This window comes from Cupriavidus sp. BIS7, from assembly GCF_000292345.1.
Lineage (GTDB): Bacteria > Pseudomonadota > Gammaproteobacteria > Burkholderiales > Burkholderiaceae > Cupriavidus.
Genome location: NZ_ALOU01000020.1, coordinates 56,376 through 142,536, shown reverse-complemented (window position 1 = coordinate 142,536; position 86,161 = coordinate 56,376). Strand labels below are relative to the sequence as shown.

At 64.9% G+C, this 86,161-nt stretch carries 79 protein-coding genes (1 of these 79 running past the window's edge); 43 read left to right on the top strand and 36 right to left on the bottom strand.

Annotated features, from left to right (window positions below; genetic code table 11):
• Positions 1-726, bottom strand: a 726-nt coding sequence (locus B552_RS0108645; RefSeq protein ID WP_019448607.1) for a tripartite tricarboxylate transporter substrate-binding protein, incomplete at its 3' end; no start/stop codon positions are given.
• Positions 727-900: 174 nt separating this feature from the next.
• Between B552_RS0108645 and B552_RS0108640 the strand changes: the two genes are divergently transcribed.
• Positions 901-1,803 (top strand): LysR family transcriptional regulator, encoded by a 903-nt coding sequence (locus tag B552_RS0108640; RefSeq protein ID WP_019448606.1) that lies wholly within the window; start codon positions 901-903, stop codon positions 1,801-1,803.
• Positions 1,804-1,840: 37 nt separating this feature from the next.
• On the opposite strand, the gene B552_RS0108635 is transcribed toward B552_RS0108640, so the two are convergent.
• From B552_RS0108635 to B552_RS0108625, 3 genes are read right to left on the bottom strand one after another with little or no spacing between them, the layout of a single operon-like run.
• Entirely contained in the window at positions 1,841-3,016 is a 1,176-nt protein-coding gene (locus B552_RS0108635) for a VWA domain-containing protein (RefSeq protein ID WP_019448605.1), read from the bottom strand.
• A 15-nt stretch (positions 3,017-3,031) separates the two neighbouring features.
• Positions 3,032-3,625: a GNAT family protein gene (locus tag B552_RS0108630; protein WP_019448604.1), complete on the bottom strand. Its 594-nt coding sequence runs from the start codon at positions 3,623-3,625 to the stop codon at positions 3,032-3,034.
• A gap of 10 nt (positions 3,626-3,635) precedes the next feature.
• Complete coding sequence (locus B552_RS0108625) at positions 3,636-4,514, bottom strand: MoxR family ATPase (protein ID WP_019448603.1); 879 nt, start codon at positions 4,512-4,514, stop codon at positions 3,636-3,638.
• 427 nt (positions 4,515-4,941) lie between these two features.
• On the opposite strand from B552_RS0108625, the gene B552_RS0108620 reads away from it, so the two are divergent.
• Both B552_RS0108620 and B552_RS0108615 read left to right on the top strand, forming a co-directional pair.
• A complete protein-coding gene (locus B552_RS0108620; protein ID WP_026035463.1) occupies positions 4,942-5,286 on the top strand; it encodes a cytochrome c in 345 nt (114 codons plus the stop codon).
• Positions 5,287-5,299: 13 nt separating this feature from the next.
• Positions 5,300-5,698, top strand: a complete 399-nt coding sequence (locus tag B552_RS0108615) for a c-type cytochrome (protein WP_019448601.1) — start codon at positions 5,300-5,302, stop codon at positions 5,696-5,698.
• Positions 5,699-5,770: 72 nt separating this feature from the next.
• Here B552_RS0108615 and aroG read toward each other — a convergent pair whose 3' ends face one another.
• The 4 genes from aroG to B552_RS0108595 form a co-directional block, all read right to left on the bottom strand.
• Positions 5,771-6,853 (bottom strand): 3-deoxy-7-phosphoheptulonate synthase AroG, encoded by a 1,083-nt coding sequence (gene aroG / locus B552_RS0108610; RefSeq protein ID WP_280949272.1) that lies wholly within the window; start codon positions 6,851-6,853, stop codon positions 5,771-5,773.
• A gap of 473 nt (positions 6,854-7,326) precedes the next feature.
• Positions 7,327-8,787, bottom strand: a complete 1,461-nt coding sequence (gene tldD, locus B552_RS0108605) for a metalloprotease TldD (RefSeq protein ID WP_019448599.1) — start codon at positions 8,785-8,787, stop codon at positions 7,327-7,329.
• Positions 8,788-8,853: 66 nt separating this feature from the next.
• On the bottom strand, positions 8,854-9,675 hold the full coding sequence (locus B552_RS0108600) for a carbon-nitrogen hydrolase family protein (RefSeq protein ID WP_019448598.1): 822 nt from the start codon (positions 9,673-9,675) through the stop codon (positions 8,854-8,856).
• Between the two features lie 35 nt (positions 9,676-9,710).
• Positions 9,711-14,033 (bottom strand): YhdP family protein, encoded by a 4,323-nt coding sequence (locus B552_RS0108595; RefSeq protein WP_026035462.1) that lies wholly within the window; start codon positions 14,031-14,033, stop codon positions 9,711-9,713.
• A gap of 100 nt (positions 14,034-14,133) precedes the next feature.
• Between B552_RS0108595 and glnE the strand changes: the two genes are divergently transcribed.
• Entirely contained in the window at positions 14,134-17,118 is a 2,985-nt protein-coding gene (gene glnE / locus B552_RS0108590) for a bifunctional [glutamate--ammonia ligase]-adenylyl-L-tyrosine phosphorylase/[glutamate--ammonia-ligase] adenylyltransferase (RefSeq protein WP_026035461.1), read from the top strand.
• A 25-nt stretch (positions 17,119-17,143) separates the two neighbouring features.
• Positions 17,144-17,722, top strand: a complete 579-nt coding sequence (gene rrtA, locus B552_RS0108585) for a rhombosortase (RefSeq protein ID WP_051003546.1) — start codon at positions 17,144-17,146, stop codon at positions 17,720-17,722.
• A gap of 154 nt (positions 17,723-17,876) precedes the next feature.
• On the opposite strand, the gene mprA is transcribed toward rrtA, so the two are convergent.
• From mprA to B552_RS0108565, 4 genes are all read right to left on the bottom strand, one after another.
• Positions 17,877-19,502 (bottom strand): MprA protease, GlyGly-CTERM protein-sorting domain-containing form, encoded by a 1,626-nt coding sequence (gene mprA, locus B552_RS0108580; protein ID WP_019448594.1) that lies wholly within the window; start codon positions 19,500-19,502, stop codon positions 17,877-17,879.
• 108 nt (positions 19,503-19,610) lie between these two features.
• Positions 19,611-20,036: a hypothetical protein gene (locus B552_RS0108575; protein WP_019448593.1), complete on the bottom strand. Its 426-nt coding sequence runs from the start codon at positions 20,034-20,036 to the stop codon at positions 19,611-19,613.
• Positions 20,037-20,074: 38 nt separating this feature from the next.
• Positions 20,075-21,859, bottom strand: coding sequence for a DNA repair protein RecN (recN, locus tag B552_RS0108570; protein WP_019448592.1), 1,785 nt, complete (start codon positions 21,857-21,859; stop codon positions 20,075-20,077).
• A gap of 63 nt (positions 21,860-21,922) precedes the next feature.
• Complete coding sequence (locus B552_RS0108565; RefSeq protein WP_019448591.1) at positions 21,923-22,840, bottom strand: NAD kinase; 918 nt, start codon at positions 22,838-22,840, stop codon at positions 21,923-21,925.
• Between the two features lie 101 nt (positions 22,841-22,941).
• Between B552_RS0108565 and hrcA the strand changes: the two genes are divergently transcribed.
• The 3 genes from hrcA (at position 22,942) to B552_RS0108550 (ending at position 25,807) form a co-directional block, all read left to right on the top strand.
• Complete coding sequence (hrcA, locus tag B552_RS0108560) at positions 22,942-23,988, top strand: heat-inducible transcriptional repressor HrcA (protein WP_019448590.1); 1,047 nt, start codon at positions 22,942-22,944, stop codon at positions 23,986-23,988.
• A 228-nt stretch (positions 23,989-24,216) separates the two neighbouring features.
• Positions 24,217-25,332, top strand: coding sequence for a ferrochelatase (gene hemH / locus B552_RS0108555; RefSeq protein ID WP_019448589.1), 1,116 nt, complete (start codon positions 24,217-24,219; stop codon positions 25,330-25,332).
• A gap of 79 nt (positions 25,333-25,411) precedes the next feature.
• On the top strand, positions 25,412-25,807 hold the full coding sequence (locus B552_RS0108550) for an RNA-binding S4 domain-containing protein (protein ID WP_019448588.1): 396 nt from the start codon (positions 25,412-25,414) through the stop codon (positions 25,805-25,807).
• Between the two features lie 55 nt (positions 25,808-25,862).
• Here the strand turns inward: B552_RS0108550 and B552_RS28350 are convergent, their stop codons facing one another.
• Complete coding sequence (locus tag B552_RS28350; RefSeq protein ID WP_026035459.1) at positions 25,863-26,018, bottom strand: hypothetical protein; 156 nt, start codon at positions 26,016-26,018, stop codon at positions 25,863-25,865.
• Positions 26,019-26,301: 283 nt separating this feature from the next.
• Between B552_RS28350 and grpE the strand changes: the two genes are divergently transcribed.
• On the top strand, positions 26,302-26,847 hold the full coding sequence (gene grpE, locus B552_RS0108540; RefSeq protein ID WP_019448586.1) for a nucleotide exchange factor GrpE: 546 nt from the start codon (positions 26,302-26,304) through the stop codon (positions 26,845-26,847).
• 93 nt (positions 26,848-26,940) lie between these two features.
• Here grpE and B552_RS0108535 read toward each other — a convergent pair whose 3' ends face one another.
• Together B552_RS0108535 and B552_RS0108530 are read right to left on the bottom strand one after the other, a co-directional pair.
• On the bottom strand, positions 26,941-28,260 hold the full coding sequence (locus tag B552_RS0108535; RefSeq protein ID WP_019448585.1) for a phospholipase A: 1,320 nt from the start codon (positions 28,258-28,260) through the stop codon (positions 26,941-26,943).
• 155 nt (positions 28,261-28,415) lie between these two features.
• On the bottom strand, positions 28,416-28,847 hold the full coding sequence (locus B552_RS0108530; RefSeq protein WP_019448584.1) for a DUF1841 family protein: 432 nt from the start codon (positions 28,845-28,847) through the stop codon (positions 28,416-28,418).
• Positions 28,848-28,958: 111 nt separating this feature from the next.
• Here B552_RS0108530 and B552_RS0108525 point away from each other — a divergent pair, with 111 nt between their 5' ends.
• A complete protein-coding gene (locus B552_RS0108525) occupies positions 28,959-29,897 on the top strand; it encodes a DMT family transporter (protein WP_019448583.1) in 939 nt (312 codons plus the stop codon).
• Between the two features lie 87 nt (positions 29,898-29,984).
• Entirely contained in the window at positions 29,985-30,572 is a 588-nt protein-coding gene (locus B552_RS0108520) for a malonic semialdehyde reductase (protein WP_019448582.1), read from the top strand.
• 66 nt (positions 30,573-30,638) lie between these two features.
• On the opposite strand, the gene B552_RS28345 is transcribed toward B552_RS0108520, so the two are convergent.
• From B552_RS28345 to B552_RS0108500, 4 genes are all read right to left on the bottom strand, one after another.
• Positions 30,639-31,316 carry a DUF1120 domain-containing protein gene (locus tag B552_RS28345; RefSeq protein WP_083860260.1) on the bottom strand — a complete coding sequence of 226 codons (678 nt, stop codon included), beginning with the start codon at positions 31,314-31,316 and terminating at the stop codon, positions 30,639-30,641.
• A 101-nt stretch (positions 31,317-31,417) separates the two neighbouring features.
• Entirely contained in the window at positions 31,418-32,143 is a 726-nt protein-coding gene (locus B552_RS0108510) for a Coq4 family protein (RefSeq protein WP_019448580.1), read from the bottom strand.
• 28 nt (positions 32,144-32,171) lie between these two features.
• Positions 32,172-33,137 carry an alpha/beta fold hydrolase gene (locus B552_RS0108505; RefSeq protein ID WP_019448579.1) on the bottom strand — a complete coding sequence of 322 codons (966 nt, stop codon included), beginning with the start codon at positions 33,135-33,137 and terminating at the stop codon, positions 32,172-32,174.
• Positions 33,134-34,651, bottom strand: a complete 1,518-nt coding sequence (locus B552_RS0108500) for an NAD(P)/FAD-dependent oxidoreductase (RefSeq protein WP_019448578.1) — start codon at positions 34,649-34,651, stop codon at positions 33,134-33,136. Before B552_RS0108500 ends, B552_RS0108505 begins: the two co-directional genes overlap by 4 nt.
• A 74-nt stretch (positions 34,652-34,725) precedes the next feature.
• On the opposite strand from B552_RS0108500, the gene B552_RS0108495 reads away from it, so the two are divergent.
• Entirely contained in the window at positions 34,726-35,355 is a 630-nt protein-coding gene (locus tag B552_RS0108495; protein ID WP_019448577.1) for a TetR/AcrR family transcriptional regulator, read from the top strand.
• Positions 35,356-35,377: 22 nt separating this feature from the next.
• On the opposite strand, the gene nth is transcribed toward B552_RS0108495, so the two are convergent.
• Both nth and rsxB read right to left on the bottom strand, forming a co-directional pair.
• On the bottom strand, positions 35,378-36,022 hold the full coding sequence (gene nth / locus B552_RS0108490) for an endonuclease III (protein ID WP_019448576.1): 645 nt from the start codon (positions 36,020-36,022) through the stop codon (positions 35,378-35,380).
• On the bottom strand, positions 36,019-36,849 hold the full coding sequence (gene rsxB / locus B552_RS0108485) for an electron transport complex subunit RsxB (RefSeq protein ID WP_019448575.1): 831 nt from the start codon (positions 36,847-36,849) through the stop codon (positions 36,019-36,021). Before rsxB ends, nth begins: the two co-directional genes overlap by 4 nt.
• Before the next feature lie 195 nt (positions 36,850-37,044).
• On the opposite strand from rsxB, the gene B552_RS0108480 reads away from it, so the two are divergent.
• Complete coding sequence (locus B552_RS0108480; RefSeq protein WP_019448574.1) at positions 37,045-37,680, top strand: TetR family transcriptional regulator; 636 nt, start codon at positions 37,045-37,047, stop codon at positions 37,678-37,680.
• 100 nt (positions 37,681-37,780) lie between these two features.
• On the opposite strand, the gene phaZ is transcribed toward B552_RS0108480, so the two are convergent.
• Entirely contained in the window at positions 37,781-39,025 is a 1,245-nt protein-coding gene (gene phaZ / locus B552_RS0108475; RefSeq protein ID WP_019448573.1) for a polyhydroxyalkanoate depolymerase, read from the bottom strand.
• Positions 39,026-39,276: 251 nt separating this feature from the next.
• On the bottom strand, positions 39,277-40,473 hold the full coding sequence (locus tag B552_RS0108470; protein ID WP_019448572.1) for an amino acid aminotransferase: 1,197 nt from the start codon (positions 40,471-40,473) through the stop codon (positions 39,277-39,279).
• Positions 40,474-40,673: 200 nt separating this feature from the next.
• On the opposite strand from B552_RS0108470, the gene uvrB reads away from it, so the two are divergent.
• From uvrB to iscX, 13 genes are all read left to right on the top strand, one after another.
• Positions 40,674-42,767: an excinuclease ABC subunit UvrB gene (uvrB, locus tag B552_RS0108465; protein ID WP_019448571.1), complete on the top strand. Its 2,094-nt coding sequence runs from the start codon at positions 40,674-40,676 to the stop codon at positions 42,765-42,767.
• Positions 42,768-42,861: 94 nt separating this feature from the next.
• Positions 42,862-43,083 (top strand): hypothetical protein, encoded by a 222-nt coding sequence (locus B552_RS0108460; RefSeq protein WP_019448570.1) that lies wholly within the window; start codon positions 42,862-42,864, stop codon positions 43,081-43,083.
• Between the two features lie 39 nt (positions 43,084-43,122).
• A complete protein-coding gene (locus tag B552_RS0108455; protein WP_019448569.1) occupies positions 43,123-43,362 on the top strand; it encodes a hypothetical protein in 240 nt (79 codons plus the stop codon).
• Positions 43,363-43,410: 48 nt separating this feature from the next.
• On the top strand, positions 43,411-43,890 hold the full coding sequence (locus tag B552_RS0108450) for a low molecular weight protein-tyrosine-phosphatase (RefSeq protein WP_026035458.1): 480 nt from the start codon (positions 43,411-43,413) through the stop codon (positions 43,888-43,890).
• Positions 43,890-45,989 carry a site-specific recombinase gene (locus B552_RS0108445; protein ID WP_019448567.1) on the top strand — a complete coding sequence of 700 codons (2,100 nt, stop codon included), beginning with the start codon at positions 43,890-43,892 and terminating at the stop codon, positions 45,987-45,989. The genes B552_RS0108450 and B552_RS0108445 overlap by 1 nt, the downstream gene beginning before the upstream one ends.
• 101 nt (positions 45,990-46,090) lie before the next feature.
• A complete protein-coding gene (iscR, locus tag B552_RS0108440; RefSeq protein ID WP_019448566.1) occupies positions 46,091-46,645 on the top strand; it encodes a Fe-S cluster assembly transcriptional regulator IscR in 555 nt (184 codons plus the stop codon).
• A 75-nt stretch (positions 46,646-46,720) separates the two neighbouring features.
• Positions 46,721-47,941, top strand: coding sequence for an IscS subfamily cysteine desulfurase (locus B552_RS0108435; RefSeq protein WP_019448565.1), 1,221 nt, complete (start codon positions 46,721-46,723; stop codon positions 47,939-47,941).
• 55 nt (positions 47,942-47,996) lie between these two features.
• Entirely contained in the window at positions 47,997-48,398 is a 402-nt protein-coding gene (iscU, locus tag B552_RS0108430; RefSeq protein ID WP_019448564.1) for a Fe-S cluster assembly scaffold IscU, read from the top strand.
• 70 nt (positions 48,399-48,468) lie between these two features.
• Entirely contained in the window at positions 48,469-48,789 is a 321-nt protein-coding gene (gene iscA, locus B552_RS0108425) for an iron-sulfur cluster assembly protein IscA (RefSeq protein ID WP_026035457.1), read from the top strand.
• A gap of 90 nt (positions 48,790-48,879) precedes the next feature.
• On the top strand, positions 48,880-49,398 hold the full coding sequence (gene hscB / locus B552_RS0108420) for a Fe-S protein assembly co-chaperone HscB (protein ID WP_019448562.1): 519 nt from the start codon (positions 48,880-48,882) through the stop codon (positions 49,396-49,398).
• A 9-nt stretch (positions 49,399-49,407) separates the two neighbouring features.
• Positions 49,408-51,273: a Fe-S protein assembly chaperone HscA gene (gene hscA, locus B552_RS0108415; RefSeq protein ID WP_019448561.1), complete on the top strand. Its 1,866-nt coding sequence runs from the start codon at positions 49,408-49,410 to the stop codon at positions 51,271-51,273.
• 51 nt (positions 51,274-51,324) lie between these two features.
• The gene (fdx, locus tag B552_RS0108410) at positions 51,325-51,663 is read left to right on the top strand and encodes an ISC system 2Fe-2S type ferredoxin (RefSeq protein WP_019448560.1); all 339 of its coding nucleotides are present in this window, start codon (positions 51,325-51,327) and stop codon (positions 51,661-51,663) included.
• Between the two features lie 21 nt (positions 51,664-51,684).
• Positions 51,685-51,879 carry a Fe-S cluster assembly protein IscX gene (gene iscX / locus B552_RS0108405; RefSeq protein ID WP_019448559.1) on the top strand — a complete coding sequence of 65 codons (195 nt, stop codon included), beginning with the start codon at positions 51,685-51,687 and terminating at the stop codon, positions 51,877-51,879.
• Positions 51,880-52,058: 179 nt separating this feature from the next.
• On the opposite strand, the gene B552_RS0108400 is transcribed toward iscX, so the two are convergent.
• From B552_RS0108400 to prfB, 4 genes are all read right to left on the bottom strand, one after another.
• Positions 52,059-52,817 carry a glycine zipper 2TM domain-containing protein gene (locus tag B552_RS0108400; RefSeq protein WP_019448558.1) on the bottom strand — a complete coding sequence of 253 codons (759 nt, stop codon included), beginning with the start codon at positions 52,815-52,817 and terminating at the stop codon, positions 52,059-52,061.
• A gap of 189 nt (positions 52,818-53,006) precedes the next feature.
• Positions 53,007-54,539 (bottom strand): lysine--tRNA ligase, encoded by a 1,533-nt coding sequence (gene lysS, locus B552_RS0108395; protein ID WP_026035456.1) that lies wholly within the window; start codon positions 54,537-54,539, stop codon positions 53,007-53,009.
• Between the two features lie 59 nt (positions 54,540-54,598).
• Entirely contained in the window at positions 54,599-55,369 is a 771-nt protein-coding gene (locus B552_RS0108390) for an SDR family oxidoreductase (protein ID WP_019448556.1), read from the bottom strand.
• Positions 55,370-55,503: 134 nt separating this feature from the next.
• A protein-coding gene (prfB, locus tag B552_RS27335) for a peptide chain release factor 2 (protein WP_157160213.1) occupies positions 55,504-56,608 on the bottom strand; the annotation gives its coding sequence in 2 pieces (ribosomal slippage) (positions 55,504-56,526 and positions 56,528-56,608; 1,104 coding nt in all).
• A 204-nt stretch (positions 56,609-56,812) separates the two neighbouring features.
• Here prfB and B552_RS0108380 point away from each other — a divergent pair.
• Positions 56,813-57,532, top strand: a complete 720-nt coding sequence (locus tag B552_RS0108380) for a peptidoglycan DD-metalloendopeptidase family protein (protein WP_026035454.1) — start codon at positions 56,813-56,815, stop codon at positions 57,530-57,532.
• An 18-nt stretch (positions 57,533-57,550) separates the two neighbouring features.
• Here the strand turns inward: B552_RS0108380 and B552_RS27330 are convergent, their stop codons facing one another.
• The 6 genes from B552_RS27330 to B552_RS0108350 form a co-directional block, all read right to left on the bottom strand.
• Positions 57,551-58,858, bottom strand: a complete 1,308-nt coding sequence (locus B552_RS27330; protein WP_019448553.1) for a hypothetical protein — start codon at positions 58,856-58,858, stop codon at positions 57,551-57,553.
• Positions 58,855-59,736 (bottom strand): outer membrane lipoprotein-sorting protein, encoded by an 882-nt coding sequence (locus tag B552_RS0108370; protein ID WP_157160212.1) that lies wholly within the window; start codon positions 59,734-59,736, stop codon positions 58,855-58,857. The genes B552_RS27330 and B552_RS0108370 overlap by 4 nt, the downstream gene beginning before the upstream one ends.
• Positions 59,737-59,766: 30 nt before the next feature.
• Positions 59,767-61,161: an FtsX-like permease family protein gene (locus B552_RS0108365; RefSeq protein ID WP_019448551.1), complete on the bottom strand. Its 1,395-nt coding sequence runs from the start codon at positions 61,159-61,161 to the stop codon at positions 59,767-59,769.
• Positions 61,158-61,874 carry an ABC transporter ATP-binding protein gene (locus B552_RS27325; protein ID WP_019448550.1) on the bottom strand — a complete coding sequence of 239 codons (717 nt, stop codon included), beginning with the start codon at positions 61,872-61,874 and terminating at the stop codon, positions 61,158-61,160. The genes B552_RS0108365 and B552_RS27325 overlap by 4 nt, the downstream gene beginning before the upstream one ends.
• Before the next feature lie 111 nt (positions 61,875-61,985).
• Positions 61,986-63,686 carry a single-stranded-DNA-specific exonuclease RecJ gene (recJ, locus tag B552_RS0108355; RefSeq protein WP_019448549.1) on the bottom strand — a complete coding sequence of 567 codons (1,701 nt, stop codon included), beginning with the start codon at positions 63,684-63,686 and terminating at the stop codon, positions 61,986-61,988.
• 76 nt (positions 63,687-63,762) lie between these two features.
• Complete coding sequence (locus tag B552_RS0108350) at positions 63,763-64,878, bottom strand: hypothetical protein (RefSeq protein WP_026035453.1); 1,116 nt, start codon at positions 64,876-64,878, stop codon at positions 63,763-63,765.
• A gap of 102 nt (positions 64,879-64,980) precedes the next feature.
• Between B552_RS0108350 and B552_RS0108345 the strand changes: the two genes are divergently transcribed.
• The 4 genes from B552_RS0108345 to B552_RS0108330 all read left to right on the top strand — a co-directional run bounded on the left by B552_RS0108345 (position 64,981) and on the right by B552_RS0108330 (position 70,510).
• Positions 64,981-66,231 carry a lipoprotein-releasing ABC transporter permease subunit gene (locus tag B552_RS0108345; protein ID WP_019448547.1) on the top strand — a complete coding sequence of 417 codons (1,251 nt, stop codon included), beginning with the start codon at positions 64,981-64,983 and terminating at the stop codon, positions 66,229-66,231.
• Positions 66,224-66,973: a lipoprotein-releasing ABC transporter ATP-binding protein LolD gene (gene lolD, locus B552_RS0108340; protein ID WP_019448546.1), complete on the top strand. Its 750-nt coding sequence runs from the start codon at positions 66,224-66,226 to the stop codon at positions 66,971-66,973. The genes B552_RS0108345 and lolD overlap by 8 nt, the downstream gene beginning before the upstream one ends.
• Before the next feature lie 24 nt (positions 66,974-66,997).
• Positions 66,998-67,840, top strand: coding sequence for a TatD family hydrolase (locus B552_RS0108335; protein ID WP_019448545.1), 843 nt, complete (start codon positions 66,998-67,000; stop codon positions 67,838-67,840).
• Between the two features lie 99 nt (positions 67,841-67,939).
• Positions 67,940-70,510 (top strand): DNA internalization-related competence protein ComEC/Rec2, encoded by a 2,571-nt coding sequence (locus tag B552_RS0108330; protein ID WP_019448544.1) that lies wholly within the window; start codon positions 67,940-67,942, stop codon positions 70,508-70,510.
• Positions 70,511-70,521: 11 nt separating this feature from the next.
• Here B552_RS0108330 and B552_RS0108325 read toward each other — a convergent pair whose 3' ends face one another.
• The gene (locus B552_RS0108325; protein ID WP_019448543.1) at positions 70,522-71,511 is read right to left on the bottom strand and encodes an SIS domain-containing protein; all 990 of its coding nucleotides are present in this window, start codon (positions 71,509-71,511) and stop codon (positions 70,522-70,524) included.
• A 299-nt stretch (positions 71,512-71,810) separates the two neighbouring features.
• Here B552_RS0108325 and edd point away from each other — a divergent pair, with 299 nt between their 5' ends.
• The 12 genes from edd (at position 71,811) to ftsB (ending at position 84,940) form a co-directional block, all read left to right on the top strand.
• Positions 71,811-73,700, top strand: coding sequence for a phosphogluconate dehydratase (gene edd / locus B552_RS0108320; protein WP_019448542.1), 1,890 nt, complete (start codon positions 71,811-71,813; stop codon positions 73,698-73,700).
• Between the two features lie 267 nt (positions 73,701-73,967).
• On the top strand, positions 73,968-74,486 hold the full coding sequence (locus tag B552_RS0108315) for a gluconokinase (protein ID WP_035879595.1): 519 nt from the start codon (positions 73,968-73,970) through the stop codon (positions 74,484-74,486).
• 235 nt (positions 74,487-74,721) lie between these two features.
• Positions 74,722-76,197 carry a circularly permuted type 2 ATP-grasp protein gene (locus tag B552_RS0108310; RefSeq protein WP_019448540.1) on the top strand — a complete coding sequence of 492 codons (1,476 nt, stop codon included), beginning with the start codon at positions 74,722-74,724 and terminating at the stop codon, positions 76,195-76,197.
• A 36-nt stretch (positions 76,198-76,233) separates the two neighbouring features.
• Positions 76,234-77,187: an alpha-E domain-containing protein gene (locus tag B552_RS0108305; RefSeq protein WP_019448539.1), complete on the top strand. Its 954-nt coding sequence runs from the start codon at positions 76,234-76,236 to the stop codon at positions 77,185-77,187.
• Between the two features lie 82 nt (positions 77,188-77,269).
• Positions 77,270-78,097 (top strand): transglutaminase family protein, encoded by an 828-nt coding sequence (locus B552_RS0108300; RefSeq protein ID WP_019448538.1) that lies wholly within the window; start codon positions 77,270-77,272, stop codon positions 78,095-78,097.
• A 126-nt stretch (positions 78,098-78,223) separates the two neighbouring features.
• The gene (locus B552_RS0108295; RefSeq protein ID WP_193352177.1) at positions 78,224-79,030 is read left to right on the top strand and encodes a peptidase; all 807 of its coding nucleotides are present in this window, start codon (positions 78,224-78,226) and stop codon (positions 79,028-79,030) included.
• Between the two features lie 37 nt (positions 79,031-79,067).
• Positions 79,068-79,889, top strand: a complete 822-nt coding sequence (locus B552_RS0108290; protein WP_026035452.1) for an alpha/beta hydrolase — start codon at positions 79,068-79,070, stop codon at positions 79,887-79,889.
• A 171-nt stretch (positions 79,890-80,060) separates the two neighbouring features.
• Positions 80,061-81,710, top strand: a complete 1,650-nt coding sequence (locus tag B552_RS0108285) for a CTP synthase (protein WP_019448535.1) — start codon at positions 80,061-80,063, stop codon at positions 81,708-81,710.
• A gap of 24 nt (positions 81,711-81,734) precedes the next feature.
• Entirely contained in the window at positions 81,735-82,604 is an 870-nt protein-coding gene (kdsA, locus tag B552_RS0108280; protein WP_019448534.1) for a 3-deoxy-8-phosphooctulonate synthase, read from the top strand.
• A gap of 128 nt (positions 82,605-82,732) precedes the next feature.
• Complete coding sequence (locus B552_RS0108275) at positions 82,733-83,023, top strand: DUF1330 domain-containing protein (protein ID WP_019448533.1); 291 nt, start codon at positions 82,733-82,735, stop codon at positions 83,021-83,023.
• Between the two features lie 61 nt (positions 83,024-83,084).
• Positions 83,085-84,374 carry a phosphopyruvate hydratase gene (gene eno, locus B552_RS0108270; RefSeq protein WP_019448532.1) on the top strand — a complete coding sequence of 430 codons (1,290 nt, stop codon included), beginning with the start codon at positions 83,085-83,087 and terminating at the stop codon, positions 84,372-84,374.
• A gap of 224 nt (positions 84,375-84,598) precedes the next feature.
• Positions 84,599-84,940 (top strand): cell division protein FtsB, encoded by a 342-nt coding sequence (gene ftsB / locus B552_RS0108265; RefSeq protein WP_019448531.1) that lies wholly within the window; start codon positions 84,599-84,601, stop codon positions 84,938-84,940.
• Between the two features lie 72 nt (positions 84,941-85,012).
• Here the strand turns inward: ftsB and B552_RS0108260 are convergent, their stop codons facing one another.
• Together B552_RS0108260 and B552_RS0108255 are read right to left on the bottom strand one after the other, a co-directional pair.
• Positions 85,013-85,402: a hypothetical protein gene (locus B552_RS0108260; protein ID WP_019448530.1), complete on the bottom strand. Its 390-nt coding sequence runs from the start codon at positions 85,400-85,402 to the stop codon at positions 85,013-85,015.
• Between the two features lie 153 nt (positions 85,403-85,555).
• Positions 85,556-86,161, bottom strand: partial view of an Hsp33 family molecular chaperone HslO gene (locus B552_RS0108255; protein ID WP_019448529.1) — the 3' portion only. Its footprint extends 399 nt past the window's final position; 606 of the gene's 1,005 nt are visible here — the last part of the coding sequence; the start codon falls outside the window, past its right edge; its stop codon occupies positions 85,556-85,558.

Here is an 86,161-nt window from a genome sequence, read left to right as displayed (position 1 = left end):
GGTCGGCACGTTCGGCAGCGCGGCCACGCGCTTCGGTGATGCCACGGCCAGCGCGCGCAGCTTGCCGCCTTCGATGAACGGCAGCGACGACGGCAGGTTGTCAAACAGCACCTGCACCTGGCCGGCCAGCGCGTCGTTCAGTGCGGGGCCCACGCCCTTGTACGGCACGTGCAGCAGTTCGGTCTTGCTGCTCATCTTGAACAGCTCGCCCATCATGTGCGAGACGCTGCCATTTCCGGCCGATCCGTAAGCGATCTTGTTCGGCTCCGACTTGGCCAGCGCGATGAACGACTTCATGTCGGTGGCTTTCACGCCCGGGTTGATGCTCATCACGTTCGGCACGGATGCCAGGTTCGTGATCGGCGTGAAGTCCTTCGTGGCGTCGTACGGCAGGCGCGGATACACGGCCGGGTTGATGCCGTGCGTCGAGGCGGTGGCAATGCCGAGCGTGTAGCCATCCGGCGTGGCCTTGGCCAGGTAGCCGGTGCCGATGCTGCCGCCGGCGCCGCCGCGATTGTCCACGATCACGGCCTGGCCCAGTTGCTGGCCGAGCTTGTCGGCGACGATGCGCGCAACGATGTCGGTGGTGCCACCGGCCGGGAACGGCACGACGAGCGTGATTGCCTTGGTCGGATACGTGCCTTGGGAGAAGGCGGGCAGGGTCATGCCGGCGGCCGCGAAAGCGGTGGCGGCGGCGAGGATCTTGATCAGGGGACGGCGTTGCATCGTCGGGATTCCGTTGGGGGGCTTCGCGGAGTCGGAACTAGAGGGCGAAACCAGGTAAAAGTAAGCAAAAGCTGAATTGAACCGTTCTCAGGATTCTGCTCGCCGATGCAAGTTGCTCGCAAACGAAATAAAATCCCGAAATCATTCCATATGGTATTGAAGTAGAGGTGATTTATGCGGCGCCTATGTCCGTCGCTGACCGAGTTGCAGGCCTTCGAGGCTGCCGCGCGGCACAACAGTTTCACGGTGGCCGCGCGGGAACTTCATGTGACGCAGGGGGCGGTCAGCAAGCAGGTGCGCAGCCTTGAGGCATTTCTCGGCGTCGAGTTGTTCGAGCGTGTGCGCCAGCGCCTGATGCTCACCCAGGCGGGCGAGCGCTATCTGGAGCGCATCCGCCCGAGCCTGAACGAGATCGAGGCGGCCAGCGTCGAATTGATCGCGCGAAAGGGGCGCGGCGGCATTCTCCATATCGCGAGCATGCCGACGCTCGGCGCCAAGTGGCTGATTCCCCGGTTGCCGCAGTTCTTCGCGCGGTATCCGGAAGTCACGCTGGAATTCGTGCCACACGCCCAGGGCTACGACTTTTCCCAGCCCGATCTCGATGCGGCGATCCGCTTCGGCGATGGCGTCTGGCCAGGCAGCCTGGCCGACTACATTACCGGGCGCGAGGTGTTGCCGGTGTGCAAGCCCGGCTTGCTCGTGCATGAGCCTGACGGCGTGGTGAAGTCAGCGGCCGGGCTGCTGCGCTATCCGTTGTTGCATCACACGACCGTGCCCGAGGCGTGGCCGGACTGGCTGTCCGAACTGGGGGTGTCCACGCGCCAGGCGTGGAGCGGAGCGCGATTCGATCAGTTCTCGCTGCTGACGCAGGCGGCGGTGTCGGGGCTTGGCATCGCACTGATCCCGCGTTGCCTGATCGAGGGGGAACTTGCTACGGGGACGCTCGTGGTGGCACACGCGGCGCGCGTGCTGGCCAGGAAGGGCTACTACCTGTGCTACCCGGAGCAGAAGGCGCACCTGCCAGCGCTGCAGACGTTCCGCGCGTGGCTGATGGAGGGTGTCGACGTGGTGGCCTAGCGCCCGCCGCCGGCGAGGGCGGCAGTGGCGCGAGGCACTACTTCGACAGCACCTTCATCGCTGCTTCAAGCCCCGCCAGCGTAACCGGATACATCCGGTTCTTCATGATCTGGTTGATCACGGTGATCGACTGGCGATACTGCCACAGGCCCTCCGGCTCGGGATTGAGCCAGACGAAGCGCGGGAACTGCTCGATCATGCGGTTGAGCCAGACCGCGCCGGCTTCCGGGTTGTTGTATTCGACGGATCCACCCGGCTGCAGGATCTCATACGGGCTCATCGTCGCATCGCCGACGAAGATCACCTTGTAGTCGGGCGTGTACTTGTGGATCAGGTCCCACGTGGCGATTTTTTCCGCATGGCGGCGCCGGTTGTTCTTCCACACGTAGTCGTACAGGCAGTTGTGGAAGTAGAAGTACTCCAGGTGCTTGAACTCGGTCTTGGTGGCCGAGAACAGCTCTTCCACGCGCTTGATGTGGTCGTCCATCGAGCCGCCCACGTCCATCAGCATCAGCACCTTGACCTTGTTGTGCCGCTCGGGGCGCAGCTTGATGTCGAGCATGCCCGCGTTGGCGGCGGTCGAGTGAATGGTGTCGTCGAGGTCGAGTTCGGTGTCGGCGCCTTCGCGCGCAAATCGGCGCAGGCGGCGCAGCGCCACCTTGATGTTGCGCGTGCCCAGTTCGACCTGGTCGTCATAGTCCTTGTACGCGCGCGATTCCCAGACCTTGATCGCCGTGCGGTTGCCCTTGGACGGGCCGCCGATGCGGATGCCCTCGGGGTTGTAGCCGCCGTGGCCGAACGGTGACGTGCCGCCCGTACCGATCCACTTGTTGCCGCCCTCGTGCTTTTCCTTCTGCTCCTCGAGCAGTTGCTTCAGGCGCTCCATCAGCTTGTCGAGCCCGCCCATGGCCTCGATCTTCGCCTTTTCCTCGGCGGAGAGTTCGCGTTCAAGCGTTTTTTGCAGCCAGTCGAGTGGAATGTCGCTCTTCCAGTCGATCAGGCTTTCCACGCCTTTGAAGTACGCGGCAAAGGTCTGGTCGAACTTGTCGAAGTGCTTCTCGTCCTTGACCAGCGTCATGCGCGACAGGTAGTAGAACTCGTCGATCGACGGCGAGATGACCTGTGCGCGCAGTGCTTCGAGCATCGTCAGGTATTCCTTGACCGATACCGGCAGCTTGGCGTGGCGCAGCGAGAAAAAGAAATCGATCAGCATGGGGAATTCTCCCGGTCAGCGCGGGCGTTCTAGCTGGAACTGCAGGTGCGCACGCACGGTGGGCCATTCGCTGGCGATGATCGAGAACACGACCGTATCGCGGAACGAGCCGTCCGGCATGCGCTGATGGTTGCGCAGCACGCCGTCCTGCTTGGCGCCCAGGCGCGCGATGGCCGTGCGGCTCTGGTGGTTCATCCAGTGCGTGCGGAACTCCACGGCGATGCAGTCGAGCGTCTCGAACGCGTGCCGCAGCAGCATCAGCTTGCATTCGGTGTTGAGCGCGGTGCGTTGCACGCGTTGCGCGTACCACGTCGAGCCAATCTCGACCCGGCGGTTCTTGCCGTCGATGTTCATGTACGTGGTCATGCCGGCCACGCGGCCGTTGGCGTCGAGCACGGTGAACGGCTGCATCGAATCCTGCGCCTGCAGGTCCAGCCGGCGCTTGATCTCGGCGTCCACGTTTTCGGGCGCGGGCACGGTGGTGTACCAGAGCCGATAGAGCTCACCGTCGGCGGCCGCTTCACGCAGGCCCTCGGCGTGGTCCATCGACAGCGGCGCCAGTGTTGCGTGGCTGCCGGTCAGCGTGACGGGTTGTACGAACCTCGACATGGCCCTGGCCTCAGCGGTTGGCGCGGTTCATGAACACGAGGCGCTCGAACAGGTGTACGTCCTGCTCGTTCTTGAGCAGCGCGCCGTGCAGCGGCGGAATTGCCGCCTTGCGGTCGGGGCTGCGCAGCGCTTCGGCGGGAATGTCCTCTGCCATCAGCAGCTTGAGCCAGTCGATCAGCTCCGACGTGCTCGGCTTCTTCTTCAGGCCCGGCAGGTTGCGCATTTCATAGAACGAATCCAGCGCGGCTGCTACCAGTTCGCGCTTGATGCCGGGGTAGTGGACATCGACGATCTGCTGCATCGTGTCGGCGTCCGGGAACTTGATGTAGTGGAAGAAGCAGCGGCGCAGGAAGGCGTCCGGCAGTTCCTTTTCGTTGTTCGACGTGATGATCACCAGCGGGCGGTGCCTGGCCTTGATCAGTTCGCGCGTCTCGTAGACGTAGAACTCCATGCGGTCCAGTTCGCGCAGCAGGTCGTTCGGGAATTCGATGTCGGCCTTGTCGATCTCGTCGATCAGCAGCACCACGGGCTCGTCGGCCTCGAATGCCTGCCAGAGCACGCCCTTGACGATGTAGTTGGCGATATCGTGCACGCGGTCGTCGCCAAGCTGGGAGTCGCGCAGGCGCGACACCGCGTCGTATTCGTACAGGCCCTGCTGGGCCTTGGTGGTCGACTTGATGTGCCATTGCAACAGCGGCATGCCCAGGGCGGCGGCCACTTCCTCGGCCAGCATGGTCTTGCCCGTGCCGGGCTCGCCCTTGATCAGTAGCGGGCGCTGCAGCGTACGCGCGGCGTTGACGGCCAGCTTCAGATCATCGGTGGCAACGTACTGGGCACTACCCTCGAACTTGACCTGCTGGGACGGATTGGCGTTGGTGGTGGTGGACATGAGACAACCTGAGCGGATCGCAATGGGCGGAAGCTGCCGGACAATCGGATAGGACAACCGGGTCGGGCAACAACCGGCGAAAACAACCGGAAATTCAGTCGGAATGGGCCAGTATAAGAGCAGTTCGGGATTCGCGTTCAGTGGGACACACCCGGAGGCTGTTCTGTGGACTGCCGCGTGCACGCTGCGGTACAATGCGCCGGTTTGACGCGCCCCCAGTCAAGTTCCCCCTCGAAGCCCGGCAGTTCTGTCACCTGAGACATGGCAGTTCACCGGGAGGTGGCGATTGCGCGAGATGGTTGCAGAATGGTGTAGAAGCACCCGCGGCACATCAGCAATTACCGCGATTTCAGATCCCCGTTCCCCAAGCCGTTTCGCCCTGCAGGGCAGTCACACGCGGTTTAACACTTCCCACTCAGCTACGACAATGAAAAAGCTCCTCACGATGGTGGTGTTGGGCGCGGCCGCAACGGCTGCGCAGGCCCAGGAAAAGGGCAACGTGGACGCCGCCAGGGACAAGGTCGCAATGTGCATTGGCTGCCATGGCATTCCTGGCTACCGTGCATCGTTTCCGGAGGTTTACCAGGTGCCCATGCTTGGCGGCCAAAGCGCCAAGTACATTGAGAACGCGCTAAAGAGCTACCAGAAGGGTGACCGCAAGCATCCGACCATGCGCGGGATTGCCGATAGCCTGTCCGACAAGGACATCGCCGCCGTGGCTGCGTACTACTCGCAGCAGAAGGGCGACACGCAGAACAATCCGCTCAAGTAAAAGGCTCCTGATCATGAAGACGCTGAAAGCTGTTTCGTTCGCGCTGGGCGCAATCGTGCTCGGTACCGCCGCCATGTCGGCATCGGCAGCAGACATCGCCGCCGGCAAGGCGCTGGTGGAGAAGGGCGGCTGCGTGGCCTGCCACGGCAAGGGCCTGAACGCGCCGATTTCGCCCGACTATCCCAAGCTGGCCGGCCAGCATTCCGATTACATCTACCACGCGCTGGTGGCCTACCAGACCAGCGGCAACCCGCTGGTGGGCCGCAACAACGCGATCATGGCCGGACAGGTCAAGAGCAACCCGGCCGTGTCCGACAAGGACGGCAAGCCGCGCGAGTTCACGCGCAAGGAACTGAAGGACATCGCCGCGTATATCGAATCGCTGCCGGGTGACCTGGTGCTGAGGAAGTAAGCCGCTTCAATTCCTTCGCAGAAAAACAAAAGCCGCTCTTTCGAGCGGCTTTTGTCGTCTGGGCGATGCGGATCAGTTGCCGCTGCCCGTCACCAGCCGGCGCTGCTTCACGGCGTTTGCCAGTGTTTCCAGCACGGTTACCGAATCGTCCCAGCCGATGCAGGCATCGGTGATGGACTGGCCATAGGTCAGGTTCTCCACCGGCGTGCCCTGCACGTGGTCCTGGCGGCCGGCGATCAGGTGCGATTCCACCATGACGCCGACGATACGCTGGTCGCCGCCAGCAATCTGGTGGCCGATGTCAGCGCATACCGGGATCTGGTTCTCGTGCTTCTTGCTGCTGTTGGCGTGAGAGGCGTCGATCATCAGGCGTGCCGCCAGGCCGGCCTTTGAGATCGCTTCACAGGCTTCCTGCACGCTGGCCGCGTCGTAGTTCGGTGCCTTGCCGCCGCGCAGGATGATATGGCAGTCCTCGTTGCCTGAGGTCGACACGATCGCCGAGTGGCCGCCCTTGGTCACCGACAGGAAGTGGTGCGGCTGCGATGCGGCCTTGATCGCATCGACGGCGATCTTCACATTGCCGTCGGTGCCGTTCTTGAAGCCGACCGGGCACGACAGTCCCGAAGCGAGTTCGCGATGTACCTGCGACTCCGTGGTGCGCGCGCCGATCGCGCCCCAGCTCACCAGATCGGCGATGTATTGCGGGCTGATCATGTCCAGATATTCCGTCCCCGTCGGCACGCCCATTTCGCTGATGTTCAGCAGCAGCTCGCGCGCGGTGCGCAGGCCGTCGTTGATCTTGAAGCTGCCATCCATGTGCGGGTCGTTGATCAGGCCCTTCCAGCCCACCGTGGTGCGCGGCTTTTCGAAGTAGACGCGCATGACGACCTCGAGCTCACCCGCGAAGCGATCGCGCTGAACCTTGAGCAGCTTCGCGTATTCCAGCGCCGCGCGCGTGTCATGGATCGAGCAGGGGCCGATGATGACGATCAGGCGGTCGTCCATGCCATGCAGGATGCGATGCATGGACTGGCGGGCGCCGTAGATCACGTCGGACGCAGCCTCCGAGCATGCAAACTCGCGGATCAGGTGCGCGGGTGGCAGAAGTTCCTTGAGTTCTCGAATACGCAGGTCGTCGGTGTTCTTCAGCATGATGGCTCCGGATTTTGTGAGGTCTTGAGTCTGATTGGGGTTTGCGTCGCGGCGGTGGCGGGGATAAAAAAAGCCGCCAGGGTCGCTGGCGGCTTTTTTTGTATTCAGGGTTGCTTACAGCTGTCCCTCTCTATCCGCCAGCGGTGTGAGATGCCAGTAAAAGTAAAAGTGAAACTTGGCGGACATGGCGGAAATCGGGTCGGCTGTGGTCAGCTTGTGTTGGTTCTGCGGTAATGCGTGAAATTTATGCTGCGCTGCGCGATCAAAAGGCATTTTATTGCGCCGACATAGTAGAAACTGCCGGGTGCAAACGCTGTGTGCGCGACAACGAAGCATCTTTATATCGCTTTTCCCCGAGGATGGCAAGCGGCTCCGCATTGGCTTTGATCCAGCGCAGCGTGGCTCGGCCGGACGTGGCCTGACGCGTCCGCAATGAAAAACGGCCGCATCGCTGCGGCCGTTCGTTGGCAGGGGGATCAGGCGGTGCCGCCCACTGTCATGTTCTCGATTCGCAGCGTCGGCTGGCCCACGCCCACGGGCACGCTCTGGCCTTCCTTGCCGCAGACGCCGACGCCAGAGTCCAGACGCATGTCGTTGCCGATCATCGTCACGTCCTTGAGCGATTCCGGGCCGTTGCCGACCAGCGTTGCACCCTTGACCGGGTACGTGATCTTGCCATCCTCGATCATGTACGCCTCGCTGGCCGAAAACACGAACTTGCCGTTGGTGATGTCAACCTGGCCGCCACCGAAGTTCACGGCGTAGAGGCCGCGCTTGACGCTGGCGATGATCTCCTGCGGGTCGCGGTCGCCGTTGAGCATGTAGGTGTTGGTCATGCGCGGCATCGGCAGTGCTGCGTAGCTTTCGCGGCGCGCGTTGCCCGTCACCGGCATCTTCATCAGGCGCGCGTTGAGCGTGTCCTGGATATAGCCGCGCAGGATGCCGTCCTCGATCAGCGTGGTGCACTGCGTGGGGTTGCCTTCATCGTCGAGGTTCAGCGAGCCGCGGCGGTTGGCAATTGTGCCATCGTCGACCACGGTCACGCCCTTGGCGGCCACGCGTTCGCCCATGCGGCCTGCAAATGCCGACGAGCCCTTGCGGTTGAAGTCGCCTTCCAGGCCGTGGCCCACGGCCTCGTGCAGCAGCACGCCAGGCCAGCCCGGGCCCAGCACCACGGTCATCGCGCCGGCCGGGGCAGGGCGTGCCTCAAGGTTGACCAGCGCCGACGATACAGCTTCGTCCACATACTTGCGCAGCAGTTCGTCGGTGAAATAGCCATATGCATAGCGGCCACCGCCGCCCGACGAGCCAATTTCCCGTCGGCCATTGTGTTCGGCGATCACGGTCACCGAGACGCGCACCAGCGGGCGCACGTCGGCGGCGATCACGCCATCGCTGCGCGCCACCAGCACCACGTCATACTCGCCCGCCAGTCCGGCCATTACCTGCACCACGCGCGGATCCTTGGCGCGTGCCATCTTTTCGATCTTCTCGAGCAGCGCCACCTTCTCGGTGGCGGTCATCGAGTCCAGCGGATCGTTCGGCGCGTAGAGGTTGCGGCCGGCATGCGATGCGAGCGAACCTGCCACCTTGATGCGGCCATTGCCGCTCTTGCCGATCGTACGCGTGGCCGCGGCGGCCTGGCTCAGTGCGGGCAGGCTGATGTCGTCGGAATAGGCGAAGGCGGTCTTGTCGCCCGAAACGGCGCGCACGCCGACGCCCTGGTCGATGCTGAAGCTGCCCGATTTGACGATGCCTTCCTCAAGGCTCCAGGCCTCGTTGCGCGTGTGCTGGAAGTAGAGGTCGGCGTAGTCGACCTTGTGCGTGAAGATGTCGGCCAGCACGCGCTGAAGCTTGGTTTCGTCGAGCCCGTACGGTGCCAGCAGCAGTTGCTGGGCGGTGGCCAGGTTGCGGATTCCGAGATCGCCGGCGTTCATGAGTGTCCTTTTCTATACCGCGTGACGGCTTGCCACGGCGGCCTGCAATGTGAATTTTCGTCAATCCTACAGCACGCGGTGGCGCAGTGCCGGCAGGTTCTGTCGCACTTCGGTCAGGCGGGCCGGGTCGATGATGCCCGACACCACGCCTTCGCCTTCGGGCAGTACGCCCATCAACTCGCCCCACGGATCCACCAGCATCGAATGGCCCCAAGTGCGGCGGCCGTTCTCGTGCTTGCCACCCTGTGCGGCTGCCAGCACATAGCACTGGTTCTCGATGGCACGGGCGCGCAGCAGGATTTCCCAGTGGGCCTGGCCAGTGGTGTAGGTGAAGGCCGCCGGCATCAGGATCAGGCTGACGTCGTTTTTCGCCGCCAGCCCGCGATAGAGCTCCGGGAAGCGCAGGTCGTAGCAGACCGACATCGCCACGCGGCCGCACGGCGCATCAAAGGCCACCGGCGTATTGCCGGCAAGGATCGTGCGCGACTCGTCGTAGCTCTCGTTGCCCTTGGTGAATCCGAACAGGTGGATCTTGTCGTACCGCGCCACGCGCTGGCCGCGCGGATCGAATGCGAGAGAGGTGTTGTGGACACGGCCCTCGTCACCGCACCACATCGGCAGCGTGCCGCCCACAAGCCAGATCTGATAGCGCAGTGCTGCGTCCGCCAGGAAGCGCTGGACCGGGCCATCGCCATCCTGTTCGCGAATGGCCACCTTGTCTGTTTCCTGGCGGCCCATCATGCAGAAGTATTCGGGCAGCAGCACCAGTTCGGCACCGCCCGCCGCGGCCTCGGCAATCAGCGTGTCGGCACGGGCCAGGTTGTCGTCGAGGGACGTGCCGGTGACGGTCTGGATAGCGGCAACGCGCATCGGGGTGGTAGCGGTCATCGTGGCTTCCCTTGCTGGAACCGGGGCGGGACGCTTCAACGCGGATAGACGTTGGAGCGGTCCTGAATCGGCGGATGCGACGTATTGTCCTCCACTTTGGAGACCTTGGGGTCGGCCCACGACCCGGACACGCGGTAGTGCTGCGTGAAGACCTTGGAGACCTCGTCGGCAAACATCAGCTGCGCGGCCAGCGTGCCGATGCCAAGCACCGGATTGATGAACGCGGCCGCCACCGAAGTGGTGGTGGCATTGATGCGGGGCGTCACGGCTACTTCCAGGTCCTGCGTCTCGTGGAGCAGGTCTGCCGTCCCCGACATCGATGCCATGACCTGGCTGCTCTTGAACTTGAACGCTTCTATCTTGCCGGCGCCATTCTCGATCGTTCCGGTGCCGTTGAGCGTGTCGAAGACAAGCCCGCGGCTGGACAGCGAGCGGAAGTCGAATGTGGCGAAACGCAGCAGGCTTTGCAGGCTCAGCACGCCGAGCAGCCGCGCGGCGCCCGGTTCGACGCTGAGGATCTGGCCGTTTTCAAGGTTCAGTGACATCCGGCCCGACAGCGTGGGGTAGTCGATCGACATTGGCGTGCCGCGCCATGCGATGCGGCCCTCGAACGTGCCCTTGCCGTCGCGCAGCGTGTGGGGCAGGCCCATGCGTTCGAGCACGTTGCCGGCATTGCGGATGTCCAGCTTGAAGTTGAGCATCGTACGGCGGCCTTCCGTGGGCGATGCATTGCCGCGTGCCGCCGCTTCGCGCAACCGGCGCGGCAGGCGCCAGCTACCGTTGCCGGTCAACGTGGCGCCAGGTTGTTCGATGGTCAGGCTGTCGAGCGTCCAGACCGGCTGGTTGTCGTCATGGCTCGTGTGGGCCTTGACTTCGAGCTTGCCGAATTCGCGGCCGTGCAGCACGAATTTGTCGACGATCAGGTCGAGCGCCGGCATTTCTTCGACGCTGCGCGTGATGGCCTCGGTCATGTGGCCGTCGTCGGTGGCGTCGGGAATGTCCAGGTGCGACAGCCGCACGGTCAGCAAGCCGGACGGATTGCTGGCGTTGCGTCGCCACTGGCCGTTGCCGGTGATCTGGCGCGAGTTCAGTTGCATGTTCCAGCCATCGCCGCGTTCGTGGCTGGCGTCGAGCGAAACATCGTCGAGACTGCGGCCGAATGCGTCGAGCGCCTTCGCGCGTACCGTCACGCGATCGGGCAGGAATGGCGACGAGCGGTCCACATCGCCGGCGGGCTTGTCGCCGCCCTTGTTGTCGCCGCCCTTGCTGTCAGCCTTGTCGCCTGGCGTGCTGAACAGCGCGCGCCAGGCATCGACGTCAAGCCGCTCGGCGGTCAGCGCCGCAGTGACGCCACTGGCCGGCAGCGGCGCAGGCTGTCCGATCCCGATGCCGCCGGCGACCACTTCCACCGCGTCGCCGCCACGGCGCAGCACGTAGCGCGCGGTGGCGCCATTGCCAAGCTGCACGATGACATCGTCCAGACCCGTGCGGCCCGGCACCATGGAGGGCCGCAGGTCGAAGCGCAGCGGCATGTCCTGCGCGGCGGTCTTGCCGAGCGGCGCGGGCAGGTCCAGCGCCATGCCGTTGAGGTTCGATGCCACCTCCACCTGCAGATGCTTGTCGCGCACGCCGACCACGGCGTTATAGGCCGCAGCACCGTCCACGCGGCTGCCAAGCGCCGCCATCGGCGTGCCGAGCGCGTCTCGCAAGCCCTGTGCAGTGGCCGTGCCGCTGATCGTCACGCGCGTAGTGCCGTCAGTCTGCGTGCCGCCGCCGAGGCGGGTTTCACCACCGAGAAAGCGGCCGCGCACGTTGTCCAGCCGGAAGCCGTGTTCGTCGAAAGCCACCGTACCGGTGGCGCCGTAGAGCGTGGGCAGTTCCGGGAACAGCAATACGTCGTTGCCTGGGAACCGGAACTCGCCGTTGACCTTCGAGCCGGCGGCGTGGTTGAGGGGCAGGTCCAGCTTGAGCTTCAGTTCGCCATTTCCGGGCGCGCGCGAATTTTCGGTGACGTTGGCGGTCCAGCCCTTGACCGGGGTCGTGGCGACGTAGCGCAGGAAGCTCTGCACCGGGCCGCTGGCGCTGCCGTCGACCAGCAGGTGGCCGTGGTCGCCAAGTTCGTCGATGTGGCCGGTCACGTCGCGCAGCGTCACGCCATGGATGCCGCTCACGTTTGCGTGTTTCGCCATGAACGACATGCTGCCGCGCTCGAACATCACCCGGCCTTCGATGTCAGTGAAGTCGGGCCAAGCCGTGCCGCCGTTTTCCGTGCCGCTGCCGCCATTCGGCCCCGGCTCGAACGGCGCGATCTGGTAGCTCACGTTGCGCACGGGCACTTCAACGCGGAAGTCCCCGGCCTTGGCAAATGGCGGGTGGAACGGGAAGTGGGTCAGGTCGCCCTTGACCAGGAAGGTGACGTCATGGGCTTCACCGCCAACCAGCGCACCGGACAGGTAGTGGCGCGTGGCAGGCAGCGTAAGGGGCATATAACGCGGCACGCGGCTGGCCTGCGCGCGTTCGAGTTCGCCGGAGATATCGGCCATGCCCGCCGTGCTGTCGCCACCTTGCCGCCATGTGCCGCGCACGGTGCCGGCGGTGTCGGCGTTGGCGAATTTGATGCCTTCCGTACGCACCACGAGCTTGCCGCCCTCGTGCGTCCAGCGTACTTCGCCTTGCAGCGTATCGAACGGCACGCGCGGGTCCTCGAAAACGCCCGGGAAGATCAGCGCCGCGCCGTTGCTCTCCACGCGCGCCACGCCCTGCTTGTCATCGAAGTTGAAGGTGCCCGAAAGCTGGCTGAAGCCCGGTATGCCGGTGTGTGGCACGCCGTTGGCATCCGTGGCCGGCACCGCGGGCTGGCCATTCATCGAAACATTGCGCAGCGTGCCCTGCACACTGTAGTGCTGTGCGCCCGGGCTGCGTGACAGCAGGCTGGCACGGTCACGCGACCATTTCACGTCGAGGTTGTCGATATGGCCGGCTGGCTGCAGCGCGCGGAGCTGGCGCAGCACGGCGGTGTCCAGCGGCATCGACGTGGCCAGCGCACGCAGCGTGTTGAGATCGAACGTGGGCGCGCGCAGCGCGAACTTGCGCAACTGGCCTGCGTTGTCGCGCGTCCAGTCGATCGTCACCTTGCGCATGCCTTCGCGCCACGATGCATCGGCGGCGGACGGCGGGCCAGCCTGCGGCTCGGCCTGCCAGAGCAGAGTGTCGATGGTCAGCTGATGGTTGCCTGCGCGATCGCTCTTGTGCAGCAGCAGCGCCTGCGCGTTGGCCAGCTTGAGCCGTTCGGGGGCGCCGGCCAGTTGCAGATCGACGTCCGACGCGCGCAGACGCATCTGGCTGCGCGTGAGGTGTCCGTCACGGAAGTCGACCGTGCCGTCGGTGCTGAACACGCCGCTATCGACATTGCTGAAAATGGCCAGATAGCGCTGCACCACCGGCAATTGCAGCTGGTTGAGCGCCCAGCTTGCCTGGCCGGTCCAGTGCTGCCAGTCACCGGCACCGTGCAGGTAGTCATGGTGCAGGTCGGCCTGGAACACCAGCGGGCGCGGTGCCAGCGCGGCACTGCGTGCCTCCAGCCGCACCGCGTGCACGGTGCCGTGGCGCTCGGCGGTGAAGTGGATGTCCGCCACGTCGAGTTGTGGCAGGCGGGCTTTCTCGTCAAGCCATCGCAGGTTGCCGCTGACCAGTTCCACGCGGCCCTGGGACAGCAGCCAGTGGAGGAACGGATCGTCCTGGGCGGCGGTCTTGCGCGTCTCCACGGGCACGCCGGCCACCAGCAGCTTGCCTTCTGCGGTGCGGCGGATCAGCACGTCAGCACGGTCGGCGGTCAGGCTGGCGAACTGCAGCGCCAGTGACGGCACCGACTGCCACGACAGCTTGCCGTTGAGCGACCCGGCCGACAGCAGCACGCGCTGCTCTTTGTCCACGGCGCGCACATCGCTTGCGCGGAACGCCGGATGCCAGCCGTCCCAGTAGGTGTCCAGCTGGCCGATGGTGAATCGTGCCGAAAGGGCGGCCGAGCCCTGCTGTTCTAGCCACTCGCGGGCCGTATGGGCCTGCGGCCAGAGCACGAAGCGGATCAGCAGCACCGCTACGATCGCCAGCGCAAGCAGCGCCAGCGCGATCCGCGCGATCATGCGCCACAGGCGACCCCAGACGGGATGCCGGACGGCGGCCCACAGCCCAAGCCAGAGCCCGCGCAGCGTGGCACGCACGAACGCGCCCGCCCGGCGGCCGGGGCCGGGTGCTGGCGCTGAAGTCCGGGGGGAAGCGGCGGCAACCGCAACGGAGCCCTCGCCACCCGCGCATGGAGAAGCAGAACCGTCGTTTTGGGCGGTAGGGCGGCTGGACATGGGCAGATTATCCGACAATACTAGCCGCTCTCCAAAGTGGTGCGCACGCGCGCTCCGCGTGTTGTGACGGCGCTTGCTGCAAATTGCAAAAGTAAATGGAATGACTGTCCCTGATCCGACGAGTTCCGCCGCGGGCAACGCCCCGGCATCCACTGGCCCGCAGCGCGCAGCAGATGGCGCGGGAACCACCCCGACCATGACATCGCCCGACGCAGCCAGCCAGATCGGCAATATGGCCCACGGGGCCTATGCGACGATGACGGCACAGGGTCTTGCCCCCGCCGATTGCGAGGGCCACGTATTGTACTCGGGCGCGTACTCGCATTACGCGCGTCGTGTGCTGGCAGCTCGCCCCGGCGTGCCGGCCGTCGTGGATGCCGCCGCGGCGGCTCCGATTACCCGCGAGTGGATGGAGTCGCGGCTGCAGGCGCTGCATGCCCCGTCCGCCGATGCCGAGGCCGCTGCAGCCCAGGCGTTGCGCCGCCTGCGGGCCGAAGTCATGTGCGTGGTGATCGAGCGCGACTTGCGCGGCCTGGCCACGCTGGCCGAGATCACCGGCGCGATGACGGACCTGGCCGAGCTGGCGATCCAGTTCGGCCTTCGTGTGCTTGGCGCCGACCTTGGCGCCACCTATGGGCGTCCCATCGGCGATCAGACCGGCGATGTGCAGGAGCTAGTGGTGGTGGGCATGGGCAAGCTCGGCGGGCGCGAACTGAACGTGTCGTCGGACATCGACCTGATCTTCCTCTACGACGAGGATGGCGACACGGCGGGCGGGCCGCGCAGTCTTTCCAACCACGAATATTTCATCCGCCTTGGCCGCCGGCTGATCACGCTGTTGTCCGAAGTCACCGGCGACGGCTACGTATTCCGCGTGGACATGCGCCTGCGTCCCAATGGCGATGCGGGGCCGCTGGTCTGCAGCTTCGGCATGCTCGAGGAATACCTCGTCGTGCAGGGGCGCGAATGGGAGCGCTATGCATGGATCAAGGGCCGCGTGGTGTCTGCCTGCGATACGCAGCACGCAATGCGCGCGGTGGCACTGCTCTCGCGCCTGACCACGCCGTTCGTGTTTCGACGCTACCTTGACTATGGCGTGATTGCGGCGATCCGCTCGCTGCACGCGCAGATTCGTGCCGAAGCGGCCAAGCGCAGCGGCGGGCTGGCGGGTCACGGCGTGAACCAGCGCTCGTTCAATATCAAGCTCGGCCGCGGCGGTATCCGCGAGATCGAATTCATGGCCCAGGTGTTCCAGCTGATTCGCGGCGGACAGGACCCGGCGCTGCGCGTGCGGCCGACGCTGGAAGTGCTGGACGTGGCGCTGGAGCGCAACCTGCTGCCTGCCGGACAGGCGCTGCAGCTTGCCGATGCCTATCGCTTCCTGCGCCAACTGGAACACAGGCTGCAGTATCGCGACGACGCCCAGACGCATCATCTGCCAACCTCGGATGACGAACGCCTGGCCGTGGCGCAGATGATGGGCCACGCCGACTGGGACGCGCTTGTCGCGCAGATGAGCGCGCTGATGGACCCGGTGGCGCAGCAGTTCGAGGCGACGTTTACCGATCCGGGCGCGCCCGAGTGCGAAGACCTGTGGCCCGGGCTGGTGCGCGAGGAGCAGGGTTCGCGCGCCACGCAGGACGGCCCCGACGACACCGAGACCGATCCCGAATCGTCGCCATGCCAGCGCCTGCAGGCGGCCGGATTCGGCGACTGCACGGGCCTGTACGACCGGCTCCGCGCAATCGCCACGTCTATGCGCTACCGTGCGTTGTCGGAAACCAGCCGCGCGCGCTTTGACCAGCTCGTCAACCGGGCGCTGGATCTTGCGGCAAAGCAGGACGATGCCGACAGCACGATCGCGCGCTTCCTGGACTTTCTCGATGCGATCAGCCGGCGTGCGTCGTACCTGTCGTTGCTGTCGGAGTATCCGCAGGCGATGGATCGGGTTGCGCAGACGCTGCATGCGTCGCGCTGGGCCGCAGCCTATCTGACGCGCCATCCGCAACTGCTCGACGAACTGCTCGATGCCGATGCGCTGGCCGGCGCGCCGGACTGGCCCGCTTTCCGCGCGCGGCTCGGCGAGCGGCTGCAGGCGTCCGACGGCCAGATCGAAACGCAGATGGACATCCTGCGCCGCGAACACCATGCCGAGACGTTCCGCATCCTGTTGCAGGACCTGCAAGGCATGCTGACCGTCGAGCAGGTGGCCGACCGCCTGTCCGACCTGGCCGATGCGATGCTCGAGGTCACGCTGCAGGCCGTGTGGCGCCAGCTGCCGACGCGCCACCGCGACGCGCCGAATTTTGCGGTCATCGCCTATGGGCGGCTGGGCGGCAAGGAACTGGGCTACGCGTCGGACCTGGACCTGATCTTCCTGTACGACGACGATCACGACCGCGCGCCAGACGTCTACGCGGCCTATGCGCGCCGGCTGATCACCTGGCTGACCAGCCATACCGCTGCCGGGATGCTGTTCGACGTGGACACGCGGCTGCGGCCCAATGGCGCGGCTGGCCTGCTGGTGACGAGCTTCGATGCGTTCCGACGCTACCAGCTGCGCGAAGGCGACAACGCGGCATGGGTCTGGGAGCACCAGGCGCTGACGCGCGCGCGTTTCTGTGCCGGCGATCGCCAGATCGGCGCCCGCTTCGAAGACCTGCGCGACGAGATCCTGCGCCAGCCGCGTGACGCAGCCGCGCTGCGCGAGGAGATCGTGCAGATGCGCGCGAAGGTAGCCGAGGGCCATCCGAATCCGACCGATCTGTTCGACCTCAAGCACGATCGCGGCGGCATGGTGGATATCGAGTTCACGGTGCAATACCTGGTGCTGCTGCACAGCGGCGCGCATCCGGAGCTGACGCGCAACGCCGGCAATATTGCGTTGCTGCGCATGGCTGGCGAACTGAGCCTGATCGATGCGGGACTGGCGCAGGCCGTTGGCGATGCCTACCGGCTGTTCCGCGCGCGCCAGCACAAGCTGCGGCTCGATGGTTTCGATCAGGCCCGCGTGCCGCCAGACAGCGTGGGCGAGCAGGCCACGCAGGTGCGAACGATGTGGCGCGCGGTGTTTGGTGAAGGCTGAGAGCGCGTTGCCGGGCTGGCCGGCCATGCTTGCCACCGTGGCAGGCGTGGCCGCGCTGGCGGCTCTGTTCACGTTCGTGCCGTGGCTGCATGCGCATGGCCTCTATTTGCGCGATGCGGTGCGCGTCGACGGCCAGTGGTGGCGTCTTGCTACTGCGATGTGGGTCCATCTCGACGCCAGGCACTATCTGTCCGATGTGGCCGCAACGGCAGGGCTCCTGCTGCTGGCGGGCCGCGTGGCGCGCGTGCGCGAGATGCTGGCCGTGCTGGTGATTTGCGGATTGGCCGTTCAGGTGGCGCTGCTGCGCATGCCGGAGGTAGGGTGGTACGGCGGCCTGTCGGGCGCCACGCACGGGCTTGCACTGTGGGCCGCGTTGCGGTTGCTGCAGGCGCCAGGCTGGTCGCGCCTGATCGGCCTGGTGACGTGCATGATCGTGCTGATAAAGGTGTGGATCGAACAGTCGTGGCTGGCTGCCGTGGTCTTCGATCCATCGTGGGGATTCGGCGTGGTGCGCGGCGCCCACGCCGTGGGTGCCGTGGCGGGATTGGGGTGCTGGCTGCTGCAGGAATGGTGGGCGATGCGTGGCGGGCGCGGTAGGGAATGAGCGGCTGTTACCCTCTCCCCCGGCCCCTCTCCCGCTAAGCGGGAGAGGGGAGCAAACCATCGACTCTTGAAATGCCCGTGGCGTTCTCCCCTCTCCCGCGAGCGGTGTAAAGACCGGAGAAGGGCGGGGGAGAGGGCAAGCGCTCGTCATGCGCTCACGCTTGCTTCAACGTCCGGCGCCGCGTCGCGAATCCTCCCAGGCCGATTATCAGCAGCAACGCCCCGCTCCACGGTGCCAACGCTCCGCCGCCACCGCCACCGCCGCCCGAACTCGGGGCCGGGGCTGGGGCCGCGGTTGTATTGACCGCCGCCGTCAGTGCCGCATCGGCATCGAGCAGGCCTGCGCCACACGAGCCAGCGTTGTTGCCAGTCGTGCAGAACGTGTTAGCCGGGTGCGGGCGCGCCGAATTCCTCAGCGCGGTCGTGACCTGCGCCGGCGTGAGTGAGCCGTTCAGCGACAGCATCAGTGCCACCACCCCTGACACCATGGGCGTGGAAAAGCTCGTGCCCTGCGAGTTGACGATCGTGTAGTTGCCGACGGTTGTCGCGCCATCGTTCGATAGCGTACGGATAAACGACTGGCCACCCGGTGCCGTACAGGTAACCACGCCAAGAATCGTGGCCACTTTCGAATTGCCGCAGCCGCCGCCCGGCGCGCTCAGCGTGACCTGCGGACCGACGTTGGCAAAGCTGGCATTCTCGCCATCGTTCGCATGTGCGGTCACCGCAACGACGCCGGAGCAGTCCGCGGGCGCTTCCACGGCACCCGCCGAGTTGCCAGTGGCTGCCACCACGATCACGCCGGCCGCGTTGAGGTCGTTGACGGCCTGCTGTTCGATGCTGGAGCAAGTTCCGCCGCCAAGGCTGACATTGACCACGCGAGCCGGGGTCGGGTTGTTCGCTACGTTCGGCACACTCAGGCCACCGGCCCAGCGCATGCCATCGACGGTGTCGGACAGCAGCGCACCGCATTGTCCCGACACACGTACCGGCTGGATGCGTGCCGTCCAGTCGACGCCAGCAATGCCGAGCCCGTTGTTGGTCACCGCACCAAGTACGCTGGCCACGCGCGTGCCGTGCCAGCTGCTGGGCTGCGGACCGGCCGTGCCGTCCGGGCAGGTGGTGCCGCTTGGCACGAAATCGCCAGTGTCCGTGGCATCGCCGCTGCGGGCGGCGCCGTTTGACGACACGAAGTTGTAGCCGGGGATGATGCGGCTGGCCAGGTCAGGGTGGGGCAGGAAGCCGGTATCGACCACCGCGATCACGATGTTGCTGCTGCCACGCGTGCGATCCCACGCCTTGGGCAGATTGACGCCGCCGACCACCTGCGAGGGCGGGCCCAGGTAGGTCTGGTTGGCGGCGAATTCGGGATCGTTCGGAATTGTGTCGTGCAGGCGCAGCCAGCGGTCGGGCACCGCATCGGCCACGCGGGGGTCATCGCGCAGCCGCCTGGCTACGGTTTCGGGGTCGTCGCCCCGGCTGTCCTTCACGGTAATCAACTGCAGGGTGCCGGCCATCGGGCGCTTGACCGCCAGCGTGAGCCCGGTATTGGATTCGACGTTGCGGATGCGCAAGGTGTCGGCAGGCGTGTTGACGGTCTGGCTCCCGTCGCGCCATCGCACGATGTAGTTGCCCGTATAGACCGGGGGACGCACCGCCAGGGCGGTAGCGGCTTGCGCGGGAACGGCGGGACCGAGCGTCGCGCCGAGGACAACCAGCGCGGCAGCCACCGAGGCAGGCACCAAGGCCGTGGCCCGGGACTTCAGAAACGTGTACAGCATCGTCGCCTCCCGTTGTGGGGTGTGGATGCGGACTTCTGACGCTAACCGGCGATGCGAACTGCTGATCTACTGCTGGGCCGACGGATCAAGATTAGGCGATGGCGGCAGTTACTGCTGCGGCATGTCCCGGCTGGGGGGCATCGTACGGTGCGGCTTCAGCATCCGGTCCGGCGTGGCCGATTCCACGCGCGGTGCGGCCTGCAGCGTTGCCACGGCCTGGTCGAGTGTGACGTCGGGTGACTTCGTGATCGCAGTGACCAGCCAGACCCCGCCCGACATCGGCCGTTTGACCACATAGCGCACCGGCCCCTCGATGCCGGCCAGCAGCTTGCCTGCGTCTTCCGACACCACGACTTCGGGCGGCGCGAACTTGACCAGGATGTCGCCGATCGCGCGGTCGTCGGTGATGCTGCCGGGCGGCGGCGCGAACGATTTCGACTCCGAAGCGCAGCCCGACACGGCGGTCACCGCCAGTGCGGCAAAGGTCGCCACGACGATGCGGCGGGGGATCAATGGCAGCTTGCCATGGGTCATCGGTTTCAAACTCCTGTGTAATCCACGGTGTGTCGCGCTTAGCCCGCCGCACGGCGCGGCGGGCGCTTGCCGGCAGGTTCGCGCGGGGCGTTGGCAGCCAGCGCGGCACGGGCACCCTGTGCCAGCATTTCTTCGGCGTGTTGCATGGTGGTGGCAGTGACCGTGGCGCCGCCAAGCATACGCGCCGTTTCCTGGACGCGGCCACCCTCGTCGAGCACCCGGATGCGCGAACGTGTCACCGGGGTGCCCGCCTTGCCCGCTCCCTTGCCGCCGTCCTTGGCTGGTTCCTTGCTCGTTTCCTTGCTGACCAGCAGATGGGTGCCAGCCTGCGCGGCCACCTGCGGCAGGTGGGTGACGCAGAGCACCTGGCGCGAGCGCCCAAGTTCCTGCAGGCGGCGCCCGACCACTTCGGCTACCGCACCGCCGATGCCGGTATCGACCTCGTCGAAGATCAGTGTCGGCGTGGGCGCGGCTTCGCTTGTGATGACCGAGATTGCCAGGCTGATCCGTGCCAGTTCGCCACCCGATGCCACCCGGGCCAGCGGCCGGGCACTGACGCCCGCGTGGCCTGCCACCAGGAACTCGATCTGCTCGAGCCCGTGGCTCTGGCCTTCTTCGAGCGGGTTCAGCGCCACGGCAAACGCGCCGCCCGCCATCGACAGGCCCTGCATTGCATCGGTGACCGCGGCGGACAACGCCTTGGCGGCATCCTTGCGCGCGCCCGACAGGTGCTGCGCCAGCGTCAGGTAGGCGGCGCGTGCCGCGGCTTCGCGGGCCAGCACCTTGTTGATGTCCTGCGCGGCCTGAAGATCCTCCAGCTGCTGGCGCCGCGCCAGCAGTTCGTCGGACAGTTGCTCGGGCGGCAGGCGGTACTTGCGCGCGGTGGCGTGCAGCGCCTGCATGCGCTCCTCCACGGCCTCCAGCCGCTCGGGATCAAGTTCCAGTCGGTCGACGTAGCGGTTCAGCGAGTGCGCGGCCTCCTCGACCTGGACCAAAGCCGGTTCCAGCGCGGCCAGCACATCGCGCAGCGCGGGATCGACATCGGCCAGTTGCTGCAGCCTGTGCACCACGCCGTTGAGCACCGATGTCACTGCGCCGTCAGATTCGGAGAGCGCGTCAAGCGCCGCGCGGCTGCCGTCGATCAGCCCCGCCGCATGCGACAGCCGGTTGTACTCGGCCTGGATCTCTTCCCATTCGCCTGTCTGCGGCGCGAGCTTCTCGAGTTCGCCGACCTGCCATTCGAGCCGTTCGCGTTCAAGCTGCATCTCGCGCGACTGGTGTTCGACGGCCTCGCGCTGCTTGACGCAGGCGCGCCAGACGCGCCAGGCCTCGGCCACCGCGGCGGCCTGCTCGGTCAGCCCCGCGTGGGCGTCGAACAACTGGCGCTGCGCGTCGGGGCGCAGCAGCAACTGATGGGCATGCTGGCCGTGGATGTCGACGAGCTGGTCGCCAACCTCGCGCAATTGCGCCAGCGTTGCGGCCGCGCCATTGATGAAGGCCTTGCTGCGTCCGCTGGCATCGACGGTCCGGCGCAGCAGCACCGTGCCGCCGTCATCGTCTTCCATGTCGCCGGCCAGCTCGCGTTCGGCCAGCCAGGCATCCAGTGCCGCGTGCGTGCCGAACGTGGCGCTGACGCTGGCGCGCGCGGCACCTTCGCGGACCACGCCGGCGTCGGCGCGCTCGCCCAGCACCAGGGCCAGCGCATCGATGAGGATCGACTTGCCCGCGCCGGTTTCACCGGTGAATACGGTAAAGCCGGCCGAGAAGTCGAGGTCGAGCGTGTCGACGATGACGAATTCGCGGATCGAAAGGCTGCGCAGCATCGTGGGTGAAGGACGGGGATTGGGCTGAATGTCTGGGCGTGGGAGCGTCTGAGCGTCGGCCGGTCAGAGCCGATTGTCTTCAGTCGGGTACTCGTGCCAGTGCAGCTTCTTGCGCAGCGTGGCGTAGTAGTTGTAACCCACCGGGTGCAGCAGGCTGATGGTCTTGTCCGAACGGCGCACCACGATGCGGTCGCCGGGCAGCAGCGAAGCCAGCGACTGCATGTCGAAGTTGACGCTGACATCGCGCGCGCTGGCCACTTCGATGGTGACCTCGGCATCGTGCGGCAGCACGATCGGCCGGTTCGACAGCGCATGCGGGGCGATCGGCACCAGCACCAGGCCGGACAGCGTCGGATGCAGGATCGGGCCGCCCGCGGCCAGCGCATAGGCGGTGGAGCCGGTGGGCGTGGATACGATCAGGCCGTCTGAACGCTGGTTGTACATGAAATGGCCGTCGACCGAGACGGCCAGTTCGACCATGCCGGAAATGCCCGAACGGTTCACCACCACGTCGTTGAAGGCCAGCGCGGAGAAAATCACCGCATCGTCGCGGATCACCCGCGATTCCAGCAGCATGCGGGTCTCGGACTCGTACCGGCCGGAGAGCATCTCGGGCAGCGTCGTGGTGACGTCGTCCAGCGGGATGTCGGTCATGAAGCCCAACCGGCCGTGGTTCACGCCGATCACCGGCACATTGCGGCCGGCCAGCTGGCGGGCAAGCCCCAGCAACGTGCCGTCGCCGCCCAGCACCACCGCCACGTCGGCTTCGCGGCCGATTTCGTCGGGCGTCAGCACGGCGTAGCCGGTCAGGCCGGTGGCCATCGCGGTCTCGCGCTCGAACACCACATCCTGCCCGTTACGGGAAATGCAGGATGCGAGCTCTTCCAGCGGACCTTCGATACCGGCGGTCGAATACCGGCCCACCAGGGCAACGGTCTTGAACGGGGGGCGCGGGGCGCCGGTCTTTTGGGGGGCAGACATGCCGGGATTAGAACATACCGGCGTGACCGTTGCCAGCATTGGGCCGGGAGGTGCTCCCGGTGGCGCCGGAACCGCCAAAGTTTGATTAAAATCGGGGCATCATGGACGAGCGTTCAAAAAAGCTTCTCAAAACCCTGATCGAGCGATACATCGCCGAAGGGCAGCCCGTGGGCTCGCGCACCCTGTCGAAGTTTTCGGGTCTCGATCTCTCGCCGGCCACCATTCGCAATGTGATGTCGGACCTCGAGGAGATGGGTTTAATCGCCAGCCCGCATACATCTGCGGGCCGCATTCCCACGCCGCGCGGTTACCGGCTGTTCGTCGACACGATGTTGACGGCACGGCCTCTGGAGCGCGCGCCCGAACTGGCCGCCGAGCTGGCCGACCTGACCGGCCAGATCCAGGGGCAACTGGGCAGCCAGCAGTTCGGGCCGCAGCGGATGATCACGGCGGCGGCACATACGCTTTCGAACCTGTCGCACTTCGCCGGGGTGGTGATGACGCCGCGGCGCGCCCAGTCGTTCCGGCAGGTGGAATTCATGCGGCTGTCGGACAAGCGCATCCTGCTGATCATCGTCAGCCCGGAAGGCGACGTGCAGAACCGCATCATCCAGACCGAACTGGCATATACGCCGGCCCAGCTTATCGAGGCGGCGAACTTCTTCAACTCGCATTACGCGGGCATGAGCTTCGACGCCGTGCGCGCCCATCTGCGGGTGGAACTGCAGGACCTGCGCCGCGACATGTCCGCGCTGATGCAGGCCGCGGTCGAGGCTGGCAGCAGTGCGATGGCCGAAGATAACGAGCAGGTATTCATCTCCGGCGAGCGCAAGCTGCTGGAAGTGGAAGACCTCTCGTCGAGCATGGACAAGCTGCGCCGCCTGTTCGACGTGTTCGAACACAAGACCAGCCTGCTGCAGTTGCTGGATGTATCCAGCCACGCGCAGGGCGTGCAGATCTTCATCGGCGGCGAAAGCCAGCTTGTGCCGATCGAGGACATGGCCGTGATCACGGCGCCGTACGAAGTGGACGGCCAGATCGTCGGCACGCTAGGCGTGATCGGCCCCACGCGGATGGCCTACGAGCGGGTGATTCCGATTGTCGACATCACCGCACGGCTGCTGTCCAGCGCACTCAGCCAGACTTGAGAGCCGCTAACAGAACGATTCTGGCGTCGTTGCGCGGCCTTGGCCAGACCACTTGTACTGTCTGCGGCCGCGCGCCTAGCCAGAACCGCTTCGCTTCGTTCTGTTAGCGGCTCCAAGCCACGAACTATCGATACAGAAGGCGTGTCTGTCCCAAGAGGCCGTTTCACAATAATTCTGGCGGCCGTCGTCTGATTGTCCAGCGTCCCCGGCAGTCCCAACGGAAACCCTATGACGTTTTCGCCTGAACCGGCATACCAGCACGGCCAGCCGCCGCGCACCGCGATCCTGCTGATCAACCTCGGCACCCCCGACGAGCCCACGCCGAAGGCGGTGGGCCGCTATCTGAAGGCGTTCCTGTCCGACCCGCGCGTGGTGGAGATCCCGCGCCTGGCCTGGCTGCCGATACTGCATGGACTGATTCTGCCGTTCCGCTCGCGGGCGTCGGCGATGAAGTACGAGTCGATCTGGCTGCGCGAGGCGCACATGACAGGCTCGCCGCTGTTGGTCTACACCGAACGCCAGGCGCACGCGCTGCAACTGCTGATGCAGAAGCTCGGGCATGACGTGACCGTGGCCTGCGCCATGCGCTATGGCAATCCGTCGATCGAATCTGTCATGGAGGCGCTGCGCCGCCAGGGCACCGAACAGATCCTGTTGCTGCCGCTTTACCCGCAGTTCTCGGGCACGACCACCGCCACCGCGTTCGACGAAGTGTTCCGCGTACTGTCGACGTGGCGCAATCAGCCCGAGATAAGGCTAATCAAGCACTTTCACGACCATCCTGCCTATATCTCGGCCCTGCAGCAGCAGGTGAGCGCCTACTGGGCCCGGAACGGCGTGCCCGACTTTGCTCGCGGCGACAAGCTGATCCTGTCGTTCCACGGCCTGCCGCGCCGCCTGCTGGACCTGGGTGACCCCTATCATTGCGAATGCCTGAAGACGGGCCGCCTGCTCGGCGAAGCGCTGGGCCTGCAGCCGGGCCAGTATCAGGTGACATTCCAGTCGCGTTTCGGCAAGGCAGAGTGGCTGCAGCCCTATACGGCGCCAACGCTCGCTGAACTGGGCAAGGTCGGGACGCAGCGTGTGGACGTGTTCTGCCCCGGTTTCCCCGCCGACTGTATCGAGACACTTGAAGAAATCGCCATGGAGGGGCAGTCTGAGTTCCGCGTGGCGGGTGGCAAGGACTTCCATTTCATCCCATGCCTCAACGATGCCGAGGCATGGATCGCCGGCCTGGCAGACATTGCGCTGCAGCATCTGCAGGGCTGGCCACTGCAGAATCCGCATCCACATGAACTGGAGGCACGGCGCAGCCGCGCGCAGGCCCGCGGTGCGGCGGCCTGAGGCCGCCCGAGGTCACCTGAGGCCGCCCGAGGTCACCTGAGGTCACCCAAGGCGGAAGGGGCCGTAACGGAAAGTAACCATGCAAGTCGATTTCGAACCCGATGCACGCCTGCGCATCGACAAATGGCTGTGGTGCGCGCGATTCTTCAAGACGCGCTCGCTGGCGGCCGAGGCGGTGGAGCGTGGGCGCGTAAGCGTCAATGGACAGCCGTGCAAGAACTCGCGCGAGGTCAAGCCCGGCGATACGGTGGTGCTCGAAGCGCACCAGCAGCGCTGGGAGGTGGTGGTCAAGGGGGTAACGGCGTCACGCGGTCCGGCGCCGGTCGCCCAGACACTCTATGCCGAGACCGCGGAAAGCCAGACGCAGCGCCAGGCAGAGGCGGAGCGGCGCCGCTACCAACACGAGCCGACCGCGCAAATGCAGGGTCGGCCGACCAAGCGGGACCGGCGGCGAATCGATGACTTCAGGGGGTGAAGCGGAGATTGCAACCAGCCGGGGCAGAATGCTCCGGCCGGCACTGTGACGCAGGTTAGCGGACGTACTGGACTAGGTAATGCTTGAATACGGCCTTGCCACTGCCATACTCGGTGTCTCGCGGAGCAACCGTATCGGAAAGGCAGATAAAGGCCGTCATGGCCGAGAGTGCGGCAATCAGGCAGAGGGCGACAACTGGCAGCTTGTGCATGGCGAGCCTTCCGAGGGATGCATCAAAATGATCCACCTCTTGCTCCCGTTACTTTTGACATTTTTTATTAACTGAATCTTAGTGTGTGCGATGCAGCAAAGCAATGACGGCACGATTTCACGGCGCAGCGCTTTGTAACGACGTATTTCTGCGTCTCTGAACCTCCACACTTGAAAAAATCGGGGTCGACACCAAGTGCGGCTAGACTTGCCGGTTTGACACCCGACCTACCCGACGGCCTGCCGCCAGCGCGGGCCGAGTTTTTGATTTGACACGAATCGACATGGAAGAACAGAACCAGACGCCAACTCCCAATACACAGACGGCCGAGGATGCCGCCCGTGCGCAGGCGCCGGAAGCCGGCGACGAGGTGGCCCGCCTGACGCAGCAGGTGGCCGAACTGGAAGCCAAGGCGAAGGAACACTACGACATGTTCCTGCGCGCCACGGCCGAGGGCGAGAACATCCGCCGCCGCTCGCAGGACGAAGTGACCAAGGCGCACAAGTTCGCCATCGAAAGCTTCGCCGACAACCTCGTGCCCGTGATGGACAGCCTGCAGGCTGCGCTGGCCGACGCCACCGGCGACCTTGCCAAGCTGCGCGAAGGCGTGGAACTGACCGCGCGCCAGCTTGCCGCCGCCTTCGAGCGTGGCCGCATCGTCGAACTGAACCCGGTGGGCGAGAAGTTCGACCCGCACCGCCACCAGGCGATCTCGATGGTGCCATCCGAGCAGGATCCGAACACGGTGGTCAATGTGCTGCAACGCGGCTACATGATTGCGGACCGCGTGCTGCGCCCCGCGCTGGTGACCGTTTCGGCGCCGCGCTGATCGGCAGCATTCGAGCATGGCAAGACGCCCGGGCCGTTGGCACCGGGCGTTTTCGTTTTTCAGCGGAGGCGGCTCAAGGCCGGCGGCAGGCCGCTAGCGGGATAGCGCGTAGCCCAATCGGACCTGCCACGGTGTCTTCTGGTTGTAGTTGATCAGGCTTTCGCCGTAGCCGTAGAAGTAGCCAAGCATCAGGTAGCCTGCCGTGCCCGGTACCAGCCGCGCAAGCGGGTAGGTGACCTGTGCATCGACGCTGCCATAGGTCTTCTGCGTGCCCTTGCGCAGCGTGGCGGCGAATTCCCAGGAGTCCGGCCGCCCGTAAGCCAGGTTCAGGTCCATGTAGCCGCGATAGTGTGCGATGTCCTCGTTCTCGCTCTTCTCCAGGTACGCATAGACCTTGGGTGCCACGCGCCAGTGCCAGTCGTTCTGGTCGCCGAAGTACATCGTCGGCTTCACGAACAGCGTGTTGATGCTGCGCGAATCCGTGCCGCCGCGTCCATTGGATTCGTGCTCGAAGCCGGACGCGATCGACAGCCGGCTGATGACACTGTTCTTCACGCCGGTATCGGACAGGTAGTAATACAGACTAGGCCGATAGTTGGTGTCCTCGAACGGCTTCGACGGGCTGTGGAGGTCCCACAGCGAGAACTGCGTGTAGGCGAAATAGAGATTGTCGATAAAGCGCTTCGAGCCGGGGTCCTTGCCCTCGTAGATGCGGAACTTGAAGCTGATCTGGAACTTGGCGTTGGCGCCATCGTGGGCGCCGAACAGGATGTACATCGGGTCGTTGAACGACAGCCGTTGCGCGTCGCGCAGATCGGCTGGCGCCGGAACGGGCGCGCTGGGGCTGGCCGCTGATACTACTGGCGTGACCGGTGGGGCATTGCCGGCAGGGGGTGCCGATGTCGCAGCAGGTGCGGACGCTTTCGGTGCCGCAGGCGCCCCGGCAACCACTGGGGCCGTGACCGTGGCAGGTGTTTCCCCGGGCGCCCGGTTCAGCGTGATCAGCACGGGTGCGGCATCGATGCCGATGATGTCCAGGCGTACCTGTCCGCGCAATCCCTCCGGCCATTCACCGCGATAGTTGATCGTGCGATTTTCTCCGCGCCGCAGGTTCAGGATGGCAGGACCAGTGCCGACGCGCTTGAGCGTCATGCGAGCCGGTGCAGCCAGATCGCCCGAGGCCGTCACGTCGAGGCTTTCGGGCACGGCGTAGCGGCGCAGATCCTGGTCGCCGGTGACCAGCAGCGTCAAAGTCAGCGGGCCGGTGGCGTCGATCACGCGCGGCGGTTGCAGCACGGAAACGGATCCGTGGGCCGCCAGCGGGCAGAGCAGGATGGCCGAACAGGCCAGCACGCTCACCAGCGGGGCAGCCGGATTGCGGCGGGCGGATCGGCCTGGCACGGAACGAGGCATTGGGGGCACTGCGCACCGCACCGGCAGACTATCGACTGCGTTCCGGTGACGCGGACGCGACAAGAGTTGCGATGGCGCAAGCGTATCACGCGCCTCACGCGTGACATGTGACGATTTGTTCGCTAACTGGGATGCTGGGCGCAGCCTGCCGCGGGTCAGCCGGCCGCGCGGCGCATGATGTCGTCGACGTAGGCCTGCCCGTCCGGCGGCATGCCCGTGCGCTGCGCGTTCCAGAGCATCTGGCCGAGTGCTTCCATGATCTGGTGCTGGGCTTCGTGAGGCGAGTCCAGCCTGCGGCTCAGCGCTTCATACGCTGCCCGGATACCCGGCGGCTGATCGATCGATACCTGTTCGGAGATCGACAGATGCATTGCCAGGTGCAGGAACGGATTGGTCTGGCCGCCTTCGGGCGTGTAGTCGCGCGTGAGCGCAACTTCGGTATCGGTCAGCAGGGACTGGTACTCGGGATGCTGGTCGATCCAGTCGACCGCGATCGCTTCAAGCGGCGTGAGGATGTTGCCCGCGACGCGCTTCTGCCAGGCTTCGCAGAAGAACCGGCGGACTTCTTCTCTTGAGGGATTGAACATGATGGCCGCTATTGTAGTGCAGCAGTCGCGGCTGTGTCGGCAGGCGCCTGGAGATCAGTAGAATGCGGGGGCCGTCCACACCTGTTTCCATATTCCGCAAATTTTCTTCCGATGACAGCTTCCGCCACCGGTTCCCTGGGCCACGCCCGCGACAAGCTCGCGGGCGTGCTGCTGATTGCGGTGTCAGCCAGCGCTTTCGGCGCCATGGCCATCTTCGCGCGCTTTGCCTACGCTGCCGGGGCCGATGTCTATGGCCTGCTGGCCGTGCGCTTCCTGCTGGCCGCCATTGCCATGGGCTCGGTGATGCGCACGCGCGGGATCCGCTTGCCGCCGTGGCGCCGCGTGCTGGCGCTGGCCGCGATGGGAGGGATCGGCTACGTCACACAATCGTTCTGCTTCTTCACCGCGCTGAACTACGCGCAGGCCAGCCTGGTGGCGCTGCTGCTGTATCTCTACCCGTTGTTCGTGACGATCCTGGCGGCGGTTTTCCTGAAGGAACGCCTGACAACGCCAGCCGTGATCGCGCTGGTGCTGTGTTCGGTTGGCGCCGGGCTGACCGTGGGCGGCGGGCAGGGCAGCCCGCTGGGTATCGCACTCGGCGTGGCTGCCGCAGTGGTCTACTCGGTCTACATCGTCGTGGGCGCACGCGTGACGGCTGGCGTCAATGCGATCGCGACAACCACGGTCATTTGCACGGCGGCGGCGCTGGTCTACGTGACGCTGGGTATCGTGCGCACAGCCGCGGGCGTGCCTCCGCAGTTTCCATCCAGTGCAGGCGGCTGGCTGGCGCTGCTGGCGATTGCACTGGTCTCCACCGTGCTGGCGATCCTGACGTTCTTTGCCGGCCTGCAGCGGCTTGGCGCCGCCAAGGCGTCGATGCTATCGACACTGGAACCCGTGGTGACCGTGGTGCTTGCTGCTGCACTGCTCGGCGAGCATATCGGCACCACACAGGCTGTCGGCGGCGGCCTGATCCTGGCTGGTGTGCTCTGGCTGACACGCCGTGCCAGCGGATCGCCCCCGGCCGATGCCTCCGACGAACGGAATTGAACGGGTTCGTCAAACCACTTGTGGGCGCACCACGCACGCTTGGGTACAATCGCGCTTTCTTTCATTACAGAAACGGGGAAACGCGCAATGAAGTCCGTTGATCAGGCAGTTCTCGCACAATTGTTCACCGAAGCCCGCACGCATAACGTGTGGCAAGACAAGCATGTGGACGATGCGCTGCTGAAGCAGATCTACGAAGCGATGAAGTTCGGCCCGACCGCTGCCAATAGCTCGCCGGCCCGCATCGTGTTCGTGAAGTCGGCAGCCGAGAAGGCCCGTCTGGTTGAATGCGTGTCGCCCGGCAACGTCGACAAGACGCGCTCGGCGCCGGTGACCGCGATCATCGCGTTCGACCGCAACTTCCACGACCAGCTCCCGAAGCTGTTCCCGCACGCCGACGCCCGCTCGTGGTACGCCGGCAACGACGAGAAGATCGCGCGTGACGCGTTCATGAACAGCTCGCTGCAAGGCGGCTACTTCATCCTGGCCGCGCGTGCGCTGGGCCTGGATTGCGGCCCGATGGGCGGCTTCGATGCCGACAAGGTCAACGCCGCGTTCTTCCCCGATGGCAAGTGGGCCGTCAACTTCCTGGTGAACCTGGGCTACGGCGAAGCCGACAAGCTGTTCCCGCGCGGCCCGCGCCTGACGTTCGACGAAGCCGCCCGCATCGTTTGAATTCGGCTGTACCCAACAAATAAGCGACCCATTGAGGTCGCTTTTTTGTTGGGGAGGCTTCGTGTTTTAGAGGTAATACAGCGAGATTGTGAGAGAGCCATCGAGCGGAATGCCGCTGGTCATGTCCGGCAGCGAAGTCCGGCCGATGATCCCCGTCTGGATGGTCAGCGGCTGGACCACAGTAGTGTAAGCGTAAGGTGTCGCGCCATCTGCTTCCGCCCAGCTGAAATAGCGGAGGCCCGAGATCGAAGACAGCCCGACGGCACGTCCTAGTGTCGATGCCACGGTCCAGGTTCCGGTGGTTCCACCCTGCGCGTAGATTGTTGGCGCGTTGCCACCGTCTGCCGTCGCAGTGTTGCCGAAGTTTACCTGGTAGGCGCCAATATTCGTTCCATTTACGGCGCCGAGCCCCTGATGCACGATGGCGGCCTGGCCCCCAATCAACGCGCTGTTAGCCACAGTACCAGCCCGATTGTCGACGGTGCCTACGGCAAATCGCGTGGGCGCGTCGCAACTGATGGTCAGTGTGGACTGAACGTCCGGGAGTTGCGTGGATGTACTTTCGTTCAGTGTGGACGCAGAAATTGTGCCGTAATCGACAACACCGTTTGAGGATAGTGCGACGTTGCACGCCGATGGTCGAATCGTCCCTGTTACGGCGAGATCAGCGGATTCCGCAGCGAGAGCACCGAATGAGATCCCAGCGATTAGTGTGGCTATAGAAATTCTGTAGGTAGCGTTCATGACGGCCTCGGCTATTTGGTTCAGCTTTGAATAGCTGAAGCTTAGGATTGCGACCGAACGCGAGTAATCGGAGTTTGCTTAAATCGAGTCAGTCCCGCACGTCAAGCCGTCCACTCCGCCACTGGGTTGCAGGCCAGATAGCGTTTCGGCACGGCGATGCCAAGCCGCTCGCGCGCCGCTTCCAGCGGCTCGTTCAACAGCGCGTCGTAGTCTTCGGCCAGCAGCCACTTCGCCCGCTTGCCAAGGCGGTAGCCCTCAAGCACCGCGCGTGCAAAGGCCAGGTTGTGGGTCAGCCGCCAGCTTTTCAGGGCGGCCGCGATGGCGATGAAGGCCCAGCCCTTGCCGCCGGTCTGCGCGTAGCTGAATGCCACCAGCGCGGCTTCTCCAAGGCTTTCGTCGGCGCGGTAGCTGGTCAGCACGTGCCAGATGTCGTGGATATCGCGCGTACGCCGGCCGAACCACATGAACGCGTCCTCGACCACTGGCTCCTGGTTCAGGTTCGAGACCTTGGCCAGTCCGTCCGCGCTATAGCCGGTCTTCTCGAGAAAGGCGCGGTACGTGGCACCGACCGTTCCCGGCGCAAAGCTGGCGATATATGCAGGATCGCAGAGCCGCTCGGCCAGTTCGTCGCGCCGGTAGGCAAGACGCCGGCCTTCGGGCGTACTGAGCAGGCGGGCGTAGTTTTTCGGCATTGACGGGCCATTGAGTGCCCGCATGATGCGGAATACCTGCTCAGTGTCGTGGCCGTCCGCCAGCAGTTTGCGGATGGCGTCGAAAGCCGTGGGAAGGTCCCGCTTGTAGGGGTTGTAACCGGTCGAAGTGGCCATCGTTGGGCTCCTTGGTCGGACGATCGGGTCAGGCGGTCACGGGCGTGCGCAGTCGCATCGCCGCGTTGCGCACGAAATCCACACTGGTATCGACTGCGGTAACCGGCAGCATATGCCCTCCGGTGACCAATGTCAGCCTGGCGCCGGGCGCCTTGGCCACAAAAGCCTCGCCATTCGCCTTGTAGTCGAGGATGCGGTCCTCGCGGCCAAACAGGATGCTGATCGGCATCGCCAGCTTTGCATAGTGTGGCAGCAGCGGCGGCAGGCTTGGCGCGGCGCCAAGCAGGTCTTCGGATGCGCCCAGGAAATGGCTGGGCCGCATCGCCAGCAGGCCGCCTCCGCGCGTGGCGAAGTCATCGGGCACGGGGTCGGGGCCGAAGACGAGATCCATCACCTGTTCGCGATTCTTGATCGACATCGGAATCAGCAGCGTCCACGCCAGCAGCCGTCGCAAAGCGCGCGGCAGCGTCATGGCCTGGAACACCGGCGAAATGTGCTCGGGCGGGTGCGTCAGCGGGGCGATCAGGGCCAGGCCGCCCACGCGCTCGGGGTGGTGGATCGCCAATGACAGTGCAATCGCGCCGCCGAGCGAGTGGCCTACCACCAGCGGCTTGTCCAGGCCGAGCTTGTCGATCAGCGCGGCCAGCGTGTTGGCCTGGGCCGGCAGGTCGGCGGCGGCGCCAGGCTCGCGCGTCGAGTAACCCGCGGCGGGCCGGTCTATCGCCACCACGCGGAAGTTGCGCGCCAGCGGCTCGATCATGCCGTAGTCGAAATTGCCGAGCTGGCCGGACAGGCCGTGCACCAGCAGTACGGCAGGGCCCTGGCCGCGTTCGACGACATGCAGCTGCGCGCCGGGGACATCGACAAAACGACCGGCCGGCGGCATTGCGGTTTCAATCTTCCGGTTCGTGCGCCACGTGAACAGGAACAGGGCGATGCCAAGCAGCGCCAGCAGCGCGACGACGGCAATGACTACCGTGAGCAGGGCGTTCATGGCTGCACCTCGGCCATCGTGTCTTCCTGCGGCAGGTCCGCGGCGCGCGGTTTGTCGAACTGCAGCACGCCGTCGGCAATGCGTCCGTGTCGAATGGTCAGCATATCCATGATGTAGTTCTGGTAGACGCGCCATGGCCGGCGGTCGCCCTGGCGGGGCAGCACGCCGGCGGCCCGTTGCACGTAGCCAGAGGAGAAGTCGAGGAATGGCATGGTCTGCACCGAAGGGTCGACGTGCGGCACGGCAAAGCGGTATGCGTGTCGATCCATGTAGCGCAGCAGCCGGCAGACGTACTCGGCGGTCAGGTCCGCCTTGAGCGTCCACGAGGCATTGGTGTAGCCGAAGGCCAGCACGAGGTTGGGCACGTCGTTGAGCATCATGCCCTTGTAGGCCATCAGTTCGGCCGGGCGACGCGGCTGGCCGTCCACGGTGACGGCAATATCGCCAAGCATGTTCAGCTTCAGGCCGGTGGCCACCACCACGACATCGGCCGGCAGCGTCTTGCCGGAGGTCAGCACGATGCCGTCCTCGGTGAAGCGTTCGATGGTGTCGGTGACGATCGATGCGCGCCCGTCACGCAGTTCGCGGAACAGATCGCCATCGGGCACCAGGCAGACGCGCTGGTCCCATGGTTTGTAGCGCGGCGTGAAATGGGTCCCGACGTCATAGCCGGGCGTGAGTTGCGCGGCCGCCATGTCGATCATCCGCGCCTTGACCTTCTCGGGCCTGCGACGCGCAAGCTGGAAAAAGAACATGCCGAGCAGCACGTTCTTCCAGCGTGTTGCCGCATAGGCCAACCGTTCCGGCAGCATGCGCCGCAGCTTGTGGGCGATGGCGTCCTGGCCGGGACGCGTGACGATGTAGGTCGGCGAACGCTGCAGCATCGTCACATGGGCCGCGCTTTCCGCCATCGCCGGTACCAGCGTCACAGCGGTGGCGCCACTGCCGATCACCACCACGCGCTTGCCGGTGTAATCGAGCGATGGGTCCCAGAACTGCGGGTGCACCATGCGGCCCCGGAAGGTTTCCTCGCCGGGGAATGTCGGGCGATGGCCTTCGGCGTAGCTGTAGTAGCCGGCGCAGACATAGAGCAAACGTGCGCGCAGGCGCACGCGGCTGGCGTCGGCGGTGCGCTCGGCTTCAATCGTCCAGCAGGCCGTGGTGGTGTCCCAGGCCGCGCTGACGACCTTGTGGCCGTAGCGAATGTGCTGCGGGATGTCCGCTTCCTCGGCGGTCTCGCGGATGTACGACAGGATCGACGGGCCGTCTGCAATCGCCTTGGCGCCCCGCCATGGCTTGAACCGATACCCGAGCGTGTACATGTCCGAATCCGAGCGGATGCCCGGGTAACGGAACAGGTCCCACGTGCCGCCCATGGCCTCCCGGGCCTCCAGGATCACATAGCGTTTGCCGGGACAGCGCTGCTGCAACTGTCTGGCGGCGCCAATGCCGGACAGGCCGGCGCCTACGATCAGGACATCAAGGACTGCGTCATCGGAAGTGGGGGCGGTCATGACGGGAAGCCGGTTGAGTTGCGTTTCTGACAACATAGATTGTCAGAAGCAATCTGACAATAGGGAATGTCATAATGGCGCGCATGACTACCGAGCTTTCCCCCGCGCGCCGCTACCGTGGCGCCGAAGCCGACGAGCGGCGCGCCCAGCGCCGCGGCCAGCTTATTGCCGCTGCCGTGCAGGTCTACGGCGAGCGTGGCTACCAGAGCGCCACGGTCAAGGCCGTGTGCGAGGCAGCCGGCCTGACCGAGCGCTATTTCTACGAGTCATTCGCCAACAGCGAGGCGCTGCTGCTGGCATCGTTTGAAACGGTTACGGACCTGTTGCTGCAGAAGATCGAACTGGCAGGGGAGGAAGCCGGCGGCGATGGCGAGCACCGGGCGATGGCCATGCTGCGCACCTATTTCGGGACGCTGCAGTGCGAGCCGCGCTCCGCGCGCGTCTTCCTGGTGGAGATTCGCGGCGTCAGCAAGCTGGTGGATGAGGCGCTAGGGCAGTCGTTGCGCGATTTCGGCGGACTGCTGGCGCGTGTGCTGCTGCCTGAGGGCGAGGAGCCCGATCCGATGCTGCTGGCCGGCGTGGCGGGCGGCATCATTCATGTGGCGCTGTACTGGATTCGGCATGGCTATGCGCCCGATGTCGATACGGTTGCCGCGACGGCGCTGCAGCTTGCGTTGGTGCTGAAGCGCTCGCCGGCGGCCTAGCCAGTTCTAGCCAGTTGGGGCGCTACGGCTTTGGAGCCGGCGTCTTTTCCTTGAATTCGCACAGCGGCTCGATCGCGCAGTGCCAGCACTCGGGCTTGCGCGCCTTGCATACATAGCGCCCGTGCAGGATCAGCCAGTGGTGCGCATCGTGCAGGAATTCCTTCGGCACCACCTTCAGCAGCTTCTGTTCGACGGCATCGGGGTTCTTTCCCGGAGCCAGGCCCGTGCGGTTCGATACGCGGAAGATGTGCGTATCCACGGCAATGGTCGGGTGGCCGAACGCGACATTCAGCACTACGTTCGCAGTCTTGCGGCCCACGCCGGGCAGGGCCTCCAGCGCCTCGCGCACGGGCGGCACCTTGCCGCCATGCCGCTCCACCAGGATGCGGCAGGTCTCCATCACATGCTTGGCCTTGGTCTTGTAGAGACCAATCGTCTTGATGTACTCGATCAAGCCTGCTTCGCCCAGCCTCAGGATCTGCTCCGGCGTATGCGCGACCGGGAACAGCAGGCGGGTGGCCTTGTTGACGCCGACGTCGGTGGCCTGCGCGGACAGCAGTACCGCAATCAGCAACTCGAACGGCGAGCTGTATTCGAGTTCCGTGGTCGGAGTCGGATTGACCTCACGCAGGGTTTCGAAGATCGCGCGGCACTTGGCGGAGTTCATGTCGAAGGATCGTTGTTGTCGTTCTCGTCGTCTTCAGCCTTGCCCGGCGTGAGGCCCAGCCGGGCGCGGCGCGCTTCGGCCGCATCGATCTGCGCCTGTACGGCAGGAGATACGTCCTCGGTGTTGCGCGGCTTGGCGGCGGCCTGCTTCTGGCGCGCGCGTTCGATCGCGGCCTGGATGATGGCTTTCTTGCGTGCCTGGGCTTCCTGCTCCGCCACTGATGCCGCGGATTCCGCCTGCAGCGCCGCGAGCTTGGCTGCGGCCTTGGCCGCAAGCCGTGCATCGTTCTCCTCGCGCTCACGCACCAGTCGAATGCCACGTGCCGCGTAGCGGCGATGGGCAGCGTCCGCCTGATCTTGCGACCACGCGGCCCAGCCTGTCTTGTCGCCAGTGACCGGGATCATGTCGATGCAATCGACCGGGCAGGGCGCCACGCAGAGGTCGCAGCCGGTGCACAAGTCGGGCAGCACGGTATGCATCTGCTTGGGCGCGCCGGCGATGGCATCGACAGGGCAGGCCTGGATGCACAACGTGCAGCCGATGCAGAGCGATTCATCGATACGGGCCACCGCGCGGGGCTGTTCCACGCCACGTTCGGGATCGAGCGGCTGCGGTGTGACGCCGAGCACGGATGACAGCCGCACGATGCCCTCGGCACCGCCCGGCGGGCAGCGGTTGCTTGCGGCTTCGCCTCGTGCCATGGCTTCGGCGTAAGGGCGGCAGCCATTGAACCCGCACTTGGTGCACTGGGTTTGCGGCAGCAGGGCTTCAAGGCGATCCGCCAGGCTGGCGGCGTCGCTGTCGACGGCTCGGGGGGTGGTAGTCACGACTGCGAAACGAATTTCAGGGGACGACTGGAATGATGCACGCCTCTGGCGGGCGCGTGCGCGGCAAGGATTATCCCCGATTTCATCCCGGGCCAGAAAAAGCGATGATGCGGTGCATCACCCGTTCGGGGAGGAGCGGGGGTGAAGACTAATTGCTGTGTGCCATAATCCGCGCCACTCACAGACTGGGAATTCATGTCAACCGAGCCAAGAACCAAGCGGGATCCTGAAGGCACGCGCCGACGCATCCTGGCCGCCGCCACGGAGGAGTTTGCCAAGGGCGGACTGGCCGGCGCGCGTGTCGACCAGATTGCCCGCCGTGCCGAGACCAACGAGCGCATGCTGTATTACTACTACGGCAGCAAGGAAGGCCTGTTCCTGGCGGTGCTTGAAAAACAGTATGCGGAGTTTCGCGCGGACGAATCGCAACTGCATATCACCGACGAGGATCCGGTTGCGGCGGTACGAACGCTGGCGCGCTTTGTCTGGGACTGGTACTACCAGCATCCGGAGTTCATTCGCCTGGTCAACAGCGAGAACCTGCACGAGGCGCGGCACCTGAAGAAATCGGCGCAATTGCACCAGCTCGTCAATCCGGTGGTCGATGTGCTGGCCGACATCATCAAGCGCGGCCAGAAGCAGGGCGTGTTCCGCGACAACATCGACGTGCCGCAGGTCTACCTGACGATCTCTGCGCTGGGCTACTACGTGCTGTCGAACCGCTATACGATCAGCGCCGTAATCGGCCGCGACGTGGCTTCCGAAGAAGAGCACGCGCGCTTTGCCGATCTGCATATGGACATGCTGCTGTCATACCTGACCCGGCGCTGACCCGGCGCTGATCCGCCGCTGAGCAGTCCGGCAATCCATCAAACGAAAACGCCCGCGAGGTCATCGCGGGCGTTTTTGCTTTTTGCCGTGCCGTACCGGGTCAGGCCCTGTACTTGCGGATGAAGTCGCGCAGTTCCGGGTAGATGTCCTCGCGCCAGCGGCGGCCCGAGAAAATCCCGTAGTGGCCGCACTTGGCCGCATTCAGGTGCTGCTTGCGGGTTTTCGGGATGCCCGCGCACAGCTCATGCGCGGCGGCGGTCTGGCCGGCGCCGGAGATATCGTCCAGTTCGCCCTCGACCGTCAGCAGTGCGGTGCCCTTGATGTCCTGCGGCCGCACCGGCGCGCCGTCGATTTCCCAGGTGCCGTTGGCCAGGCGGAACTCCTGGAAGACTTCGCGGATCGTGTCGAGGTAGTACTCGGCCGACATGTCGAGGACGGCGTTGTACTCGTCATAGAACTGGACGTGTGCGTCGGCGTCGTCGGCGTCGCCCTGGATCAGGCTCAGGTAGTAGTCGTAGTGCGATGACAGGTGGCGGTCCGGGTTCATCGCCACAAAGCCGGCGTGCTGCAGGAAGCCCGGATAGACGCGGCGGCCGTGGCCCGGGTAGTTGGCCGGCACCGTGTAGATGACGTTGTTCTCGAACCACTCGTAGGACTTGTTGGTGGCCAGCGAATTGACTGAGGTGGGGCTCTTCCGCGCGTCAATCGGGCCGCCCATCATCGTCATCGTGCGCGGCGTCTTTTCGCCGGCCGATGCCATCAGCGAAATCGCGGCGAGCACCGGCACGGTCGGCTGGCACACCGAGATCACATGCAGGTTTTCAGCGCCAATGTGACGAATGAACTCCTGGATGTAATAGATGTAGTCGGACAGATGGAAATTGCCGTGATCCAAGGGGACCATGCGCGCATCTACCCAGTCGGTCACGTAGACCTTGTGATCCTGCAGCAACGTGCGCACGGTGTCGCGCAGCAGCGTGGCGTGGTGGCCGGACAGCGGCGCGCAGACCAGCACCACCGGCTCATCCTTGAGCAGCTTGATGGTCTCGGGATCGTCCGCGTAGCGCTTGAAGCGCACGAGCTTGCAGAACGGCTTGTCGAGGATGGTTTGTTCGACGATCGGGATGTCGCGGCCATTCGAACGGACGGATTTGATGTCAAATGCCGGCTTCTCGTATTCCTTGCCCAGCCGGTACAGCAGTTCGTAGCCTGCTGCCAGCCTCGGTGCACCGGGAACCAGCGAGAGGGGGCTGAGGGGATTCGTAAATGTCTTGGCGGTCGCCTGGGCCCACGCGGTGAGCGGGTTCAGCATCGAACGCTGGAATTCATGCAGTTGATAAAGCATGCTGGTACCTGTCTGCCTTTCTGGTTGCGTGCGATTGTTGCGAACGATTATGCATGCAATCGAACGATCGTGCTTTGCAACATATGCCAATACGTTAAGCCTGCAAGCGCGGAAGACAATAGGGTATTTGGCCTAATTCCCGGTGACATTGTCTGACAAACATGAAAAAAGGCGACCGGAGTGGCCTCCAGGTCGCCTTTTTGCGGCGGGTGTTGCATTTTCTGCATCCCGCCGATTGTCATCAGTGCTTCTTAGTAGACGGCGGCGATCGCGTTGACCACGGCGTCGATGTTGCGGCTGTTCAACGCGGCCACGCAGATGCGGCCGGTGCCCACGGCGTAGATGCCGTGCTCGTTGCGCAGGCGGTCAACCTGGGCCGAGGTCAGGCCCGAGTACGAGAACATGCCGCGCTGGGCCTTCACGAACGAGAAGTCACCCGGCACGCCCTTGGCGGCCAGCTTGTCCACCAGCGCATTGCGCATCAGCTTGATACGGTCGCGCATCTCGCCCAGTTCCTGCTCCCACATGGCGCGCAGTTCCGGGCTGTTCAGCACGGTGGCCACCACGGTGCCGCCATGGGTCGGCGGGTTCGAGTAGTTCGTGCGGATCACACGCTTGATCTGCGACATCACGCGCTGGGCTTCGTCCTTGCCCGTGGTCACGATCGACAGGGCGCCAACGCGCTCGCCGTACAGCGAGAAGCTCTTCGAGAACGAGCTGGACACGAAGAACGGCAGGCCCGACTCGGCGAACATGCGCACGGCGGCGCCGTCCGGGTCGATGCCGTCGGCAAAGCCCTGGTAGGCCATGTCCAGGAACGGGATCAGGTTGCGTTCCTTGACCAGTTCCACCACCTGCTTCCACTGGGCGTCGTTCAGGTCCACGCCGGTCGGGTTGTGGCAGCAGGCGTGCAGCACGACGATCGTGTTGGCCGGGTACGACTTCAGCGATTCCACCATGCCGGCGAAGTTCAGGCCGTGGCTGGCGGCGTCGTAGTAGGCATAGTTGATCACCGGGAAGCCGGCGGCTTCGAACAGCGCGCGGTGGTTTTCCCAGCTCGGGTCGCTGATGGCGACCGAGGCGTTCGGGTACAGGCGCTTCAGGAAGTCGGCGCCGATCTTCAGGGCACCGGTACCGCCGAGTGCTTGAGCCGTCACCACACGACCTTCGGTGATCAGGGCCGATTCCTTGCCGAACAGCAGCGTCTGCACGGCCTGGTCATAGGCGGCGATGCCCTCGATGGGCAGGTAACCGCGCGGGGTGGCCGTGGTCAGGCGGGCCTTTTCGGCCTCCTGCACGGCGCGCAGCAGCGGAATTTTCCCTTCGTCGGTGAAGTACACGCCAACGCCCAGGTTCACCTTGGTGGCGCGGGTATCGGCATTGAACGCTTCATTCAGGCCCAGGATCGGGTCGCGCGGGGCCATCTCGACGGCAGAAAACAAACTCATTTGAGATCTCGTGGTCAGCTGTGTAACAAAACGGAGGGCGTAGAATTGCTCGGACTGCGCAGTGGCTGCGGCGGAACCCGGAATCACACTCCTGACAGAACCTGACAGCAGGGTCAGGCAAACTGTGCTTGAACCGATCCGCGCAACCCCAAGATTCTAGCGTAATCCGCCAGTTTCCCTCAGGTTTTTCCCCTACTTACATGACGAATCTCGCTGAAGCCGCCCCAGCCCTCGATGAAGACAAATTCGTCGAGTTCCCGGGGTCTCCGTTCCATCTCTACCAGCCGTTCCCGCCCGCCGGCGACCAGCCGGAGGCGATCCGCCAGCTTGTGGAAGGCGTGGAGGACGGCCTGTCATACCAGACGCTGCTGGGTGTGACCGGCTCCGGCAAGACTTTCACGATGGCCAACGTGATTGCGCGGATGGGGCGGCCGGCCATTGTCTTTGCACCGAACAAGACGCTGGCGGCGCAGCTCTATTCGGAGTTCCGCGAGTTCTTCCCGCGCAACGCGGTCGAGTACTTCGTCAGCTACTACGACTACTACCAGCCCGAGGCCTACGTGCCGCAGCGCGACCTGTTCATCGAGAAGGACTCGTCGATCAACGAGCATATCGAGCAGATGCGGCTGTCGGCCACCAAGAGCCTGCTGGAGCGGCGCGACACGATCATCGTGGCCACGGTGTCGGCGATCTACGGTATCGGCAATCCAAGCGAATACCACCAGATGATCCTGACGCTGCGCCACGGCGACAAGATCAGTCAGCGCGACGTCATCGCACGGCTGATCGCGATGCAATACACGCGCAACGAGACCGATTTCCAGCGCGGCACGTTCCGCGTGCGCGGCGATACGCTCGACATCTTCCCGGCCGAGCATGCCGAAATGGCGGTGCGCGTGGAACTGTTCGACGACGAGGTCGATTCGCTGCAGTTCTTCGATCCGCTGACCGGGCGCGTCCGCCAGAAGATTCCGCGTTTTACGGTCTATCCGTCGAGCCACTACGTCACGCCGCGCGAAACCGTGCTGCGCGCGATCGAGGACATCAAGGTGGAACTGCGCGAGCGGCTCGATTTCTTCTACAAGGAGAACCGGCTCGTGGAAGCGCAGCGGCTGGAGCAGCGCACGCGCTTCGACCTGGAGATGCTTTCGGAACTCGGCTTCTGCAAGGGCATCGAGAACTACTCGCGGCATCTGTCCGGCGCCAAGCCCGGCGAGCCGCCGCCGACGCTGGTGGACTATCTGCCGCCCGACGCGTTGATGTTCCTTGACGAGTCCCACGTGCTGATCGGCCAGCTGAACGGCATGTACAACGGCGACCGTGCGCGCAAGACCACGCTGGTCGAGTACGGGTTCCGGCTGCCTTCGGCGCTGGACAACCGGCCGCTGAAGTTCGACGAGTACGAGCGCAAGATGCGCCAGGCAGTCTTTGTCTCGGCCACGCCGGCGAACTACGAAAAGGAGCATGCCGGGCAGGTGGTGGAGCAGGTGGTGCGGCCCACGGGACTGGTCGATCCGGTGATCCAGGTGCGGCCCGCCACGACGCAGGTGGACGACCTGCTCGGCGAGATCCACTCGCGCGTGAGCGTGAACGAGCGCGTGCTGGTGACCACGCTGACCAAGCGCATGGCGGAGCAGTTGACCGAGTTCCTGTCGGAGAACGGCGTGAAGGTCCGTTACCTGCATTCGGACATCGATACCGTCGAGCGCGTGGAGATCATCCGCGACCTGCGGCTGGGGACGTTCGACGTGCTCGTAGGTATCAACCTGCTGCGCGAGGGGCTGGACATTCCCGAGGTGTCGCTGGTGGCCATCCTCGACGCCGACAAGGAAGGCTTCCTGCGCGCGGAACGTTCGCTGATCCAGACGATCGGGCGCGCGGCGCGCAACGTCAATGGCACGGCGATTCTCTACGCCGACCGAATGACCGATTCGATGAAGGTGGCGATCTCGGAGACCGAGCGCCGCCGCGCCAGGCAGATGGCGTTCAACGAGGCCAATGGCATCACGCCGCGCGGCGTGGTCAAGCGCATCAAGGACATCATCGACGGCGTCTATGACGCCACCGATGCCAAGGCCGAACTGGCGGCTGCCGCCGAGCGGGCCAAGTACGAGGACATGAGCGAAAAGCAGGTGGCAAAGGAGATCAAGCGTCTGGAAAAGCAGATGCTGGACCACGCAAAGAACCTCGAGTTCGAGCGCGCCGCCCAGGTGCGAGACCAGCTCGCGAAACTGCGTACGCAGATATTCGGGGCGGCCGCCGATGGCGACCATCTGCTGCCGCCTTCGGCGTAATGGGTCGATTGGGAATCACCCGAGGCCACGGCACGCGGCTTGCATCCTATAGTGATGGGGGCGGATACGCCGGATCACGTACGAGGAGCACGCCATGGTTAGGCAGTTCGAATATGGTGGTTATGCAGTAGTGGCCCGCGCGATTCCGCATGCGGGCGGTGGTTTTGCCGGGGTATTGACGATTGCCGACGCATTCGGCGAGCCCGGCGGCCCGACGTTCGAGACGGAAACCGGCTCGGCGCACTCGCCCGAGGCAGCTCTTGCCCTGGCGGAGGCCGAAGCCATGCGGACCATCGATGCCGGAGAAGTCAACTAACTGGCGTTGTGGCTGTGTCAGAAGGGCAGGAGACAGGTAATGACCTATAGCAGTGAGTGGAAGAAGAGGGTTTTCGAGACGCACGAGATTCAGGTGCTGGTGAAGCCCCGTTCACCGATCGCATGGGAATACACGGTGCGTGTGTGCCGCAAGGGTACGAACATCCGCGCAGCCAGCACGCTGGTGGAAACGGCTCCGGACTCCGAGCAGTACAAGACGCCGGAGGAGGCCGAAGTGGCCGGGTTTGCGCGCGGAAAGGTGCTGGCAGAGCAGCTCTAGCCGGCATTTGCGTTTCGGCGTCAGTCGGCAGGCGGTAAAATCGCGCCGATGAAAAAGTACGCCATTCTGATGTGTTGCATGGGCAATATCTGCCGTTCCCCGACGGCGGAAGGCGTCCTGCGCGCCAAGCTTGAAGCTTCCGGCCTTGCCGATCGGGTCGAACTCGATTCGGCCGGAACGCATGACTATCACCTGGGCCGGGCCCCCGATGCGCGCAGCCAGCGTCACGCGCTGCGCCGTGGTTACGACCTGTCCGCGCTGCGTGCCCGGCAGGTTGGCGTGGCCGATTTCGAGCGTTTCGACCTGGTGCTGGCGATGGATCACGCCAATCTTGCCGCGCTGCGTGCGCTGCATCCGCGCGTGGAGGCCGAAAGGCTCCGTTTGCTGATGAGCTTCGCCACGCGGCACGATGCCGAGGAAGTCCCCGACCCCTACTACGGTGAAGGCGACGGTTTCGAGCGCGTGCTCGACTATATCGAGGATGCCTGCGACGGTGTGATCGACATGCTGCGGGGGCGCCTGGCCTGATGCTGCGTTCCCTGTTTCGCAAATGGCGCGAATCGCGCAATGCCAGCCTGCAACTGGACGCCATCCTGGCTGCGGCCGATCCTGATGCGCCGCTCGCCGAGCGCAACCAGTGGCTGATCGAACTCGGCTACTGGATGCGTCGCGATGGCAGCCTCGGCTCAGATGCCGAGGTGGGAGACGCAGGCACGCGCAGCTATCCCGCTCACGTCCGCTTGCGATACCTGCTGCAGGTGCTGGGCCGCCACCCAGACTGGTCCGACAGCTTTGCACGGACGGTCCGGTCGATCGTGCGCGACAACGACCCAACCTCATTGTTCTGCGACACCGGCGTTGCTTCGCACCCGGGGATCTGGAGCGAAATGGCGGACCGGCTGCAGGCGCGTTTCCTGCCGCCGCCCCCGAATCGCAGCGATATGGCGGGGCTGTTCGCACTGCTGTTCGTCGACGAGAACGATGCTGAATGGGTTGAGGCGCTCGACGACGATCTGGTCGAACGTCTTGCTCATGCGCTGCTGGAAGATGCCGAAGCGGCGGAGGAGGCCGGCGATGGACTCAGGCGCCTGCGCCGCGCGCGTGAAGCCACGCTGACGGCCAGCATCCAGGTGCTGGTCAGCCAGGTGAAGGCCACGGGGTTGAGTCAGGCGATCCGCACGCGTCTGCGCGGCCGCGTGGAAGACACGCCGTTCTTTCGCCTGGACAGTGCCATCGCCGCGCTGTGCGAGGAAGGGATCGCGCACGGCGACGACGCCTTCGCGCACCGCCTGAACTATTTCCGGGCGCTGCTCGACGGTTGCCACGCCGCCGCTCACCAGGTCTATGAAGATCTCGAAGAGAACGGGGTTTCGGTAGAGGTGGTGTTTCAGATCGAGCGCATGAAGGCGCGTCTGGCACGCATCGACCTGCTGCTCAATGCGTGGGTCGATCCATCGCATCATGGCCGCCATGCCCATCTGATCGCCGAGTTGATCCGCTCCACTCAGGCGCGACGCAGCGTTGGGCATCTGATGAGTTCGTCGTTTGCGCAACTTGCGCGAAAGGTGGTCGAGCGTTCGGCCGAGAGCGGCGAGCACTACATCACGCGCGACCGCAAGGAATACCGCGAACTGATGCGGGCCGCCGCGGGCGGCGGGCTGGTGACGGCAGCCACGGTCTACCTCAAGTTCCTGATCTATGGGCTGCACCTGGACAAGTTCGTCGAAGGGTTCCTGGCGTCGCTGAACTACGCGGGCAGCTTCCTGGCAATCCATTTTGCACATTTCACGCTGGCCACCAAGCAGCCGGCGATGACCGGGCCGGCGCTGGCGCATCGGCTGGACGGGGCGGGCCGGCCCGAGGGGCGCGAGATCTTCGTTGACGATACGATCGCCATGATCCGGTCGAATGCGGCAGCGATCTTTGGCAACCTGTCTGTGGTGTTTCCCGTGGCGCTGGCGGTCGAGTGGCTGGCTGGAAAGGCGTTCGGCACGCATCTGATCACCCCGGCCAAGGCGATCGCGACCATCGAGTCGTTTTCGATTCTCGGCCCCACGCCGCTGTACGCAATCTTCACCGGAGTGCTGCTGTGGCTGTCGAGCCTGATTGCCGGCTGGGCGGACAACTGGTTCGCGCTGCATCGCGTGCATGACGTCATGGCTTATAACCGGCGCCTGCGCTATGTCCTCGGTCAACGCGGCGCGATGCGCCTGGCCGATTTCTGGAAACGCAATCTTTCGGGCATCACGGCCAACGTTTCACTGGGCTTTCTGCTCGGGCTCGGGCCCGAGATCCTGAGCTTCTTCGGACCGCATATGGAGGTGCGCCATGTGACGCTTTCGACCGGCTCGGTTGGGGCGGCAATCGGCGTGCTCGGCTTCGATGCGCTGCGCATGCCCGCGCTGTGGCTTGCGGTGGCAGGCATTGCGCTGATGGGCGTACTGAACGTTGCGGTGAGCTTTGCACTGGCCTTCAACATGGCGCTGCGCTCGCGTGAAATGCGGCGTGTCGATCGGATGGAGGTGGTGAAGGCGGTACAAAAGCGTATTATTCGGCACCCGCTCTCTCTGCTGATCCCGCCGCGCAACGCGCCCGGTTCCGCGCCTGCGGAGAGTCCATCGTTATAGCTGGCGGAACACTGCGTTGCAGCAAGGGGTACTTGACTAAATTAGTCGGAAAATTTTATACTCGACCGAAATTCTCAAGTATTCCCTTCCCCTCGAGCATCATGAGACTGACCACCAAAGGCCGTTTCGCGGTAACCGCCATGATCGACCTGGCCATGCGCCAGGATCAGGGACCTGTCACCCTGGCAGGCATCAGTCAGCGTCAGAAGATCTCCCTGTCGTACCTGGAGCAGCTTTTTGGCAAGCTGCGCCGCCACGAGATCGTGGAAAGCGTGCGCGGTCCGGGCGGCGGGTACAGCCTGGCGCGCAAGGCCGAGGACGTCACGGTGGCGGACATCATCATCGCCGTGGACGAACCGCTCGATGCGACGCAGTGCGGCGGGAAGGGCAATTGTAACGGCGATGACGGCACTGGGCGCTGCATGACCCACGAATTGTGGGCCACGCTGAACCAGAAGATGGTCGAGTACCTCGACTCCGTCTCCCTGAAGAATCTGGTCGACCAGCAGCGCGACCGCCAGCCGGCGGTGCTGCACGACATGCGCGAAGATGCCGCGCAGCAGCCGGTTGCCGCGCCTCGCGGCAAGACGGCGAAACAGGAAAAGCCGGCACGCGCCCGCGTGGTCAATTCGGTTTTCAGCCTCGCGCAGTCCTGAGCACGGACGGCGCGGCTGAACTAAACTATCGGTAGGCATTAAGCGATTAGCGGTCCCTATAAGGCAGTCACAACGATGAGCACCACCCCACATTTCCCGATCTACATGGATTACTCGGCCACCACGCCGGTGGACCCGCGCGTGGCGGACAAGATGATTCCGTACCTGCGCGAGCAGTTCGGCAATCCGGCGTCGCGTAGCCACGCGTATGGCTGGGACGCCGAGCGTGCCGTGGAAGAGGCGCGCGAGCAGGTGGCGGCGCTGGTTGGTGCCGATCCGCGCGAAATCGTGTGGACGTCGGGCGCGACCGAGTCGGACAACCTCGCCATCAAGGGCGCGGCCAATTTCTACTCGGGCAAGGGCCGTCACATCATCACCGTGAAGACCGAGCACAAGGCTGTGCTGGACACCACGCGCGAGCTGGAGCGTCAGGGCTTCGAGGTGACGTACCTCGACGTCAAGGATGACGGCCTGATCGATATGGACGTGTTCAAGCAGGCGATCCGCCCGGACACGATCCTGGTATCGGTGATGCTGGTGAACAATGAGATCGGTGTGATCCAGGACGTCGAGCAGATCGGTGAGATCTGCCGCGAGAAGGGCATCATCTTCCACTGCGACGCCGCGCAGGCGACCGGCAAGGTGGCGATCGACCTGAACACGCTGAAATGCGACCTGATGTCGTTCTCGGCCCACAAGACGTATGGCCCGAAGGGCATCGGCGCGCTGTATGTACGCCGCAAGCCGCGCGTGCGCATCGAGGCGCAGATGCACGGTGGCGGCCATGAGCGCGGCATGCGCTCGGGCACGCTGGCTACGCACCAGATCGTTGGCATGGGCGAGGCATTCCGTCTGGCCCGCGAGGAAATGGCCACGGAGAACGAGCGCATCCGCATGCTGCGCGACCGCCTGTGGAACGGCCTGTCGGACATGGAAGAGGTGTACCTGAACGGCTCGATGGAACACCGTGTGCCGCACAACCTGAACGTCAGCTTCAACTTCGTCGAAGGCGAATCGCTGATCATGGCCATCAAGGACGTGGCCGTGTCGTCGGGTTCGGCGTGCACGTCGGCGTCGCTGGAGCCGTCGTATGTGCTGCGCGCACTTGGCCGCAACGACGAACTGGCGCACAGCTCGATTCGTTTCACGGTGGGCCGCTTCACGACCGAGGCCGAGGTTGACTACACCGTCGAACTGCTCAAGAACAAGATCGGCAAGCTGCGCGATCTGTCGCCGCTGTGGGAAATGTTCAAGGACGGCGTCGACCTGAATTCGATCCAGTGGGCCGCGCACTGATTGCGGCACACGTAAAAACAAGACCCCATCAAAAGATTGATCAGAGGTAGCCAAAATGTCTTACAGCAACAAGGTTCTCGACCACTATGAAAATCCGCGCAACGTCGGTTCGTTCGACAAGAACGACGACGCGGTGGGTACCGGCATGGTCGGCGCCCCGGCCTGCGGCGACGTGATGAAGCTGCAGATCAAGGTGAACGAGGCTGGCGTGATCGAAGACGCCAAGTTCAAGACCTACGGTTGCGGTTCGGCGATCGCCTCGTCGTCGCTGGTGACCGAATGGGTCAAGGGCAAGACCGTGGACCAGGCTCTGGAGATCAAGAACACCCAGATCGCCGAGGAACTGGCGCTGCCGCCCGTGAAGATCCACTGCTCGATCCTTGCCGAAGACGCCATCAAGGCGGCCGTCGAGGATTACAAGAAGAAGCACCCGGGCGCCGAGCAGAAGGCGGCCTGATCCGGTAGATGGTTTGTACGGCCGCGCGTGGTCAATTGGCCGCGCGCGGCGCATCGACAGCAAGGCAAAGATGATCACAATGACCGAAAAGGCGGCGAAGCACGTCGCCCGCTACCTGGAACGCCGTGGCAAGGGCGTGGGCTTGCGCGTAGGCGTGAAGACCACCGGCTGCTCGGGACTGGCGTACAAGCTCGAGTACGTGGACGAACTGCAGCCTGAAGACCAGGTGTTCGAGACGCGCGGCATCAAGGTGATCGTGGATCCGAAGAGCCTGCCGTACATCGACGGCACCGAGCTCGATTTCGCGCGCGAAGGGTTGAACGAAGGCTTCAAGTTCAATAACCCCAACGTCAAGGACGAGTGCGGCTGCGGCGAATCGTTCCGGGTCTGACGGCCTGAGCCGCACCCGTATCGGTAGCCGATACGAGTGCGGCGACACGACGGGGGGCGGCATGGCCGCTCCTTTTTGTTGGGGAAGCTTTTGAAAGACGATTTCTTTGCGCTGTTCGGGCTGCCTGCCCGCTATGACGTGGACGAGGCCGCGCTCGACGCCGCCTATCTCACCGTCCAGACGCAGGCGCATCCGGACCGCTTTGCCAATGCCGGCGATGCCGAGCGCCGCGTGGCCATGCAGTGGGCCGCGCACGCCAACGAGGCATACCGGACGCTGCGCCAGCCGCTCAAGCGCGCGATCTACCTGCTGCACCTGCGTGGCGTCGACATCCAGGCCGAGAGCAACACGGCAATGGCGCCCGCCTTCCTGATGCAGCAGATGGAATGGCGTGAAGCGCTGCAGGAGGCCGTGGAAGGCCGCGCGGTAGACCAGCTTGACCGCCTGCTGCGCGATCTGCGCCAGGAAAAGCGTGACCGCCACGCGGCACTCGGCGCACTGCTCGATGCCGGCGACAACGACGCTGCCAGCGCTGCGGCGCGACAGCTCATGTTTATCGAGAAGATCGAACACGACGCGAGCGAGGCGATCGATCGTCTCGAAGATTGAAGAAAGATCATGGCACTGCTCCAGATTTCAGAACCCGGCATGTCGCCGGCGCCCCACCAGCGCCGGCTGGCCGTTGGTATCGACCTTGGCACCACCAACTCGCTGGTGGCCGCCGTGCGCAACAGCATTCCCGAAGTCCTGCCCGACGAGCACGGCCGCGCGCTGCTGCCGTCCGTGGTGCGCTACCTGTCTACCGGTAATGCGCATATTGGCTACAAGGCCCAGGACGAAGCGGTACGCGACCCCAAGAACACGATCATCTCGGTCAAGCGCTTCATGGGCCGCGGCGTGCGCGACGTGGCCAATATCGAGCACAGCCCGTACGATTTCGTCGATGCACCGGGCATGGTGCAGTTGAAGACGGCGGCCGGCATCAAGAGTCCGGTCGAAGTCTCGGCCGAGATCCTGGCCACGCTGCGCCAGCGTGCGGAAGACTCGCTTGGCGATGACCTGGTCGGGGCCGTGATCACGGTTCCGGCGTACTTCGACGACGCGCAGCGCCAGGCCACCAAGGATGCCGCGCAACTGGCCGGCCTGGACGTGCTGCGCCTGCTCAACGAGCCGACCGCCGCCGCCATCGCCTATGGCCTGGACAACGGCGCGGAAGGCATCTACGCCGTGTATGACCTCGGCGGCGGCACGTTCGATATCTCGGTGCTCAAGCTGACCAAGGGCGTGTTCGAAGTGATGTCGACGGGCGGCGATTCTGCGCTCGGCGGGGACGACTTCGACCAGCGCCTGCTGTGCTGGATCGTCGAGCAGGCCAGCCTGCAGCCGTTGTCGGCCGAAGACGCGCGCCTGCTGATGGTGCGCGCCCGTGCGGCCAAGGAAGCGCTGTCCAGCAGCGACAGCACGGTGATCGACGCGGTGCTGGCGAGCGGGGAGATCGTGCATCTGCCGCTGGAAGCCGACACGTTTATCGAAATCACCGCCAACCTCGTGCAGAAGACGCTGACGCCGGTGCGCAAGGCACTGCGTGACGCGGGCGTCGGTGCAGATGAAGTCAAGGGTGTGGTTCTGGTTGGCGGCGCAACGCGCATGCCGGCAATCCGCAAGGCCGTGGGCGATTACTTCGGCCAGCAACCGTTGACCAATCTTGATCCGGACAAGGTCGTGGCGCTGGGCGCCGCCATGCAGGCCAACCTGCTGGCCGGCAACCATGCGCCGGGCGAGGACTGGCTGCTGCTTGACGTGATTCCGCTGTCGCTGGGCGTGGAAACGATGGGTGGTCTGGTCGAGAAGATCATTCCGCGCAACAGCACGATTCCCGTGGCCCGCGCGCAGGAGTTCACCACGTTCAAGGACGGCCAGACCGCAATGGCGATCCACGTGCTGCAGGGCGAACGCGAACTGGCCAGCGACTGCCGTTCGCTCGCGCGTTTCGAATTGCGCGGCATTCCGCCGATGGTGGCCGGTGCGGCGCGTATCCGCGTGACCTACCAGGTGGATGCCGACGGCCTGCTGTCGGTGTCGGCGCGCGAAACTGGCTCCGGCGTGGAGGCATCGGTATCGGTCAAGCCGTCTTATGGCCTGGCCGATGACGATATCGCCCGGATGCTTCAGGAGAGCTTCCGCGAAGCCGAGCACGACATGAAGAGCCGTGCGCTGGCCGAGGAGCGCGTCGAAGCCTCGCGTCTGGTGGAGGCCACCACGCGCGCGCTCGAGACCGATGGCGAACTGCTGTCGGCCGACGAGCGTACCGCCGTGGAAGCGCTGATCGCCAGCGTGGCCGAGATCGCAAAGGGTGAGGACCACCACGCCATCAAGGCCGCCGTGGAGCGCCTTTCGCAAGGTACCGACGAATTTGCCGCACGCCGCATGGACCGCTCGATCAAGAGCGCGCTGGCCGGCAAGAAGGTGCAGGAGCTCGGCTGACGGCCGCAGGTGCACTGATCGTTCGCACCGCAGACTGACAACAGGATAGAAATGCCACAGATTATTGTTTTGCCCCATGTCGAGTTGTGTCCCGAGGGGGCTGTCTTCGAGGCCAAGAGCGGCACCAGCGTGTGCGACGCGCTGCTCACCAATGGCATCGAAATCGAACACGCGTGCGAGAAGTCGTGCGCCTGCACCACGTGCCACGTGATCGTGCGCGAGGGCTTCAATTCGCTCGAAGATGCCGAGGAGAAGGAAGAAGACCTGCTCGACAAGGCATGGGGCCTGGAGCCGAATTCGCGCCTGTCATGCCAGGCACTGGTGGCCGACGAAGACCTGACCGTCGAGATTCCCAAGTACACGATCAACCACGCCAAGGAAGGCCACTGAGCCTGACCCGGGAGTTTCCACATGAAATGGACGGATACCTACGATATCGCCGCAGCGCTGTACGACAAGTTTCCTGATGTCGATCCGGTGACGGTGCGCTTCACGCAACTGCGCCAATGGGTGCTTGAACTCGACGGTTTCAGCGATCTGCCCGAGCGCTCGGGCGAGAAGATCCTCGAGGCCATTCAGGCAGCGTGGATCGAGGAAGCGGAGTAGGCAGCAGGTATTTTTTCTCCCCTCTCCCGCATGCGGGAGAGGGGCCGGGGGAGAGGGCCGGCGCATCAATTCATGACAAGTCGCGATTCAAACCTCGTTTCCCTCTCCCCCAACCCCTCTCCCACTAAAGTGGGAGAGGGGAGCGAACCAAAGGCAATTCAACTACCTTTGGCGCTTTCTTAACCAGTCACGAGCGCCCCGTGCTCAAGGTGCACGCGCTGGCCAACCTCCACGCCCGGAGCATTCTGGTACGTGAAGGTGCGGTGCGAGCCGTCATCCATCTGCACGCTGACGCGATAGCTCTTGTTCGTGTTCAGCTTCTTCTCGGCGTAGTTGCCGCCGAAGCCGCCGGCCGCAGCGCCCGCAACGGTGCCAAGAATACGGCCGTTGCCGTGGCCGATCTGGTTGCCGAGCAGGCCGCCCACTACGGCGCCGCCCACCGCGCCGAGGCCGGTTGTCGGCTTTTCGGCTTCCACTACCTGTACACCCGTCACATGACCCGCCGTATGGCTGGGCCGTGCCGCGGTGTTTGGCTCGGCCTGCGACGGCTGCGCTTGCTGCGGCTGTTGGGCCTGTGTCGGCTGTTGAAGCTGTTGCTGTTGAGCGGGCGCAGCGGGCATCGAGTTCTGCGCGTACTGCCTGTCATAGGCCGGCGGGCGCGTGGTCGAGCCCGGTGCCGGGGCCTGTGCCTGTGCTTCGGTTTGCGTGCCAGCTTGCGTCGTGGCCGGGGCATTCACCTGCCCGCTGTAGTACTGCGACTGCGCCGACGAAGGTTCGGTGCTGGCGCTACCCTGGTTGGCGTTGCTGATTGGCAGTACACCCGTGAGCGCTGCCACAGCCGTCAGGCTGACGATGACGATCGATATCGCGGCCGCGCCAATCAGCGGATTCAGGCGGCGTTGGGTCGGCAGCGTAGGGAGGGTTTCCGGACCAGACATTTATTGTTCTCCAGGGCGCCATCAAGGCGGACACCATGGAGTCTGGCGGAATTTCGTGCCGGTTTCCGTTTGATTTTGTAAGGATCTGTAGCGCGGAAACGGCTGGAAAATCAATAACTTGCGGGTGGGATGCGAGGCGGTCTGTTACAGAATCTCCTCTCCCGCATGGGAGAGGAGATGACCGTGTGATCAGTCCTCGCGGCGCAGGTGCGGGAACAGGATCACGTCGCGGATGTTCGGGCTGTCGGTCAGCAGCATCACCAGACGGTCGATGCCGATGCCGCAGCCACCGGTCGGGGGCATGCCGTATTCGAGCGCGCGGATGTAGTCGGCGTCGAAGTACATCGCTTCCTCATCGCCCGCATCCTTCTGCTCGACTTGCTTGCGGAAGCGATCGGCTTGGTCTTCCGGGTCGTTCAGTTCGGAGAAGCCGTTGGCGATTTCGCGGCCGGTGATGAACAGCTCGAAGCGCTCGGTAATGCCTGGTTCGGTGTCCGAGGCGCGCGCCAGCGGCGAAACCTCGACCGGATAGTCGATGATGAACGTCGGCTCCCAGAGTTGCGACTCGGCGGTTTCCTCGAACAGCACGAGCTGGAGCGTGCCCAGGCCAGCGTTCAGGAACTGCGGCGCGTTGGTGTTCACGCCAAACTTCTTCAGTTCGGTGCGCAGGAATTCCACATCGGCCAGTTGCGCATCGGTGTATTGCGGCGCGAACTTCTGGATTGCCTTCGTGGTCGTCAGGCGATGGAACGGCTTCGACAGGTCGAGCTCGCGGCCCTGGTAGGTCACCACGGCGCTGCCGCGCGCATCGATCGCGGCCTGGCGGATCAGGTTCTCGGTGAAGTCCATCAGCCAGCGGTAGTCCGTATAGGCCGCGTAGAACTCCATCATCGTGAACTCGGGGTTGTGGCGCGGGCTCACCCCTTCGTTACGGAAATTGCGGTTGATCTCGAACACGCGCTCGAAGCCGCCGACGATCAGGCGCTTCAGGTAGAGCTCGGGCGCGATGCGCATGAACATCTGCATGTCCAGCGCATTGTGGTGCGTGATGAACGGCTTGGCCGCGGCGCCGCCCGGAATCGGGTGCAGCATCGGCGTTTCCACTTCCATGAAGCCTGCGTCGGCCATATGGCGGCGGATGGACGAGATGGCCTGCGTGCGGGCGCGGAACGTGTCACGCGTTTCCGGCGAGACGATCAGGTCCACGTAGCGCTGGCGGTATTTGGTTTCCTGGTCGGCCAGGCCGTGGAACTTGTCCGGCAGCGGGCGCAGCGCCTTCGACAGCAGGCGCAGTTCGCGCACCTGTACCGACAGCTCGCCCTTGTTGGTGCGGAACAGTTCGCCGCGCGCGCTGATGATGTCGCCGAGATCCCAGTGCTTGAATGCCGCGTAGACGTCCTCGCCGACCTTGTCGCGCGTGATGTAGAACTGGATCTGGCCGCTGCCGTCCTGCACGGTGGCGAAGCTGGCCTTGCCCATCACGCGCTTGAGCATCATGCGGCCGGCGATGGACACTTCCACCGGGCTTGCTTCCAGCGCGGCCTGGTCGGTCTCGCCATACTGCGCGTGCAGCGCGCCGGCCTGGTGCGTCGGGCGGAAGTCGTTCGGGAAGGCCACGCCTTGCTGGCGCAGGGCCTGCAGTTTCTCGCGCCGCTCGGCGATGATCTTGTTCTCATCCACGGCGGGAGTGTCTGCGGCTTGGGCGCGGGTCGGTTCGGTCATGATGTCAGGTTCGATCACGCGGCACAGGGCGCCGCGCGGGTTCAGTTCAGTGTGTCGGTTCAGTACTTGCGGATGTCGTCGAGCTCGGTCGTGCCGAAATCGGGACGGTCCAGGTAGGCCACGATGCGCTGTGCGGTGTCGTCGGGCGAGGCAAGCTGATCGTTGGCCTTGAGGTCGCGGAAACGCTCCACCTGCGCGAAGTCCGCGCCACGGATGGTTTCCTGCATGCCGGTATCCACCACCCCCGGTGCCAGCGCGACGGCGCGCACCGTGCGCGGCTCGGGCATGCTTGCGTACTCGGCGTTGACCGAGCGGATGAACATGTCCAGGCCCGCCTTGCCGGCGCAGTATGCGGCCCAGCCCGGTACGGGATTGCGCGCGGCGCCCGACGAGATTGCCAGCACCTTGCGCGGGCAGTCAAAGCGTGCGGTGTGGTCGATGAACGCGCCGGTCATCGTCATCGGCGTGATCAGGTTGGTCTGAAAGTGCGGGATCAGCGCGTTCTCATGCAACTGCGTGATCGCGCCGATCGGCTGCACCACGCCGGCGTTCAGGATCAGGGTGATACTGGCCGGCGCCTCGTCCACGGCATCGAGCACGCTGGCCAGCCACCCGGCCGACGGGCCGGGCTGCGACAGGTCCTGCAGGTGCCACGCCACGCGCACGCCGCTGGCCGAAGCCTCGGCCTCGAGTTCGAGGTTGCGGCTGCGCGCCACGCCGATCACGCGGTTGCCCGGTTTCAGCAATGCGCGAACCAGTGCGGTACCCAGGCCGCGCGAGGCGCCGGTGACGATGTAGAGATGGGTGGAGCGGGGCGTTCCGGTGGTCATGAGCGTGGACCTTGATCAGTGAGATGGCATTGGAATCGCCGCGCATCGCCCGGAAGACTCCGGGGGCATTGCGCGGCGACGACTAGCTGCAATCTTCGGCAGAAATCGCCAGGACCTGAATGTCAGGGCCTGCTTTACAACCCCTGTTTCAGGCTGGCCTCGATGAACGGGTCAAGGTCGCCGTCCAGCACCTTCTGGGTGTTGGACATTTCCACATTGGTGCGCAGATCCTTGATACGGCTCTGGTCCAGCACGTACGAGCGGATCTGGTGGCCCCAGCCCACGTCTGTCTTGCCGGCTTCGAGCTTGTCGGCCTCGGCCTGGCGCTTGCGCATTTCATGCTCGTACAGGCGCGACTTCAGCATCGACATGGCCTCGGCGCGGTTGCGGTGCTGCGAACGGTCGTTCTGGCACTGCACGACGATGCCGGTGGGCATGTGCGTGATCCGCACGGCGGAGTCGGTCTTGTTGATGTGCTGACCGCCGGCGCCCGATGCGCGGTAGGTATCCACGCGCAGGTCGGCCGGGTTGACCTCAACTTCGAACGACTCGTCGACCTCGGGGTAGACGAAGACCGACGAGAACGACGTGTGGCGGCCGCCAGACGAATCGAACGGCGACTTGCGCACCAGGCGGTGCACGCCCGTTTCGGTACGCAGGAAACCGAACGCATACTCGCCTTCGACCTTGATCGTCGCGCTCTTGATGCCGGCCACGTCGCCTTCGGACTCTTCCAGCACTTCGGCCTTGAAGCCCTTGCGCTCGCAGTACTTCAGGTACTGGCGCAGCAGCATCGATGCCCAGTCGCACGCCTCGGTACCGCCGGCGCCGGCCTGGATGTCGATGAACGCATTGGCCTGGTCCATCTCGCCCGAGAACATGCGGCGGAATTCCATGTCCGCCACCAGGGCCTCGAAGCCCTGGACGTCGGCCTCGATGGACTCGAGCGTGTCGTCGTCGCCTTCCTCGCGGGCAAGCTCGAACAGCTCTTCCGCGCCGTTAAGGTCGTCGGTCAGCTTGCCGAGTACGTGCACGACGCCTTCCAGCGCCTTCTTTTCCTTGCCCAGGTCCTGGGCACGCTTGGGGTTGTTCCAGACTGCGGGGTCTTCGAGCAACCCGTTGACTTCATCTAGGCGGTTTTCTTTGACATCGTAGTCAAAGATACCCCCGTAGATCTTCCGTCCGGGAACGGAGATCGGAGATGGCACCGGAGATGGCGTTCAGGCGTTCTGCTTCCATGTATTGATGTTCGTGCGCTTCAAAACGTCGAATTATAGCGGATCGGCGACGCAAATCCGGCTTCTGCCTGCCAGCTGGCGTGACGGAAATCCGAACCGTTCGCGCAGCGAACGGTCTACCTGGGGACAATTTCGCCGCATCGGCGACAATATCGCCCGAACCGCGCCCGCCCCGGCGCCATTTTTCAGGAGTGACTTCGGACGCATGACACGAACACACCACGTCAACCTGCATACCCGCCGCCGCGCGCTGGGCGGCCTTGCCGCGATGTCTCTGGCCGCCATGCTGGCCGCTTGCGGCACCACCCCCGGCGAACCGGCCCCGGAGGGCTTCTATCGCGTCGAGCGCGGCGACACGCTGTATTCGATCGCCCGCCGCAACAAGCGCTCGGTGGCTGACCTGTCGCGCTGGAACGACCTTTCGAACTCGAACCAGATCGAGGTAGGACAACTGATTCGCGTCCGGCCGCCCGCAGGTGCGTCATCGTCGGCCGGCACGGTTGCCCCGTCCGGGGACAGATCCGCACGCGCGGCCAGCCCGGACCCGGCATCGTCCAAACCGCCCGCAAGCTCGATCAGCCTCCAGTGGCCGGCCGATGGCCGGATCTCGGGGCGCTATGCGCCGCCTGGGGAGAAGGGGCTGCGCATCGAGGTGCCGGCCGGCGGCAAGGTCCGCGCCGCGGCGTCGGGCTGGGCCATCCATGTCGGGACACTGCGCGGCTACGGCATGCTGGTGATCGTCAAGCACAACGACGACTGGCTGACCGTGTATGGCAACCTGGACCGCCCGCTGGTCAAGGAGGGCGACCGCGTCTCCACGGGGCAGGACATCGGCAGCATGGGGGAAGCGGCCGAGCTGCATTTCGAAGTGCGCGGCAATGGCAGGCCGGTCAATCCGGCCAATTACCTGCCGTCGCGTGGCTGACGTCCTGTTTTCTGCCGCCTAGAAATACAGGGCGGCCAGCAGCATCAATGACTGCTGCTGGCTCAGGCTGCCATAAGTGCTGGCCAGCGGCCCGATATTGCGTTGCCATTGCAGCGCAATGTCCCAGCGGGGCAGGCGGTAGCGCAGTTCCAGCCAGTGCATGCTGCTGTAGTCGACCAGGTCCAGGCGCACCATTGCACCGAGATCCAGTCGCGGCACCAGAGCATCCCGCCAGCTCACGAACAGAAAGGCACCTGAGCGCGTGGCCAGATCCTGCACATCGGCCAGGTACTGGTTGTAGCGAATGTGCGCCTGCGGCGGCAGCTCCCAGAAACGTTGCCACTGTGACGCATTCGGCGCGGCGCTGTTGTACTGGTACTCCAGCGTCGCCGAAACCTTCTTGTCGAAGGTCCACGTGCCGCCGACCGAAAGCCGCTGCCGAAACGCCGTGTCGGGCGCGAGCCCGAATGCCTCGTTCAACTGGGAGCGGCTCCGTCCCCCGGCCCATTCCACATGCGTGGTGACGGCGTCGGTGACCAGCAAGCTCAGGTTCAGCCCTGCCTGAGGCGACTGGTCGTCGTCGCCCTGCAGCAGCAACTGGCCCTGCAGACGCTCGGTCAGCGGTGCCGATACGCCCGTCAGGAAGCGATTGCTTCGGTTCGTCGCTGCGAGGTCTGGACTGAATGGCTCCTGGCTTGGCGAGTCACCGAGGTCTGGGGAAAACAGCGCGAAGGCCGTCGCGCCATCCCATAGCCATTGCCCGCGAACAACCATGCTCCCCTGACGGTTCTGGCGCAGGCTGTCCGGCGCAACGGACGGAACCGCGCGAACGGCGCCCTTGCGAAACCAGTCAGTCGGGTTATAGCCGGTGGCCACGCCTTGCCGGACGTTGACACGCCCGATCTCCACACTGGCCTGTGGCAACGGCTGCCAGGCGACGTAACCTTCTTTCCACGTGTTGATGGTGTGGTGGCCACTTGCATTGGCTTGCGAGAAATCGTCGATGCGATCGCGGAAAACGACCTGGACTTCGGGCGTGACGCGTTGGTCAAGCGAAAAATCCAGTGCCCCACGTGCCGCGATCGTTGACGATGTGTCGCGAGACCTTATGAGTCCGACACTGCCTTCGACGGTCAGATGCCATGGCTTGTCGGTCTGGACGACATCATCAGTGGATGTGTCGGCAATCATCAGCGCTGCCTGATCTTCGAGTCGGTCGGCGAGTCGGTCGTCGAGTCGCGGCTCGCCTGTCACAGCTGCGGCAAGGGATGGCACGCCTGCCGTCAGGTGCAATGCAATGGCCTGCAGGACAAGGCTCCGCCTCATGGTACGGCCGTCTGCCGTTCGGTCGTGTCGACCGATGGGCCGGAATCGGGTCTGAAGTGCGGCAGATAGTCACGCTGCATCCAGGCGGCAGGAATGTCGCGCCGGACAAAATCGCTGTAGCGCATGACCGTGATCCAGCTCGGTTCCAGCCCATCGATGATGACTTCCTCGGTGGGGCGTCGTTCGCCAAGTTGCTGCTGGTAACGGCGGTAGTAGATAGTCTTCAGCAGTCGCCCGGTTTCTGCATGGAACTGTGCCTTGATGGGCTGGTTGCTCGATTCGTCGAGCCAGAGCCGGGCATGATGGTAGGCCGCTTCCTCGGTCCTGGCGCGAAGATGCAGGCGCACGGTGCGGCGAGCCTTGCGGTAACCGTCTTGCACTGTTTCATGGGCTTCCTCGCTCGCCTGGTAGTCGGCCGCAAGATTGGCCGACACCACATCGCCGTTTGATGCCTGGCCCAGCAGCCGCTGTTGCGGGGATACGCGCACACTGGCGCGGCTGGCCGGGTCATGGAACCAGATGTCCTTGCCGCTTTTCAGCGTGAGTTTGCCGGCGTCGCGTAGCGGAGCGACATAACGTATCAGGCTGCGATACTGAGCCTTGTCCGGCTCCAGGCGCGAGTACACCACGACGGTTGCACTATCCGACTGCTTGCCATTGCGATACTCGACCAGCGAGGTGGTGATGGAGAACGATGTTGACGGGTTGCGGATCCTGTCACTGGCTTCGAGCCGTTGCTGTGCGTCAGCCGCTTCAGCAACCGGTGCATTGGCCGCACCGGCGGCTGTGCCGCCCTGCGACAAACCTGCCACCGACAGGAGGATGGTGGTCACGATGGCGTGACGAGCGTGACGAGCGTGACGATAGCGTCGAATCATGGAAGTCTCTTCGCGAAGCGTTGGTTCGGCTCAAACGTGACGCAGCGCGTCGACGATGTTCATATGCGCAGCGCGGCGTGCAGGCAGCCACGCGGAGAGGATGGAAACGAGCGCCATTCCCAGACCCGTCAGCACAATTAGCAGAGGTGCGTTCCAGAAGCGCGCGGTGACGGGGATCTCGATGGCCATGCCTGGCGGTGACCAGGGAATCCCGAGGCGTTCCAGTCCCCACGCCACAACAAACGCCAGTACTACGCCTGCCAGCCATCCTGTTGCCGCCAGCAGCATGCCTTCTGCTATGAACAGCCAGCGGATGCCCTTCCGCTGCACGCCCATCGCGCGCAGTGTGCCGATCTCCTCCGTGCGTTCCATGATCGCAATGCTCATCGTATTGCTGACCGTGAACAGCACGATGACCACCAGCAGGCTCGCCACAAAGGCGAACAGGGCCCTCACCATGCTGATGGTCTGCCCGTAGGTCGGGTGCAGTTCGAACACATCGCGGATCTCAAGGTCGGCGTCATGCAAGGGCCCGGACAACAGCCACTGCAGGCGCTCGCGCGCAGCCGTGATCTGCTCGGTCTGGGCAAGCTGCATGACGATCGTTGTGACCTTTGGGTCTTCCGGGCCGAATATCAGCTTCTGTGCCTGCGCCAGGTGCATGGCGACATAGGTGTTATCGAAGTCCTTCAGCCCTTGTCTGACGGCTTGAACTACGGCGAGTCGTGCGATGTTTGGTGCGCCGCCAATGCTGGCCGTCAGCACATCCAGTTGCGGGGTAGCATCAGCCACGCCTGGCTGCGTTGCTTCATGCGTGGCGAGCACGGCAAGATCCCCTGGCATGGTGGGTGATGCATCGCCGTCCGCGGAAGCCGGCGGCCGAGGGCATTCGAGAAGCCCCAGCGCGTCGCACATCTGCAGCATGCGTGCAACGCCGATGCCGATGACTGCCGTTTCGGTGCCGAAATCACCAAGGTCATGCTGTGCCGACGGCGTTGGCACGTCATGGCCATTCCAGGCAAGCATCCGTTGCTGGTCCTGCGCCACGACACCATGTCCCACCACCGTGATCGACGTCGTCTGGCCGGGGCTGGCGGCAATGCCGCCAAAATGCAGCATGTCAGTGGCAACCGTCAGCATCGGCCCCAGTTCGGCATCCTGCTGCACAAGATCGATGATGGCGTTGCTGTCGGCAATGCCATAGGCCGACGGATTGCCCATGCCGAAATCGGGGTATCCGGATCGGAACAGTTGCAGGTGGCCGCTACGCTGCACATAGATGGTTTGCAGGCCGTACGTGATATCCCGAGCGTAACCGCCCAGAAGCAGGATGGCCGCCGTGCCGATCACCAGCGCCAGTAAAGTGACAAGTGTGCGTCGGCCATTGCGTTGCAGGTTGCGTGCTGCCAGGACGAATGGATTCATTGTGGCGTCCCGGTGGCTGGCTCGCTGGCCATGGTGGGGGCCACCAGGCCGATTCGGCCATCCCTGATCTGCACAAGGTCGTCGGCATGCGACATCAGCATCGGGTCGTGCGACGAAAATACGAAGGTCGTATGGCGCTGCTTTTGCAGGTCTCGCATCAGCGAGACGATGCCTGTGGCAGTCTGGCTGTCGAGGTTGGCCGTCGGCTCGTCCGCGAGTATCAGTTGGGGCTGATGAATCAGTGCGCGCGCGATTGCAACGCGCTGGCATTGCCCGCCGGATAGCTGGTTCGGTCGATGCCGGGCCTTGTCCGCAAGGCCGACCGCGTCAAGCATTTCACTGACACGCCGACGCCGTTCTGTAGCGGGAGTGCCAGCCAGCAGCAGTGGATACTCCACGTTCTCCCACGCGGTCAGCACCGGCAGCAGGTTGAAGTTCTGGAAGATGAAGCCGATGTGGCTGGCGCGGAAGGCTGTGAGGTCGGCGTCCGTCCAGTCCTGGACCGTTTTGCCGCCGATAAGGAGGTGACCGGCGTCTGGCCGGTCGATGCATCCGATCAGGTTCAGCAGCGTGCTTTTGCCGCTCCCGGACGGTCCGGCCAGCACCGTAAAGCGTTGTGCGCGGATGCGCAGGGTGACATCGGATATGGCTGCGACGCGCTCGGCACCGAGCAGGTAGTGCTTGCTGACATGGGAAAGCTCGACGGCATTCATTACAGGGTTCCGGTGACCGCTGCGCAAAAGCGCAGCATGGGTCACGGAAATGTAAGCGTTCCGATTTCGAAGCGAAATCGTAATCCGACGATCTTTGCGTCTATTTCAAGACTACTGCGCGTGCTCGATCACAAGCTGCACCCGCGTCATCCCGTTGAACGTGTTGTTGTCGAGCCGGTAGGCCACCGTCGCGCTTGCCCCATCCAGCGCGTCGGCATGGTTGAACCAGATCGCGTCGAAGCGCTGCTTGCCGCGCCCGAGCTGGAGCTTCAGGTGCTTGCCCTTGAGTACGGTCTGGCGCAGCACGTCGAATTCCCCGCAGAAGGTCGGGGGCGGGAATCCCTGGCCCCAGACCTGGCCTTCGAGCAGCGTGACGAAGTCGGGGCTGAAGCATTCGTCCTCGATATCGCCATCGGTCTCGATCACGCGCGCCAGTTGGTCGTCGGTCAGCCATTCGCGGCCGACTGTCTCGAACGCGGCGACGAACGTGTCAAAGTCCTTCGCGCGGACGGTCAGCCCGGCAGCCATGGCGTGGCCGCCGAACTTGACCAGCAGGCCCGGGTGCCGCTTCGACACGAGGTCGAGCGCGTCGCGCAGGTGGAAACCGGGGATCGAACGCCCCGAGCCCTTGATGTGCTCGTCATCGCCCGGTGCGAACGTGATGGTCGGCCGGTGAAATTTCTCCTTGAGCCGCGATGCCACGATGCCGATCACGCCCTGGTGCCAGGTTTCGTGGAACACGCTGATCGTGTAGCGCGACGCCGGGTCCAGCCCGGCCAGCGGCTGTTCGAGGATCTGCAGGGCCTCCTGCTGCATGCCGGCCTCGATGTCGCGCCGTTCGCGGTTCATGCCGTCCAGTTCCTGGGCGATTTCCCATGCGCGATTGGCATCGTCGGTCAGCAGGCATTCGATGCCGAGCGACATGTCCGCCAGCCGGCCCGCGGCGTTGAGGCGAGGGCCCAGGCCGAATCCCAGGTCGAATGTATTGGCGCGCGCCGCCTCCCGGCCAGCGGCACGGAACAGCGCCGCGACGCCCGGATGCATCCTGCCTGCACGCATGCGCTTCAGGCCCTGCGCCACGAGGATGCGGTTGTTCGTGTCCAGCTTGACCACGTCGGCGACGGTGCCAAGCGCCACAAGGTCCAGCAGCGTCTGCAGCGGCGGCTGGGCGGCCTGCGTGAACGCGCCGCGGCGGCGCAGTTCCGCGCGCAGGGCCAGCAGCACATAGAACATCACGCCGACGCCGGCCAGGTTCTTGCTCGGGAATTCGCAGCCGGGCTGGTTCGGATTCACGATCACGGCTGCCTCGGGCAGCGTCGCGCCGGGCAGGTGGTGATCGGTCACCACCACGTCGATGCCGCGCGCGTTGGCGGCCGCCACACCATCGACGCTGGCAATGCCGTTGTCGACCGTGACGATCACATCGGGCCGCTGCTGCGCGGCCAGGTCGACGATCTCCGGCGTCAGGCCATAGCCGTACTCGAAACGGTTCGGCACGATGTAGTCGACGCGCGCACCAAGCATGCGCAACCCGCGCACGCCGACTGCACAGGCCGTGGCGCCGTCGCAATCGTAGTCGGCCACGATCAGCAGCTTGCGGTTCGCGGCAATCGCGTCGGCCAGGTACTCGGCCGCGTGGCCGATGCCCTTCATGCTTGCCGGCGGCTCCAGTTCGGGCAGCTCGGTCGCCAGTTCAGACGCCTGGGCGACACCGCGTGCCGACAATATCCGCGCCAGCGTCGGGTGCAGGCCTGCGGCCGCCAGCGCGCCGGCGTGTTCATCGGAATAGGGGCGGATGGCAATCCGGGTCATGAGGCGTGGGTACTCTTCAGGGTCGTCAGGGTCGTAGGGGCCATCAGGGTCATCAGGGTCATGCGGGGCACCGCGTTCAGGCGGCCATGGCCAGATCGGACAGCAGCGCGCGCCAGTCGCCGCGCGTGCCGAGTCCGCGCCAGAACTTGCGCAGGTCGGCGCGGGTGACGGTGAACTCGGCGAAGTGGTTCTCGCCGCCCAGCACCAGCGTCACGGCCTGGATGCTGCCGTCGCCTAGCGCGGCCAGCACCGGCGCGAACCATTCGGCGTCAAGCGTGTGCATCCGTTCGATCCAGAGCCCCCAGTCGGCGGCGATATGGGCCTCGGTGGCGCTGTCCAGCAGCGTCATGACCGTGCCCTCGGCGCCGGCGATGTCGGCGTAGCGTGCCGGCTGCGGGCCCAGCCGGCTGCCGCCGGCCAGCGCCAGGCCGGCCAGGAACGGGTCGTCGGTCCGTACCGTGTCGGCCAGCTTGCGCACGGGGCCGGTCTTGCCGCCGCCATGCAGCCATACCGAATTGACGGTCAGCCTGCCTTCAGCCTCGCGCGCCTCGTTCACGGGATGGGCGTGCCAGGTCATCTGGATCTCGTTCTGAAAGCGGCGCCAGTCGCGTGCCTGCGGGCCGGCTTGCATCCAGATGTCGATATTGCGGCCCGTGGCCCGGACCGGCGTGGTGGCCGTCAGATCGCCAAAGGTGCCGTCGGGGACATACCAGCGTGCAGGGTGGGGCGCTTCGAGTGCGATGCCGGCCTCGCCCAGCAGATCGGCGATCGCGGCGTGCAGCGCGCGCGCCTCGTCGTCGCGGATGTCGAGCTGGTCCGGATGGATCAGCACCAGGTGATCGCGCGCGGCGTGGATGTGGACCGGCTGCAGGCAGGCCCAGGCGCCTTCCCCGGCGGGGGGCGCGGCGTCGCCGGCCCCGGCACGGTCCGCCAGCCGCATAAAGGGCGCAGTCGGCACTCGCACGGCGTCCAGCCCGGCCCGTCCGGCCAGCCAGCGCTCCTGCGGCAGCGTGCGCAGGTATGGGTCGTCGTGCGTCTCGCGCGGACCCGGGGTGGCGCGCGTCAGCAACTTTCCGAGCGCCGGCAACTCCAACTGCCGCAGCAGCGCGCCGGGCACGACATCGTCCGTGGCGTCGTCGCCGGCGCCTGGCGGGACGGAAAAGGGCACAATCAGGGTCAGGTGCGTCATCATGGTTGGCGAGATTGTAAACTTCCGGCTGGCCGGCGCCAGTTCTCCGTCACCTGATGACCGTAGAACCGCCTCCGGCGCTTTTCCAGAACAACAGGACTCCTCTTGAACTTTCCCTACGAGTGGCAGATCGGCTGGCGATACACGCGCGCAAGCAAGCGCGCCAGCCGCAACACGTTCATTTCGTTCATTTCGATGATCTCGATGATGGGCATCGCGCTTGGCGTGGCCGCGCTGATCGTCGTGCTTTCGGTCATGAACGGTTTCCAGAAGGAAGTGCGCGATCGCATGCTTTCGGTGCTGTCGCACATCGAGGTCATCGGCGCCGACCCGCTGACAGACTGGCAGAAGACGGCTGCCGAGGCCATGCGCAACAAGGAAGTGGTTGGCGCCGCGCCCTATGTGGCAGCCCAGGCCATGCTGACGCGCGAGGACGCCGTGCGCGGCGTGCTGCTGCGCGGCGTGGACCCGGCCGAGGAGCCCAAGGTGTCCGATATCGGCAGCCAGTTCCGGGCCGGCAGCATGACCGCGCTGGAACCGGGCGGGTTTGGCATCGCGCTCGGCAACGAACTGGCCAATGCCCTGGGCGTCCGTGTGGGTGACAAGGTGACGCTGGTGGCGCCGCAAGGCACGATCACCCCGGCTGGCGTGCTGCCGCGCCTCAAGCAGTTCACCGTGATCGGCGTGTTCTCGTCGGGCCATTACGAATTCGACAGCGCACTGGCGCTGATCGACATCGCCGACGCCGAAACGCTGTTCCGCCAGAGTGGCCCGACCGGCGTGCGCCTGAAGCTGCAGGACATGCAGCGCGCCCCGCAGGTGGCCCAGGATCTGGCTGGCACCATGTCCGGCGACCTGTACCTGCGCGACTGGTCCAAGCAGAACCGCAACTGGTTCGCGGCCGTCCAGACCGAGAAGCGCATGATGTTCATCATCCTGACGCTGATCATCGCGGTGGCGGCGTTCAACCTCGTATCCACGCTTGTCATGACCGTGACCGACAAACAGGCCGACATCGCCATCCTGCGTACGATGGGCGCCCAGCCGCGCTCGATCATGAAGATCTTTATCGTGCAGGGCGTGGCCATCGGCTTTATCGGCACGCTGCTTGGCGTGCTCGGCGGCACGCTGATCGCCACGAATATCGACGTGATCGTGCCCTTTATCGAACGGCTGCTGCACGTGCAGTTCCTGCCGAAAGACATCTATTTCATCAGCGAACTGCCTTCGGACCCTCGCGTGAACGACATCGTTACCATCGGCATCATTTCCTTCGTGCTGGCCTCGCTGGCCACGATCTACCCGAGCTGGCGCGCCTCGCGCGTGAACCCCGCGGAGGCGCTGCGCTATGAGTGATACGACGCTGCTTCCGGAAGTCTCTTCGCTGGCCGGCGCGTCCGGCGCGGCCGTGCAGACGGGTGCCCCGGTGCTGGTGGGCGAAGGCCTGACCAAGCGTTTCAAACAGGGCGAGCTCGATGTCGAGGTGCTGCGCGGCGTGGATGTGCGTGTCAACGCGGGCGAAAAGGTGGCCATCGTCGGTGCGTCCGGATCGGGCAAATCGACGCTGCTGCATGTGCTGGGCGGGCTGGACAACCCCGACTCGGGCCGCGTGGCGCTGCTCGGCAAGCCGTTCACGGCGCTGCGCGAAAAGGAACGCAATATCGTGCGTAACCGCTCGCTCGGCTTTGTCTATCAATTCCACCACCTGCTGCCCGAGTTCACGGCGCTGGACAACGTGGCGATGCCAATGCGCATCCGTGGCCTGAAGGAAGGCGAGGCGCGCGATGCGGCGCAGGCCGTTCTCGATCGCGTGGGCCTTGGTGGCCGCTCGAAGCATCGTCCCGGCGAACTATCGGGCGGCGAGCGCCAGCGCGTGGCGATTGCCCGTGCGCTGGTCGGGCAGCCGGCCTGCGTGCTGGCCGATGAGCCGACCGGCAACCTCGACGACCATACGGCCGGTGGCGTGTACGACCTGATGCTGGAACTGTCGCGCACGCTCGGCACGAGTTTCGTGATCGTTACGCACGATCTCGACCTGGCTGGCCGCTGCGACCGCATTCTGCGGCTGCGGGACGGCCATCTGCACCGCGAACGCTGATCTGCCAGCGCGCCCCCGCACACCATGTGGATCGATACCCACTGCCATCTGGACGCCAGCGAATTCGATGCCGACCGCGGCAGCGTGACGGAAGCGGCCGTCGCGGCCGGGGTCTCCGGCATCGTGCTGCCGGCCGTCGCGGTGTCGAACTTCGACGCTGTTCGCGGGCTGGCGCACGCTGACCCGCGCTGCGTGTATGCGCTTGGCATCCACCCGCTGTGTTCGCGCGATGCGGGGCAGGCCGATCTCGACGAGTTGCGTCGTCAGGTGGCCGCGTCGATCGACGATCGCCGATTCGTTGCCATCGGCGAGATCGGGCTCGATTTCTTCGTGCCGGGCCTGGATGCGGCCCACCAAACGTGGCTCTACGCCGAGCAGCTCAAGATCGCGCGTGAATTCGACCTGCCGGTGCTGCTGCACGTGCGCAAGTCCCAGGATCAGGTTCTGGCGCAACTGCGCCGGGCAGGGGTGCGCCAGGGCATCGCTCATGCATTCAACGGCAGCAACGACCAGGCGCGTAACTACGTCGCGCACGGCATGAAGCTTGGCTTCGGCGGCAACGTTACGTTTTCCCGTGCTCGCCAGATCCGTCGCCTGGCCACTGAAATGCCGCTCGAATCGATCGTGCTGGAAACAGACGCGCCCGATATCGCGCCGGCATGGCTGTCCGACGACCAGTTCGGCGAGCAACACAAGGCGCGCAACACGCCGGGCGAGGTGGCTGGCGTTGCGCGCGTGCTGGCCGAACTGCGGGGCGTGACGGAACGCGAACTGGCGGACATCGCCTGGCGCAACTCCGTGGCCGCGCTGCCGAGGCTGGCGGCGTTTGCGGACATCATGGCGCCACGCCAGGCCGCGCAGATTTAACCATCTGACACACCGACACATCGTTCGGTCACGTTTCACTGCTTCCCAACGCGGTACAAATACGCCCATCGGTAATGCGATATGAGGGCGTGACTTGCCATGCGTGCTGTACTGCTGGCGTTCGTGGCGGGCTGCTGGCTGCTGCAGCAACAGGGGGCGTTGCCTGCGTGGCGGTCGTGGGCAGCGTGGATGTGCGTGGCGTTGGCCGCAGTCGTTGCCACGTGGGTATTGCGCAGGCGCGTGGCTGCGGTGCCAGTGTGGCTGGCAGTGGTGCCGGTGGCTGTGGTCGTCGGAGTTGGCTGGGCCGCCTGGCGGGCGGAGGTGCGGCTAGGCGAATGGCTGGACCCGGCGCTGGCCGGGCAAGATCAGATTGTCGATGGCGGCGTCGCGGGTTTGCCAGACGCCAACGCACACGGCACGCGCTTCCTGTTCAGCGTGGAGGACGCGCAGGCTGGCATCGAAATCGCCGGGGCGCAGGATGGGGATGCAACCCGGTTGCCGAAGAAGCTCCTGCTGACGTGGTCTGATCCGTCGCAGGTGCTGGAGCCGGGCCAGCGCTACCGGCTGACGGTCCGTTTGCGCAGGCCGCGCGGGCTCGCGAATCCGCATGGATTCGACTATACCTACTGGCTGCTTGGCGAGGGCGTGAGTGCAACCGGCTACGTACGGCGCGGGCAGGTGCTGCCGCCGGATGAATCTCCGCCATTGTCGATGCGCATCTTGCAGTGGCGGGCGGGGTTGCGTGACCACCTGCGGCAGGCATTGCCGAAGGACGCACGCTACGGGGCAGTGCTGGTTGCGCTGGTGATCGGCGATCAGCGAGGCATCGCGCGCTCGGACTGGGATGTGTTCCGACGCACCGGCATCTCGCACCTCGTCAGCATTTCGGGGCTACACATCACCATGATCTCGGGCGCGGCGGCGGCGCTGGCGGGAATGCTCTGGCGCCGTTCGTTCGGGTTCGGCCGCGTGCTGCGCCGGCCGCTGCCGCTGGTCTGGCCAACGCAGAAGGCCGCGCTGGTTGTGGCGGTCATGACTGCGCTTGGCTATGGGCTGATCGCAGGCATGCAGATACCGGCGCTGCGCACGGTGACGATGCTGGCCGTCACTGCCATGGCGATGTGGAGTGGCAGGGCGCCGCCTGTGACGGTGGTGCTGGCGTGGGCTGCCGGCATCGCGGTCGCGATCGACCCGTGGGCCGTGATGTCGCCGGGGTTCTGGCTGTCGTTCGGCGCCGTGACAGTGATCTTCCTGAGCGCGCGGGACGGCGATGAGAGCGGCGTCAGCGACAACAGCGACGAGAGCGGCGACAGCAAACGGGATGATGGGGCCGTTGCAAGGCAGCGGGGCTGGAAAGGCTGGTGGATACGCGTATGGAGGGCGCTGGCGGAGGCTGCGCGCACGCAATGGTCCGTGACAATCGGCCTTGTGCCGCTGACGCTGCTGCTGTTCGGGCAGGTATCGGTGGTGTCGGTGCTTGCCAATGCCATCGCGATACCCGTGGTGAGTTTGCTTGTCACGCCGCTGGCGCTTGCGAGCGCAGTCCTGCCTATTGGATGGGCCGGGCCGCTGTTGTGGATCGCCCACGCCGCGCTGGACTGGCTGGTGAGCGGTCTGGCATGGCTGGCCGCACCATCCTGGGCAGTCTGGGAGGCCGCACATCCGGGGCCGGTTGCAACCGGGCTGGCGCTGGCCGGGGTTGGTGTGCTGATCGTTCCCCGGCCTTCGCTTGCCCGCTCGGCGACGTATTCGGTCGCGCGGGGCATTAGCGTCCCGCCAAACGTGCCGCGCTGGCTGGGCGCCTTGCTGATGGTGCCGATGCTCACGGCGGGGCGGGAGCCGGTTGAGGATGGGGAAATTCGTGTGACGGCGCTCGATGTCGGGCAGGGGGCTGCAGTGCTTGTGGAAACGCGTCGCCACGCGCTGCTCTATGACACTGGTCCCGCCTATGTATCGGGGGCCAGCGCCGGTGGTCAGGTCATTGTGCCGTTCCTGCGTGCGACGGGCGTGCGCAAGCTGGATTCGCTGATCGTCAGCCACGAGCATGCGGACCATGCGGGCGGCGTCAGCGACGTGCTGCAGGCAGTGCCGGTGGCGCAGGGGCTCACGGCGGAAGGGCCCTCGGACTTGAGACTGCCGGGTCTGGTGGAGGGGCGTAGCTGGCAGCCCTGCACCAGAGGGCTGGCCTGGCAATGGGACGGCGTGGATTTCGAGATCCTGCATCCGTCGGAGGACGATCTTGCGCGGGGGCGGCTGTCGGCCAACGGCCGTAGTTGCGTGCTGCGCGTGGCCACGGCGCAGCGTAGCTTGCTGCTGACTGGTGATATTGGCGAGGCGGAGGAGCGCAGGCTGGTCGGCAACGACGGGGGAAGAGAGGTTCGCGCCGACTTCCTGCTGGTGCCGCATCACGGTAGTGGTACGTCGTCACATGCTGCATTCCTGCGGGCGGTGCGCCCGGAGGTGGCCGTATTCCAGCTCGGCTTTGCAAACCGTCACCGGCACCCGCGCGAAGACGTCTGGCAGCGCTACGGGCGCGCAGGTGTGGCTCGGTATCGGACGGACGAAACAGGTGCCGTTTCGATCGTCACGCGCGGCAACCACTACGCGGTGGCCGGCTACCGCCAACAGCAGCGCCGGTACTGGCGAGACGCGCCACCGGCACCGCGTTGATCGCTGACGGGTCAGTTGGCGCGCGCAGACGGTTTCCGTGCCTTGCCTGAGGGGCCGCCGGATCTGGTAGGGCGCCCGGTGGTACGGCGCGGTGTTGTTGTGTGTGTCGCGGTCTGTGTTGCTGATTCGGCGGCCACGGATGCTGTGCCCGGTAGCGTCGGATCGGCGCCCGCGATGCGGCGCTCGCGAAGATGTGCCTTGGCACGTTGCAGGCCGGCGGCAACCGAGTCTGAGCGTTCGAGTGCCACGCCGGCGGCCAGTACGTCGCCGAGCACCAGATGGCAGATGCGCGAAGTCATCGGCGTGTAGACCTCGCTGTCTTCCTCCACATCGGAAAACACGCAGACGTCCGCGAGTCGGGCGAGCGGTGATCCGCTGTGGGTCAGTGCCAGTACGCTGGCGCCGCTGCTGCGGGCCAGCGTGGCGGCCGTCAGCATGTCCCACGTGCGGCCACTGTTCGATACCAGCACGGCCACATCGCCAGGGCGCAGCAGCGCGGCCGACATGCTGAACACGTGCGGGTCCGAGTAAGCGGTGGTTGGAATGCCCAGGCGGAAGAACTTGTGCTGGATGTCGAGTGCAACGATGCCCGAGTTGCCGCAGCCGTAGAACTCGATGCGGCGCGCGCTGGCCAGTAGCTTGATGCCGTGCTCGATCTGGTCGGCTGACAGCGCATTGCGCACCGTCATCAGGGTGGCGATGGTGCGGTCGAAGACCTTGCCGGCGATATCGGCGGGGCGGTCGTCGGCTTCCACGTCCTGATGGACGAACGGCGTGCCGCCACCAACATTCTGGGCGAACTGGAGCTTGAACTCCTTGAAGCCGTCGTAGCCGAGCGCCGCGCAGAATCGTGCGATCGTGGGCTGCGATACACCGGCGCGCTCGGCCAGTTCCGGCATGGTCAGCCGGATGACGCTGGCGCCGTGGCGCGCCACATAGTCGGCCAGGCGGCGTTCGGACGGGCGTAGCGAGTCGTAGACGGCAAGGATTCTGTCGCGCATGGTGAGGTCGTACGGGGTCGGGCGTGGGAGTCGTATGGGCAGGCCGCCGGGGGCGGTCATGACCCTGGGCGCATCATTGCGTCCCAATGAATGTAGAGATTCTACACAGAATGCGGCTTGTTTCGGAGGGCGTCTCGCATGCTCTCGTCTCGGGATTTACCCGGATTTGCGCGTGCAGCGCCATTTTTATGGCTACGCAAGCTATCGACGCCCAGTGTGTCGTGGATATAATGTAGAAAATCTACAAACATGGGTGCCTCAATCGAGCCATCCGGTGCCCCACCAGGAAGATTTCCGCCATGTCCCAAGCCGTTCATGCCGAGGTATCGGCTGTCACGCAACGCATTGTCGAGCGCAGCCGCGCCAGCCGCGCCGCATATCTCGCCAGGTGCGAGCGCGCGCAGCAGGATCTCGGGCCGCTGCGCGGCATGTCGTGCGCCAACCTTGCGCATGGCTATGCCGCGCTGCCGTCCGATGACAAGCTCAAGCTGCGCGTCGAACACGCACCGAACCTCGGCATCGTTACCGCGTACAACGACATGCTGTCGGCCCACCAGCCGTATGAGCGCTACCCGGGCGTGATCCGCGAGGCCGCGCGCGCCGTGGGGGCCGTGGCGCAGGTGGCCGGCGGCGTGCCGGCGATGTGCGACGGCATTACGCAAGGCAACGCGGGCATGGAACTGTCGCTGTTCTCGCGTGATGCGATTGCCATGAGCACCGCCGTGGCGCTCTCGCACAACACGTTCGATGCCGCGCTGATGCTCGGCGTCTGCGACAAGATCGTGCCGGGCCTGCTGATGGGTGCGCTGCAGTTCGGCCATCTGCCGGTCGTGTTCGTACCGGCCGGGCCGATGGCGACGGGCCTGTCGAACAAGGAAAAGGCCCGCGTGCGCCAGCTCTACGCCACGGGGCAGGTCGGGCGCGACGCACTACTGGAAGCCGAATGTGAGGCCTATCACGGCGCGGGTACCTGCACGTTCTACGGTACCGCCAACAGCAATCAGTTCCTGATGGAAATCATGGGCCTGCACATGCCCGGCGCGGCATTCGTGCATCCGGACAGCGGCCTGCGCGATGCACTGACCGCCTCAGCCGCCCAGCGTGCGCTGGCGCTGATTGCTCGTGGCCGCGAATACACGCCGCTGGCGAAGATCGTCGACGAACGCGCCATCGTCAACGCGATGGTGGGCCTGCTGGCCACGGGCGGCTCGACCAATCACACGATCCATCTTGTGGCAATGGCACGTGCCGCTGGCATCCTGATTGACTGGAACGATTTCGATCGTCTTTCCGCGGTCACGCCGCTGCTGGCGCGCGTGTACCCGAATGGCTCCGCCGACGTGAACCATTTCCACGCGGCCGGCGGCGTGGCTTATGTGATCGCCCAGCTACTTGAGGCGGGGCTGCTGCATGAGGATGTGCATACCGTGGCCGGTCGCGGCCTTGCGCGCTACACCGAAGAGCCGGTCATGATCGATGGCGTGCTGCGCTGGCGCGATGGCCCGGCAACGAGCGGTGACGCTGCGGTGCTTGCGCCAGCGTCCGCGCCGTTCTCGACCGAGGGCGGGCTGCGCCTGATGGCGGGCAATCTCGGTCGCGGCGTCATCAAGGTGTCAGCCGTGGCTGACGAGCATCGCGTGGTCCAGGCATCGGCGCGTGTTTTTGACTCGCAGGAGGCACTGCAAGCGGCTTTCGATGCGGGCGAACTCCATCGCGATGTCGTGGCCGTGGTGCGTTTCCAGGGGCCGAACGCCAACGGCATGCCGGAACTGCATCGGCTCACGCCGGCTCTTGGTGCATTGCAGGATGCCGGCCACAAGGTGGCGCTGGTGACCGATGGCCGCATGTCCGGCGCGTCTGGCAAGGTGCCAGCCGTGATCCACGTCGGCCCGGAGGCGCTGGTCGGTGGCCCGCTGGCTCGCGTGCGTGACGGAGACATCATCCGCGTGGACGCCTTGGCAGGTACGCTCGAGTTGGTTGGCGATGCCGCCGCGCAGGCAGATTTTGCCGCGCGTGCACCGGCAGTGGCGCCAGCCGACGACTTTGCGCATTTCAGCATGGGGCGAGGCCTGTTCGGCCTGTTCCGACGAAATGCGCGGATTGCGGAGGAAGGCGGCAGCGCGCTCGATCTGTCCGAGGCCGACGCCCTGGCGCCGTCTGTCCAAACGGCGACTGCGGTCGCACAATAAGCGGACGTCAGGCGGCGCTCGCGCCTCAATCAATCGACATTTGCGCATTTCCTGAGCAAGGCGCGTCGAGGGGACACCTCCATGCCACGCGGTTTGGAGGCGCTATCAAAATGAAGCGAAGCGGTTCTGGCTAGGCGCGCGGCCGCAGACAGTACAAGTGGTACGGCAAGGCCGCGCAACGACGCCAGAATCTTTTTGATAGCGTCTCTGCGCAGTGGTTACCGACAAGGATGGCAAACCATCCGACACATGATCGATGGAGCAGACATGATCTATATCCTGATGGGCGTTTCCGGCAGCGGCAAGAGCACCGTCGGCCAGATGCTGGCGGACCGCCTGCGGTGCGGCTTCCATGACGCCGACAGCTTCCACAGCGAAGCCAACAAGGCCAAGATGCACTCCGGCATTCCGCTGACCGACGAGGACCGCTGGCCCTGGCTCGATGCGATGCGCGCGGCGATCGACGCCGCCCGCGCGGAGGGCCGCACCCACGTGTTCACCTGCTCGGCCCTGCGCCAGGCCTATCGCGACCGCCTGTTGCCGCCCGATGGTGGCGTGACGTTCGTCTTCATGAAGGGGGATGCCACGACGATCGGCGGCCGCCTTTCCGCCCGCACGGACCACTTCTTCAACCCCGCGCTGCTCCAGAGCCAGTTCGAGACGCTCGAGGAGCCGTGCGACGCACTGGTGCTCGATATCCGCAGGACGCCCGAAGCGCTGGTCGACGACATCCTGCAAAAATGCCCGCCCGCGTCGGCGCCCTGCGTGGGCAAGACGGCCCACTGACACCCACTGACATGTCAGTTCCCTCGCTGGCAAGTATCTTGCTACACCGTTCTCGCGTACCGGAGCGTGTCACGTGCATGCAACCCCTTGCGGGTTTGGCCGGTACGGATATGCTGAAAGAGTCGACTCGACGAGGCATCGATAAACGGGCGGCCGGCGACTAGTCAGGCAGTAACCGGGGAACAACCGGAAGACGTCCGCGGCAGGCGCCCATCTTCACGAAGGAGCGGCCATCATGGCGGCGCGGTTTTTCGACGAGATGCTGGAAGGGCGAGAGGACGGCACCACAACGGCCATCGAGGCCGGGCGGGCGTTGCCGTCGGGGGCGGTCAGGCCCCATTACCGGGGCTTTGCGGACTGGCTGGGCCGGCAGTCCGTGGCGACGATGGACAACAAGCGGGCGGAAGCGGACCTGATCTTCCGGCGCGTGGGCATTACCTTTGCCGTTTATGGCGACAAGGATGAGTCCAACAGCGGCACCGAGCGGACCATTCCGTTCGACGTGATCCCGCGCATCTTTCCGGCCAGCGAGTGGGCCACGCTCGAGCGGGGCCTGCGGCAGCGGGTAGCGGCGCTGAACCGCTTTATCCACGACATCTACCACGGGCAGGACATCATCCGCGCCGGCGTGATCCCGCCAGACCAGATCTACAACAACGCACAGTACCGGCCAGAGATGCTGGGCATAGACGTGCCGCGCGACATCTACGCGCACGTGGCCGGCATCGACGTGGTGCGCGCCGGCGAAGGCGAGTTCTATGTCCTGGAGGACAACCTGCGCGTGCCGTCCGGGGTGTCCTACATGCTGGAGAACCGCAAGATGATGATGCGGTTGTTCCCAGACCTGTTCGCGCGCAACCGCGTGGCGCCGGTGGCGCACTATCCAGACCTGCTGCTGGACATGCTGCGCAGCGTGTCGCCGCAAACCATTGCCGAACCCACCGTGGTGGTGCTCACGCCCGGCATGTACAACTCCGCCTACTTCGAGCATGCGTTCCTGGCCCAGCAGATGGGCGTGGAACTGGTGGAGGGCAGCGACCTGTTCGTCGAGGACGATCACCTCTACATGCGCACCACGCAGGGGCCGCAGCGTATCGACGTGATCTACCGCCGCGTGGATGACGATTTCCTCGACCCGCTCGTGTTCCGTCACGATTCGACGCTCGGCGCGGCCGGGCTGCTCTCGGTCTATCGCGCCGGCAACGTGACCATCTGCAACGCGATCGGCACTGGCGTGGCCGATGACAAGTCGATCTACCCGTACGTCCCGGACATGATCCGGTTCTACCTTGGCGAGGAAGCGATCCTCTCGAACGTGCCGACCTACATGTGCCGGCGCCCCGATGACCTGCAGTACGTTCTCGATCACATGGAAGACCTGGTGGTCAAGGAAACCCACGGCGCGGGCGGCTACGGCATGCTCGTGGGGCCGGCGGCCACGCGTGCGGAGATCGACCGGTTCCGGGAGGTGGTCAAGTCGCGCCCCGAGCAGTACATCGCCCAGCCGACGCTGTCGCTGTCTACGTGCCCGACCTATGTCGATGCCGGCATCGCGCCGCGCCATATCGACCTGCGGCCGTTCGTGCTTTCAGGCAAGGAAGTGCGCATGGTGCCTGGCGGGCTGACGCGCGTGGCGCTGCGCGAGGGGTCGCTGGTGGTCAATTCGTCACAGGGCGGCGGCACCAAGGACACCTGGGTGCTGGAACGCTGAATCCGAGAACGCCTCTACAAGCCGGGAGCCCCCATCATGCTGAGCCGTACCGCCGACCACCTGTTCTGGATGGCCCGCTACACGGAGCGCGCGGAGAACACCGCGCGCATGCTCGACGTCAACTACCAGACCTCGCTGCTGCCGCAGTCGGCAGAAGTGGCCGAGCAGGGCTGGTGGGCGATGCTCGATATTTCCGAACTGACGCAGGCCTACGATCACAAGTACGGGCTGCTGCACCGTGACGATGTGATCGACTTCATGGTGCGCGACATGACCAATCCGTCGTCGATCATGAGCTGCCTGCGCGCGGCCCGCGAGAACGCGCGCGCAGTGCGTGGGTCGCTGACCACCGAAGTCTGGGAGACCATCAATACCACCTGGCTGGACGTCCAGCGCATGATCGCCGATGGCGAATTGCGCGACGACCCGTCACGCTTCTTCGAATGGGTCAAGTTCCGCTCGCACCTGGCGCGCGGCGTGCAATTCGGCACCATGCTCAAGGATGACGCGTTCCACTTCATGCGGCTCGGCACGTTCCTGGAGCGTGCGGACAACACGGCGCGGATTCTCGACGTCAAGTTCCAGGCGTCCGGCCGCGACGACAGCGATCCGAACCGCGAGCAGAACGATTTCTACCACTGGGCGGCCGTGCTGCGTTCGGTGTCAGGCTTCGAGGTCTACCGCAAGATCTACCGTGCCGTGATCACGCCGCAGCGCGTGGCGGAACTGCTGGTCCTGCGGCCGGACATGCCGCGCTCGCTGGTTTCCAGCATGGACGAAGTGGTGGCCATTCTGGCGCTGGTATCCAACCAGCAGTCGGCGGAGACCGAGCGCCAGGCTGGTAAACTCCATGCCGACCTGAAATACGCGCGCATCGACGACATTTTTGCCGTCGGACTGCATGCCTACCTGACGAGCTTCCTGGAGCGCATCGGCGATCTGGGCAACGGCATCAGCCGGGACTTCCTGGTACCGCTGCTTGCCGCCTGATTGTTGCAAGAGTGCCCGGCGCATCACGCGCCGGGTGTTGCCGCATCCTCGGCAGGGGCGTGCTGTGGCGCGAGATCCACCCGTGAAATACAAGATCCACCACAAGACCGTCTACCGTTACAGCGAGCCGGTGCGCCGCAGCGTGCATGAACTGCGCCTGGCGCCGCGTAGCGGCCCGCTGCAATCCGTGCAGGCCTGGGAGCTTTCCGCGCCCGGCAACCTCTCCGAAGCGCGTGACGGCTTCGGCAACATCGTCCACAACTTCACCATGGCCGGGCCGGCCCACACGATTTCGATCGCCGCCACAGGCGAGGTCGAGGTCAGGCTCGCACAGGGCGATGGCGGCCATCATGGCTTCCATGATCTGCCCGACTCGGGCGAATCGCGCGTGTCTCCGCTCTACTTCACGACGGGCACGCCGTTGACCCATGCGCCTGCGGACATGCAGATGTTCGCGGCGCCGTACCTGACGGCAGGCCATGCCGTACCGGCTTTGCTGGCACTGGCCGGCGGCATTGCCGACCGCGTCCGGTACAAGGCCAACACGACCAATGTCGGCACGTCGGCCGCCGATGCGTTCCGGCTGGGCAGTGGCGTGTGCCAGGACCAGGCGCAGGTAATGGTGGCGGCATGCCGCGCGTTCGGTATTCCGGCCCGCTATGTCAGTGGCTACTTCTACGACGCGGCCGCCACGTCGCTGGCCAGCCATGCCTGGACCGACGTCTGCCTGGATGCCGGGCGCGGACTCTGGTGCAGCATCGACGTCACGCACCGTTGCATCACGGACGGCCGGCATGTGCGCCTTGCAGTGGGGCGCGACTACGCATCGGCCGCACCAATCCGGGGCATTCTCGAAGGCGGGGCGGGCGAGACCATGGAAGTCGATATCGCCATCACGCCCGTCTCCTGAGCGTTTTCGACTCACTTCTTCCGCAGCGCCGGAGAGGGGAGGAAACCTTCGGTTTTTCGAGGCACGCAGGCGCTGGCCGGCACGCTAGAATGGGGCCTTGCCGTCGCGCCCCAATTCCCCGATCTCATGACGTACTGCGTAGCCATGCGGCTGGATGCCGGCCTGGTATTCCTGTCCGATTCCCGTACCAATGCCGGCGTGGATGCCATTTCCACGGCGCGCAAGATGACCGTGTTCGAGGAGCCGGGCGACCGCGTCATGGTGTTGCTGACGGCTGGCAATCTGGCCATCAGTCAATCGGTGCGCCAATGTCTGGCCGAGGCGCGCGACGAGAAGCGCTCGCTGTGGACCGCACGCGACATGTTCGAGGCCGCCACGATCGTTGGCGAGGCCGTGCGCACCGTACACAAGCGCGACGCCCACGCAATGCGCGAGGCAGGCATCGAATTCAGCGTCAACCTGATCTTCGGCGGCCAGATCCGCGGCGAACGCACGCGACTGTTCAACGTCTACGCGGCCGGCAATTTCGTCGAGGCCACTCCCGAGAACTGCTATTTCCAGATTGGCGAGGCCAAGTATGGCAAGCCGATCGTCGACCGCGTGATCACCCCGTCGCTGCCGTTGGGCGAGGCGGCCAAGTGTGCGCTGGTCTCGATGGATTCGACATTGAAGTCGAACATTTCCGTGGGCCTGCCGCTCGACCTGCTGGTCTACGAGGCCGACTCGCTGCGTGTGACGCGCTTCGTCAATATCGACGAGAAGAACGCGTATTTCCGCATGATCCGCGATACCTGGGGGCAGCGTCTGCGCCAGGTGTTCGGTGAGATCGCCAATCCCGAATGGGATGCCAACACGCCAGCCGAATTCCCGCTGGCGCGCGATGAAGCCGACCGCTGGGGCCAGCCGGTGCGTGCCCGCCGCGATCGTAGCTGAATCCCCCCTTCGACCTCTTTCATTGCTGCCTGCCGCCATGCGCGACATCCTGCTGTTTTCCCACGCCAACGGTTTTCCGGTGCCAACCTACCGCAAGCTGTTCGGCGCCCTTGAGGACACCTTCGAGATCCGCGCCGTCGAGCGCTATGGCCACGACCCGAAGTTCCCGGTGACGCGCGAATGGCCGCACCTGGTGGACGAACTGCTCGAAGAGTTGGACCGTGCGGAGCAGGGCGGTGCCGACTCACGCAAGGTCTGGCTGGTCGGGCATTCGCTGGGCGGATTCCTGTCGCTGATGGCGGCGCTGCGCCGGCCGCAGCGCGTGCGCGGCGTGGTGATGCTCGATTCGCCGATCATCGCAGGCTGGAAAGCCTCGCTCGTGCGCGCATCCCAGATGCTGGGACTCGACGAAAAGCCGGGCCCGGCCGCCGTGACCAAGAACCGGCGCACCCACTGGCCTGACACCGAATCCGTCTGGACCCATTTCCACGCCAAACGCAATTTCAGGGCATGGGACCCCGAAGTGCTGCGCGATTACGCCGAGCACGGCACCGAACCCACTGGCCTGGCCAACGAACGGAAGCTGCGCTTCGACCGCGAGGTCGAATACTGGATCTACCGGACTCTGCCGACCAGCCTTGGCCGCAAGGTGGCGCGTGGCGCGCCGGTGCCGGTCGGCTTTGTCGCCGGCACGCGCTCGCGCGAGGTGAGGCAGGCGGGGATCGGCCCCACGCGCAAGCTGGTGGGCGAACATCTGCGCTATATCGAGGGCGGTCACCTGTATCCGATGGAGCGGCCGCTGGAGACGGCCGGAGTGATAAGCGAGTTGATCGACGACATGCGCAAGGCGGGCATTTAGGTCCCGAGGAGGGCGGCGGTGCGGCGCATGCGCCGCAAGCCAGGCTTGGGCGCATCCGGCGCCAATCCTGGGGTGCCCGGGTGCCGGGCTGACACGCCGTTGTCACAAATTCTGAGGCGTCGGCGGTCGGGGTCTCATGTATAATCCCGATTTCCCCGGCAAGCTCGGTTTATGACCAAATTCGTCTTCGTCACCGGTGGTGTCGTCTCTTCCCTCGGCAAGGGCATCGCTGCTGCTTCCCTCGCGGCCATTCTCGAGTCGCGCGGCCTCAAAGTCACCCTCCTCAAGCTCGATCCCTACATCAACGTCGATCCCGGCACGATGAGCCCCTTCCAGCATGGCGAGGTGTTCGTGACCGAAGATGGCGCGGAAACCGACCTCGACCTGGGCCACTACGAGCGCTTCGTGTCGGCCAAGATGCGGAAGTCGAACAACTTCACGACGGGCCAGATCTACGAGTCGGTGATCCGCAAGGAGCGCCGCGGCGAGTACCTCGGCAAGACCGTGCAGGTCATTCCCCACATCACCAACGAAATCCAGGCTTTCGTCGAGCGTGGCGCTGCCGCGTCGCACGATGGCAAGGCCGATGTGGCGCTGGTTGAAATCGGCGGCACGGTGGGCGATATCGAATCGCTGCCGTTCCTGGAAGCCGCGCGTCAAATGAGCCTGCGCATGGGCCGCAACCACTGCGCGTTCGTGCACCTGACACTGGTGCCGTTCATCGCCAGCGCCGGCGAACTCAAGACCAAGCCGACCCAGCACTCGGTGCAGAAGCTCCGCGAAATCGGTATTTCGCCGACCGCGCTGCTGTGCCGCGCCGATCGCCCGATTCCGGACGACGAGCGCGCGAAGATTTCGCTGTTCGCCAATATCCCGCAGGACGCCGTGATCTCGGTGTGGGATGCCGACAGCATCTACAAGATCCCGCAGATGCTCAACGAGCAGGGCCTTGACCGCCTGATCTGCGAGGAACTGCGCCTCGATCCGAAGCCGGCTGACCTGTCGATGTGGCAGAAGCTGGTCAACGCGCAGGAAAACCCCGAACACGAAATCACGATCGGCATGGTTGGCAAGTACGTCGACCTGACCGAGTCGTACAAGTCGCTGATCGAAGCGCTGCGCCACGCCGGCATGCACACTGCCACGCGCGTGAACATCGAGTACATCGATTCGGAAGAACTCGAATCGGGCCACCTCGAAGTGCTGCAACCGCTGGACGCCATCCTGGTGCCGGGCGGTTTCGGCAAGCGCGGCACGGAAGGCAAGATCCGCGCGATCCAGTACGCTCGCGAGAACAAGGTGCCTTACCTGGGCATCTGCCTGGGCATGCAGCTGGCCGTGATCGAATTCGCACGCGACGTGGCGGGCATGAAGGACGCCAATTCGACCGAATTCAACCTTGAGACCGAACACCCCGTGGTGGCACTGATCACCGAATGGGTGGACCGTGAAGGCAAGGTGGAACAACGTTCGGCCGAATCCGACCTCGGCGGCACGATGCGCCTGGGTGCGCAGCGCGTGCCGGTCCATCCGGGCACCAAGGCCGCGCAGATCTATGGCGCCGAAGTCAACGAGCGTCACCGTCACCGCTACGAGGTCAACAATCACTACGTGCCCCAGCTCGAAAAGAGCGGCATGGTGATCTCGGCACGTACGCCGACGGAGAACCTGCCGGAGATGATGGAGCTGCCGGAGTCGATGCACCCGTGGTTCGTCGGCGTGCAGTTCCACCCGGAATTCACCTCGACGCCGCGCGATGGCCATCCGCTGTTCAAGGCCTACGTGGAAGCCGCGCTGGCTTCGCAGCGCAAGGGCGCCTGACGCGTGGCGACGAAGGAGACAGCCATGAAACTGTGTGGATTCGAAGCCGGCCTCGACAAGCCGTTCTTTCTGATCGCCGGCCCGTGCGTGATCGAGTCCGAGCAGATGGCGCTCGATACCGCTGGCGAACTGAAGGCGATCACCGGTGAACTGGGTATCCCGTTCATCTACAAGTCGTCGTTCGACAAGGCCAACCGGTCGTCAGGCAAGACGTTCCGCGGCCTCGGCATGGAGAAGGGTCTGGAGATCCTGGCTACCGTGAAGCGCGAGATCGGCGTGCCGGTGCTGACAGACGTGCACGAGATCGACGAGATCAAGCCGGTGGCCGCCGTGGTCGATGTGCTGCAGACGCCGGCGTTCCTGTGCCGCCAGACCGATTTCATCCGTGCGTGCGCCCAGAGCGGCCGCCCGGTGAACATCAAGAAGGGACAGTTCCTGGCGCCGCACGACATGAAGAACGTGATCGACAAGGCGCGTGACGCGGCCCGCGAGGCTGGTCTGCCCGACGACGTGTTCATGGCCTGCGAGCGTGGCGTTTCCTTCGGCTACAACAACCTTGTGTCCGACATGCGCTCGCTGGCGATCATGCGCGAGACGGGCGCCCCGGTGGTGTTCGATGCCACGCACTCGGTGCAGTTGCCGGGCGGGCAGGGCACCAGTTCGGGCGGCCAGCGCGAGTTCGTGCCGGTGCTGTCGCGCGCCGCCGTGGCCACGGGCGTGGCGGGTCTGTTCATGGAGACCCATCCCGATCCGAGCAAGGCGATGTCGGACGGCCCCAACGCCGTGCCGCTGTCGCGCATGAAGGAACTGCTGACCGTGCTGCGCGATCTCGACAGCCTGGTCAAGCGTGCTGGCTTCCTGGAAGACAACTTCGGCTGGCCGGCCTGCGCCTGAGCCTGCCAAGGTAACCACCGCCCGCGCCTGACGCGGGCGGTGTCGCTTCTGGTACCGATGGCGGGTCGTCCGGATCAATCCTGACGAAACGGTATCGAAAGACAATACAAAACCTTCGGAGATAGCAAATGGCAGCCGGCTTTATCATCGCGTACGTTGATGTGACCGACCCCCAGCAGTACGAGCAGTACAAGGTGCTTTCCTCGAAGGCCATGCAGGCGCACGGCGCCGAAGTGCTGGTGCGGGGCGGGAAGACCGAGCCGCTCGAGGGCGAATGGGCGCCCACGCGCGTCGTGGTGCTGAAGTTCCCGAGCTATGAGGCCGCAAAGGCCTTCCATGTCAGCGAAGAGTATCTGGCCGCACGCAAGTCGCGAGAGCACGCGGCAAAGATGAACATGATCGTCGTCGAGGGCGCCTGACTTATTTGTCGGGCATCCTTGGTCGGTAGATTGGCAGAGATAAACAGTCCAGAGAGGAAATATGAGTGCAATCGTAGATATCATCGGTCGCGAGGTTCTCGACTCGCGCGGCAATCCCACCGTCGAGTGCGACGTGCTGCTGGAGTCGGGCGTGATGGGCCGTGCCGCCGTGCCGTCGGGCGCGTCGACCGGTTCGCGCGAGGCCATCGAACTGCGTGACGGCGACAAGTCGCGTTACCTGGGCAAGGGCGTGCTGAAGGCCGTCGAGCACATCAACACCGAGATCTCCGAAGCGATCATGGGCCTGGACGCCTCCGAGCAGGCATTCCTGGACCGCACGCTGATCGAACTGGACGGCACCGAGAACAAGGGCCGCCTGGGCGCCAACGCCATGCTGGCCGTGTCGATGGCCGTGGCCAAGGCCGCCGCCGAGGAAGCCGGCCTGCCGCTGTACCGCTACTTCGGCGGTTCGGGCGCGATGCAGATGCCGGTGCCGATGATGAACATCGTCAACGGTGGCGCGCACGCCAACAACAGCCTGGACATCCAGGAATTCATGATCATGCCCGTGTCGCAGACCAGCTTCCGTGAAGCCCTGCGTTGCGGCGCCGAAGTGTTCCACGCGCTGAAGAAGATCCTGGCCGACAAGGGCATGTCCACCGCCGTCGGCGACGAAGGCGGCTTCGCCCCGAACTTCTCGTCGAACGAGGAATGCCTGAACACGGTCGTGCAGGCCATCGAGAAGGCTGGCTACAAGGCCGGCGAGGACGTGCTGCTGGCGCTGGACTGCGCCGCGAGCGAGTTCTACCACGAAGCCGAAGACGTGTACGCGCTGGAAGGCGAAGGCCTGAAGCTGACGTCGACGCAGTTCGCCGACTACCTGGCCAACCTGTGCGACAAGTTCCCGATCGTGTCGATCGAGGACGGCATGGCCGAAGGCGACTGGGAAGGCTGGAAGACGCTGACCGACAAGCTGGGCAAGCGCGTGCAGCTGGTGGGTGACGACCTGTTCGTGACCAACACCAAGATCCTGAAGGAAGGCATCGATAAGGGCATCGGCAACTCGATCCTGATCAAGATCAACCAGATCGGTACGCTGACCGAGACGTTCGCCGCCATCGAAATGGCCAAGCGCGCTGGCTACACCGCCGTGATCTCGCACCGTTCGGGCGAGACCGAGGACAGCACGATTGCCGACATCGCCGTGGGCACCAACGCCGGCCAGATCAAGACCGGTTCGCTGTCGCGTTCGGACCGTATCGCCAAGTACAACCAGCTGATCCGCATCGAGGAAGATCTGGGCGATATCGCTACGTACCCGGGCAAGAGCGCGTTCTACAACCTGCGCTAACAAGCCGGTTGGGGCTCTGAATCCCAGAAAGATGGCGCCGCCTCGGGCAACCGGGCGGCGCCATTTTGTTGTCAAGTTCGGGACTGTTGTGCCGTTGTTGCGCCGTTGTTGCGCTTTGTATCGTCTTTTGTTTTGCAATCTTTGGCGGCATGGTGGATCATTGGTGCCGGCAGAAACGCCCAGAAACCGCCAATTCATCCTTTCCCTAGCGCCTGTTCGCCCCGATGCGCCTGATTTCCCTGCTGCTGTTCGTGCTGCTGCTTGCCATCCAGTATCCGCTCTGGCTGGGCAAGGGCGGTTGGCTGCGTGTGTGGGACCTGAATCGTCAGGTCAACGAGCAGACCGTGCATAACCAGGCGCTCAAGCTGCGCAATGCCAAGCTGGAAGGGGAAGTGAAGGATCTCCAGGACGGCACGGGCGCCATCGAGGAACGTGCCCGTTATGAGTTGGGCATGGTCAAGGACGGGGAAGTCTTCGTCCAGTTCGTGGCTCCGGCACCGAAGGTCAGCGCCACGCCGCCACTGCCGCCGCCGGCAAACTCGGTAGCTGGCCGCGGGGGGCACTGAAGCACCGCTCGCTTCAGAGTACGTTTCGAGTACGTTTCGAGTACGTTTCGCCCCGGCTCCTGGCGGTAGTTCCTAGTACCAGTACGGGTAACCGCCCCATCCCCAGCCGGGTGAGCTGACACCCACGCCGCCACCCCAGTGGCCGCCGCCCCAGCCACCGTAGAACAGGCTCCAGTTCGTCGTCGGATACGCGTAGCCGCGCGCCCAGGCCGCCTCGGCCTGCTGTTGGTTCGAAATCGACATCGCTTGCTCGCGCAGTACCTCGCGGTTCAACTCCGAGAGCTTCTGTCTCTCCTCGTCCGTAAGCGGTGCAGGTGGAATCGAATTTGGCTCCAGCCGGACGGTTGCCGGGACGCCGTTAGCGTCGCGCGGCACGGGCGCCGCGCAACCAGCGATCATGGCAGCCGCCGCTATTGCCGCGGCCAGCCAGGGCAGTGCGTTGGAGCGATGGATCGTAGTCATGTCGGCCTCCGAGCGGCGCCTGGACATCAAGAATGCTCTTGGACCCAGCACACGGTGCGTGTGGTTCCGCGCATAACGCTGCGCGTGCCCGAACTCGCTTTTTCTCCCCTCTCCCGCCATGCGCATGGCGGGAGAGGGGAGAAAACCGGACTCTCAATGCTGCTGCTGCGCGCCTTCGCCGGCCCCGGTTGCCACTGCCGCAGTGAAAAGTTGCGCCGCGTCCACCGGATCGAACGTGTAGCGCTGGCCGCAGAAGTCGCAATGGATCTCCACATCGCCGCGCTCGGCAATGATGCTCTCGATCTCGGCCTGGCCCAGCGATTGCAGCATGCCCGCCACCTTTGCGCGCGAGCACGAGCATTGGAAATGCGGTGTCATCGGCTCGAACACGCGCAGGCCGGCGTTCTGCAGTTCTTCCCAGAACAGGCGGCGCAGCAGCGTCTCGGGCGTTTCCGCCAGCAGTTCTTCGTCCTTGAGCGTGGCGCCAAGCTGGCACGCGCGATCCCAGGTGTCCAGATCCTGTGCCTGCACATCCTCGGCCAGCGGCGAGCCGGTTTCGCCCACCTGTGCCTCGATCGTGCCGCCGTACGACGGCAACTTCTGCAGCAGCATGCCGGCAGCCACCTGTTCGTTCGAAGCCAGCCACAGGCGGGTGTCGAGCTGCTCGGACGCTTGCATGTAGTGTTCGAGCACCGCAGTCATTGAATCGAGCGGGCCGGTTTCGTCGGCAAGCGGCACGATGCCCTGGTAGGGCTGCTG

Bases quoted from the DNA above. Each gene is read 5' to 3' on its own strand.
- B552_RS0108640 (WP_019448606.1), top strand. From the start codon at position 901: ATGCGGCGCCTATGTCCGTCGCTGACCGAGTTGCAGGCCTTCGAGGCT.
- B552_RS0108635 (WP_019448605.1), bottom strand. From the start codon at position 3,016: ATGCTGATCGATTTCTTTTTCTCGCTGCGCCACGCCAAGCTGCCGGTA.
- B552_RS0108630 (WP_019448604.1), bottom strand. From the start codon at position 3,625: ATGTCGAGGTTCGTACAACCCGTCACGCTGACCGGCAGCCACGCAACA.
- B552_RS0108625 (WP_019448603.1), bottom strand. From the start codon at position 4,514: ATGTCCACCACCACCAACGCCAATCCGTCCCAGCAGGTCAAGTTCGAG.
- B552_RS0108620 (WP_026035463.1), top strand. From the start codon at position 4,942: ATGAAAAAGCTCCTCACGATGGTGGTGTTGGGCGCGGCCGCAACGGCT.
- B552_RS0108615 (WP_019448601.1), top strand. From the start codon at position 5,300: ATGAAGACGCTGAAAGCTGTTTCGTTCGCGCTGGGCGCAATCGTGCTC.
- tldD (WP_019448599.1), bottom strand. From the start codon at position 8,787: ATGAACGCCGGCGATCTCGGAATCCGCAACCTGGCCACCGCCCAGCAA.
- B552_RS0108600 (WP_019448598.1), bottom strand. From the start codon at position 9,675: ATGACCGCTACCACCCCGATGCGCGTTGCCGCTATCCAGACCGTCACC.
- B552_RS0108595 (WP_026035462.1), bottom strand. From the start codon at position 14,033: ATGTCCAGCCGCCCTACCGCCCAAAACGACGGTTCTGCTTCTCCATGC.
- glnE (WP_026035461.1), top strand. From the start codon at position 14,134: ATGACTGTCCCTGATCCGACGAGTTCCGCCGCGGGCAACGCCCCGGCA.
- rrtA (WP_051003546.1), top strand. From the start codon at position 17,144: ATGCTTGCCACCGTGGCAGGCGTGGCCGCGCTGGCGGCTCTGTTCACG.
- mprA (WP_019448594.1), bottom strand. From the start codon at position 19,502: ATGCTGTACACGTTTCTGAAGTCCCGGGCCACGGCCTTGGTGCCTGCC.
- B552_RS0108575 (WP_019448593.1), bottom strand. From the start codon at position 20,036: ATGACCCATGGCAAGCTGCCATTGATCCCCCGCCGCATCGTCGTGGCG.
- recN (WP_019448592.1), bottom strand. From the start codon at position 21,859: ATGCTGCGCAGCCTTTCGATCCGCGAATTCGTCATCGTCGACACGCTC.
- B552_RS0108565 (WP_019448591.1), bottom strand. From the start codon at position 22,840: ATGTCTGCCCCCCAAAAGACCGGCGCCCCGCGCCCCCCGTTCAAGACC.
- hrcA (WP_019448590.1), top strand. From the start codon at position 22,942: ATGGACGAGCGTTCAAAAAAGCTTCTCAAAACCCTGATCGAGCGATAC.
- hemH (WP_019448589.1), top strand. From the start codon at position 24,217: ATGACGTTTTCGCCTGAACCGGCATACCAGCACGGCCAGCCGCCGCGC.
- B552_RS0108550 (WP_019448588.1), top strand. From the start codon at position 25,412: ATGCAAGTCGATTTCGAACCCGATGCACGCCTGCGCATCGACAAATGG.
- B552_RS28350 (WP_026035459.1), bottom strand. From the start codon at position 26,018: ATGCACAAGCTGCCAGTTGTCGCCCTCTGCCTGATTGCCGCACTCTCG.
- grpE (WP_019448586.1), top strand. From the start codon at position 26,302: ATGGAAGAACAGAACCAGACGCCAACTCCCAATACACAGACGGCCGAG.
- B552_RS0108535 (WP_019448585.1), bottom strand. From the start codon at position 28,260: ATGCCTCGTTCCGTGCCAGGCCGATCCGCCCGCCGCAATCCGGCTGCC.
- B552_RS0108530 (WP_019448584.1), bottom strand. From the start codon at position 28,847: ATGTTCAATCCCTCAAGAGAAGAAGTCCGCCGGTTCTTCTGCGAAGCC.
- B552_RS0108525 (WP_019448583.1), top strand. From the start codon at position 28,959: ATGACAGCTTCCGCCACCGGTTCCCTGGGCCACGCCCGCGACAAGCTC.
- B552_RS0108520 (WP_019448582.1), top strand. From the start codon at position 29,985: ATGAAGTCCGTTGATCAGGCAGTTCTCGCACAATTGTTCACCGAAGCC.
- B552_RS28345 (WP_083860260.1), bottom strand. From the start codon at position 31,316: ATGAACGCTACCTACAGAATTTCTATAGCCACACTAATCGCTGGGATC.
- B552_RS0108510 (WP_019448580.1), bottom strand. From the start codon at position 32,143: ATGGCCACTTCGACCGGTTACAACCCCTACAAGCGGGACCTTCCCACG.
- B552_RS0108505 (WP_019448579.1), bottom strand. From the start codon at position 33,137: ATGAACGCCCTGCTCACGGTAGTCATTGCCGTCGTCGCGCTGCTGGCG.
- B552_RS0108500 (WP_019448578.1), bottom strand. From the start codon at position 34,651: ATGACCGCCCCCACTTCCGATGACGCAGTCCTTGATGTCCTGATCGTA.
- B552_RS0108495 (WP_019448577.1), top strand. From the start codon at position 34,726: ATGGCGCGCATGACTACCGAGCTTTCCCCCGCGCGCCGCTACCGTGGC.
- nth (WP_019448576.1), bottom strand. From the start codon at position 36,022: ATGAACTCCGCCAAGTGCCGCGCGATCTTCGAAACCCTGCGTGAGGTC.
- B552_RS0108480 (WP_019448574.1), top strand. From the start codon at position 37,045: ATGTCAACCGAGCCAAGAACCAAGCGGGATCCTGAAGGCACGCGCCGA.
- phaZ (WP_019448573.1), bottom strand. From the start codon at position 39,025: ATGCTTTATCAACTGCATGAATTCCAGCGTTCGATGCTGAACCCGCTC.
- B552_RS0108470 (WP_019448572.1), bottom strand. From the start codon at position 40,473: ATGAGTTTGTTTTCTGCCGTCGAGATGGCCCCGCGCGACCCGATCCTG.
- uvrB (WP_019448571.1), top strand. From the start codon at position 40,674: ATGACGAATCTCGCTGAAGCCGCCCCAGCCCTCGATGAAGACAAATTC.
- B552_RS0108460 (WP_019448570.1), top strand. From the start codon at position 42,862: ATGGTTAGGCAGTTCGAATATGGTGGTTATGCAGTAGTGGCCCGCGCG.
- B552_RS0108455 (WP_019448569.1), top strand. From the start codon at position 43,123: ATGACCTATAGCAGTGAGTGGAAGAAGAGGGTTTTCGAGACGCACGAG.
- B552_RS0108450 (WP_026035458.1), top strand. From the start codon at position 43,411: ATGAAAAAGTACGCCATTCTGATGTGTTGCATGGGCAATATCTGCCGT.
- B552_RS0108445 (WP_019448567.1), top strand. From the start codon at position 43,890: ATGCTGCGTTCCCTGTTTCGCAAATGGCGCGAATCGCGCAATGCCAGC.
- iscR (WP_019448566.1), top strand. From the start codon at position 46,091: ATGAGACTGACCACCAAAGGCCGTTTCGCGGTAACCGCCATGATCGAC.
- B552_RS0108435 (WP_019448565.1), top strand. From the start codon at position 46,721: ATGAGCACCACCCCACATTTCCCGATCTACATGGATTACTCGGCCACC.
- iscU (WP_019448564.1), top strand. From the start codon at position 47,997: ATGTCTTACAGCAACAAGGTTCTCGACCACTATGAAAATCCGCGCAAC.
- iscA (WP_026035457.1), top strand. From the start codon at position 48,469: ATGATCACAATGACCGAAAAGGCGGCGAAGCACGTCGCCCGCTACCTG.
- hscA (WP_019448561.1), top strand. From the start codon at position 49,408: ATGGCACTGCTCCAGATTTCAGAACCCGGCATGTCGCCGGCGCCCCAC.
- fdx (WP_019448560.1), top strand. From the start codon at position 51,325: ATGCCACAGATTATTGTTTTGCCCCATGTCGAGTTGTGTCCCGAGGGG.
- iscX (WP_019448559.1), top strand. From the start codon at position 51,685: ATGAAATGGACGGATACCTACGATATCGCCGCAGCGCTGTACGACAAG.
- B552_RS0108400 (WP_019448558.1), bottom strand. From the start codon at position 52,817: ATGTCTGGTCCGGAAACCCTCCCTACGCTGCCGACCCAACGCCGCCTG.
- lysS (WP_026035456.1), bottom strand. From the start codon at position 54,539: ATGACCGAACCGACCCGCGCCCAAGCCGCAGACACTCCCGCCGTGGAT.
- B552_RS0108390 (WP_019448556.1), bottom strand. From the start codon at position 55,369: ATGACCACCGGAACGCCCCGCTCCACCCATCTCTACATCGTCACCGGC.
- B552_RS0108380 (WP_026035454.1), top strand. From the start codon at position 56,813: ATGACACGAACACACCACGTCAACCTGCATACCCGCCGCCGCGCGCTG.
- B552_RS27330 (WP_019448553.1), bottom strand. From the start codon at position 58,858: ATGAGGCGGAGCCTTGTCCTGCAGGCCATTGCATTGCACCTGACGGCA.
- B552_RS0108370 (WP_157160212.1), bottom strand. From the start codon at position 59,736: ATGATTCGACGCTATCGTCACGCTCGTCACGCTCGTCACGCCATCGTG.
- B552_RS0108365 (WP_019448551.1), bottom strand. From the start codon at position 61,161: ATGAATCCATTCGTCCTGGCAGCACGCAACCTGCAACGCAATGGCCGA.
- B552_RS27325 (WP_019448550.1), bottom strand. From the start codon at position 61,874: ATGAATGCCGTCGAGCTTTCCCATGTCAGCAAGCACTACCTGCTCGGT.
- recJ (WP_019448549.1), bottom strand. From the start codon at position 63,686: ATGACCCGGATTGCCATCCGCCCCTATTCCGATGAACACGCCGGCGCG.
- B552_RS0108350 (WP_026035453.1), bottom strand. From the start codon at position 64,878: ATGATGACGCACCTGACCCTGATTGTGCCCTTTTCCGTCCCGCCAGGC.
- lolD (WP_019448546.1), top strand. From the start codon at position 66,224: ATGAGTGATACGACGCTGCTTCCGGAAGTCTCTTCGCTGGCCGGCGCG.
- B552_RS0108335 (WP_019448545.1), top strand. From the start codon at position 66,998: ATGTGGATCGATACCCACTGCCATCTGGACGCCAGCGAATTCGATGCC.
- B552_RS0108330 (WP_019448544.1), top strand. From the start codon at position 67,940: ATGCGTGCTGTACTGCTGGCGTTCGTGGCGGGCTGCTGGCTGCTGCAG.
- B552_RS0108325 (WP_019448543.1), bottom strand. From the start codon at position 71,511: ATGCGCGACAGAATCCTTGCCGTCTACGACTCGCTACGCCCGTCCGAA.
- edd (WP_019448542.1), top strand. From the start codon at position 71,811: ATGTCCCAAGCCGTTCATGCCGAGGTATCGGCTGTCACGCAACGCATT.
- B552_RS0108315 (WP_035879595.1), top strand. From the start codon at position 73,968: ATGATCTATATCCTGATGGGCGTTTCCGGCAGCGGCAAGAGCACCGTC.
- B552_RS0108310 (WP_019448540.1), top strand. From the start codon at position 74,722: ATGGCGGCGCGGTTTTTCGACGAGATGCTGGAAGGGCGAGAGGACGGC.
- B552_RS0108305 (WP_019448539.1), top strand. From the start codon at position 76,234: ATGCTGAGCCGTACCGCCGACCACCTGTTCTGGATGGCCCGCTACACG.
- B552_RS0108295 (WP_193352177.1), top strand. From the start codon at position 78,224: ATGACGTACTGCGTAGCCATGCGGCTGGATGCCGGCCTGGTATTCCTG.
- B552_RS0108290 (WP_026035452.1), top strand. From the start codon at position 79,068: ATGCGCGACATCCTGCTGTTTTCCCACGCCAACGGTTTTCCGGTGCCA.
- B552_RS0108285 (WP_019448535.1), top strand. From the start codon at position 80,061: ATGACCAAATTCGTCTTCGTCACCGGTGGTGTCGTCTCTTCCCTCGGC.
- kdsA (WP_019448534.1), top strand. From the start codon at position 81,735: ATGAAACTGTGTGGATTCGAAGCCGGCCTCGACAAGCCGTTCTTTCTG.
- B552_RS0108275 (WP_019448533.1), top strand. From the start codon at position 82,733: ATGGCAGCCGGCTTTATCATCGCGTACGTTGATGTGACCGACCCCCAG.
- eno (WP_019448532.1), top strand. From the start codon at position 83,085: ATGAGTGCAATCGTAGATATCATCGGTCGCGAGGTTCTCGACTCGCGC.
- ftsB (WP_019448531.1), top strand. From the start codon at position 84,599: ATGCGCCTGATTTCCCTGCTGCTGTTCGTGCTGCTGCTTGCCATCCAG.
- B552_RS0108260 (WP_019448530.1), bottom strand. From the start codon at position 85,402: ATGACTACGATCCATCGCTCCAACGCACTGCCCTGGCTGGCCGCGGCA.